Here is a 115,343-nt window from a genome sequence, read left to right on the forward strand (position 1 = left end):
AAGCAAATAAAGACTCATTCGTTGGAATGTCAGAATGTTAAGCTCTACCGAATCGCTAGCACCCGAACCACAGAAATCGTTTGATGGCTTGATCCTTTTCGGGTCTGCGGCTGGCTTCTGCCTTCGGATTGCAGGTGGGTTTGAACCTTAAGTAGACCGTTTTGCAGCACTTTTGATTGCGGGTTGAACGCCGCCAACAGTTACAATTTCGTCGCAGTGGAGACATTCGCTCCCACCTTCCTCTCCGATGATCGGGACGAAATGCCGCCGAGGCGATCACCGCCTTCCGGCGCAACGACGACTTAGTCTCGACGAAAGCCCGTTGATGTTCGACTTCTTTGAATTCTGCAACGAGATGCTGTGCGTGGCCGATAACCGGGGTTATTTCACCCGGGTCAATCAGGCTTGGACCAGCACCCTGGGATGGTCTGCGGAAGAACTTACCAGCCGTCCGTATTTTGAATTCGTGCACCCCGACGATCTCGCTGCGACGATTCGAGAGTCACAAATGCTGCGCAGCGGCACTTATGAAACTGTTGCGTTCGAGAATCGCTACCGTTGTCGAGATGGGTCGTATCGGTGGTTGTCGTGGCGCGTCAAGTTTGCGCCGGGCACCAAGGAGTTGGTGGCTGCCGCTCGCGATGTCACCACAGACAAGCTTCAGGCCGAAGCCTTGCGGGAAGCCAAGGAACGGTTTGCGGTCCTTGCCACCCAGGCCCCAGTCGGTATTTTTCAATCCGACCGGAATGCTCAATGTGCTTTCGTTAATCAGCACTGGACGGAACTGACAGGACTAACCAGCGAAGAGTCTCTGGGCCACGGGTGGATGCGTGCGATTCACCACGAAGACTTGCCCCGAGTGATGGCAAAGTGGCAAAACTGTATCGAGAACCAGCTTGAGTATCGCGATGAGTATCGGCTGGTACAAAGCAGTGGAGGTGTTCGTTACGTCATCGCGGTCGCCCGGGCTACCGCCGACGCGGACGGAAACCTCGTCACTTACATTGGCACGTTGCTCGATATTACCGAGCGAAAGGAAGCAGAAGAACGATTTCAGGCCTACATGAACAACAGTCCCGCTATCGCCTGGGCGAAGGATGAAGCGGGGCGGATCGTCTACATCAATCGGACGTGCGAGAACCGTTTTGGTATTCGGCTGGCCGATTGGCAGGGGAAGACCGACTTCGATATTTGGCCACCGGAGGTGGCTCAGCCGTTGTGGGACAACGATCGAAAGGTGTTCGCCGGTGGTAATCCCATCACCGTCATCGAAAAAAAGTCGAATGGTGACGATGAGCAATCGTATTGGATGAATATCAAGTTTCTCTTTCGCGACCGCTCGAATCGGCAGTTTATCGGTGGAATTGGCATCGATATCACGGAAATCAAACAGACGACGAACGATCTGAAGAGCAAGCAGGATTTGCTCCGCAATTTGATTGAAGTCCAGGAGCAAGAAAAACAGTTCCTGTGCCGCGAGTTTCACGATGGTTTGATTCAGTACGTCTTTGGCGCGGTGATGCTGCTGGAGAGTTGCCTGAACAAACCGAATGCCCCAGAGAATATGGCGAAGATCAGTTCGGCAATTAGCACGTTGCGGCGAGGAATCGAAGACGGCAGGCGCGTGATCAGTGGCATTCGCCCCGACGTGCTGGACGACATGGGGCTCGAAGCCGCCATGCAAGACCTGGTCGGCCAGTTTGAGAACTCGGGCATTCACATCACCAGCAGGTGCGACCCGGAAATCGGTCGTTTGCCGAATACCCTGCAGACCGCCGTCTATCGCGTGGCCCAGGAGGCGCTGAACAACGCCAAGAAATATAGTGGCACCGATGTCATTCGCATCAAGCTGACGAAAGATAACGGCAACCTGCATCTGGAAGTGCGGGATTTTGGCAACGGCTTCGATGTCGAAGAGGCCCGCAAACGCGGCTTCGGACTGCTCGGTATGAACGAGCGAGTACGCTTGTTGGACGGCGAATTCCTGATCCAGAGCGATCCCGATGAGGGGACGTGCATTTCAGTTCGCTTGCCGATTCCGAAGAGCAGCGAGGCATCTTGAGTTTGCTGCGCTACGCGAGCGCTTTACTGGGCGACTTCGCCGCCATCGAGCGTAGCTTGCGCGCGATAAGTCCCCAGCGGTATTGAATCGGCAACAAAGCGGACGGAGCCATCGCAATAAGCAAACTGCACTCCGCCGGGGTGCCGACTGCGAAAGCCGTTGTGCCCCATCCAATCGTCATCGGCATAGGGAGTGCCGTCGGGGCGTTTTGCATTCGGCGGAATCGCAGCAATGGCGTTGGCTTCCACCGGATGAGCCCACGAATAGCCGAGCCCGGGGCCGGTTGAATTCGCCCGCTTCTCGTTCCAGATATCTTCGCCAGCCAGATAGGTGTTGCTGGTGCCGTCCTTGACTGCTGCCAGGCTCTTGGGAGTTTGCCAGTCCATGGGGTACAGAATGCCGTCCCCTTTCCACCAAGGTTCGCAATCGCCCCCCGTCGAATTGCCGTTGGCCCAATCGCCCCAACAAAAATTGGCTCCTTGCACTCCCTTGTAATTCGTCAGTCCCGTCTTTAATCCGCGCAAGTAACGGGTCTGCTCGAAGTACACGCGAATCCGACCAAGCTCGTCGCTAGGGCAGTGAAAAACCGCGATCGGCGTTTCGATAATCGGGGTTTGATTCAGCTGGCGATTCGGAATGTCACCCGTGCGAGTGATGTTGATTTGCTCGAGGTAGGGCAGAATCGCCGATAGCCAACTCCACGAACTGCTGTTTTCGTATGCGCCGCCGAAGGCCGTCCAATCGTCGTAGTCGCCATAGCGATTAACGGGCAGTTTGAGATTGGAGTCTTCGAACAAATGCACGGCGATGCCGATCTGCCGCAGATGATTCTGGCACTTGGTACGCCGCGCCGCTTCGCGGGCCGATTGCACGGCGGGCAGAAGCAGCGCCATCAAGACGCCGATGATGGCAATCACCACGAGCAGTTCGACGAGCGTGAAGCCGCGCCGAGGTGAGTCTTCCTTCGTCATTTCAGCCTCGCCTTCTGTGCGAGCCAGGGACATCAATCAGATTAGGGTGCTGCCCGGGTAAGTTGCAGGTTATAGCTGCCGGCAGCAGCATCGGGTTTAACTTCGAACGCTAAGGGAGAGGAGATGGCATCATTGTAGCGTTTGGGAATCAACGATTTGGGAAGACCGGGATGAACTTTACTCAAATCAATGGCTGGCTCGTTGGCAAACACGACCACGCGATAAAAGCCCGGCGGTGCTCCGGGGCGGCCAGCGGTGTAGAGACGATAGTTGCCTTGGCTGTCGATCAAGCCGGTCGGCTGATGCCGCGTTTCGTTCCCGTTCTCAGCCCGCAGAGAAACGACCCCCGTCGTCAGCGGTTCTTGTTCCAGCTGAACGGTCCCGCGGACATCGAGGAGCGCTTCACCCGGTTCAGAACACCCCGCCGCAAAAAACAGCGGCCAACTTCCGAGCGCAAGGGCGCTGAAAGCTAGCGAACAGCACAGCGAATTGCGACCAGCAGAGAGCACAGACGAAGTCTCTCAGCGACAGGGATGAAAGCAAGTCGCCATTAATTTACCCGCGAGGCAACTTCGGCTGCTAGTCGAAGTTGCCGCAGAATTGCCGGCGCGCACTTATCTGCAGAGCCCCCGAAATTATGAGAAGATAAATTGCACACCCTCGATTCATTCACGGAGCCTCTTCCATGTCTGCTTCTTTCTCCCGCCGCGATCTGCTCCGCACTACCACCGGCGCTTTGGCGCTCGGTTCGGCCGCCGGCTGGCACGCATCAGCGCAGGCGGATGAGAAGCGGAGGGAGAAACTTGTCGAGCCGGACTTTAAGGTCAAGCATGGTCGCATTCGCCAGTCGGTCATGGGCTGGTGCTTCAATCCCCTGCCCGCCGTGGAACTGGCGAAGCACTGTCGCGAGATCGGCATTGTAGGAATCGAAGGAATTGGTGCCGATCATTACCCGGCAGTCCGCAAACTCGGGCTGAAGATTTCGCTCGTCGGCAGTCATGGTTTTGCCAAGGGGCCGTTCAATCGAGATAACCACGAGTTCTGCCTGGCCAAGCTCCGCACGGGCATCGATCTGGCCGTCGAGAACGAGTGCGAGAATGTAATTACGTTCACCGGCATGCGCGAGCAGGGGATCTCGGACGAACAAGGAGCGAAGAATTGCCTCGACCTATGGAAGCAGGTGATTGGCTATGCGGAAGAGAAGAAGGTGAATCTCTGTCTCGAACATTTGAACTCGCGCGACGGCAGCCATCCGATGAAGGGGCACCCGGGGTATTTTGGCGACGACGTCGACTTCTGCGTCGACCTGATTAAGCAAGTCGATTCGCCGCGAATGAAACTGCTGTTCGATATCTACCACGTGCAGATTATGAACGGCGATGTCATTCGCCGTCTGCGGCAATACAAAGACGTCATCAGTCACATTCACACCGCCGGCAACCCGGGGCGCTGCGAACTCGATGACAAGCAAGAGATCAATTATCCGGCCGTGATGCAGGCAATCATCGACATCGACTTTCGCGGTTTTGTGGCGCAGGAATTCATTCCCACCTGGCCCGATAAGATCGAAGCACTGCGCCACGCCGCAAAAGTTTGCGACGTGTAATTCGATGCCCCGTCGATGCTACGGCTTCGCTGCTTTGAGTGTGGCCAACTTTAACTCCGCGGGTTGCCGAAAGGCAGCAGCTGGGGCGCTGGCAATAGCCGCCTCGTACTGTTCGATGCCTCGTTTGGTATCGCCTGTTTTGGCAAAGACGTCGCCAAGTCCGACGTGCCAGTAATAGGCGAGGATCGGCGTCCGTTGCTCGGGACCGGTAGCAATCGCTTTGTTCGCCGCGGCAACAGCTTTCACTTTGTCGTTGGCCTCCAGCCAGGCAGTGGCGGCTTCTTTCCAATTCCAGGCGGCAAGTTTCATCGAATCGGCTGCTGCCTTCTCGAAGCGTTCGGCCACCTTCGCAGCCAAGACGAGATTGAGCTCCTTCGCCTTCTGCTCATAGATGGCTTCCTTCTGTGCCTGATCGGGCTTCAAAGCATAAACTCGCGCCAGAATGCCAACGGCAGCTGGATCGTTGGGATCCTTTTGCACGCGGGCTTCGTAGCGCTCGATCGCCCAATCTGTCTTGCCGCGCTGATGAAGAAAGCTGGCGACATCGCGACTGGCGAGCGAACGGGCGGCCGTCGTTTCCGCATTTCGCAAGATAAACTCCTGAGCCTCGAGCATTTTGTCGGCATCAGGCAACAATCGATAAGCGCCGAGCAGCGCTTGATACGCCTTCAACCGGTCTTTGTCGGTCGTGGCCAACTTCACCGCGGCTTCAAAGGGCTCTTGTGAAGCGGCGACCTGCTTCTCTCGCAGCGAGATGCCTCCCGCGCGCATCGCGGCGTCATAATCCTTGTATTCCGCTGCCTGCAGGGGCCACGCGAAAAACAGCAACACGTACACCGAGGGGAGGATTCGGTTCCACATCTCGCTTGCTCCGAGTTTGGTTGTCGTTACTTCTTCGCGTATCGCCCTTCGTGATTGATGCGGGCGAAAACATCGTTGAGCACCCAATGAAAAACGCACAGGTGCAGACTCTCGACCATGCCCATGTCATCCAAGGCAACGTGCAGCCCATGCTGCTGCATGCCCTTGAGCTTGCCACCAGAGTAACCCGTGAGACCATAGGTCGTGAGTCCGTGGCGATTGGCCCAATCAACGGCAGCCAGAATATTTGGGCTGTTGCCGCTGCCACTGATTGCGATGACCAGATCCCCCTTGCGTCCGTAATTCATTAGCTGCTGCAAAAAGATGTGCTCGTACGAGACATCGTTGCCGACCGCCATGATCCAGCCCAGATTGTCGGTCAAGCTGAGAACCTTCAAACGCTTTTTTGATTCGTCCTTGAGGTCTTCGGGCCGGAGCGTACTCTTGCCGAGATCCTCGGCCATGTGCGACGCCGTTGTGCCGCTGCCGCCGTTGCCAAAAATGTAAACGAACTTGTCGTTCTCCCAAGCCTGGTAAATCAAATCGGCCAGCTTGACCAGTTCAGCCTGATCGAGCCGGGCTGTTTCCGTTTGCAGGCGAGTGATATAAGTCGGCAAATCGAGCGTAGCACCGAGCATGATTCGTGAAGTCCGTTGACGTGAAGGAGACTGAGAAAGACCGGGGTCGGGGCAATTTTCGGGTTCGTTGATCACTGCCTTGGCCGAACAGTTCCGCCCCGAAACATTGTCCTGACCCACTGGGGTGAACGCTAGTGCGCGAGTTGCCGGCTTTTTGATCGTCAACGCTATTTGGGTCAGGAAGATTTTCGGGCCGACCGTTGAGTGCGTAAAGAGTCACCGAGCCCGAAAAACTTCCCGACCCTGAAGTTAGCGATGCAAGACCCCGGGTCGGGGCAATTTTCGGGCAGCGAAAGACTGCCTTTAGCTGGCTGAGGTCGCCCCGAAACATTGTCCTGACCCACTGGGTGAACGCTAGTGCGCGAGTTGCCGGCTTTTTGATCGTCAACACAATTAGGGTCAGGAAGATTTTCGAGCCGGCAATTGAGTGCGTAAAGAGTCACCGAGCCCGAAAAACTTCCCGACCCTGGGCTATTCGGGACGGCGAGGGCGGCCACGGCGGCCTTCTTCGCTGGAGAGACCGAGTTGTTGGGATGTCGTCGATCGCCATTCCGAGCCACCGAAGGGAATACCAAGGCGAATGCACTTTCGCAGCTGATCTAGCTCCGCTTCTGTTTGCGGTTGATTCACAAAGCCGCACCAGTCTGCGGGCAACGGCAGCGGCCAATTTGATAATGTTACGTCGGCCCGCTGCTGTTGGCGTTGCCACAGGCTCGACCAACGCCAATCCTCAGCGCGCGAGACAAGCGAGGCTCTCAGAGCATTTCGTTCGACGTAGCGACATACCGTGTAAAAGTGATCGTCATCCTGAACCGGGAAAGCCTTAAACCTGCCTTGGTAAAGTGCTCCGCGACCTTGCGTGCCGTGAGTTTGGTGCCAGCGCTGTGCATGAACGGTAGTCGCTCGCTGCATAAAGTCGGTCAATTGCTCGTCGGTCTGTGGCCACACAATCAGGTGCCAGTGATTAGGCATCAGGGCGTACGCGAGAAGCCTGAGCGGCTCCAGTTGTTGAGTTTCGGCGATCACGCGCAGAAACGCCTGATAGTCATCATCAGTGTCAAAAGGCTTCCAGCCACCCGCAGCGCGATTAAGTACATGGAAGACAAATCCTGCCGATCCGGAGCGCTTTCGCCGAGGCATACGAACCGTCATCATTACGAAAGGTGTGAGGGCGACGAGTTGAACTACGCAATTAGGGTCAGGAAGATTTTCGGGCCGGCGATTGAGTGCGTAAAGAGTCACCGAGCCCGAAAAACTTCCCGACCCTGAGCTAGGTGGGCCTTTTGTAGACGGCGAGCAGGCGCTCGGCGCGCTGGCGAATGATCTCGCGCAGTTCGAGTGGTTCGATCACTTCGGCCTCGTCGGCATAGCCGAGGATCCACCAGGAGATTTCTTGCAGGCCGGAGACCGTCACGGTGAAGTCGAGCGCGCCGTCTTCCAGACGTTGCGTCTGCTGCGTCTTATGCCACTGGACTTCTTCGACGTTACGCGCGACTTTCGGCGAGAAGCGAATCTTCACGTTTCGATCGGGGCCCGGTTCGGGATTCAAACGCCAGGCATTGCGCAGGTGACTCTCGATGCGGAAGTTCTTGGGCATCCGCAGCGGTTCTTCGAGGATTTGAATCTTACGAATGCGGCTGACGTTGAACGTGCGCACTTCGCGATGGACCGACGAACGGCCAATGACGTACCAACTGTGTTGGTGAAACAGCAGGCGATAGGGATGCAGCTTTGTTTGAATCTGCCGCTGCTCGTGCAGGCTTTCGTAGCGCATGCGCACGCAGCAGCGCGACGAAATGGCGGCCAGCAGTTGCTCGTAGATCCGTTCCTGCCCGACGAGCGAATTCGTCGCATCAAGCCGAATCCGAACGGCGCTCGTCACGCTGCGCAGATAAGCGACAAAACGCTGCGGCAGCGTGTTGGCCAGCTTATCGGCCGCGGATTGAGCGGCGGCATAGAAGGGAATCGAGCGCCGGTCACCCATTTGCCGGCTGAGGACCAGCATCGCAAACGCTTCCTCGGTGGTGAACTGCGTCGGCGGTAGAAAGAAGTGACCAGGGATTTGATAACTGCCCCGCTGCTCGTCGTATTGCAGCGGGACATCGGCATCGCGAAGCGCCTCCAGATCGCGGAAGATCGTTCGCCGTGTTACTCCGCACAGCTCGGCGAGGGCTTGTGCGTTGTAGGCTTGTCCCCCTTGCAGCATTCCGAGCAGTTTCACCACTCGTCTAATTTTTGTCAGCGATGGTGTCTTGACCACGGAAATAGGCTTCGTAATTCGGTGCGGCGTCGCTGTTGGCTTGAGTATATCCGGCTGGAGATACGTTAGCATCCGTCTTGGCCGCTGGCGAATTCGCGACGGCAGATTTCACACTGGCCGTCTCACGGCGGAGCGAAGCGGTGGCTGCACCCCGCAGTGGATTGCCAGTCTTGCCAGTGGCCGGTTGAACCGAAGTTGCGTCGCCCAGGTTGGGCTGAGCGGGCAACGAAGCCGGTGGCAAGGCCGGAACCGATTCAATCGTCGGAGCAGGATCGGCCTGCATCATGGGAGCAGCATCCTGGCTCGAACCCGTTTCGATAGCCTGCACGCGGCTGCTGCCCGGCAGTTCTTCGAATCCGACTTCGCTCGGCATGCCTTCCATGGTGGTCGAGTGCAGGGCACCGGACGAGTTTGGTGTTTCGCCGCGGCTAATCACGCTGGGGCGAGTCCAACCATAATCGAAGTAGATACCTGCGTCACGTTCGCGAGCACGTTGCAACGCATCGAAGTAAGCCTTCTCTGGCCAAGGGCCTTCTTCCATGCTGATGCCGTTGTATTCGAGGATCGAACCCTTGCGAGTGTGCAGGTCCGCGATCGACTTGTTGTATTCAGCCACCGAAACCCAGAACGCGTTTTGAGCTTGGGCCCGACGACGCTGAGCTTCGAGCACCAGGTCGAGCGTGACCTTGTCGAGTTCGTACTGGTTCTGCACCACTTCGACTTCTGTCTGAGCGGCCACCCAACGGTTGGCGTTGGTCTGAGCCAGCTGATAGTTGGCGTCGAGGTTTCGCACGGCCTTCGAGAGACCGACGTTAACGTCGAGTTCCATATCGTCGAGCGAGGCCTTTTCACGAGCGAGACGCAACTGAGCGTGACGCACACCGGCCAGTTCGCGGCGGAAACCGATCGGCATGGTGAACGACCCGAACAAGCCCCATTCCTGATAGTTGCCTTCCGTCAGTTCGTCGACAGCGGTCGAACCAGGAGCAGGGAAGTTCAAACCGTTGCGGTCCGCGTTGATCAAGTCATCGCCCAGACCGACCCAGCGATACACACCACCGACATCCAACTGCGGCAGCAGGCGGTTGCGGGCGAGGATCAATTCCAATTCACGCTGCTTGATTTCCCAACGCTTGCTGATCAGTTCTGGACGACGAGCGATCGACTCGGCCATGATCTCGGTCCAATCGAAATTGACGCGAGCCAGGTTCGGATCATCCTTCGGGCGGATCAGGCGGCCATCGGTGGCAGCCAGGCCCATCAGCAGGCGAAGTTCGTTTTCGTTGTTGTAGAGTTCCCGCAGGGCCGTTTCGACCTGAGCGCGGAAGGCGTAGTACTGTTCGCGAGCCTGAGCTTCGGCTTGCAAGTCTTCGACACCACCCTTGTACTTGGCATACACGATGCGCCAGGTGATGAGGGCACTATCGCGACCGACCTTGGCGGTTTCCAGGTTGCGATAGGAGAGATACAAGTCCCAGTAACGGACTTCGATGTTGTTGAGCATGTCCTGCAACTGGCCTTGCAGGTTGAGGATTTCGATATCGTTGCCGATACGGGCAATCACCACAGGCATGCGGTTGATGAGCGTGCCACGACCACGGAGCAGCGGGTGACGAGCTTCGACCTCCATCGTTGTCGTCCAGGTGCTGACGAGGGGTTGCACGTTCTGGCCGAAGTTGAAACCGCGGTTGTAAGCAGTGTTGTTGCGGACGGTGTAGGTCGTGCCTTCTGCCGATTGCTTGCTGATCGAGCTGGTCAAACCGCCATCGACGGTCTTGGTGATGAAGGGAAAGGTCGGGTTGGCCGAAGCGATGTTACGAGGACGATCGGTGTAGTTGAGGAAAGCGTTGGCTCCACCAGGACCATTGCCGACGATGCTCAGCTGAGCATCAAAGGCCGAGAGAGCGGCTTCCACACCGAGCTGCGAGTTGTTCACGCCGCCGTCGACCGTGGCGCCATCGTTCTGAAAGCCGGGATTCGATTCTTGAATGGCGGGGCTGTAGATCGAAGCGAACGACCGGGTGCCGAGTTGCAGCAAGTTACCTTCTTGCGTACCGGCGAACAGGGTGCCATTTTGCAACCGTACGGGCTGGCCACCGCGAATGAGCTTGGTATTCGCCAGCGAGATCGAGACGACCTCTTCCAGCGAGAGTTCCCAAATCTCTTTGTACTCGGGATTGCTGAGCGTGAACGGCGCGTGTGAGAGCGCTGCATCGGCCAGCGGAGCTTGCTGCAAGTCGGGCGTTTCCTGTTGAGTCGCCTTACCGATGTAATGCGACAGGTCGCCATCATCGTGCAGATAGAAGGGTTGGGTGGGATGGCAGCCCGACAACGCGAGCAGCATTCCCACTAACACCCAGCGCCAAGATTGATTGTGGCGGGTCATCGCTTCCCCATTCCTCAGGAGTTACCGTCGAGCAGCCAACGGAGTCGTTCAGTCAGGCCTATTGCCGGCGAGCGCACTGCGATTGCAGTGCGTGCTGGCAGAATCTTGTACTCAGGCCCCCCTGAGCGATCTCACGTCGGACCACGCGCACAGCGCACTTCCGAATCTGGGAAATCGTTGGAGGAGTTATCGTCCCCCTAACCGGCAAACTTTGACTAAACGACGAAATCGTCAGGAATTTCGCGAGCGGGCAGCAAGCGGGCTTGCCTAGATTGCGAGCATTACCGAGATGCTTGCTAGCAGCGCTAGGCCAGGAGCTCGCGGACGACGTTGCCAGCAACGTCGGTCAGGCGGAAGTCGTGTCCTTGCGAGCGATGGGTCAGCTGCAGATGGTCGATCCCCAGCAGATGCAGCAGGGTTGCATGCAGGTCGTGAATACGCACCGGTTGATCGATGACATTATAAGAGAAGTCGTCTGTGCGACCGTGAACATAGCCGGGGCGAGTCCCTCCTCCGGCCAACCACAGGCTGAAGCAGCGGGGATGATGATCGCGACCATAAGTGGGCGAATCGAGCGCGCCCTGGCTATAGGCAGCCCGGCCGAACTCTCCACCCCAGATCACGAGCGTATCGTCGAGTAAGCCACGCTGCTTGAGATCTTGCACGAGTGCTGCCGACGGCTGATCGGTGGCGGCAGTCTGTTTTTTCAATCCGGCTTCGACCTTCGTGTGGTGGTCCCAGTCGCGGTGATACAACTGCACGAACCGGACGCCGCGCTCGACCAGTCGCCGCGCTAGCAAGCAGTTGCGCGCATACGAACCGGGGCGTTGCACATCGGGACCATAAGCGGCCAGTGTTTCCGGCTTCTCCTGCGAAAAATCGGCCAGCTCCGGCACAGCCGCCTGCATGCCGGCAGATAGCTCGTACTGCTGCACGCGCGCCAGTGTTTCTAGGTCGCCATGTTGCGTTTGCGCCAGGCGATTCATCGCTGCGAGCGTATCAAGCGTGCGGCGACGAGTGGCGACATCGACTCCCGGCGGGCTGGATAAATAAGGAATCAAATCGCCTTCACCGCGCAGACGCACTCCCTGATGCTGCGACGGCAGAAAGGCCGAACCCCACAGGCGGCCATAGAGAGGCTGATCGCCTGGTTCACCACCAGAGATCATCACCACGAATGCTGGCAGGTTTTCGTTGTCGGTCCCCAAGCCATAGCTGAGCCAGGATCCAAAACTGGGGCGGCCTGGCTGCTGGCTGCCCGTTTGCAGCAGCGTGAGTCCCGGGTCGTGATTGATGGCTTCGGTCTGGGCCGTGCGGATCAAGCAAATGTCGTCGGCCAGTTTGGCGGTGTGCGGCAGCAGTTCGCTGAACTCCATTCCACACTTGCCATGCCTGGCAAACGCAAACGGCGAAGCAGCAATTGGCCAGCTTCCTTGCTGCGAGGTCATGGTCGTCAGGCGTTGACCTTGTCGAATCGATGCCGGCAACTCTTCGCCATGACGAGCCCGCAGCCCCGGCTTGGGGTCGAACAGATCGAGTTGCGAAGGTCCGCCCGACTGGCACAAAAAGATGACTCGCTTGGCGCGCGGCGGATGATGCGTCGGCTGCCCGCCAACTGCAACGTGTTTTTCTGCTGCTTGCGTGGAGGTTCGCAGCAACGTCGCCAACGCGGCAAGCCCCACGCCATAGCCGGCGGTCGTCAGCCAATGCCGTCGCGCGCTCAGTTGCTGCAGCGTTAGCTCGGGGCAACTTGGCGAAAGTGCTGGCATGGGGGGTTCACCGAATGTTCGCATTAACTTCACAATGGAGGCTTCAAGTGGTGCGGCTGTTACGCCACATCGCGATCACCACCTATTCGATTGTATCCCCGCTCGCGCCCGCGGCGAAGTATTTTGCCTTCGCCTGGTCGAGTTTGCGACAGCAGGAACTGAACCAGCGTGTTTGCGCGTCATAAACCGAACCTGCTAGCCACCTGCGGCTATTTTTTCTGTTTCCTGCTGGTGAGTGCCACTGCGCAGGGCGAAGACATGGTCGATTTTGTTCGCGACGTGCAACCGATCCTGAACGAGCACTGCTGGAAGTGTCACGGCGAACAGCAGGCGGCCGGCGGCTTGCGGCTCGATCAAAGGGAACTCGCCGAACGAGGTGGAGGTTCTGGTAAGAACTCGCTCGAACTGCCGATTTCGCGCAACGAACTAATGCGCCGCATCCGGTCGACGAAAGATGGCGTGCGCATGCCCCTGGAAGGACCGCCACTGGCTGCTGACCAAATTGAAACCCTCACGCACTGGATCGAACAAGGAGCGACCTGGCCCGCTCACGAGGTGGAAGCGGCCAAGAGTTTTGGCCCACCACCATCGTCCGTCGACATTTGGATTAAGCGCTGGGAAGCGGTTGCCGCGCCACAGTACCGTCCCGTTTATTGGTCAACCATCGGCCTGCTCGTGCTGGTGCTTGCAATCGAGCGGACCAAGGATTTTGTTCGCAAGATGAAGAAGCGTGCGACGGAGAGCGACGCAGGAAGCACCACGGCGCGACCTCTGCTCCCTCAACTCGCCGGCGTTTCGCGAATGTGGTACCTCGTGGGACTCATGGGTCTCGCACTCTGGATCACGAACTTGTACTGGAGCAGCGAGGTGACGCGGCTGAATGCCAGTCTGCTCAGTTCCTCGCGCGGCAGCAGCTCGACGCTCGGCAGTGGCACTACCACTAAAAGCCATTTGCACGATCCGCTGCGGCCACAGCATCCACCGCGCTTGGGCGGTGCCTATTATCGCGGGAATGACGAACGAGGCGCGGAGTTGTTCAACGGCGGTAACTATCGAACCGCGACGTTTAACGTCCATCTGGCCGACGCCGACGGAAACAAATTGGGCTGGGATGATGCGATTCCCGAGCGGATCTTCATTCGCTTCGAGATCATTCGTGCTCCACACTCTTCGCCCACGCTGTTCAGCCCCGATATTATGGCCCAGATCGGGATTTCGCCCGTACAGCCCGAACAAGTGGAAACGGCCGCAGAGATTCCGCTGGTCCGGCTAACGACCGTCGAAACAGGGGAACGCTGGAGCGCGCTTTATCCGCTCGATCACATTCCCGATCAAGGGCGACTCGCCGGTAAGTTGTATGTCTATCGCAACACCAATGGCCAAGGCGCGCAGACCCTGTCTGAACCTTCCTACTTGATTGGCTACGAGCTTTCGGCCACCGAAGGACTCGTCTCGCGCGAGTCGCAAATCTGGATGGCCTCGGTCTACAATGTCCACTCGGTTCAGTGGCCAGAACCTGGGCGCATTCAGCCCAACGAATGGTTCGACTACCGGCCCATTCCAGAGATCCAGAAGTAGGTTCAGTGAGTCGCTAGACGAGAGTCTCCCAACCGTCACGATCGCCCCAATCTGCCTGTGCTAATTGCACAGAGTATTCATTCCACGCGAATGGGTTTTTGACACCACTAGTTGGCAATCTAGGTTTGTGCGACCGCCATTCCCCACAAGGGGCGTGACCATTACTGTCGCTTGCCAAGAACGACTGACTGATTATGACTACACTGATTGTGGAAGCTGCCGTCGCCCTTACTGCAGCCTCAGCGGGTGCTGCCGCTGGCTGGTGTTTTCGCCGTTCGACCGAGGCCAAAGCGAAGGCCTCGCCGGAACACGCTCCCATGACGTCGGTCGATAGCGAACAAGACGCTGAAAGTAATCGCCAGGCTGCCAAGCAGTTGCTGACGCAGGTCCACGCGTTGACGACGAAAGTGTCGTCGCAAGTCGGCGAGCACAACTTGCGCGTGCAAGCGATCAACGACCAACTCAACTCGGGCGAAGCCCTCGATCTGGATACGATCAATAGCGCCGTCAATCGCCTGGTCGAAGCCAATGCCTGGATGCAGCAACAGCTCGACTCGGCCGAATCGAAATTGGAAAGCCAAGCGCGCCTGATCGAATCGCACGTGAACGAAGCTCGAACCGATGCCCTCACCTGCATCGCCAATCGCCGTGCCTTCGACGAAGAGATGCAACGCTGCCTCGATCTCCTCCGCATCGAACGAGTTCCCTCGTGCGTGATGATGATCGACGTCGACTTCTTCAAGAAATTCAACGACACCCACGGCCACAAGGCGGGGGACGAAGTGCTGCGGCATGTGGCCCGCGCGCTCAAGCAGGCCGCTGGCGGATCTGGCCTTGTCTGTCGTTACGGCGGCGAAGAGTTTGCCGTCATCATGTCTGGCCTGCATGCCAAAGATGCCTTGCCCATTGCCGAACGCTGCCGGGCCGCCATTGGCACCGAGAGCATCGCCTACGAAGGGAAGACGCTGCACGTCAACGCTAGTGCTGGCCTGTCGGAATTCACCTCGCGCGACACGATGGAGACCGTCCTCGAGCGATCTGACGAAGCGCTGTACGCCAGCAAACGGGGTGGCCGCAATTGTGGACATTGGCACAACGGCGAATCCTTCGTGCCATTCGTCCAGGCGATGCAAACCGCTCCGGAAGAAGCAAAGCCTGCTGCCGCCGCAGTCGCCACGGAAACGTCCGCGAAGCCGGTCGCTGCTGGCCCCACACTGACTGACTCGACAACCGGTCTGAGCACTCGCGAGGCGCTCCGCGACGATCTGCAACGTCGGCTCGCCAGCATGCAACGCGAACCGCATCACTTGAGTCTGCTCGTGGTGCAAGTCGATCGCTTGCTCGATTGGACGACCAAGGGTGGCGAAGAAGCCTGCACGATGGCTCTGCGTACCGTGGCAATTGCCTTACGCGGCGTCACTCGCGAAATGGATCATGCCGCCCGCTTCGAAGACGACGCCTTTGCGGTCGCCATTCACGGGTCCAGCATCGAAGCTGCCATCGAAGTGGCCCAGCGGTTGCGTCACTCGCTGCAATCGGCCCGCCCGAAGTTAGCGGGAACACCCTCGCAGATCACGCTCAGCATTGGCATTTGCGAGGCAATGCCCGGCGACGACAGTGCCCGCATGTTCCTCCGTTCGCAGGCCGCACAAAACACCTCGGCGAACCTGGGTGGCAATCAAATCGCCACGCACGACGGCAAACGAATTCGCCTGTTCGAAGAATCACAGGCGCTGGCTTAGTTCGTTAGTGACGCCCTCTGTTAATCCCCGCATTCCATCGTCGCGCGATGCACGGCGGGATCGGGATAGCAGCCCGGCAGATCTTCTGCATACCAGTGGTTGAGCACTGTTTCCCACTCGGCCAGGTCTTTGATCCGCGCGAACGATTCGCGCACCAGCAGATGCTGCGGATGAGAGGCAGCGAACTTGATGCCAAACTTGCGCATTTGTGGTCCCGCGCGCTGCGGGCCGTAAAGCTGTTCGGCTAAGACAAAATGCTCGCGCAGCACGTCGCGCTGCTCGAAGAGCGACGGCGGCGGTGGCAGCGGTTGACCAGCAGCCAGCGCCCGGCACTGTGAAAAGATCCACGGGTTGCCGATGCAACCGCGGGCGACAGTCACTCCATCGACGCCCGTCTGCCGCATCATGTTCAGGCAGTCCGCAGCTGTGAAGAGATCGCCGCTGCCGAGAATCGTCCTCTGCGGGTACAGCTTCTTCACTTCGGTGAGGAAGTCCCACTTGCTGGGGCCGATGTACCGCTGCTTAACGGTGCGCCCATGCACGGTGATCGCATCCACGCCCAACTGCCAGGCACCTTCGATGATTGTGAAGAAGTTGTCGCGGCTCTCTTGTGTATCATCAAGCCCGCGCCGCATCTTCACAGTGACGGGAATGTGCGCGGGGACTGATTCGCGCGTGCGGCGAATAATCTCCAAGGCTACCGGGGGCTGGCTCAAGTGAAAGCCGCCGCGGCAACGACCGAGCACCTTCTTCACCGGGCAACCGAAGTTGATGTCGATGACATCGAAGCCCGCCTCTGCCAATCGCACAGCCCCTTGCGCGAATTGCTCGGGCTCGGCTCCCATCAGTTGGCCAGCGACGGGGCGCTCTTCGTCGGTCAGATACAAAAAGTGCTTGTTCTTGTGCCGGTCTTTGAAGGTCACCAGAAACTGATCGAGCATCACTTCGCACAGCGTGTACGAAGCCCCGTGCCGCCGCGCGATCAGCCGCATCGGCCAATCGCTGTACCCCGACAGGGCCGCCTGCACCACGGGAAAGCCAATATCGAGCGGACCGATTTTTAGCTGCGGGGTTTGGAAGGTCGTGGAGTTGGATAGGGGCGCGATCATCCCTCGATTTTAGAGTGGAGGGGTTGAGAGGGAGAGGGGGAGAGGGGGAGAGAAAAATTGGCCGCGAGGAGAAACTTCTGCGGCAAGAAATAAAAAAAGCCCCCGGACGGCTGCTTCAATCCCAGGGGGGCAAGGATTTGGCTGCTGTACCGGGAGCGATTGGACGGTTAGCGGCTTCGCATCCATGCTGGCCGCGCCGCAAACGACAAACTCACTTACGAAGCGCGCTGTCAGCATCCATGCCAACCCGCTCATTCGCGGTCCGCAAGCCTTCGAGGCCGAAGCCCGGAAGGCCACCATGCGGACGCCGCAAGTCTGTCGCGATCTACGTGATTCGTGCTCAGTCAACAAGAGCAATCTGGCTCGTTGCCAACCGATTTTTCTTCGCCAGTGCGACTGACGTGGCGGGAGAATAGGCCATGCGGAAAAGAGGGTCAAGGTCGATTTTTGAGGTTCACTTTTGCGAACCAGAATTTTCGGAACTCTGCCGCGAATTCCCACATCCAAATGCCTCCGTCATTCGTTTCAACCCTTAGAGGCTGTCCGCACGCCCCCGAAGCGGATCGACTCGCAGTTTTCCGCACTCCAAGTAAGTGTTGCGACCGCGGGGCTTTACGTTTACTGTAGATCATGGTGAGCCATTGCCCCCTCTGGTTGGGGCTGCCTGAATTTCTGCGACTACCTGCGAACTGCTGAAAGTGCCACTCATGGCCGATCCCTTCAATCCCTATGCTGAATGGCTGGAACTGCCGAGGGATCTGGCTGAACCGAATCACTATCAACTGCTGGGACTCGAAGCGTTTGAAAGCGATCCCGCGCGGATTGCCAAGGCCGCTGAAACGGCGATGAACAAAGTTCGCAGCTTTCGCCCGGGCGCGAATGCCCGCGCCTGGTCGAAACTGCTCGATGAGTTGCTGCTGGCGAAAGGAAAACTTCTTGATGGCGATCGGAAACGCGAATACGACGAAGAACTGAAAGAACTGGGGACTGCCGAGCCGCCCGAAAAAGATGCGCTCGACTCGCTTCCCCCGATGACGACCAGTGCGGCACCGCCGACCGGTGAGAAGCGAAAGTTCAACCCGATGTTCCCACCCGGCATGGGGCCCAACGTCGGCCTCACGGGGCCCGAGAGTTCGCCCGCTGAATCGCCGCCGCCAGCAACCAGCAAGCCAGTCGAGCGGCCAGCAGCGGCCAACCTGAATCCTCCTGCTGCGGCACCCAAGCCGGCAGCGTCTGCACCTGCGCCAAAACCAGCGGCCCCTGCGCCGGCGAGTGCACCACCCAGTTATCAACCGCCGACTGCTCCTGCACCCAGCGCGCAGCCAGCCCCCGTTGCGCAGGCCGTGCCGGCGGCTGCCTGGAATTCATCAGCGGCACAGGCTCCTGCGGCAGTACAGCAGGGGTATGGTGGTCAGCCAGCGCCGCTGCAGCACAATCCCCTGCAACCGGCGATGGGACAGCAGCCCATGATGCAGCCCGGCTATGCTCAGCCGATACAGCAGGGACCGATGCAGAATCCCATGGCTGCGCCGGTCTATCCGCAGGCGATGCAACCGGGCAACTATCAACCGGGCATGCCGGCCTACGGCATGCCTCAGCAACCCTATCAACAACCGACGCAGTCGTATCAGCAGCCCACTTACGACTACGCACAACAACCGTATGCCCAGCCTGTAGCACCCTACGCGCAGCCGCAGTCTCCGTATGGTCAACCGCAGTCGCAATATGGTCAACCGCAGTCGCAATATGGTCAACCGCAGTCGCAATATGGTCAGCCCCAATATCCGGCGAACCAATACGGTGGCATGCCATACGCTCAGCCAGCTGTGCCGATGGCGATGCCCACGGCAGAACCACCGCTGGCCGGTTATGGAGCGCACGGCGGCTACGGCGCAGCGGCACCTTCTTACGATCCAATGGCACCTGTCGCGATGCCGGTGGCGGTTCCCGCAACTCCAGCCCCTGCAGTACCCGCGGCCATTCCCACGGGCAAAGCGGTCGCTGCGCCGGTTCGTCCGGTGACTGCGGCGACTGAGCAGCCGCGCAATCCGATGACGAGCCCCATTCCCACGGCAACTGGCGCTGGCCCCCTGTCGGCACCCGCGAGTTCGCCTGCGAACTCGGCTTACTCGGCCAGCCTCGCAGCGGCTGGTCAACAGAATTCGTCGGACAAGATGGTGTTCTGGGGAGCCGCAGTCGCGGTGGTGATGCTCGTCGGTGCAGTTGGTTTTGCCATCGTGCAGGCTAACCGCCGGAGTGCCGAAGCGGAGTTGGCCGAAAATCCAGCTCCCGACGTTACGCCGATCACACCGGCCGTTACGCCGAAAGTCGAGCCACCCAAAATCAAGCAACCCGCGATTGTGACGCCACCGCCAGTCGTCATGCCTCCGGTGGTCAAACCACCAGAACCACCTGAGGTGAAGAAACCAGTTCCGGAGCCAGCAATGCCGGCTCCCATGCCCAAGCCCCCCGAGCCGAAGCCGGAACCGACACCCATGCCGATTCCGACTCCTCCGCCGCCGATGCCGCCACCACCGACAGAAACCAAGCTGACACCGGTCGAGGCAGCCAGTTTAGCGAAGGCGATGACGACCGTTCGCGATGCGCTGTCCGAACGTAATTTTGAAGAGGCGGAGAAGCAACTGGAAATTGCCAAGCAATTGGCACGATCGCCCGAACAAAAGGCCATGCTCAATCGCTTGAAAGTCTTGAGCGAATACGTCAAACAGTTCGAACGGTCGATCAAGACGCTGATGGCTGACCCGAACTTTGACGCTGGTGCCGAACTGCTGATTGGTTCGAGCACGCGCGTGGTGGTGGTCGAGCGGTCTCCCGAGACGCTCGTGATTCGCATTAATGGCATGAATAAGAGTTACTCGCTCAACAGCCTACCTGAAGGGCTGGCGATGGCACTCATTAACAAACGGCTGGATGCGAACGATCCCGTTTCGAAATTGGTGAAGGGCGCGTATTACGCTGTGTCCAAAAACCGAAGTAGCGACACGGACACCAAGGCCAAAGACCTGTGGGCCGAAGCCACGCGCGAGGGAGCAGATGCGGCCGACCTGCCCCAAGTGTTGACCGACAAGTATGAATTCCAATAAGCATCTTGCGTTTCATAACTTCCCGGAACGAGTCGTTGGGTAGCTGTGTTCTGCAGTTCGTTGACCTCGCGTTTCTGGGGTATGCCGCGGTCGATTCGCGGGCTGTTCCCAACCTGCAGAACACAGTCGAAACGGGTTCCAGGCGGCAAACCCCAGGCACCCAGTGCCGCTGAAATCGGGAAGTTATTAAATGCTTGATGCTAAGTCGCATGGTGGTGCGGTTCGCATCGAGATCGTCAACGATCCTGCCGCGGAACTGCGCGAAGCGGTCAACGTCGAACTTCGAACATTCAACCGGGAGCAAAATCCCGCCTGGTATGCCGCCCGCGCGGCTACCGAGAACGATGCTCAGCCCCTCCACATCTTTGCCTTCAGTCCGGGCGGCCAGGTCTGCGGCGGCCTGTTTGCCGAGACACAGTTCCACTGGCTGAAGATATCGATTCTCGCCGTAAACTCTGCCCTGCGCGGGCATGGCATCGGCACTCGCCTGGTGCAGCAGGCTGAAGCGACCGCACTCGCCCGCGGTTGCCGATACGCTTATCTCGATACGATGGAATACCAGGCTCCGATTTTCTATCAGCGGCTTGGCTATCAAATTGCCGGCACACTTCCCGATTGGGATTCGCACGGGCATGCGAAGTTCTTCCTGACGAAGAAGCTGGCTTCGATGATGCTGGTCTAGATGATGCCTCATCGCGCGAGACCGATGTGACAACGCGGCATACAGACCGCAAATCGGGGGGTGTTCAATTAAGGGTTCCTTAATTGAACAGCAGATAGCGCAACTCTCGGGTTTGGCTGGGGGGTAGTGTTCAACAATAGGGGGCTATGTTGAACATTTACGACAAAAATAACGTCGCGATTTCCTCGCGGTCGCTGCTGCCGGTCAGGCCTGCTTGTTCGTCCAGCGCGCCTAGCCTCGCCTGCGGCAGTTGGCTATGCTGGGCGGTTCGCCTCAGCGCTTAGACTGTCGCTGAGAAACTCCCTTTCCCGCCTGATGAGTGCTCTGTTATGCGTAGTCTCCTTTCGCTGTTCTTGCTTCCTGTACTGTGCACGGCCTCGCTGGCTGCTGCCGAAACCTTCAGCCCCGAGTTTGAAGTAGCGGCGGGTAACGTCGACCGCACCGGCCAGCCGATTCGCGTTCCCGTCGTCCTGCCCGCTGCCTTCAAAGCGGCCGACGCCACGCTGACGATCAATGGCCAGAAGATTCCGGCTCAAGTGACGCAGCCTTCGTTGCTCTCGAAGCCCGCGGCTGCTCCGACTGGTGGACAGAACGCGGAACTGGTCTTCATCGCTCCTGCCTTCAAAGCGGGCGATACGCTGAAGGGGACCGCGACCATCAGCACTGCTACCAGCATTGAAAAGCCCGTGACGGAGTGGAAGGACACGCCCGGCGAATACATGGACCTGATCATGGCGGGCAAGCCGGTGCTGCGCTATATGTACGCCAAGCTCGACGAGACGAACAAAGACACGCGCTCGGCCACGTTCAAGCCTTATCACCATGTGTTCGATCCCGAAGGGAAGCGGCTGATTACCAAAGGCCCCGGCGGCAAGTTCCCGCATCATCGCGGCTTGTATTTCGGCTTCAACCGCATCAGCTATGGCGAGAAGCAAACCGCTGACACGTGGCACTGCAACAACGGCGAGTTTCAATCGCACGAGAAGGTGCTGGCCAGTGAAGCGGGACCGGTGCTAGGCCGGCACACAGTGCAAGTCGATTGGCACGGCAAAGATGGCAAGGCGTTTGCGCAAGAGACTCGCGAGATGACGGCTTACAACACGGCGGGCGGCACGCTGATTGAATTCGCTACGCGGCTCGATTCTCTGGCTGGCCCGGTGAAACTGGATGGCGACCCGCAGCACGCGGGCTTTCAGTTCCGCGCCACACAAGAAGTGCCCGACAAGACCGCTGCCCAGACGTATTATCTGCGTCCCGATGGCAAGGGGGATGCAGGCAAGTTCCGCAATTGGCCTGCCGACAAGGCGCACGTCGATTTGCCTTGGAACGCCCTGTCGATCGTGCTCGACGATCAGCGGTACACCATCGGCATGCTTGACCGCCCGCAGAATCCAAAAGAGGCCCGCTTCAGCGAGCGCGACTACGGCCGCTTTGGTTCGTATTTCGAATACGAAATCGATGCGCAGAAGTCGCTGGAACTGAACTATCGCGTGTGGGTGCAAAAGGGAGAAATGACCGTCGCGGAAGTGACTCGCCTCGACGACGCTTTCGTTTATCCGGCTGAAGTGAAAGTGAAGTAGTCGATTGTATTCTCGCTGTCACCCTGTTCCTTTGGCTTCTAGTTAAAAGTTCCCCATGCCGCGACGCTTCATCAATCAGTTGGCCGAACGCGATCAAATCAACGAGGTCTTCCTGATTGCTGACAAGCAGTTGCGGGCGAATCGACAGGGGAACTTGTACTTGCAACTTCGGCTGGCAGATAAATCGGGCCAGCTGACGGGAATGCTGTGGAACGCAACCGAGGCCACGGCGAACCTGATTGAAAGTGGTCAGTACGCGCGAATTCACGGCACCATGCAGCTGTACAACAATCAGCTGCAAATGATTGTGACGAAGGTCGAGCGCGTGCCGAGCGAGCAGATCGACGAAGCGGACTTCGCGACGCTACAAACGGCCGATGTCGATCGACTGGCCAAACGCCTGGTTGAAATGCTGCGTGAAGTGCGCAACGTACACCTCCGCAGTCTGGCCGAGAGTTTTCTGGTCGATGAAGCGTTCATGACCAAGTTCACCACGGCTCCGGCAGGAGTGAAGAATCATCACGCCTTTCGTGGCGGCCTGCTCGAACACGTCGTCAGCTTGATGGAGCTGTGCTCGTCGGTTGCGCCGCACTATGCCGAGCTCGACCCCGACCTGCTGCGGATGGGGGCGTTCCTGCACGATGCGGGGAAGATCGACGAACTCACCTACGAGAAGGAACTAGGCTACAGCGACGAAGGTCAGCTGATCGGCCACGTGGTGATGGCTGTCGGCATGGTCGCCGAAAAGTCACTGGAAGCGGCCAAGCTTTCCGGCGAGGCCTTCCCGCGCGAACTCCTCCTGCGTCTGCAGCACATGATCGTCAGCCATCATGGCGAGTACGCCTTCGGCAGTCCGAAGCTGCCAATGACCCTGGAGGCAATGGCGCTGCATTATCTGGACAATCTCGATGCCAAGATGCACGCCGTGAAACAACTGCTGCAAGAAGACAGCGGCAGCGAAAGCCATTGGACCAGTTATAACGCGCCCCTTTCGCGTAAGTTCTTTAAGGGTACGCGTTAAGGATTCCGCAACGTCCAGCATTAGGGCCGCTGCCAGCAGTCCAGCAGGGGCAATCTCTTCTGTCTCAGTAAGCGCGCACCAGTAGCGCCTGTGGCCAGCCTATTTCATCAAGCGTAGGCTCGAGAAAAATGTTACGCGATTCTTGGCAACTGCGGGAAATCCGTCGCGATAACTGTCTAGCTTCCTGACGAACCCATCGCGTGATCTGGTTTAAGTCGGCCTGCAATCTGGTCGGCCGGCGAACTTGGCTCCGCGGTTTCACCCAACTTAGACGCGAGACCCCAACATGCCCAGTTCACAACGCACCGCCTTTGAGGCCGCTGCTTTCAAAAAAGATTGGAAAGTTGCTTACAACAACTTTCGCATCCTCAGCATGAGCGAAATGTGCAAAGGCCTTCATGCTCTGGGCAAGTTTACTCGCGAAGCATTCTGGAATGAACGACACGACAATTTGAACTTCCAAGTGGAACTGGAACGCTGGGAATACGCCTATACCGTCGTACGTTTCCACACCCTTCCCGCGAACCCTCCCAACTCGGGGCAGGAGCAGGAAGCCAAGGACTTTTTGAAGGGGATTTTAAAGAAGCCCGTCTCGACGATCGAGAAAAACTTGGGCTACTCCATGCAGGCGGTCAACTACACGCTGACCAAGAACAATATCAAAGGGGCAAACTGGGACTTTTATACCCCCGCCACGAAGTCCAACTCGTACGAATACTATGCCCGCAAGGCCGCGGCCGAGACGGACCCGAAGGAAAAGGCGAAGCTGCAAGCCCTCGCCGACAGCCACAAAAACGCGACCGACATTTGCGTGTACGACAAAACACGCCCCGACAGCGATGCCGAGTTTGCGACTCAGGCCAAGACAAAGGCGATGACGGTTCTCGATGAATACCGCATTATCGCCGCCAATGCCAAGAAGAATGGCTGCGGCAATTGCGGCGAAAATTCCATTGTCGCCTTCATGTTTTTGTACGACATGGGAGTTCGCCCCATCGAACGTGTCGCCGCTTTCGAAGATCATGCGTTCGTGATCATTGGCCGGGCCAATGTGAAAATCAACGATTACGCCAATTGGGGCCCCCATGCCGTCCTCTGCGATCCTTGGGCGCAGGGATTTCGCAGTGGCCAGCCGGGCTCGGGAACTTACTCCGGTGCTCGTTACGTGGAGGTTATGGGGACGTTGCTGAGCAGTGTCAAGATTCGCCCCGACTTCTATCGAGCGTCGTAGGCTGGAGAGTTGTCCACGAACGCCTGAACGGGTTCACTCGATCTCATATCGAATATGCCCGTGCTGCTGCGAGCGGCTAATACGGTCGAGCGAGTAGAGTCCGGCGAGGACGAACTCAACGCACGAAGCGCGGACGGCCGGATCGCTGGCGGCGTTCACTTCAAAGGCCTTATCCCAAACTGGCGGCACACGTTTGAGTCGATCGGCATAGTGCGCCGAAGGAAGCATATCGCCCACTTCGATCTTTACCCCTTTGCCAAAGATTTCGGCAATCTCTTGCAGTCCATGCTCTTCGACGTATTGATTGAAGACGTTGCGAATCGCTTCAGCAATCACGGCATCGAGTACCTGTCGTTCCGACATTTGATGGCTTCCCATCATGTCGAGTTCCAGTTTGCCCAGCGACGATGAATAGAGATGCCCCAGGTCGCTGATTCGCGGCACGGCGGGCTTCTCACCCAGCAGTACCGATCGTTGCCTGGCGGAAGCGATCATGGTGCCGTAATTGGCGATGCTGAACCGCGCGCTCACCCCCGATTGCTGGTCGATGTACTTGCTCTTGCGAGCCTGAATGGTGATCTGTTCGATCAGTTCCTTCATGAAGTACGGCACAACCACTGGGTAATCGCCGCCCAGATCGACCTTGGCCTCTTGCTCGAGAATCTTGATTCCCAAGTCGCGCTCGCGCGGATAGTGCGTGTGGATAACACTGCCGATCCGGTCCTTCAACTGCGGAATCACCTTGCCGCTGCGGTTGTAGGTCGACGGGTTCGCACTGAACAGGATCAGCACGTCGATTTCGAAGCGGACGGGAAAGCCGCGAATCTGCACATCGCGTTCTTCGAGAATATTGAACAGGCCGACCTGCACCAGCTCATCGAGTTCCGGCAATTCGTTCATCGCGAAAATGCCGCGATGCATCCGCGGAATGAGCCCGAAGTGCAGCGCCTCTTCGGTCGACATGCTCACACCCGAGGCGAGCTTCGAGGGATCGATTTCGCCGATGATGTCGGCAAACTTCGTTCCCGGTGAAAGACGCTCGGCGTAGCGATCTTCGCGCTTCCACCATTTGATCGGAGTTTCTGCCGGCGAATGCTCGGCCAGGAAGCGTTTAGCGACCGTGGTAACGGGCGAGCAAGGATCTTCGTGCAAAGGGACGCCGGGAATATCGAGGTACGGAACTTCCTCGTCGAGAAAACGGACCAATGTGCGCATCAACCGGCTCTTGCCTTGCCCCTTTTCGCCGAGGAAGAGCATGTCGTGACTGGCGAGTAGGGCAATGTTCACTTCGGGAACAACGGTATCTTCGTAGCCCACGATGCCAGGAAACAGATCCTCGCCGCTGGCGAGTGCTTTCAGGAAATTGTCGTGCAGTTCGCGTTTGACCGGTTTCGAAACCCAGCCACTTTCGCGCAGTTGTTGCAGATTGGCGGGACGATGGTGGGTTGGACTGGCCTCTGTCATCAGGATTCTCGCTGGAGCGATGGTGCTTTGGTTCGTTCTGGTAGTGATCGCATTATACGGGGGCGGCCAAGGGGCAAGGGTTGGAGCAGAATCAGCGCAGTCGCTGTTATCTGTTGCGGGTAACCACGGTTGAAGCATTGCCTCGATGCATCGCCGGCAGAAACAAATCGCAACCGTTCACATAGGAGTGCTTGAAATGAAGCGCAACGGACTGCACTTGAAGCTGCAAGCCTGGCGAGTCGAAGGAGAGAAGTTAGCGGGGTCGCTGACGCAATTAGCCCAGCGAGCATCGGTCTATCGGCACATTTATCGGGCTTCGGGTGGGAATCACATTTTCCCACTCATCGCAGCGCACGGTGCGTTGTGGGCCCGGGGCTACTTTCGCTGGGCCCTCGATCTGGGGCAGAAGCTCGCCTGGCAGTATGCGTTCCAACCAGAGCTAAAGGCCAGCCAGCTCGCCTCGCTGGACAGTTTCGCTAACGCGTTTCGCGATATCAATCGCCGCGTCTGTGCCGACACGTACGCCAATTTTCATTTCACCGCCGAACATGGCGAAGAGGCCGCCGCGACCGACCTCGTTCCGCTCGACTTACTGCAATCGCTGAATAAAGTGCATGCCGCCCAGCGCACCGGGCGAGTGCTCACGGATGCGGAAAAACAGGAGATCTTTACCGCTCATTTTTTGTATGAACAGGAACATGTGGTCGGCCCCAGCCTGCAAGCCGCGGTGGACGCCTTCGATTGGCCAGCTGCCAAATTCATCGCCCTCCGACCGGTGATTCATTTTGCCTACTTTCCCGAGCGGACTTCGTATTGGTTTCGGAACTTTGCCGACCGCTCAGAGCGCATCAGCCGCGGGCAGCAAGCCTTTCAACTGGCCGCCGCAGCAGGCTTTCCAAGGGTCGAGGCCGCCCTGCGTAAGTACGAAATGCTCCCCGAGGCCTTCTTTGCGCAACCCAGCGAATACTTCGCCTCGCTCCGGCAACAAGTGCTGGGAGTTGCCTGAGACTCAGTGCTCGAACGGCAATTTCCAGTTGCCAGAGTGTCTTGCTCGCGGGGAGCATCGAAAAGTGAAAGTAGGGAAGCTCGGAGGGGCTGGCAGCTGGCACTAACTTGCCAGCAAAGATTTGGCGAAGAGAATTTGAAAAATTAGCGCCTCAAAAACGCGCCCAGCTCAAATCCACGAGGTAATCCCGAACCTCATTGCTGAGAATGACTTGCGTCACACTTGTTGAAACGGGAGTCTTTTCGTTCAACCCGTTCATCCAACCCCAAGTCTTGTGCTGGCAATGACCTGCGAGCACAAGACTATCATCGATTGACGCTTCGCGCAAGATTCGTAAACTGCCTTTCAGCCACTAATAGTTGTGGCTGCACACGTAACACCTACAATGGATGGTATGGGGCTCGGTTTCATACCCGCGCCAGGTCACTTTTCTTTTGACCCAGCTTTGGAAGGCAATTCTTGGCAAGTTACGCGTGTCTGGCGGACGATCAGTAACAATGGCTACCATACTGTACACCTGTTTAGTAGCATGAGGCTGGCGTCCCTATTCCGGGATGCCTCTTTTTCGTTTTCAGCAAGGAGCTGATTGAATGGCGACCGTGTCTTCCCCCCGTTCCCGTGCGCAGTCCAAAGTTTCAAATCGTGCGAGCAATGCGCGCGACCTGTCGCAAGGCCTGCAGGTGCAGCCCTTATTCTGCCCCACCAGTGCCGTCGATCCGTTCGATACGGTGAAGTGGACGCACCGGAGTGCGCAGATCAAGGACGAGAGCGGCAAGCTGATGTTCGAGCAGAAGGACGTCGAGATTCCAGAGAACTGGACTCAGCTCGCGACCAACGTCATCGTCAGCAAGTACTTCTACGGCGAGAACGGCACTGCGGAACGGGAAAACAGCGTTCGCCAACTGATCAATCGCGTTACGCGCACAATCGCCGACTGGGGCATCGCCGACGGCTACTTCGCCTCGCCCGAAGATGGCGAGAACTTCTATCGCGAATTGACCTGGCTCTGCTTGCACCAGCACGGGGCCTTCAACTCGCCCGTGTGGTTCAACGTCGGTTTACACCACATGTACGGTGTGACCGGTTCCAAGTGCAATTGGCGCTGGAACACCGAGACGATGGATGTCGAACAGCCTGAAAATCCCTACGAATATCCACAGGGCTCGGCGTGCTTCATTCAAAGCGTCGACGACAATATGGAAGCGATCATGCGTCTCGCCACCAGCGAGGCCATGCTCTTCAAGTTCGGCAGCGGGACCGGCACCGATCTTTCGACCCTCCGCTCACATCGCGAAAAGCTCTCGGGAGGCGGCAAGCCCTCCGGTCCTTTGTCGTTCATGCGAGTCTATGACCAAATCGCAGCGGTCGTGAAGAGCGGCGGCAAGACTCGCCGCGCGGCGAAGATGCAATCGCTGAAGGTCTGGCATCCAGACATTCTCGAATTCATCGAGTGCAAGTGGAAGGAAGAGCAAAAGGCTCACTGCCTCATCGAGAAGGGCGGCTATGAATCGAACTTCAATGGCGAAGCATACAGCAGCATTCTGTTTCAGAACGCCAACCTCTCGGTCCGCTTGACCGACGAGTTCATGCACGCCATCGAGCAGGATCAAGTCTGGCAGACCCACTGGGTCACCGACCAGAAGACGGAAGGGCCTTCGTGGCCAGCCAAACAACTCCTCACGCGGATGGCCGAATGCGCCTGGCAGTGCGGCGATCCTGGTGTGCAGTACGACACCACGATCAACCGTTGGCACACCTGCCCGAATAGCGGCCGAATCAACGCGAGCAATCCTTGCTCGGAATACATGTTCCTCGATGACACGGCCTGCAACCTGGCCAGCATCAACCTGATGAAGTTCCGCCATCCCGATGGTTCGTTCGACGTCGAGCGTTTCCAGACTGCTTGCCGGATCTACTTCATCGCTCAGGAAATCCTCGTCGATCACGCCAGCTATCCGACTGCGGACATCGCACGCAACAGCCATGCGTTCCGCCCGCTGGGCCTGGGTTACTCCAATCTTGGCAGCCTGATCATGAGCGAAGGGCATGCTTACGATTCCGAAGCAGGTTATGGCCTGTGCGGCGCGATCACCGCGTTGTTGCACGGATCTGCTAACCTGGCCAGCGCCGAAATGGCGGCTGTGATGGGCCCGTTCGATGGCTACGCAATCAATCGAGAACCGATGTTGCGGGTCATGCAAATGCACCGCGACGCCGTCGAGAACATCAACGATGCCGGCCCGCAGAACCTGAAAGAAGCGGCCCGTCAGACTTGGGACGACGTCCTCGCCCTCGGTCGCAAGGTTGGCTTCCGCAATGCTCAGGCCACGGTTCTCGCGCCGACTGGCACTATCAGCTTCATGATGGACTGCGATACTACCGGCATCGAGCCGGACATCGCGCTAGTGAAGTACAAGCAACTCGCTGGTGGCGGCATGCTGAAGATTCTCAATAACACCGTGCCCCTCGCCTTGAACAAGCTGGGCTATGACGATACCCAGATCAAGGCGATCTGCGAGTACATCGACAAGCAAGACACCATCGAAGGGGCCCCGCAACTGCAAGACGATCACCTCTCGGTGTTCGACTGTGCCTTCAAGCCCGCCAGTGGCGTGCGCAGCATCAATTGGAAGGCCCACGTCCGCATGATGGCCGCCGCTCAGCCCTTCCTGAGTGGTGCGATCAGCAAGACGGTGAACATGCCAACCGATGTCACGCCGCAAGACATTGCCGATGCGTACTTCTGGGGTTGGCAGCTCGACCTGAAGGCCCTCGCGATCTATCGTGATGGTTCGAAGCAGAGCCAACCACTCAACACCTCAAGCAGCGAAAAGAAGGAAGCGATCGTCGAGAAGATCGTCTATCAGCCTCGTCGCGAACGATTGCCCGACACCCGTGCTTCGATCACGCACAAGTTCAACGTCGGCGGTCACGAAGGCTACATCAACGTCGGCCAGTTCCCCGATGGCCGCCCTGGTGAGCTGTTCATCACGATGGCGAAAGAGGGGAGCACCGTTGGCGGCATGATGGACGCCTTCGGCACTTCGATTTCGATCGCACTCCAGTACGGCGTGCCGCTCGAAGCACTGGTCAACAAGTTCTCGCACATGCGGTTCGAACCGATGGGTCACACGACCAATCCGGACATTCGCATTGCCAAGAGCGTGGTCGACTACATCTTCCGCTGGATGGGAATGCAGTTCCTGGCCGGCTTCCGTGAGGCGAGCCGCGGTGATTACTCCGGCAAGAGCGAGGGTGACGAGACCAAGGCCATTGCTCCTGCTGCACCGGCCGCTGTTGTCACTGCCACCGCCACACCGGCCGTGAAGTCGGTTGCACCTCCTGCTCCGTCGGCCAAAGTGGCCGAAAAGAACGGCGCTAACGGCAATCATCCCCCTGCAGCCAGGCCGAAGATCGATATCGAGATGCTGGAGCGGGCTGGGTTGTCGATGAAGGTCGATGGCAATGGCCCGGCGACGCGCAACGAACAGTTCGCCCGCTTCCAACTCGATGCACCCAGCTGCGACAACTGCGGCTCGATCACGGTGCGTAATGGCAACTGCTACCTGTGCCACAACTGCGGCAACAGCATGGGCTGTTCGTAAGCAACTTTGTTCCGGCAGACGACGAAGTGAAAATGCCCGAGACTCAATGTCTCGGGCATCTTTCTGCGCAGATGAAATCAGGCCGCGGAAGAATTGCTTCGCCGCTTATTTTTTCACTTCCACCGTGGCCAGGTAGTTCGCCAGAAACTGCGAAGCGATGATGCCGAGAGGAAACAACCCTTGAACGCTGGAGACCAGGTCAGAGAGGGGCTTGTTGTTCAGCCCAACGACAAGACTATCGGGGATCATCATCGCGAGGCCGAGCAGCAAGAGTCCGCCCGTACACGCAAACATTGTGTTGCGCGGCCAGCCGGCTTCAATCAAATAGATGGCAGAGACCGGCAGTGAAAGCAGGCCAAAGACCAGGGCAGAAAGCAAAGGAACTGGATGCCCCGTGACGAAGAAGGCGACCAGGCTGACAATCGCAATCAGCAGCGTCGTGCCCAGCAGATTCGCCCCTTTTCGCTGATCAACAGAGAGAGCGTGCCGGCCGAAGCGATCGAGCCGCAGCATTAAGTTGAACAGGGGATAGGCCAGCCAAGACATCACAGCAAAACTGATCAGCACAGCCAGGATCGGCCAGACGAATGGAGCGAAGTCCGGATTGTTTCTGGCGAATTGGCCAAGGAAACGCTGGGCCAGGAAGATGCCAATCACAATTCCCCAGCGCGCTTGCGAGGGCAATCTCGCCATCCAAAGGAAATATTGCAGCATGCCGCGATAGACAAAGTTGCGTGCCTTGAGGGCTTCGATGATGCCCGCGCGGGCGAGTTCCATATCGGGGTCGAGCCTGAGCGTCTCACGAAAGTGCTCCGCAGCCTTGAGTGGTTCATTCGCATGCAAGCTGGCCCAACCTTGATTGGCGTGAATCCAGGGATCGTCGGGATTGTGACGCAGCGCGTCTTGAACGGTTTGCGCAGCGCCCGCTCGATCGCCCAGCATCGTCAGGGCCTGCGCGCGAACATTCAGACAGACGAGATTCTCGGGATCAATTGCCAGACCGGCATCGGCGGCTTGAACTGCCTCGCGCCAGCGCTCGAGTTGGGTGAAGATCGACGCCTTCAGGCCGAACAGATCAGCGTCATGCGGTTCGATTTGCAAGGCTGCATCGGCCGCCTTCTCGGCTTCCGGATAACGGCGTCGTTGCAGCAGCACCGCGGCGAGCATGCGATAGCCGATTGATTCGTCGGGAGCCAGATGAATGGCGTGCGCAGCCTGCTGCTGCGCTTCGTCGTAATGCTCCAGGTTCAGATGGCATTGCGACATCAGCGCATGCGCAACTGCATCGTCGGCGTTCTGGCCGAGATGCAATTGCAACTCGCCAAGGGCCTGCGCGTAGCGATTCTGTTCGATGAGCACGAGGGCCCGAGATAAGTGCGGCGTCATTGCAGCTTCATGTATTTGAGGACGTCATCGTAGAGACCGCCTTGGTTGGCGTAGAGCGCGTGATTGCGTGCGGTAGAAAACCATTCCTTGGTCGTCGAACGTTGCTTGGGTGCCGCGGCCAGCAGATCGGCCGTTGTCAGTGGTTTTGGCATTCCAGCTTTCAAAGCCTCTTGCAATTTCGCTTCGATGGCCAGATCGACGACTGCTTTCAAATCAGCACCGGAGAACTGTTCACACTTCTTGGCGATGGACAGGAAGTCGATCCGGTCGCAAGGCTTGCCCCGCAGCAGGATTTCGAGGATCGCAGCGCGGGCGGCGAGATCAGGTGGCGGTACGAAAAGGATGCGATCGAAGCGACCCGGGCGGCGAAAAGCGGGATCGATATGCCAAGGAGAATTAGTCGCCGCGAGAATCAACACACCTTCATTCGTGGCATCGATGCCATCCATTTCGGAAAGAAACTGGTTGGTCAGTTGGCGGCCAGCCGAGTGCTTGAGATCGCTGCGACGGGCACCGAGTGCGTCGACTTCATCAAAGAAGAGGACGCACGGTTTGTTGTCACGTGCATTGGCGAATACTTCGTGCAGGTTGCGCTCGCTGCTGCCAATCCACATTTCGAGCACATCGTTGATGCCGACCGAAAGAAACCCGGCAGAAATCTCTCCGGCCGTTGCGCGAGCCAGATGAGTCTTGCCGCAACCTGGCGGGCCGTACATCAAAATCCCGCCCCCGATGGGCTTGCCATACGCGCGATACAAGTCGGGATGATTGAGCGGGTGAATGATCTTTAGTCGAATCTCTTCCTTAAGTGCATCCATGCCGCCGACATCCTGAAACTTCACCTGTGGGCGTTCGATCGGCACGTTGCCTCCGCCGCCCGTCGGTTCGGCCATCTCACGCAGTCGACCTTCGACCACTTCGGATTCTTCAAAGCCGGGACCGATACCCAACTTCTCGTCGAGGTCTTCCTCGCGAAGTGAGGCATCTTCTTCGATGGCCAATTTGTACTGGGCAACCGCGTTGGGAATATCCCCCTGACGAAACATCAGCCGGGCATACAACACCCGAGCTTGGGGCGGGCAGGAATTTCCCTTGAGCATGTCCTCGACGATGACGAGCGCAGCGCTGGTCTTCTGCTGTTCGAGAAAACAGCGAGCCAGCCCCAATCGAGATTCAGTATTGTGCGGCTCGCGTGCAAGCAGTTCTTTGTATTCAGTCTCGGCTTCACTCATGCGCCCCGCTTGCAGCAAACTGTCGGCGAGATGCCGGCGCAAGGGAAGATTATCGGGCGAGAGTTTGAGCGCTTCACGAAGTGCGGCAAAAGGATCAGCGGGCATAAAAGAGAACTCGACCAGAGAATTTGCAGTCGGGATGTGCTTTAGGATATCAAGTTCGGGGGGAGATGTGGCATCGATCTCTGTCTCACACCAAATAGACATGTCCTGATGATCGTAGAACTTTGGTTCGAGAACTTGCCATGAAGTGGTGAAGCGAGCAACAATCTAGCTCACACCAGCAGCGCGATTCAGGCTGCGACTATCATCCCCACCTTACCCCCGGTCTGGAACATCTGGATGTCACCTGCCAGCTTTGGTCGTCATTCGTGGCAACCTCGACTCGCCTTATATGCGATCGTTGTGGCTAGTCTCGCGTGCGGCGTGCGACGAGGAGCAACTGCCGAGCCGGCAGAATTCCTGGAGCAGATCAATCTAAATTTTGCCGCGTGGGATCAGGACAGCGATGGCGTGCTGTCGGTTCCGGAAATTGATACTGCCTCGGCCGATGCCAAAGTCACCGGCAAAGCAGCCGCGGCGCTCGCGGCGCTCAAGCGGGCCTCGCGAGTGGCGAAATACAAATCGCCCCTAATGAACAAGGCCAACATCGAAGCTTTTGCCACCGGCAAACCTGCCGACGACAAACCCAACTTGACCAGCATGTATGGCCAAGGAGTCAGCCGACTCAATAAGCTGACAAAACGCGAACTTTTTCCCGATGGTCTGCCGCGGCTCGATACGGTCCATCAAGGGAGACTCGGAAATTGTTATTGCCTGGCACCTCTCGGGGCGGTGCTGCATCGCAATCCGCAGCAGGTGATGGCGATGTTCACGCGATTAGATGATGGCAACTATCGCGTGACGCTCGGCAAGAATGCAGTCACCATCGCGCTACCGACCGATACTGAAATTGCGCGAACTGCCACGAACGAAGATGCCGGGATCTGGGTAAACATGTACGAAAAGGCGCTCGGCACACTGCGCAACGATGCGAAGCCAGCAGCTGATCGAGCGGGGTTGCCGATCGATGCTTTAGCCCGAGGCGGATCGGCAGGCACCATACTCGCGTACATCACTGGGAATGAAATTACCCGCTTCTCATTCAGGTTCGCCAAGGACGAAGCGGTTACTGAGGACGAACGGAAGGCGAAACTCGCCGAACTTCGAGAACAGTTGATCGCCGCTGTGCGCGAGAAACGAGTGATGACGTGCGGCACCCTGAAGCCGACGATGCCGGGGATCACTGGCAATCACGCCTATGCTGTTCTCGGGTATGATGCCAAGTTCGACGCAGTGAAAATCTGGAATCCTTACGGCAACGACTTCACGCCAAAGGGAGAGCCGGGTCCAACCGCTGGCTATCCGCGGAAACAGGGCGTGATGGAAATACCATTGAACGACTTCGTGAAGCAATTCAGCAGTATGTCGTTTGAGGTTACTCAAGTATCTGCCCAGTGACGGCAGTTGAGCTAAAATGTTGAAGATAGATTCTTTCACGAGAGATTCATGACCAACGCAGTTCTCCTCCGCATCACTGGTGAAGTCGCAAAACCCTGTGAATTGACGTTCGCTGACTTGGCTGCGGTCGACGCTATGCATCAGATTGCCGATGTCAGTCCGCTGGCTGGGGGTCGCGCGGGTACGGCGATTACGCTGGAAGGTCTACTGCAAGTGGCCCAAGCCAAGTCATCAGCAAAGTATCTGGGGCTGCATTCGCAGACCGATAACTTTCATGCGAGCATTCCGCTGGATGGTGTGCGATCCAAAGCGTTTCTCATTTATCAGCTGAATGGCGAACCGCTGTCACTCAAGGCTGGTGGGCCGTGCCGGTTCTTTGTGCCCGATCATTTGGCCTGTCGTTCGGCAGAGATCGATGAGTGTGCGAACGTCAAGTTCGTCGACACGCTCGAACTGACGGCTGCCAAAGGGCACGATAATCGTCCGCACGACGATGCCGCGCATGCTCAGTTGCACGCCAACGAAAAATCTCACCAGCAGTAATCGCCGGGCCAGGAAGTTTCATGCAGCCCCGGGCGATCTTCTTCGATTTTGATTTCACCTTGGCCGAATCTTCGGTCGCGACGATTGAGTGCGCGAATCATGCGCTGGTGGAGCTTGGCCTGCCGGCTGTCGACCGCGAAGCCATTCGCCGCTGCGTGGCGTTTCCATTGCCTGAAGTGTTTGCTCGCCTAACGGGAATTGAAGATCCGCAGATTGGTGCCCGCTTTTGTGAGGCTTACATTCGTCGTGCTGACCAGGTGACGGCTCAACTGACAACACTCTTCCCCGGTGTAGAAAAAACCCTGCGTGGTCTACGGCAGAGCGGCTATCGGTTGGGCATCGTCAGTACGAAGTATCGCTATCGGATTCAGTCGATTCTGTCGCATCTCGGTGCGCATGACCTGGTCGATGTCATCGTCGGCGGCGAAGATGTTCGCCAGCATAAGCCCGCACCGGAGCCTCTGTGGCGGGCCCTCTCGCGCTGGCAATTGGCACCCGACGAAGCGCTCTATTGCGGCGACCATCCGGTCGATGCTCAGGCGGCTGAAGCCGCCGAAGTTCCATTTGTGGCGGTGCTCAGCGGGCCTTCGCTGATCGCAGAGTTTGACGGCTTTCCACGCCGAGCCGTGTTGCAGTCAGTGACTCAACTGCCGGCTTGGCTGGGCGTGATGGAATGACGTCGCATGAGTCAAACTTGATTGCTACGGCTATTCAGACTATTTTGCCGATGCAACTTCGCTTTCTCTCCCTCCCGTAAAACATGTGTCAATGAACAAGTCCCACCCCAACGGTTGCACTTCGTCGCGATCCTCGCGTTCAGCATTCACATTGGTGGAACTGCTCGTGGTCATCGCGATCATTGGGGTGCTGGTGGCGCTGCTCTTGCCGGCGGTGCAGGCCGCACGCGAAGCAGCACGGCGGACTCAGTGCGCGAATAATCTTCATCAAACCGGGCTAGCGCTCGCAAGCTATGAATCGTCGCACAAAGTGTTTCCCTGCGGCGGCCTGTACGGTCGCGGTAATGGCTACGGCCATTCGTGGTGGGTGCGAATCCTGCCCTATGCCGAAGAGACAGCTGTTTACGACAAGTTCGATCAGTTCGGCAACTCCTCTGGCTACACCGGCTGGCTGGGGGGCGGCACTCACAACGGCAACGCGGTCAATCGAGATTTGCTCCGTAAGAAAGACTTCAAGTTTATGTTTTGCCCGTCGAGCAATCTGCCTCGCTTTGTTTTGAAAGTGGCACCGCATGATGCCAATGTAATGAGCGCAACATACGCCGGCATTTCCGGCGCAACAAATCACGATTCTGCGACTAATAAGTCATCGGCGGGGGGCGCTGATGGCCGCATTTGTTCGGGTGGCGTTCTGAACAATTTCTTGGCGGTGAAGGCAGCCGAAGTGACCGATGGCCTCAGCAATACGATTTCGGTCGGCGAGCAGTCCGATTTCTGCCGCGATAGTAGTAACCCGCGCGTCGACTGCCGCAGCGATTGTGGTCATGGCTTTTGCATGGGGCCCGGCGGCGATGGTTGGCAACGGCTGTTCAACATTACTTGTGTCGTTCACAGGCTAAACGAAAAATCGGCGCTCGCGCTGGGCGTGCCGGGCAACTGCGGCCCGAATCGGGCCATTCAATCGACACATCCCGGCGGGGCGATGGTGCTGTTCGCAGACGGCGCGACCAAATTCCTGCGTGAGGGAATCGATACGACGACGATCCTCTACAATCTGGCCAATCGCGACGATGGCAACACGCAGCTGAATTACGAATAATGAATAACTCTATCGAATTTAAAGCGATTTCGTTTCGCTGGGCGAGCGTCTTCATTCTGGTCGCAGCGTTGAACGGCGGTTGCCAGCGTGGCGAAGTGCTGGGGCCGGTGAGTGGCGTTGTCACCTTTGACGGTGAACCCGTGCCGGGGGCGATGCTGATCTTCCAAAACAATGCCCAGGGCGTGCATATGATGGCGCGGGCCGATGAGAACGGCCGGTACGAAGTACTGATGGCCAATGGTGCCGGCCTACCACCGGGTGAATATCAGGTGGCCGTCAGTCCGCCGATTCAGGATCATCCGCTGGGGCCGATTACTGCGCCACCTCCCGGCGCCAATATCTATCCGAATATTCCAGACCGCTACCGGGATGTGAAAACAAGCAAACTGAAGTTGCAAGTTACCGAGCAGGCCAACACGCTCGATGTGAACATGACCGCGAACGAAGCTCCCTGAAAGCCCGCCATGAATCCGGTCGTAACGATTGCCAACAAGCGTGACGGGAAGGAACTCTCGCGAGCGGAGATCGCACACTTCATTCATGGCTTTGCAACAGCCAAGATTCCCGAATATCAGATGGCCGCGCTAGCGATGGCCATTTACTTGCAAGGAATGACCACCGCTGAGACCGCGGCCCTGACCGAAGAAATGCTGGCCAGCGGCACCGTCATGCGTTGGCACGACGATGGCCGCGCGGTCGTCGACAAGCACAGTACCGGGGGAATTGGCGATAAGACGTCGCTGATCCTCGCGCCGCTGCTTGCCTGCTGCGACTTACGCGTGCCGATGCTATCGGGACGCGGTCTGGGAGCGACCGGCGGCACGCTCGATAAGCTCGAATCGATTCCCGGCTTTCGCACTGACCTGGACCGTAACGAGATCCATGCCATCGTCAACCGCGTTGGTTGCGTTATCACCGGCGCTAGTCAGGAATTCGCTCCAGCTGATCGCAAACTTTATGCGCTGCGTGACGTGACTGCGACGGTGCCAAGCATTCCACTGATCACGGCCAGCATCATGAGCAAAAAGTTGGCGGAGGGTCTTGATGCGCTGGTGCTCGATGTGAAATGGGGGAGCGGTGCTTTTATGAAGACGGCTGAGAATGCCCGCCGGTTGGCACACGCGCTAGTCGATACCGGCCTGCGCATGGGTGTGAAGACCGTGGGGCTGGTGACGGACATGAATCAGCCGCTGGGCCGGATGAGCGGCAACGCGCTGGAAGTGAACGAGTCGCTGGAAGTGCTCGAGGGGAAGGGCCCCGCCGATCTGTGGCAAGTGACGGAAGAGTTGGGGATTGAATTGCTGCTGGCCACGGGGCGAAGTGCGACACGGGCAGCGGCTGCTGAGATGTTGCAGGGACATGTTCAGAGCGGTCGAGCGCGGGAAAAATTTGCCGAGATGGTTCACGCGCAAGGCGGCGACCTCGCTCAGGCCCGGGTGATTGCGCCGGCCACTGAAGTCATCAGTGAGCGGGCCGGGTATGTGTCCGCCATCGACGCCGAAGAATTCGGGCTAGCAATTATCGAACTAGGTGGCGGACGCAAGCTCATGAGTGACAAACTCGATTTTTCGACGGGGATCGAAATGCGCGTTCGTTTAGGTGAGCGGGTGGAACGAGGGCAGCCACTGGTCAAACTATTTGCGCACGCTGGTCAGCGCGAACATGCCGAGCGAATGATTCAGCGGGCAATTCGAATTGACGAACAGCCCGCCAGCGCCCCAACGTTGATCGTTGAACGCATTCCCAATTGATTCACTGCGGTCAATCTTCGCACAGTTATTCGGCAGCCGGTTGTTCGGTCGTGATCTTGGGGAACTTGAACTTGCCGACAGCTTCCAGCAGCGGCACGCGCAGCTGTTTCATCTTGGTAAGAAACTCGCGACCCTCGTCTCGGCCATACGCGCGCTGGGCATATTGCTGGGCAATGATGGATTTGCCATCGGTCCCTAACTCATAGATGAAGACGTTGAACTCGACGATGTCCTGAGTGGCGTCCCACGTGATGAAGTCGATCATTTGACGTTTGCCGTCGGCGCTCGTGTGCTTGGCCGAAGGTGCCAGAGGGTTCTGCTGCTTCAGTGCCTTCAGCACGTTATCTGCCAGTTCACGATAGTCGGTTCGTCCCGGGTATTTGCGAACGGAGAGCATTGAAGACCATTCTTCGAGGCCTTCTCCCTCGGGAATGTACTCATTGATGATCTCGTTGAAGTTGCCTTGGCGATTCACGTTGACGAACGCCAGCTCAAACGTTTCGTCACGAAACTCCAAGCTTGCCGGTTCGGCCGCCGACGAGGCCAGTGGCAACGCGAACAGCAATACCAGCGTCAGCAATTTGGCAGGCAACGAAGTAGACATTGAGAAACCTCCGACAGTGGGATGATTCTCAACTATGCTGCGCAAGTGACTGGTGCGCTGGCCAGTTGGAACTCCGATCAGCCGAGATTGATTCTGCGTGGGATCGAACCTGCCGACTGCGCCGGTTGTGCCGTTGGCCTGACAGTGTTCAACAAGAAACAAAACCAGGGTTGCAGTGGCTGCAACCCTGGCAAGTTTTTGCTCTGTCTTGCTCTATTGAAGGTTAGAACAAGTAGATAAGGTCGATCGAGAACAACAGTTGATCGCTGCGAGTGCCGTCGTCGAACGGCAACGCAGCATTGCCGTTGTTGGCCACGCCATCGAACCAGTCGTAGCGAATTTCGCCACGCACAGTCAGGTTGGCAGTCGGGGCGTAGTTCAAGCCACCGGTGATTTCGAAGAAGTTACCGGCAAAGCCCGAACCAGCCAACGGTTGACCGACCGAAGGACGAAGTCCCGTCACCCGAACACCGTCGTTATCGCGGAACCATTCACCACGGAAGCCCGCCTTCCAGCAATCGTTGATCGTGTAAAAGAGGTACTGGTTGATGCCGTACCACTGAGCTGAGCCAGCGCCTGCACGATCACCGGCCACTTGGCTGCCGAAGTCATGCTGGAAGATGTACTGCCAATCTTCGCTGAAGTTGCGCGTGTATACGAGGCTATGCGTATAGCGATCGGTGTATGGCCCGGTGACAGTCGGTTCGTTCCCAAAGATCGCGTTGAAAGCGAGCACGTCTTCGCAGCCAGTCCAGGTGAAACCAGCGATAAAGCCGGGATCGTCCTGGACGCGAGTCAGAGCATCCCAACCATTGACCACACCGTAGTTCAGCGAGATCTCGTCGCTGGCCTTGTACGAACCAAGCACACCCCAGTGGGTGAAGGGTTCGCCGTATTGCATGGTGTAGGCATGCGAGTAGAAGAAGTTGCCATTGGCAGGCACCACTTCGTAACCGAGCACCGTGTAAAAGTGACCGACCTTGATCGAGTTGTTTTCGTTACCCACTTCGGCATACAACTGCGGAATCGCCAGGCCATAGTATGGATTGGAGTTCCACTTCGCCGTGCCGGCAGGAGTGAGTTCCCAACCGTTCGACTGCGTGAAGATGTAATCGGTGCCGTACAGCACATCGACGCGGCCACCCCAGTTCCAGCAGCAGGTTTCGCGATCGATGGTCTTTTCGCCAATCAGATACAGCTGATTCAGCATTCCTTCATTGCGGTCGTTGAAGGTCACTGGACCGTTGTATCCACTGGCCGGGCTGACCGAGTTACCGGTCCAGCCAGCGTTTACGAAGCCAGTGATGTTCCAGCCACATTCCTTCTGGCAGAATAGCCGCCAGGGATCGCACGTAGCTTCTTCTTCCTCGGCAGGCGCTTCGCAAGCTGCGCAGTGGGCAGGTGCATCCGCGGATCGTGTCAGGGGCTGAAGTCCCGCCCCCACTTCCGGCTCGGGAGCTGGCGGTGCATTAGGCTGCTCGTAATCGGCAATGGTGTATGAGGGAGATTGCGCACTGCTGACGAGTGGCAATCCAATCGAAGCTACAATCGTCAAGGTTGCAGCTACTAACCAATTCACTTTCATCCCCGAACTCCTTAATGTCGCCTAGTGTGGCAATGGCATACAGAGTGGCGTTGCCGCTACCCTTTCCGCGGGCCTCACCGCAACCGCCTGCGGCTCCCCATGCAGAGCGACGTGCGTTACATCGCACGTTCCCACCGCTCCCAGTCGTGACTCTCTCGATGCCGGCACAGCAAGCCTGGCCGTAATAGGTCTTTCGAGAGTTACCTGCGGAATAATTAATACTCACGGATCAATCGCGAAGGTCGCCGCGTTGCGAAAGGTTGCCCCAGTTTGCCTCGCTTGGCTAACGGGCACACGTTAAGGCCCCCTTACTTCGTCTGGGGAGGAACGAACAGCCGAGAGGCGGCCTGGCGGCCATACTCCACATGTTCATGAGGGAGTAAAATTCAACCTGCCAACGGTTTATGGTTGCTAGCAAGTTCCCTGGAGCGAGAATCGCATGCCCACACGTCGTGAGAGAATCGAAGCGCTGCTTGTCGACGAGCCACAGGATCAGTTCTTGCGCTATGGCCTGGCGATCGAATTCGAGAACGAAAGCCGCTTCGAAGACTCCGCCGTCGTCTTTCGTTCGTTAATGAACGACCCGGTGCCGCATGTGCCTTCGTTCTTACGAGGCGCACAGCTATTCGTCAGGATGGACGAAATCGAAGAGGCCCGTGCTGCCCTCCGCACTGGCATCGAGATTGCCCGTTCCCGCGGCGAAATGCATCCCGCCGGCGAAATGGCTGAACTGCTGATGACCTTGGGATCGCTGGGGGAGTGATGTCGCGATTAACTCTGATGATGTGCGCGATATTACTAGTTGTACAAGCAGAAGAATTTCCTAGCTCAATCTTTGAGCTTAAATAACCGCTTCAACGCATCGAGTAGACCGTGCGGGGCACCATGTTGGGCTTCGTCACGGAGGGATTCGAGCGGCGGATGCAGGAGTTTGTTGACGAGACGATCGAAGCCCTGGCGGATCTCGCTTTCGACCTTAGGATCGAGACGGCCAAGTTTGTTCAGCAGTCGGGCAAGTTCGTCTGCCTTGACTTCATCGGCCCGCAACTTGAGCCGGCGAATTGTGGGGGCCGTCGCACGGTGGTTCAGGTCCGTCATGAACCGCTGCGTTTCTTCCTGAATGATCTTTTCGGCCTGAGGCCATTCGAGCTCTCGTTCGCGGCGATTGCGCTGGCAAGCTTCCTGCAGATCGTCGATGGCGTAGAGATAGACGCCCGACATTTTGCCGATTTCCGGTTCGAAGTCGCGCGGAATCGCGAGATCTAAAATCAGAATTGGCCGCTGGTACCGAGCTTCGACAATCGTCTTGAACGAGTCGACCGTCAGGATGGGGTCGTTTGCGCCTGTCGCACTGACGACGAGATCAGCTTCGGCCAGCAGCAGATAGAGCTTGTCCCATTTCTCGGCCTGGCCGGCCATCCGTTGGCCGAGTTCCTGAGCCCGTTCGAAGTTACGGTTGCAGATCGAGATCTTCCTGACGCCCGCATCGATCAAGTAGCGCAGCGTTTCTTCGCCCATCTCTCCGGCGCCGATAACCAGCACGTGCTTATCGTCAAATCGCTCAAAGAACTGGCTCGCGAAGTCTCCCACCGCGACGCTGGGAATGCTGACCCGCCGCTGATTGATGGCCGTCTCGGTGGCGACACGCTTTGCCACTTTCAGTGCCGCTTGGAACGCAGCGTTTGTCAGCGGACCGACGGTGCTACTGGCGGTGGCCAGTTCGTACGCCTGTTTCACTTGGGCAAGAATCTGCGCTTCACCGACGACCATACTATCGAGGCTAGCTGCCACAGTGAATAAATGCCGCACGAAGTCTTCGCCGGTTCGCTCGAACAGGTCGTTGAATACTTCGACCGGATCGAGCCCGTGGAACTCCGCCAGGAACGACACCATGTCGTGATGCGAAGGGCAATCACTGGGCTGTTCGCTGGCAACGTATAACTCCACGCGATTGCAGGTGGAGAGCAGAACCGCTTCCGCCGTCGGATATCGCTGGCGCAGGCGCTGCAGCGCGAGCGAGGCCTGGTCCTTGTTGAAGGCCAAACGTTCACGGACTTCGACAGGGGCAGTGTGATGGCTGCACCCGATCATTTGCAGCTTCATCGGATGGCCTCCGCCGAAGCTGCTTTTTTCTGAGCATTCGCGGGCGCATGCTGAGATGCGCCTGTGGCCAACATGATCATCACAATGGCCAGAAAACCGAAACTCGCAACGGTGAGGTAAGCTACTTTTCGCCCTTGCTGAGCCGGTTTATAGGTCCATTCGAAAATCGTGGCGGCTAACAACCAGCCGAGGAGCAAGCCCGAAGTGATTACCACGGGATCGGTCCAAGGTACGAAGCCCTGGCCGGCCGTGCGAATGAAATTCATCACGATCCCGGAACCAAGGCCCAGCAGAATCAGAAAGAATGAATAGGCGAGCGATTGCTTGTTGACACTTTCCAGCCATTCGAGCGACGGCAAGCGCAGGAGTGTACTGGGCTGCAATTTGTGCTTTAAGCGATACGATTGCACCAGGTACATCAACCCCGCCACAAACCCGAGAGAAACAACGACCACGCCAAGCAGCAGCATGATGCCGTGAGTCATGCCCCAAAGTTGTAGCGCCTGATCGCGCTGAAAGGTCTGTGCTTTCTCCAGCGAATAGGCCAACCCGATGAGCGCCAGCACCACTGGCAGCATAAAAAGTCCCACTGGGGACTGCGGTCGGCGAATCGTCCAGCCCACGTATAGGGCGGCGAGAATCCACGCGGCGAGCAGGCACCAGTCGTACCAACTCGAGAGAGGCAGTCCAGTCGCCAGCCCCGATTGCGTCCGTTGATACAAATGGACCGTGTGAGCGAAGAGTCCAGCCAGCGTCATGCCAATGATCAGGAAGAAACGCACCGGCATGCGAAAGAACAGCCGCGTCACTTCCATCGCCAGGGCGACAGCATAGCTGGCCGTAAAACAGACGATGGTAATGCCGGAAAGCATGGGCGGGAGAGTTGCTGCGGGAAAGAAAGTGGTAGCAAGATCCGGCCGTTATTCGTCGGCCTTCTCTTCCTTCTCTTCTAAATTGTACTCGACGAGCTTACTGCGGAGGGTATTCCGGTTGATGCCCAGCCGGCCGGCGGCCTTGGTTTGCACGCTGTTGCAAATTTGCATCACCTGGACAATCAGCTCTTTTTCGACGCGATTGACGATCTTCTCGTGCAAGTGGTGTTCGTCCGTCCCCAGCTGATTCACACCTTGCTGGACCACTTCATAAACCAACGTATCGAGATCGACACCGCGAATCTTGCCACCGCGGCGTTCCTTCTTGCCGAGCACATTTTCCGGCAACAGGTCGATGGTGAACTCGTCCCCGTCGGCCATCGTCACGGCCCGCTCGACGTAATTCTGCAACTCGCGGACATTTCCCGGCCAGTGATAGTCCTGCAAGGCCTCAATCGCTTGCGGCTGAATATGCACAACGTGCTTCTCGTTCCGCTCGCTATAGATTTTTAAGAAGTGGGCGATCAGCGCGGGAACATCTTCGCGGCGCATGCGGAGCGGCGGGATGACGATGGGCACCACGTTCAAGCGCCAATACAAGTCCTCGCGAAAGCGCTCCGATTCGACTTCGTCGTACAAATTGCGATTGCTCGCGGCGACGATGCGGGTATCGACACGAATGGTCGCGGTATCGCCCACGCGTTCGAACTCTCGTTCCTGCAACACGCGGAGGAGTTTCACCTGCAAGAAGAGCGAGGTGCTGTTGATTTCGTCGAGGAAAATCGTGCCGGTGTGGGCTGCTTCGAATCGCCCCGTACGGTTATTTACCGCGCCCGTGAAGGCACCGCGAACGTGACCAAAGAGTTCGCTCTCGAGCAGGCTCTCGCTGAGTGCTCCGCAGTTCACGCGAACGAACGGTCCACTCGCGCGATTGCTCAGGCGGTGAATGGCAGTGGCAATCACTTCCTTGCCGGAACCCGTTTCGCCCATGAGGAGCACAGACGCATTCGTGCGCGCGACCTTGCGCGTGAGTTGGTAGACGGCTTCCATTGCCTGGCTGGTCCCGATGAGGCCGGGAATCGGCGGGCCCGTTTCCGGGGCGGCATGGCGGTTGGGCGGGTACATGGATCCTTCCAGCGGCGGTCAGGCAGGCGACTAAGGTTGTCTATGGTTTGAGCGGAACAGAGGCCGCGCGGCGGGACTCGAGCGTATCGAGCAAACCGCCCAAGACAGCTTGGGTGTTTGCGTCCAGCGTTGCGCTGGAGTTGTAACGTTCGTATTGAGCGATGATCTGTGGCTTGGTCAGCAGGATGCCTCGCTTCTTTACCGCGGCGGCAAAAGCGGCTGCTGCGGCCTGACGATCGGCCAAGGCGCGCGCTGGCTGGCTGGCCGTATCGACCAGTGCAGTCTGAGCTTTAGGCGTCGCCAGGGTGGCAAGTACTTCCGTCGCAGCAGCGGCCAGCGACGGATTGCCCAGAGCCGTGATAACTGAGCCCTCTTGCCGCAGCACATCGAACCGATTGAGCGAGTTGTTGTCGCTGGCCAAGGTTTGCAGGGCAGCTAATGCGGCCCGACCATGAGCGTTTCGTTCTTCGCGCGATAGCAATTCTCGCCCGCCGCGCTGGCGAACTTGCCCCGCGATGAACGCCGTGGTTTCGCTGGTGTGAGGTCTGGGTACGACCAACGTGCGACGATCGTCGGCCAGCAACACGCCGACGGAATCCACGTTATACGAACGAATCTTGCCTACCGGATCGCGCAAAGTTTGATCCGCAACGATGGTCGGCAGGTCATCGACGTGATCCGTCCCAATCATCACACCAATGGGAATTAAGGCCGTACGACGATCGCGCCGCAGCAGTTGCACCATCTCGGTCACCGGCAGATCAAGCGCATCGCTGATCAAGATCAAGTCGTAATCGGGGCTCGTCGTAGCCAGGCGAAACGCGTCGCGACTGTTCGTGGCCACTTCGCCAAAATAACCTTGATCGGACAGCAAGCCGACGATGGTTTGGGCATAGGCGGCGCGAGCATCGACGACCAATACGCGGTCGACACCAGCGGTACGAACAGCTTCACCCAGCACTTCGGTCAGGTGGCTGGCACCCGGAAATGATGTCTGCGGTTGCAGCTTGACAATCGCCAGCGCTGCCGCCAAACGGACGCGACGATCGGCGTGCGTGAGCGCCTGGGGCAACACGTTGGGTGCGCTGCTTTCCGAACTGAGCAACTTCGCGTCGCCAATTTCGCCCAACACTTCCAAAGCGGCAATCGCCGCCGCATGACGTTTCTCGGCCATCGCCAGGGCGAGTACATCGGCCACCATTTCTGGACCAGCCTCAGTGGCCAGCACAAAAGCGGGCGAATTCTTTGCCAGCGGACGAGCCACGCCCCCAATGGCTTTGGAAAATTCCAGGTGGTGGAGCAGTCGCAGGCGCTGGTATTCAGCGCTCTGAGGCTCCATCCGTTGCAAGTCGGTCGCAATGCGGGCATTCAATTGGCGAATGGCATCTTCGAGTGGCAGACTGCTTGAGACCGGGCTCGCCTTCGCGGCATCCCATTGCCAAACAATCGTCTTGTTGTCGGCATTCGGTTTAAAAGGATGCTGACCTTCAGCAATCTGGCGCAACTGGCGAACGAGATATTCCTCGCTGTCTTTTCGTGGTGGCACGCCACCCATAATCTGAGTTAAGGCACGTCGCGCGGCGGTGCGAAGTTCGGGTGAAACGCTGTCGGCCCACGCAGGCGCGAGGAGATGACGCACTGCATCGCGCGAGTTCATCAAGCCTAACGCATTGGCAGCGACGACCTGCATCGGCTCGGGTGCGCCAGCCAGCACACCAATCAGGGGAGCTTCCGAAGTCGTCGCCAGATCGACGAGGGCCTGGTAAAGACCCGAATGTTCAGCCGCCCGACTGGGGTCTGCTAGCGCTTGCAATACAGGACCAACGAGCGCTGGACCCGCTTGTTCGAGTCGCACAATCGCGCTCGAAGCGGCTTCGAAGTCGGAATTGCTAAGAATCTTCACGAGTGCCGCGAGTCGAGCCGGATCTTCAGCCAGCTTACGAGCCGCAGTCAGGACCAGTGTCGAGACCTGTTGCCCTTCCGGTTGCAGGTCGACCGTGGTGCTGAGCTTGAGGAAATAGTCCGAACCAAGCTTGCCCACGAGGGGGGCCAGGTCTTCTTCCGGAAACTTGGCATCCAGGAACTTCGTCAGATAGCGTTTGGCTTCGTCATCGCGGCCGAAGTTTTGCACCGCCAAGGCAGCTTGCAGAATAGCTTCAGGTGTCTTGGGGTTCGACTCGCGCAGTTGCAGAATCACCTCGGATTCCGCACGCGGGATGTCAGCCGCTTCGCCTGCTTCTCTCTTCGTAGGTTTTGGATCCCCGGCCCCATCACCAAACGGATCGGCGCCACCTTTGCCCGGCGGCGGTTGCGCGCCAACCTGCAGCAGCCACACCGGGCTCGAAAGTAGCAGCAGGCCGCCACACCAGAGGATTTTGGCGAGCAGCGATGGAGCAGGAGAATTGATCATAAAGAGCGAAACTTCGGCGAGTGGAAACGATCTCGCAGCACCCTTGGTGCGCGCGACGGCTATTTCTCTAGCGTAATTGCTCCTTCGTCGGATTTCAGGACTGCCGGGTCTGTTTGATACAACCGGCTTCGCCAGATCTCGATCTGGCGGCGAACTTCACTGGGAGCAGTCGAACCGTAGCTGCGAAACGCGGCCACGGCCTTATCGACCCCCAGAATCTCGCGCACGCTTTCATCCAGGTCCGGATGGGCGGCTTGTAGCGTCTCTAACGGCAACTCAGCCAGCGAGACCCCTTGTTGCATGGCCTGATTCACCAGCGAACCTACCAGGTGATGGGCCGTCCGCTGGGCGATTCCCTTTTGAATCAAGTATTCCATCAACGTGGTCGCGTCGAGATAGCCGCGGTCCAGTTTCGCGGCGATCCCTTCGCGGTTGAGCTTCGCGCCAGCCACCAATGGAGCCGCTAATTCCAAACATAGCTCGACGGTTTCAAATGAGTCGAATAGCGGTGGCTTGTCTTCTTGCAGGTCGCGGTTGTACGCCAGCGGCAAGCCTTTAATCAGCACCAGCAAAGTTTGCAGATGGCCAATGACACGGGCCGATTTGCCGCGAGTCAGTTCCAGCACATCGGGATTGATCTTTTGCGGCATGATCGACGAGCCGGTGCAGAACTCGTGCGGCAACTTGAGGAAGTTGAACTCGGCAGTCGACCACAGAATCCATTCTTCGGCCCAGGTGCTCAGGTGGGCGGCAATCAGCGAGAGAACGAACGCCGATTCCACGACGAAATCACGGTCGCTACTCACATCGAGGCTGTTGCCGGCCACGCTATCGAACTTCAGCCGCTGCATGACATCGTGGCGGTCGATGGGAAGTGTCGTGCCCGCGAGCGCGGCAGCGCCGAGTGAGCAGACGTTCGTCCGTTTGCGGCAATCTTTCACCCGGTCGATATCGCGGGCCAGTTTTTCGCAGTAAGCCAACCAATAGTGCGGCGCGAGCACCGGTTGGGCCCGCTGCATGTGCGTATAGCCGGGCAGAATGACCTCGAAGTCACCCTCGCAGCGGTCGAAGAACGCCCGCTGCAGGTTCTCGAGACCGTCCTTGATCCGGTCGAGGGCGTCGCGAACCCAGAGCCGCAGATCGGTAGCAACTTGATCGTTTCGACTGCGGCCGGTGTGCAACTTGCGGCCCACATCCCCCAGACGCTCGATCAGCGCCTGTTCGATGTGCATGTGGATGTCTTCGAGCGCGATGCTGAACGGAAATACGTCGTGCTCAATTTCCTTGCCAATCTGCTGAAGGGTCGCGCAGATCTGGTCCCGCTCATGTGGCGTCAATACGCCCACTTCTGCCAGCATCTGGGCATGGGCGGTGCTTCCCTGAATATCGTGCGCATAGAGGCGGCGGTCGAAGCTGATGCTCTCGGTAAATCGCTCAACTCGGCGATCGGTCGCCTGCGTGAAAACCCCGCTACGGGAAGGAGTTGCCAATCGGGGACTCGCGAAAATAGGGAGGTGACGGGACGGATTTGAAGAGGCGTTCCATCCATGAAAACAACCGCTAAATTGCAGTCGTTCTAGCTCTCAGGAGAGTGATAAGCATTGTCATGCTAGAAACGCGGGCCAACGTTGTCAACGAGCGGCAAGCCGGTGTTTCGCCTAAAGAACGGGCACGCTAGTCAGACAATCGTGCAGAGTGCGGGTTCGTTCACCTGCGGAGATTACTTTTTCGACCCGATTCGGCCTGCTGAAAGGGGAAGTGCGAATAGCAAGGCTCATCGGACTCGATCGCGAGACAGTGGAAGATAGTCAGCCCTAGCCGACAAGCTGAGGAGCCTGAATCGGCCCACGACCAGGTTGAGATGAAAATCGCAGTCTCCGCGACGGCTCAATTCAGCTCGCGCTAACGAACGTAGGTTCAGGCGGGCTATTGAAAGAAGCGGGGATGTAATAGGACTGCCCGAATCACGCTGCAGCGGGCGAAGTCGTGGCTTCCCGCAATTGCGTGGCGAGGTCGCGGATCTCTTGCTCGTAGCGGCGACGTTCGTCGTGCAGGTTTTGCCGCGAAGCGCGCAGTTCCTGCTGCTCGGATTCGAGCTGTTGTTCTCGTTCGACCAACTGCCGAGCCTGCTGTTCGATGCCGGCCTGGCGAGCCGAGCCCCAGTTGCGAACTTCCTGCCGTTCGGCGGTGAGCAACTGATGCTGCCCTTGCAGTCGCTCGGCCAATTGGACGAGCTCGTCCTTTTGCTTGGTAAGGGCCTTCTGCTCCTGTTCGTACTGCTGACTGAGTTGTAGCCGGAGTGAAGCGATCGAGCGGGTGATTTCGGCACTACTCAGCCGCCCGGTGATTTGGGCCCACAGTTGCTCGGCAATCAGCCGCATTTCGAGCGACTGGCGATGGACCAGCCCGATTTCGGTTCGCATTTGCTCCATGGCCACGCGTTGACGCTCGACAATTGCTTCGCGACTTTCGAGTTCCCGCTTGCGTGACACAAATTCCAAGTCGATCGCTTGCAGGCGTTCATCCCAGGCAGCTCGTTCTCGCTGCAGTTGGTTGGTCCCTTGCACGCGCATCCGTTCGAAGTCGACGCGTTCTTGATCGAGCCGCTGCTGCTGCTCGCGCAGAACTTGCTCGCCTGTCTCCAACTTGCGGCGACGACCGGCGATCTCAAAATCGAGCTCTTGCCGTTCTTCTGCCACTGCGCGAGTCCAAACTTCTTCGGCCCGTTCGCGCTGCTGGCGGGCAGCGGCTTCTTCATGTTTCTGCTGCAATTGCCAAAGGGACTGGGCGTGCGAAAAGGCCGCAGCTTGCCGATCGAGTTCCTGGCGGCGCTGGCGCAGTTGCAGATCGAGGGCCTTCAGTTCTTGTTCGCGGGTGATGATCTGCTCGGCCCGTTCATCGAGCGTCTGAACCTGCTGCTCGCCGATGGCCACTTCGCTCGACCGCTGCTGCAGGTCTTCCACTTGCCGGCAGAGTTCCCCTTCGCGCTGTTGAAACTCATATTCTCGCTCGCGCTGCCAGAGGCGGGCAGAACGGAGGTCGGCTTCGAGTTGGGCAATGCGGGCGTTGAGTTGCGATTCGCGGCGGTCGACTTCCGTCAGCCGGGCTTTCAAGTGTCCTGCTAACTGAGCAGCCTGTAGTTGCAACTGTTCTTCGCGGAGGGCCAGATCTTGCAGCGGGTCGCGCGGGACTGCTGTGGCGTGAAAAATCTCGTCGTTCTCGGCGGCGGCGGTCAGGGCTGAATCGGCCAAGGCCGCCATCATTTCGGGCGTTGTCGTGGCAGCTGAACCGGTCCCCTCATGGGCTGCATCGATGCGATGGGGCGAAACCGACTGGTCCCTAGACGACAGAGTCTCGCTAGCAGTGGTTGCTGCGTCCTTAGTCTTGCCGGCGCGAGTTTTGGTCATGGTATCGGTCTCCGGCATACTCTCGGCCAGCAGGCCCGGTCAGCTGTCCGGGCTTAGCAGTCGTCAAGGTCCGCGCAATCGTTAAAGCTTCTCGCGTTCAATCGGCAAAATCGGACCCGAACATCAGTCCGTTGTTCCCAGAACCGGTGAATTGGTGGCCACAGCCTACCCACGTCGCCGAAGTTCTTTGGGCTAAGGCTGCCCAGCCCCGCTAGCAGGCGATGCTTGCGTCTGTCCGCGGCGCGTGCGACAATCCCGCCCCAGCGAAGCCGGTCTTGTGACCTGCCCCCGCATCCCGCCGGAGATCCCCGTTCATGAAGCTTGTACCCCTGGGCGACAAAGTCATCATTCGACGCCTACCTGCCGAAGAACGAACCGCGGGGGGCATCGTCCTGCCCGACTCCGCCCGCGAGAAGCCGCAGCAGGGTCGCGTCCTCTCTGTCGGCGATGGTGCCCTCCTCAGTGACGGCCGCCGCAGCCCGTTGACCGTTCAAGAGGGGGATCGGGTCATGTTTCACGCCTACGCGGGGAACGAGCTGAAAATTAACAACCAGGAGCTTCTCATCTGCCGCGAAGACGACATTCTGGCGATACTCGACTGATTCTCTCGTATTACATTCGGTCTTACCGCCTCTAGAAAAACGCTGCTGTTCCGCAGATAATGCCGAAAGTCGTTCCCTTCTTGTCTGTTGCTTGCCAGATTGCAACGGCCTACTTCTCTTTCTAGAGGATCCGGTTCATGGTTCGTCGTTTCATGGCAGCAATGGTCTGCGCAGTTGTCTCTGGCACAATGTTGGTTCCCGCCCACGTCTCGGGTGCCGACACCGCAAACAAAGCTTACGAGCCGATGGTCAACCGCGCCATCGAATTTCTCACCACCAAAGCCCAAGATGCCGACGGCGCTTACAACGCCAAAGCGGGCCCCGCGATTACGGCACTCGTGACTGCTGCCCTGCTGCGGCACGGTCGTTCGCCGGCCGATCCGCAAATCGCCAAGAGCCTGAAGTATCTCGAGAGCTTTGTCCGGGCCGATGGTGGCATTCATGCAGCCGAAACAAGTCACAAGAACTACGAAACCGCGATTTCGCTCGTCGCCTTCGGCCTGGCCAATAAAGATGGCAAATACGATACGATTCTGAAAGCTGGCGAGAAGTACATGAAGAGCCTGCAGTGGGGTGCGACCGATGGAAAGGCACCGAGCGATGTCGAGTACGGTGGCGCAGGCTACGGCAAGAACAAGCGGCCCGATCTCTCGAACACCAGCTTCTTCATCGATGCCCTCAAAGCAACCGGCAACGGCGAAAGCGACGAAGCGATGAAGCGGGCTTTGATCTTCGTCTCACGCTGCCAGAATCTGGAAACCCCGAACAACACCACCCCCTTCGCCGCCAAAAAGCCCGACGGCGGTTTCTATTACACTCCCGCTGCTGGCGGTTCCAGCCAGGCCGGCGTTGATGAAGAAACCGGCGCCCTGCGCAGTTATGCGTCGATGACTTACGCCGGACTCAAGAGCATGATTTATGCCGGCGTAGCGAAGGACGATCAGCGCGTAGTCGCGGCCCAGAAGTGGCTCGCCAAGAACTACGACCTGCAGAGCAATCCCGGCATGGGCACCTCGGGCTTGTACTACTACTACCATACGATGGCTAAGACACTCGATGCTCTGGGGCAGGACAAGTTCGTTGATGAGAAGGGCGTGGCTCACGACTGGCGTCAAGAAATCATCGAGACGCTGGCCGCCAAGCAGCAACCTGACGGGAGTTGGGTGAACGAAAACAACCGCTGGATGGAGGGCGATTCCGCCATCGTCACCGGTTATGCCCTGCTCGCCCTGTCGTATTGCAAGGCGAAGTAACGTGGCTGTTGCCCTTAACTCGAAGCGTGGGCTTTAGCCCACGCTTCTAATTTGCCAAGTGGTGTGGACGAAAGCCCACGCTATTTGGCCACGGCGAAGTTATCGGCCCATTGAGCCAGGTCGGCTTGCCCCTTGCGATTGCAGAAATCGCCGAAGGTTTCACCCGCCTGACGGTCGGTCTTGAAGTAGACGAACAGCGGAGTGAGCGTACTCACAACCTCTTCCGCGGGTACATAGTCTTTGTACAAGCTGTTCAAGCGATCGCCGAGCAAGCGGCCACCGACGAAGAGTGTGTACTGCCCACGTGCGCGACCAACCAAGCCAACGTCGCAGTTGTAAGGTCGAGCACAGCCGTTTGGGCAGCCCGTCATGCGCACGGTGAACTTCTCGGTCGATAGTCCCAGCCGCGCTAGCTCCACTTCGAGTTGATCGATCATGCCGGGCAGCGCTCGTTCGCTTTCAGTGATGCTCAACCCGCAGGTCGGCCAGGCAACGCAGGCCATGCTATAGCGCCGGACTTCGCTGATCTCTTCCGTCAGCTTGACACCGTACTTCTTCAGAATTGCTTCCAGCTGCGCCTTGTCTTTGGCTTCGATATCGGTGAAGAGCATGCTCTGATGCGCGGTCAGGCGAATGCCCGGCTTGAGCACCGTGCAAATCTCGCGGATCGCAGTCTTCAGTTGCATGTCAGCCGTGTCTTTGATTCGGCCATTTTCGATATTCAATCCATAGAACCACTTGCCGTCCCCTTGTTCGTCCCAGCCCATGTGGTCGTTGAAACCGTGGACATCGGTCGGATGTGGCTCCGGCAGCGGACCGCCGTAGTATTCTTCGACCTTGGCTTTGAACTTCTCGATGCCCCAATTGGCCACGACATATTTCAATCGTGCGATCTTGCGATCTTCGCGGTTGCCGAAGTCGCGCTGCACTTTGAAAACCGCTTCGACAATTTTGATCACATTGTGCGTGCCGGCAAAGCAGAGCCGCTTGGCCACTGCGGGGAAGGTCTTCTTGGCGGAAGGAGTTACACCCATGCCGCCACCGACGAGCACGTTGTAACCGATGATCTTGTCACCATCGGTGACCGCCATTAGTCCCAGGTCGTTGGCATACAGATCGACGCAGTTATCGAAGTCGAAGCCAATCGCCATCTTGAATTTGCGCGGCATGTAGTGCTTGCCGTAGATGGGTTCGACATCGAAGCCGTCACCGTTCGATTCGCTTTCGCCACCAACCAGTTGCTTATCGCCCGTTGAGGAATCGGTCAGCCACACTTCGTGATAAGCTTTGGTGCGCGGCGCGAAGTGCATGGCAATTTCGTGGGCCAGCGCTTGCGTCTCGCGATAGATCTTCTTCTTGTACGGCGCGGGGCAGCACATCACGTTGCGGTTCACGTCGCCGCAGGCGGCCAGCGTCGAGAGTTGGCACTCGTTGATGCGCTGAATCGTCCGCTTCAGGTTTTCCTTTAGCACCCCGTGCAACTGAAACGCCTGGCGCGACGTGATTCGCAGCGTCGTGTTACCCAGTTCGTCGCACAAGTTGAGTTCTTCCAGCACTTGATCGCTGGTGAGAATGCCGCCCGGAATGCGTGTCCGGACCATGAAGCTGTAGGCCTTCTTCTTCTTGCCGTCTTCCGAAACCTGGCCGCGCTCGTCCCGGTCATCCTGCTGATAGGTGCCGTGAAATTTGAGGAGCACTTCGCTGTCGTGGCCGAAATTCGGGTTTCCATCGACCATTTCATTCGCGAGAGGCCCAGCCAGAAAATTGCTGGCGTCTTTGATTCCCTCGACTTTGCTGAGCTTGGCTGGTTCGGTCATGATTTTCGTCCGCAGACGTTGTAGTGAGGCAAACGCTGAATCAGTAACTACTTAGGATCAGCGGCAAGAGGCCGATGAGCAATAAACATTACCATGTTGACTACCATTGTAATGTTTCGGTCGTGCCGGTCAAGCAAGTATAATCGTTGCTCGAATCTCTACCTATGCCAGTCAGGTGGTCTGAGGGAATTAGGCAAGCGGTGCGCCCTCTGTAACTCCGCCGTCGGTTGAGGAGTATTCTTAAGTAGATCGTGCGTTTGCCAAGCGGCACCTCATCAGGTGGCCGGATCGCTTTTTGGCAAAGACATTCGACAGTTGATTTCCTGCTAGAGTTTTTTGCTCGCTGGCTCCTATAATCAAGCGGTGACCAGCGAATCAGAGAGCGAAAGCGCGGTTAGTGCCGTCGTACTGCTGGTGCACGACTTCTTATCTGCAGAGGGTATTGGCCATGGAAGAGATCAAGCGTCAGGTTGGTCGGGCTCGCCGGCGGCTCATTGGCCAGCAGTTTCTGACCATCGCAGTCTGGTCTCTTTTCGCCACGCTCCTCATCGGCGCGATTGGCCTCGCGGTTCCCAAGTTGTGGGCTTTGCCACTCCAGCACGACATTTGGAATTACAGCTGGCTCGGTGGCAGTCTCGCCGTCGGTTTGTTGATTGCTTCGGTTTGGACCTACGTCGTGCGACGTTCGTCGATCGATGCGGCGATTGAACTCGACCGGCGTTATGGACTGAAGGAGCGCGTCTCCAGCACGCTGGCGCTCAACTCCGACGAGCTCTCGACCGAAGTCGGTCAGGCACTTGTGGCTGATGCCATTCGCAAGGTCGAGCGGATCGATGTGCGCGAACAATTCAAATTGCAGCCAACCTGGCGCTTCGCGCTGCCGCTGGTTCCCGCCGCCGTTATTGGCGGGCTCCTTTTCCTGCCGAATGCAGCGCTCGAAAACAAAGCGACAGCTTCCACGGGCACTACCCCTGAGATGAAGCTACAAATTAAGAAGGCCGCTGAGATCCTCAAAAGGAAGCTTGAAGCAAATGCCAAGAAGCCGGAGACCGATGTCTCGTTGAAAGACGCCGAGTTGCTGAAAGAGATCTCGAAGAAGGTCGGCGATATCGCCACCAAGGAAGGGATCGATAAGAAAGAAGCAACGATCAAGATCAACGATCTGGCGAAGGAAGTGGAGAAGCGCAAGCAGGAACTGGGTGGCGCGAAAGAGATGCAAAAACAGCTTGATAAGCTTGGCAAAATCGAAAAAGGCCCTGCCGATAAGTTAGCTGATGCGATGAAAGATGGCGACTTCAAAGAAGCGCAAAAGCAACTCGAACAGCTGAAGGAAAACTTGAAGAACGGCAAGCTGGAAGAGAAAGACAAAGAGCAACTCGCCAAACAGATGAATCAGCTGAAGGAAAAGATTCAGCAGATGGCTCAGGACCAAAAAGATAATCGCGAGAAGCTGCAGCAAGAGATTCAGAAGAAGATCGAAAAGGGTGACTTGGAAGGTGCCGCCAAGCTGCAAGAGAAGCTCGATAAGGCGGAAAAAGAAGGGAAGCAAATGGAGCAGATGCTCGACAAACTCGCCAACAAGTTGGGTCAGTGCGCCGAGTGCATGAAGAAGGATGGCAATGGCGACCCGAAAGAAGCCGGCCAGAAACTCGACGACCTCGCCAAGGCCATGAAGGAAGCGCAGGAACAACTCGACCAGATGGAAAACCTCGATGAGGTTCTGGATGAACTGGCCGACGCCAAAAACGCCATGAATGGCAAAGAGGGTGGCCAAAACGGCAAGGAAATGGATGGCGAAATGGACGGCAAGATGGGCCGCCAAGGTCGCAATGGCAACAAGAAGGGTCAGCCTGGTATGGGGCTTGGTTCGGGTCGCGGCAAGGGTGAGCGTCCCGAGGAAGAAGTCGATACCAAGTCCTACGACTCGCGCGTGGCTGGCAAAGCCCGCCCTGGTGAATCGGTCCGCACGGGAGATGCCGATGGCAAGAACATCGCCGGCAAGACCCTGCAAGAAGTGAAGGCTGAACTGCAATCGGCCGCTGCCCGCGATTCCGATGCGCTCAATGAGCAGAACCTGCCGCGCGAGCAGCGCGAACACGCCAAGCAGTACTTCGAGAAGTTCCGCAAGGGCGAGAAGTAGTCCCCCTACATAGCCTGGACGCGTCAGCAAGTGTGATTTGCAGAAGACCGTTGATTCGCACATCTCCCTCGCTGACGCGTCCGACTACGTAATTTCTAAAATTGATCTCTCCGGTCCCGCGCGTGCGAATTAATCAACTGCCGCTGGCGGAACATGCTGCGGGCGGCAGGGTTTAGATTGCTGGAACGAGTGATCTGCCTGCTTCGGGGAGTTGCCTTATGAGTTGCTATCGTGCCTGGATCGCCCTGGCCATCGTCAGTGGAACGACGTTCACCGGCTTCACTTACCCCGCAGCGTTTGCCAAAGAAGAGCCCGCTCAAGTCGCCGCCAAAGCTGACGAGATCCTGGCCAGCGAACTGAACTTGGGAAGTGCCAGTACGAAGCCGGCCCCAATGGCCGATGACGAAATTTTTCTCCGCCGCGTCACGCTCGACCTGCAAGGCCGGCTCCCTTCGGCAGCTGAGATCACCACCTTTGCGCTCGACCCAGCGACCGACAAACGCCAAACCATCGTCCGCAAACTGCTGGCCGATCGGCGTTACGGCGAAAATTGGTCGAAGTATTGGCGCGACGTGATCATGTATCGCGCGACCGAACAGCGGGCGCAAATCGTCGCCGGCGTACTGACCGATTACTTGCGAGAATCAATTAACGAGAACAAGCCTTGGAGCCAAGTCGCGACCGACTTCATCACGGCGGAGGGAGACGGCCTCACGAAAGGTGAGACGGCGCTCATCATCGCCCAGGAAGGGAAGCCCGAAGAAACAGTGGCCGAAATCTCGCGCATTTTCCTCGGCGTGCAGATTCAATGTGCCCAGTGCCACGATCATCCCACTGATCGCTGGAAGCGCGAACAGTTCCATGAACTGGCGGCGTTCTTTCCCCGCGTCTCGTCGCGGATCATTCTCACGCCCGACAATCGCACCATCAGCGTGGCGGTTACGGAGTTTGGAAATGAGCCCTTTGAACGGAATGGCAATCGGGTGCGCGGCTCGGCCGAGCATCGGATGAGTGACCTGCAAAAGCCTGACGCGCCGGGCCGCATGATGAAGCCGATCCTGTTTGCTACGGGCGACTCGGTCCCCGTCACCACGCGTGATAGTCAGCGCCGGGGCCAGTTGGCCGAATTTATTACCAAGCCCGAGAATCCTTACTTCGCCAAAGCACTCGTGAATCGTCTCTGGTCGGAACTGGTCGGCGAAGGTTTTTATGAACCGGTCGACGATATGGGACCGGACCGCGATTGCTTCGCGCCGAAGACGCTAGAGCACCTCTCGACCGCCTTCGCAGCCACTGGCTACGACGTGAAATGGCTGTTCGAAACGATCACTGCGACGCAAGCCTATCAGCGGGCCAGTCGTTCGCGGCGCAATCCCGAGCAAGTGGCTTTCGTGGCCAATGTGCCGCAGCGTTTGCGGGCCGATCAATTATTCGAGAACGTGCTCACTGCCCTCGGTACGCGCGAACCTGCGGCCATGGCAGGACCGGGATATGGCGGTGGGGTGCGATTCGGTCGTGGTCCACGGCAAGCCTTTGCAGCCGTGTTTGGTTACGACCCAAGCGAGCGCCGCGACGAAGTTGCGGGGACCATTCCGCAAGCGCTCGTGATGATGAACTCACCTTATTTCAATGGCCTGCTCGATGGTCGTAGCGGGCGCACCGCGCTCGGCAAGATGCTGAGCGAGATCCAAGACGACCGCGCCTTGATCGGCGAGTTGTACCTGCGCACGCTGGCCCGCGAACCGAGTCTACAGGAAGTGAACACTTGCCTCGCGCATGTGGCGGATGTGAAAAATCGCACTGAAGCTTTTGAAGACATTCACTGGTCGCTGCTGAATTCGACCGAGTTTTTGTATCGGCGGTAATTGGCATTCTAAGGCGAAACACGTAGCGAGCTAGAACGCGGCGGGCTAAGTAAGGTATCAACCATGAACACCCAACTTCATCTGCAAACCAGCCTTAAATTCTCCAGCCGCGGGCAACTGCAGCGGCGCGATTTTTTGAACGCAATCGCGGGCACTTCTGCAGCAGCTGCCGGCCTCACCTGGGCCGATCAAATGACCGCGAGCGCGGCCGACCTGCGCAAGCAGGGGAAGGCTTGCATCCTGCTGTGGATGCAAGGTGGCCCGAGCCAGTTTGAGACCTTCTCTCCCAAACCAAAGCATGCAAATGGCGGCGAAACAAAGGCCATCAGCACGTCGGTTCCCGGCATCGAGATTGCCGCGGGCTTGCCCAAGACTTCGCAGGTAATGAACGACCTGTGCGTGATTCGTTCAATGAACAGCCGCGAGGGTGCCCACCCACGTGCGACCTACTTGATGCACACCGGCTACTTGCCGACGGCGAGTGTAAAGTATCCGACGCTGGGGTCGATTATATCGCACGAGATTGGCGACCATGTGGCCGAGTTGCCCAGTTTCGTGCGGATCGGTGGTGGTCGGTTTGGCGATAGCGCCGGGCTTCTGGGTGTCGATTACGATCCGTTTGTGATGCAATCGGCTGGCCGCTTGCCAGACAACACAGCGCTGCCGACTTCGTCGGTTCGCTATCAACGGCGGCTGAACTTGCTCGGCAAACTCGAACAGGATTTCGCTACCAAAGGTGGCCAGCAAGAAGTGGCCGATCACCAAAAAGTCTACGATCGTGCGGCCAAGATGATCCTCAGCCCGCAGATGAAAGCCTTCGATCTGGATAAAGAATCGAGTGCCACGCGCAAGTTGTATGGCGAGTCGGAATTCGGCAAGGGCTGTCTGCTCGCACGGCGCTTGGTGCAGGCGGGTGTTACATTCATCGAAGTCTCGCTGGGCAATTGGGATACACACTTCGACAACTTCGAAAAAACGACGAGCCTCTGCAATCAACTCGATCAGCCCTTTGCCGCGTTGATTCAAGACCTCAAGCAGCAGGGCATGCTCGACAATACGTTGGTCCTCTGGATGGGTGAGTTTGGCCGCACGCCGCGGATCAATCCGCGTTCGGGGCGCGATCATTTTCCCAAGGCCTTCAACATGGCCCTGGCCGGCGGCGGTGTGCAAGGCGGGCAAGTAATTGGCCGGACGAATGACTCGGGCGATTCGGTCACCGATCGACCAGTCAACGTGAACGACATGCTCCGCACGGTGTGCACTGGCCTGGGTGTGAATCCCGATAAAGAAAACATGAGCAATATTGGCCGCCCGATCAAAATTGTCGACGGCGGCAAACACGTGCCGGGAATTTTTGCCTAACGTCAAGCGAGTTGGTTCGTTGCTCGCAGATCAGCACTTCATGCTTTCTTCATGCGTGAGCCCCTTCTCGTTGCGAGAGGTCGCTGGCACAATGCGTGCATGACTAGCGTTAGTATTTGGCGATTGTGTCTGGCCGAGGCGATTGGAACGTTCGTGCTGGTGTTTGCAGGCACGGGCGCGATCGTCGTGAACGATGTCTCGGCCGGCAGCATCACGCATGTCGGCATCGCGCTGACTTTCGGCCTGGTCGTGATGGCGATGATCTACGCCCTGGGCGATATTTCAGGCTGTCACATCAATCCGGCGGCGACGCTGGCCTTCTGGGCCGCGCGGCGCTTCCCGGGCAAACTTGTCGCCCCGTTCATGGCGAGCCAAATTGTGGGTGCGCTTCTCGCCAGCCTGCTGCTGCGAACATTGTTCGAGCATCCCACGCTCGGTGCCACGCTGCCGGCGGGCAGTGCCTGGCAGTCGTTTGTCTTGGAAGTCGTGATAACGACCGTGCTGATGTTTGTGGCCTTAAGCGTTTCGACCGGGGCGAAAGAAAAGGGAATTATGGCCGGCGCGGCGATTGGCGCTGTCGTGGCCCTGGGAGCCATGGTCGCCGGGCCCATTTGCGGCGCGTCGATGAATCCTGCGCGGTCGTTAGCACCAGCGATTGTGTCGGGTAACCTCGCGGACTTGTGGATTTATATTGCAGCGCCGCTGGTGGGGAGTCTGCTGGCGGTCGGCGGTTGCCGGGGTGTGCGCGCAAATTGCTGCCAAGGTGGAACATGCGAAAGTTGAAGGTTCTGTTTCTGTGCACGGGAAATTCTTGCCGCAGCGTGATGGGTGAGACTCAGTTGCGGCACATTGCCGGCGACCGGTTTGAGGTCCATAGCGCGGGAACATCGCCCAAGGGAATCAACCCGATTGCCAGGCAAGTGCTGGAAGAGACTGGCGTCGATACTGATGGCATCCGTTCGAAGCATCTCTCCGAGTTTCTGGAGAGTGAGATCGACTATGCCATCATCGTGTGCGACGACGCAGCTGAATCTTGCCCGCGAGCCTGGCCGGGCCTGCGCAACAAGCTCTTGTGGCCCTTCGAGGATCCGCCGGCTTTTCCTGGAACTGAAGCGGAAAAGCTGAACAAGTTTCGTGAAGTGCGCGACGCCATACGCCAGCGGCTGACAAGTTGGGTCGCCGAGTTGGAAGCGAGCGGGGCGTTCGAGCAGAAGTAGCTTCCTAATTTGTCGTTCTACCATTGCGAGTCCGTCGCCCTTGCCAGCTTCCGTAGCGAGCGACTTTCGTTCGTCGACCTAGTCGATAGAAGCGGGCTGCGCCAGGCGGTATATTCCGATTTGCTTTTCTCGCTTCTGTCTGGCACCGAAGGATTGATCTATGCGCTTGGCAATCTGCTTTTTGAATTTCACTCTGGTGTGCGCGGGAATGCTTTCGACCGCACTGGCTGCTTCGCCGGGCGTGGTAAGCGAAGAGCTGATTTACAACGAGCCGCCGCATCCGCAGTGCCATGCGTCGACCATTGAAGAGACGAAGCAGGGGCTCGTCGCTGCCTGGTTTGGTGGGACGCGTGAAGGAGCCGCCGACGTGGGCATCTGGTTCGCGCGGCAAACAAAAGAGGGCTGGAGCACGCCCGTGGAAGTGGCCAACGGCAAGGCGGCCGAGGGGAAGCAATTGCCTTGTTGGAACCCAGTGCTGTTTCAAATGCCAACTGCTGGCGATCAAATGGGCGAGCTGTTGTTGTTCTATAAGTTGGGGCCAAGCCCGAGCACATGGTGGGGCATGCTGCTGCGCAGTAACGACGGTGGCCTTACTTGGAGCAAGCCCGAGCGCTTGCCCGAGGGGATCATGGGACCGGTGAAGAACAAGCCGATCCTGCTCAAAGACGGAGTGTTGCTCTGCGGTAGCAGCACCGAGCATGCGGGCTGGCAGGTGCAGATGGAGTGGACCAAAGACGCCGGCAAGACGTGGGAAAAGACGGAGCCGCTCTGCGACGGCAAAACGCAGCACGCCATTCAACCCACCCTCTTGCGCACGTCACTCGGGTATCAGATACTCTGCCGCACGCGGACGCCGGGAAAAATTCTGCAAGCCACATCGGGCGATGCCGGACGAACCTGGTCGAAGCTCGAACCGATCGACTTGATTAATCCGAATTCTGGCATCGATGGCGTGACGCTCCGCGATGGTCGCCAGCTGCTCGTTTATAACCACACGCAAAAAGGTCGCAGCCCGCTGAACGTGGCCGTCGCTGTAGACGGCTCTACGTGGCAAGCGGCAGTGGTGCTCGAAAGTACGCCGGGTGAGTATTCTTATCCAGCTGTGATTCAATCGTCCGATGGTCTCGTACACATCACCTACACCTGGAAGCGCCAGCGCGTCAAACATGTGACGCTCGATCCCGCGAAGTTGGAACTAAAACCAATTGTCGATGGGGTTTGGCCGAAAGGGTGAGATACTTTCAGGTCGAGTTCTTGGCACTCCGTTTGCTGAATAGGTTTTCTGCCTCCCCTCCTATTTGCATTCTACGGAGAATCGTCATGGCTCAATCATTGGCCTCCCTGCTGCCTAAACTTCCCACCACTGTTGACCGCGTCCCAGCCAACACGGCCGATGAATACAACGAACGGATTTGTCTGCAGACAAAACAGCGCGTCGCGGAGATCGCCCGCCAAGGTCGCGCTGCCATCGAAGGGCGACTGAAAGAACTTGACGAAGAATGGGATGTCGAGCGGATGCTGGAAGCCAATGCGGCGACTGCGGTCCTTGCCTTTTCTACGCTCGGTTTGCTCGTGGACCGTCGGTTCTTCTTGATGCCCGTCGTGGTCGGTGGCTTTCTGTTGCAGCATGCAATTCAAGGCTGGTGCCCACCGCTGCCGGTGTTCCGCGCTTATGGCGTGCGCACTCAGCCCGAGATTGAAGAAGAGCGCTACGCGCTGAAAACTCTCCGCGGCGATTTTGCCCACGCGGGCCGCAGCGATCAAACTGGCAGTCGATCGGCCAACGAAGCTTTGGCGGCAGTCCGCCGCTAGCGGCCGGTAGCTAATCATCAAGCTCCGCGTGCTGGAAAGAAAAGTGCGACTCACGGCGGAGCATGAGGAGACGATAGCGGGCTGCCGCAGATTAGCTGCCAAGCTGGAAGCCTTTCCACGAAAACGCGTGAACCCGCGATTCTGCCCGTTGTCTGTAAGGTTGCCGTAGCGGATCGGTAATTCTTCGCAGAGAAAGCTCTGGTGGGTGCCGTCGTTTCTTGCCGGCACGATAGAATCAGGGCACTTGTTGGCTGCGAAGATCAGGAAGTTCCATGTCCAATCCGTATGAATCGCCAGTGCTGCCCCAAGGGGAGATTAACGAACCGTTTGCCCTGGCGCAGGTCGAAGCCCGCACGCGCACCATGGAATGGGTCGTTCTGCTGGTGCTCGCCTCGGTTCAATTCACGAGCATCGTCGACTTTGTGGTAGTGATGCCCCTTGGTCCGCAGTTAATGCGGGCCTTCAAGATTGGCCCCGCTGAATTCGGGCTGATCGTTTCGTCCTACACCTTTGCAGCTGGCATTGCCGGGCTGGTGGCGTCGTCGATCATCGACCGCTTCTCGCGGCGGACTGCGTTCTTGTCGATCTTCGCCGGCTTCTTGCTCGGCACGCTCCTGTGTGCCGTCGCACCGACCTATTGGCTGCTGGTTGCTGCCCGCATTCTCACCGGCGCGTTTGGTGGCATTCTCGGCGGCATGGCGATGGCCATTGTCGGCGATGTGTTTCCCGAAAATCGACGCGGCGCTGCAACCGGCTTTTTGATGTCGGGCTTTGCGGTCGCGTCTGTCGTGGGTGTACCGTTCGGTTTGTATCTGGGCACGAATTATGGCTGGCATATGCCATTCGTCGCGCTGGTCGCACTCGGATTGCCCGTGCTCGTCATCGCCACGTTCGCGCTGCCGCCGCTCAATGCCCACTTAGGAAAGAAGCACACGCACCCGTTGCGCTCGCTGGTGAATACGTTCAGCGAGCCAAATCACTTGATCGCTTTCGCCCTGAGCGCTGCTCTGATGATCGGTGGCTTCGCGGTTATTCCCTACATCAGCCCGTACCTGGTGGCGAATGTGGGAATGCGAGAGTCACAGCTGCCGTTCGTTTATGTCGCCGGTGGCTTGCTCACGCTGTTTGTCGCTCCTGTCGTCGGCAAGCTGGCCGACTGGTATGGCAAGCTGACGATGTTTCTTATCATCGCGCCCCTCTCGGCGGTGCTGCTAATTGCTGTGACATTTCTGCCGCCGGTCCCCACGCTGTTTGCCGTGCTGGTCGTGGGCTGTTTGATGGTGAGCAACGCGGGACGAATGATTGCCGCGATGGCAATGATTACCGGCAGCGTGAGGCCGGAACTGCGCGGTGGCTTCATGAGCGCCAATGCCTCGATGCAGCACATTGCCAGCGGCATCGGCGCGTACCTGGCCGGGCTCATCATTACTCAAGCCCCCGACGGCAAGCTGGAACACTTTGGCACTGTTGGAATCGTCGCCTGCGGCATCACGCTGCTGAGTCTGATTGCCGCCGTGCGGTTGCGCAAGGTCGGCGAGACGGAAGAAGTACTCGTCGCCGTGCCGGAGCATGGGTAGGGAAAGCCAAGCCGCGGGTTATTTGCCTTTGGGCTTGGGGCGCGAGAGGAAGCCGAGCCAGCTGGCGTTTTTGCCAGCGCCGGCGGCTGCAGCAGCGGGGTCGACGTCTTTTCCTTTTTCGTCGCGGCTGAGGGTATCGGCCAGCGTGATGAAGGCCTGGGTAATGCCAGCCTTGGGCGCTTGTTCGATGAGCGGGACGCCGTTATTGCGAACTTCGACCATCGTGCGGTAATCGTTCGGCAGTTGCCAGAAGATTTCGCGACCCATGGTCTCTTGGGCCTTCTTCAAACTGATTTCGCCGCTGCCGAGCCCGACGCGATTGACGACGATTTTGACTTTGTCTTTCAGACCTTCGACTTCGCCAAACGACATCATTAACCGCACAACGTTTCGCAAGCACGGCAGGTCGAGCTGCGTGACGAGCAAAATGTCTTTGGCACTTTTGAGCGCGACGAAGTCGAGTTCGCTGTAGCTCTTCGACAGGTCGATGATCAGGTGCGTGAAGGTCGCCTTCAGCAGGCCAAGCACGCGCGTGAGATCGTCGGGCGTGACGAGTGAGGCATCTTGCAGTTGCACGGGGCGAGGCAACAGGTAAAGCCCCGAGCTGTGCTTGGTGAGCGAACGTTTGAGCAGCGAGAAGTCGAGCCGCGAGATGTTCTGCGCGACATCGACCAGGGTGTAATCGGGAATCGCGTCGAGGAAGACGTCGGCATCGCCCAGGGCCATGTCGAGATCGACGAGGACGACGGAGTTGCGAGGTTCGGAAGCCAGGACGCAGGCCAGGTTGACCGCAGCCGACGTGGTGCCCACGCCGCCCGTAGCACCGGCCACGGCGATGACATGGCAGCTGCGGGTGCCGCCACTACCACCACCAAACTTTTGTGTACTGATGCGATCGACGGCCGAAACGAGATCTTCGACGCGCACGGGCTGAGTGAGAAATTCTTTCGCACCGGCGCGCACGGCTCGCAGGATGACCTGGCCATCGTTCGAAGAACTGACGACGAGGATCGCACATTCGGAGCTGGTATCGCGGAGAGTCTCGACGAGCTTCAAACCCTTGTCGGGATTGCTGTCGATGCAGACGATGCCGATATCGGGCTTGGTCTGGGTGACGACGTCGGAGAAAAACTCGTAGCGTGAGCACTCCGCCTCGAGCCAGACGATATCGAGGCCCAGCAGCATATTCTTCAGCGCGGTGCGCGAAGTATCGCTGGGGTCGACGATCGCAATTCGAAGCACATTGCTCATTTCTACGGACCAGCCTCACGAGGACAGGGTCAGACCAACATTGGGTAGCGTCGCTGGCAGAAGTAAGTCTTCGACCAGAAACGTTGCCTCTATGTAGATAGGTCGGAAAACGCGGGCAGGCGAGTGAGCGACGTTTAGATTTTCATACCAGGAGGCGTGCAAGCGACGGTGGTTGTACCGCCGCCCGGAGGAATCGTTGTGTTACTTCAATTCGTCATAACCGAGCGGACCGATCAAGGCGGGCCGAGCTTGTTGCGACGGCTTGGGAGCCTGAGCGGTGCGAGCAGCGGGTTGGCTGCTGCCGGCATAGTACGAATAGTTGCCATTGGTCGCCGGCTGCGGTGCCGACGATTGCAGGGCAGTTTTAACGCCTGTGCCGGTCGCAACGGTGCGAGCGGGTGTGCCGCTATAGCTGGGCTGTGCGGCCGGAGCCGAAACCTGGCGACTGACGGGCTGCGTGGTCTGCGGGCGGTTCGATGAGGCACCGTAAGGAGCACTGAAGCCAGGCTCAAGTTCTTCAGGAGTGCGGATCGGGGCACCAGTCGAATCGCAGTTGCCACTGTCGCACTTCTTAGGTACTTCCAGGTAGCCGCGATAGTAGAGCTCCACGTCTGTGGGGCTGGCAGTCGTTTGACCAGGGCCACAGGCGGGGACTTCGTTCGGGTCCATCGCTTCGGCGAATTCAGGGGTGACCAGGATCACAAGTTCCACTTCGTTCTGCCGCTCTTGCACGTGCCGGAAGGGAACGCCGAACCACGGCAGATCAGCCAGCCAAGGAATACCGCGATTGGAAGCTTCGGTGCGGGTATAGACCAAACCAGCGATGGCCAGTGTTTGACCGGCCCGCATTTCGACACCCACATCGGCCCGGCGTTGGCGGAAACCAGGGATGCTGGTGCCGTTCAAGTTGACCGACAAGCTGTTATCGAGTTCGGTAATCTGCGGGCGGACTTCCAGGCGAACCAGGCCGTTGCCCAGCACGATCGGTACGAAGTCCACCTGTGTGCCGAATTCGCGGTATTGAATCGTGACCGTTCCCAGGCTTTGTGGCACGAGAATCGGCACTTCACCACCAACGTTAAAGCTGGCCGGGCGGCCGTTGAGGGTCGTGAGTGTTGGTTCAGCGAGCAGCTTGGCCAGGTTATTCTGGCGGAGCAGTTCGAGGAAGCCGTAGAACTGAGTATTGCCATCGACAATGCCGAAGCGAACCGTCGAGGGGCCAGCGGGCGTCGTGGCGATCCCCGCACCGACACCAGCGGTCGCCGCGAGTGCGCCGCTCACGCCTTGCGAGATGAAATGGTTGCTACCGACGCTTGCCCAGTCGACGCCAACGGCCCGCAACTTGGTGCGCGAGACTTCCATGATCTTCACATGGAGGAGAACTTTCTGCACACCGCCGACCGTGAGGTTGTTCACAATCTGCGGGAAGTAGTCTTGCGCGATGCGAGTGATCTGCGGCACCATCTCGGCCCGTGGCACGAAGCCGGTGACGAACAGGCTGCTATTGAGCGGGCGGAGGCGAACGTTCGCTTCGGGGAATTCGGTCTTGAGGATCAAGTCGAGTTCCTGCACGTCACCCAGAATCACGAGGTCGATGGACGTGACCTTACCCTTGTCATCCCAGACGTTGACTTGCGTTACGCCGGCGCGGATCGCCGAGATCTGCACGCTGCGCGGCGAGATCGGAATCACGCGGACCAGGTCCGGGTTGTTCACCAGCATCTTCGGCACGTCGAATTCGAATTCGAGAATGCGGCTGGTGTTGACAGTCATCTCCAGTCGTTCAGCGGCGCCTTGCACCTTGAACTTCACCCCTGGAGCTGCCAGTGGTTCCTGCGCACAGAGCGAGGCAGGTGGAATGAGGATCGCACCCGCGGCCAGTACCGCGCAGGCAATAAGGGCGTAAGTAGCCCGAAGCCATGATTTTGCCATCCGTGTGCTTCCTTGCGAATCAGTTTGTTTGCGGGTCTCTTCCGTGCGATCCTGCTCGTCACTCGTAGGCGGGTTTATCCGAAACCCGTGCTCCAGTCTCGGAGAGACTGGACTACGACTAGCGAACCTATTCGGTCATCCAGACCGGCCGTCGCTCCAGCAAATAGCCAGGGCGATGGATGTTACCTGCACCAGCGGCGGGAACCGATGCAGGTGGAGAACTCGAACCGGATGGACCGGCCGAGAAAACGGTACTTTCCTGTGGCATGCTGGTGCGGTTCTGCCACTGGTATTGCTTCACTTCACTGTTCGTATAAATGTGCATGGTGTAGCCGGTGTCGGGCTCTGGTGCCACGGTCGGTTCAATGTTCTGGCTGGCCTTGGCCACAGCTTGCATGCCTTTGCTCAGCATGTCGAGCAAGCCCGGACCATTTGCAGGAGCGGCAGGAGCCTCGGCAACTTCAGGAGTTTCTTCCTCTTCACTGTCGAGCGAATTCCCCTTGAGGATGTCCGCCAGTGGTGTCACGCCGTCTTCCTTTTCGTCGCCCGTTTCGTTCGGATGACGCAGGGCCAACGTGACGCGGCCAATTTGAATGGCACCGGTCAGGTCGCGCATTTGTTCGGGTTTGACGAGGAGCGAAACGGTGCGAAACGTCGCTTCCTGTCCTTTTGGATCGATCACCTTTTCGGTATTCGACCCGACGGCGAACACGCGCACTGCACGCATGATCGTGTAGACGCCCGACTCGCGAATTTCTTCGCCGCGGCGAACGTAGAGGTTGATGTCGACCCGGTCGCCGGGCGAGATCCCTCGCATCACGGTGTCTTCTTCCACTCGCACCGGCATGGCGCGATAGCCAGCGGGAATGAGGGGAGCGACAGCGCCAATTTGATCGGTGATTTTCTCGAGCAGAATCGGTTCGCCTTTGACGAACCGCTGCCGAGCGAACTTGTCTTTCAGTTCGTCGAGATTGCGAACGGCACCTTCCGGCATCTTGACCTTCGGCCAAGGCTCGAGCTTGACGTTTTGCGCATCGAACGCAGAGTTGATATCGAGATCTTTGATGGTGACAAGAATCGGTTCCATCTCGATTCCCGCCCCGCCAGCGTTGGCCTTGCGGTCCATGACCTGGCTTATACCGATCGATGCGACCAGGCCACAGCCTAGGGCGATGAAAATCAAGATCAGCGACTTCATCCGCATCGAAAAATTCCTACTGACGATTGGTCCGCGTAACGAGCACGCGACGAACAAAAAATCCTCAAACCTTACCCAGCCCATCCAAAGACTGGTCAATCTTCGCTACTGGACTGTTTCCCGACGCATTGTCGTGGTTGCAGTCATGCTTTTTCCCCCAAGGTACATTGGCGATGGCAGCCAGCTGACTTGATTGAAAGGAACCGTCACCGTAACACTGACAGGACTGCCATAAGCGGCACTGCTAGGCGGACTAGGATTAACCGTTACGTTGCTCGTGGTGATGGTGATGTTGCCACTCGCCATCGCATTGATCGCAGCTGTCTGGGTCGACGCCGTCGTCGAACCGTCGAGTACCGCGACCCGGCAGCCTTCTCGGGCCGCATTGGTGATGATCTGTTGGACCATGACCATCCGGCCGTATTCGATCATGCCGAATACGAGCAAGAAGAAAACCGGGGCAACCACGGCAAACTCTACGGCAGCTGCTCCCCGTCGTTGTTTTCGGAATAACCGGCAGGGTTTAACAAGTTTCTGAACCAGCAGCGACAAAGTTTGCGTGGTAAGCATAGTCAACCCTTTCGTCAAATCTTCTCAGCCTTACCCACTTGATGACTGCTAAATCAGCAGACCCGCCAAGAGGAAGTAGACAATCGTCCCGATAGCGATAGGAATGCCGTAGGGCAGCAACAGCATCGAAGGTTTACGCTTCGCGGCAATCTGTGCTAGCTGTTCGGGATTCCGAATCACGGTGATCTCGTTGAGGATCAGCCAGAACTGATCCGAGTGCTTCTTCCAGGCCCGACGCATCAGTACCATGGCGACGGCGAGGATGGCGCCGACAATGGTAGAGAGTGCGAAGGCATAGAGAGTGTGTGTGCCATAGACCCAGGCTCCGACGCCCGCTAGCAACTTGACGTCGCCAGCACCCATGCCACCGATGGCATAAGCAGGTAGCAAGAGGAGCAGGCCGACCACGGTGCCAGCCAGGCTCCAGGCCAGTCCTTCCCAACCGAACGCCACGCCGCTGTAAATCCAGCCGCTGAGGATGAAGGGGAATGTGACCCAGTTGGGCACTTTCAGTTCAAAGCCATCGATGACGGCGGCCAGAATGAGGACCACCGTGACCAGCCACACCGTCCAGTGCTGGGCCATGACTTCCCCCAGCGCGGCGAACGTATCGAGCATTGTACGAATCTCCAAAAACAAGTCCGCTCCTCGGCAGTCGCGCCGAGGCTTGATTGAATTGCAGTCGTCACAGGCCGGCGCGTGCCGGCTTGGCGACCATTAACGCATAGCCAGGAACCAGCTCACGAGAGCGGCCGCAGCCGTGAAAACGTAGCACATCATTTCCCAGCTGCCGATCAAAACCTCAGCAGGAACTACCGGATACATAGCAATCACTTCTGCGTTAATACTTGATCACGAAAATGACAAACATTGGTTTTGGCCAGCGAAGCAGCAGGAGCAACCGCGGACTGCTTCGCAGGATCGAACCGACCGACTTACGAACCGCCACCGGTGCCGAGCTTCTGAGCAACGGAGTTGAACGTCACGTTGGCGTTCGTACCGATCGCTTGAATGGCCGTGAGGCAGACGATGACGATCAGGGCGAGCATCACCGCGTACTCGACAGCGGTAGGACCATCTTCCGACTTGAGAAACGTCTTGACCTGGTTGAGCAACTTCATGACTAGACCCTTATGTGCGAAAAGCTTCTTGTGCGTTGTTGCGGTGCCATCTCAGGCATCGCAGCTGGGGCCGAACAATCGTTCCCTGTTTGAACTGTAGGTCAGGAAAACGGCGCACTTCGCAAAAAAGACTGATGAAAGTTGCTCCGAGTGCCGGAAGGGCGTTGGCCGCAGAGTGACGACATGTCGACTCTTCGGCGTGGAACAACGGGCTCGCAGCACGAGCCCGCACAGCCGGCTTGGGCCAAGACATGCCTCGTGTAGCGGTGGGAGTGGCCAGGTACGGCCATCCCACCCCTACATCCGGCAAGGCAGCTACGATCCGCCCCCCGCAGGGAGCACGGTCGCAATGCTATTGAACGTCGCGTTGGCGTTCGTGCCGATGGCCTGAATGGCCGTGAGGCAGACGATGACGATCAAGGCGAGCATCACCGCGTATTCAACGGCGGTGGGACCATCTTCCGACTTCAAAAAGCGGACGACAGAGTCAAAGGAGCGAACGACCGATGGCGAGAACTTTTGCATGGTAAGACCCCCTAAACAATCAACAACACGATGGCAAACTTGGCAACGTCGTTGAGGGTGATCAACCAAGGGCTAACGGACAATCCTGAACAAGCCAACCAGCAGCCCGCAGTCACCTGTCGCTCCCTGGCAAAGAGAAGGGGTGAGGACCCCGGTGAACATGCAAGCGCAGTCGCCTGGCAGGAGCAACAGCGCGCGAAAAAGAGCCCCCTCGCTACATCCTTGCGGGACGGCAGCGAGGGGGCCTTGATGTCAAACAGCCGACGTCAACTGGTGAGAGCAACTCACCAATCGAGCTCGCGGTTACGAGCCGCCGCCAGCTGGCAACTTGGCCGCCACGCTGTTAAACGTAGCGTTCGCGTTCGTGCCGATCGCCTGAATGGCGGTCAAGCAGACGATCACGATCAGAGCCAGCATCACGGCGTATTCCACCGCGGTCGGGCCATCTTCGGAAACCAGGAAACGTTGCACTTTCAAAGCGAGATTCTTCATTTGTTCCTTCTCCAGTTCGGCGGTCCGGCGAACGAGCGTCCGCCGGAATACCATCCGACACCAAAACAGCCGGCGAGTCTCACCCGATGCGAGCAGCACGCCTGGAAGGGCGCACTGCCGGCCTGCCTTGGCACCGGGCTACGACTCAAACATCAACACTGGAAGCTCGCCTCGCCATCGTCTCGATCATTGCCAGGAAAAAATGCGGAGCCCGGAGTTTAACCGGACACCACAGTCCCATCCGTTCGGCAGCCAGGCTACCGTAATCGTGCGCTCGCTTCGTAAAAAGCGAGACCCAACCACGGCCCTTTGCTTTGCGCCCCGGCATTACTACCGGTTTGCCCTTCTCGGGGATGTGAGGCGGCAGGCCCAACCGGCCAGCGCCACCGGAGTTCCAGCCGACACAGCCGAAGCCGCGCCGGTGCAGAACTGAGGCAGAACCAACCGGGCAGAGGTCAGCAGCCGTTAAGCCACCAAACTCCCTGCACAACTGAAACCTATGTCAGCTTTGCGCGGTGTCAAATTCTGTGCTTGAGAGAATCTTGAGGAGTAGCAGCAATTTTTCTCGTCAACGAAGCCCGACCGGTGTCGGCCGTGACGGTGGTAACGCTTCGCCGGAGGAGAGGGATTGCAGATGTCGCGGATTGCAGATTGCAGATCCAGGAAGAACCAGCGATGCTGTGACTCCTTGATCTCAATCTGACATCTGCAGTCTTTAATTCCTCCATGCCTCTGATTCCCATCACGAACACCGACGATTCGCGCGTCGCGCCTTATCGCCAGTTGCATCAGACGAATCTCACCCGCGGCAGCAAATTGTTTGTCGCCGAGGGAGATAAGGTCGTGCAGCGACTGCTCGATAGTTCGTTTGTGACCGATTCGGTTTTGGCTGAAGCGGATTGGGCCGAGCGGCTCGCACCTCAACTGCCGCCTGAGACACCCATTTATGTAGCGCCGCGCGAGCTGATGACGGAGCTCGTTGGATTTCGCTTTCACCGCGGTGTGCTCGCCTGTGGCCAGAGAAAGCCCGCGCCTGACTTGCGAGCAATGATGCCTCCGCTTGATCAGCCGGCGACGATTCTCGTCTGCCCGGCGGTCCAAGACCCAACAAACTTGGGGAGCATTGTGCGGACTGCAGCTGCCCTGGGTGTTGCGGCAATCTTACTTGGCAGCGACTGTGCCGATCCGTTCTCGCGCCGCGTGCTGCGAGTTTCAATGGGGAGCGTCTTGTTCATCCCCGTGCGCGAGGCCGTCGATCTTGTTGCTGATGTGGTCGCGCTGCGTGAGGAGCACGGGTTTGAAGTCCTGGCGACCGTGCTCGACAATCGCGCGGTGCCGCTGTCTCAAGTACCGAAGCCCAAACGACTCGCCTTGGTGCTGGGAAGCGAAGGGCATGGCCTCGACGAGCGCTGGCTGAAGTTATGTCCGCAGCAGATTACCCTGCCGATGCAGGCGGGTATCGACTCGCTGAATGTGGCCGTTGCTGCGGCCGTGTTTCTGTATCACTTTCAGCAGGCAGCGCTAACTGACTCTGTGGATACGAACTAAGACTGTGCCCACTGCAATTGATGCGACTTCGTCTTGGCTTCTTCGGCTTTCAAGATGTAGATGCGATCTTGCGTCGCCTCGAACGACTGTTGATACGTTTGACTCAGCGCGGCCCAGTTAAAGCTCTCGTTGGGTTCCACCTGGCAAGCCATTTCGCTGTGCGGAACTGCTTCGAGCGGTTTACCCGCTTTGCACAGCAGGCGGGCGATTGTCATTCGCGCCAGCACATGATTCGGATCGAGCGCGATCAGTTCGTTCAACTTCTCGGTCGCTTCGGCCAGCTTACCTTCGCGGCGGAGCACTTCGGACTGCTTATAAAGTTCATCGATGTTCGACATCTTCAATTCTCCGCACTTTCTTCGCGAGCCTGAGCCAATCACTGCCTGCTCATCAGTTTACACGCCCTTGCCCGTTTCGTTGAGGGGAGCAAGGACTCGCGTCCAGATCACCGGCATCGTGCGCGGCAACGAAAACGTCGGCGACAACAGGCGGGCTGCGGTGCGCAGAGAGCGTTCGTTACTGGTGCCGAGACCGCGGGAGTCGATTTCGCCGCCAATGGCAAGCCGATCTGAGCTTCGAAATAAATTTTCAGCGAGTCGGTGAGCGCTTTGGCAAACGCTGCGCGCGATTTGTCGTTATCGCGCACGCCACGGCTATTGGTTTCGATCTGCAGGCCCGCCAGCGGTGCCGCATCGCGGCCATAACGACCCGTGTTGTACCCGCCACGAAAGTAAGGAATCGTCGGCACGGGGCGCTGCTTGCTCGGTGTGGCGGGAAAGCCCCGATCCATCAGCAAGGTTCCCAGAGCGAAATCACCACGCACGAGATCGGCATAGGGGCGGCGGTTGAGCGCCGCAATCGCTTGCAAACTGCTGGCCGTAACATTCTGCGGCGCGCTCAATTGCTCATTGCTGACGTCGTAGTCCAGCTGCGAATGTAAATAGCCCATTTCGAGCTGGCCGATCTTGTGGCCATGGCCATGCAGGTCGATGTACAGTCCGCGGCCAAAGTCTTGCACCACGCGGTCGCGGGCAGCCGTCAGAAAGCGGTGCCAGTCGTGCCAGATTTTTTCGGCAGCTGGATTACCAGCGCAGGCTTCAACAATTTCGCGATTGCAGTCGATCTTTCGGCGACTGATGCGGCAGATGATGATGTGCGGCCAATGCCCCGTCTGCTGGTGCATCTCGGCCGCAATCGCGCGGGCCAGTTCTTGGGTGCCAATATCAAACGCAAAAGTCCCTTCTTTGCGGTCGACAATTCCCTCGGGCTTTTCGCGCCCACCGTGAGGTGCCGAGAGAATGAAGGGCAAATCGCCAGCGATGTATTCGATGTGCTGGTCGTGGCCGAAATAGGTCTCGCCCGGTTGGAATTGCTGCTGTGTCGCGCCAGGCTCTGCTTGCGCAGGTGCAGCCCAGCAGACCAGCAGCAATAGGAACCAATGATAGCGGGGAGTGTGCATCACGATGAAAGCTCGGAGCGTCAGAGTTGTCGAATAGTGAATCGCTTCAGCATAATTGGAAGCTGCTGAGGAATAAAATCTCCCGCTATGGCACGCCCAGTTCGAAGGAGGCGACCGTGATTTCGCTGCCGGCTGGCACGATAATGCCGAAGAGTGCAGGCGTGCGCGGCGTCGCTTTGCCAGCTGTCGTGAATTCGACTTCTTTGCCGTGAATCTTGGCCTTCACTTGCCCCGCCTGTCGCCCCATCTCAATCACGACGGTTCCACTCGGCAGCAGCGTCGTAAGCGCGTCTTCGTCGCCATCGACCGAGACCAGGCCAATCGACTGTCCCTTTTTCGCACCCTCGAGATAGACACGGCAAACAAAGTTGGGCGTTAGTTGTCGGCCAAAGACAAGTTGCACCTCACCGGCATCGGTTGGCGTCTTCACCACGAGATGACCGGCCTCGTTTTGTGCAGCGGCATCGCCGAGAGGTTTCTTCTGCCAGTTCTTCGCCCCCTTCGTTCGCAGCGACCAGTTCTTCGGCTGCAGGGTGGCTTTCACCAGCGGCGAAAGCGTCGGCAGAATCACAGCTGGCGGCGGCGGCTCGACACCAAGCTCCGGCAGCAGATGTTTGATATCGACTTTCGCTTGCGTGGCTTCATCCCAATACTGCCTGGCGATCTTCCGGTCTCCTTTGGCATCCATGGCCAGAAAGGCGCCGAAGAAAACTTTGTTGTTGGCATTCTTCGGGTCGAGTTCCTGCTGCGCGACGGCGAGGGCGACCGCGGGAGGCATGTTCTGCAAGGTGTAGGTTCGATTCTGTCCTTCGACACGAATCACCAGTGTTTTATTTTCGTACTCGACGAACGCACAAATCTTGTCGTTGATGGTGATCTCGCGAATGGTCGTGGCCTGCATGGTGCGCCCCGCGCGATCCACTGCGTTCCAAAACTGGGTGACGTAGCCGGCCAATTGCTCCACGCGATGAAGTTCCGTGTCGTACGGTTCTTCACCTTTCAGCCTGGCGGCAGCTTCGAGCTTGGCCTTGATACCGGCCACATCGCGGGCGGCCATCGCGGCGCGAACTTCTTTCAAAGCCAATTGCCGCGGCGTTTCGTCTTGGGCTGTGGCGATGGTGGAGCAGGAAATTGCAAACGCGGCCGCGAGTGATAACAGGCGAACGAGCAAAGGTCGACAAAACATGACAATGTTCCAGCGAGAGCGCGAGGGAAGAGGAAACCGGGAAACGCTGGCGCGACGCTCTGGCTGCGGTGCGAGCAGGTTCAATTTCTCTAGTTTGATTAGCGCGAGGGGTGATCGTCGAGACCCGGTACCGGTTTTCTGTGGCTTTCGCGTCGCGCGGCAGGCCAGTAAACTGTCAGCAGTTTTGTACGATTCCCGGCAACAGCAGTAATTGGCCTTGATCCGCTACCGAGCTTTTCAGAATTGGGATCCTCCCGCGCTGGCGGAAATTTGGCGGGCTCAGCCTCCGTTGCGAGGCCGGATGCAGCCGATGACGCCCAGCTTCTGGGAGAACATCGTGCTGGCCAAGCCCTACTTCGACCGCCAAGGGTTGATCGTGGCCTGCGACGGTGCGCGGCCCATCGGCTTCGTGCATGCCGGCTTCGGTGCCAGCGCGGACCATCGTTCGCTCGATACCAGCGCCGGCACAATCTGCCAGTTGCTCACCATGCCGCATCCCGCGCGGGCTACCACCGCGCTTGAATTGCTCTCCGCTGGCGAAGACTACCTGCGCAAACGCGGGGCAAAAACTTTGCACGCGGGGTGTGCCTTTCCGTTCAACCCGTTCTATGTCGGCCTGTATGGCAGTTCGGATGTCCCCGGCGTATTGGCCAGCGATCTGGCCGCTCGCGAACTGTTTTCGGCTGGTGGCTACACCGAGGGTCAAACGCGGGTGCTGCTGCATCGCAAGTTGACCGACTTCAAGCCCCCCATCAGTGGCCAACTGCTGCAGGTGAAGCGGAAGTTTCAAGCCTCGCAGGCCGGTGAAGTGATGCCCGGCAATTGGTGGGATAACTGTGTCTGGTCGCAAGCCGTTTGGACCCGCTTTCAACTGGCGGCCAAAGAAGCGGGTGAGCCAGTCATCTCGATCACGCTGTGGGAGATCCTGCCGCTGTCGCAGGCCTGGGGTGCGCGAACCATCGGCCTGGTGAGTGTCGACGATACTCCCGAAGCCCGCGAACAAGGGCTCACGCTGTTTCTGCTGTCAGAAACGCTGCGCATGCTCAAAGAAGAAAACGTCTCGCAGTTCGAAGCGCAGTGCCTGGCAGACGACGCCACCTTGCTCGCCATCTTCAAGCAGTTGGGCGTGGTCGAGTATGACCGCGGTTCGCTGCTGCAGAAGTAGAACCCAGCGTTCGACTCACGAAGCTTCTTTTCGGTTCTTCAACTCCACGGGAGGAGTGGAACCATCGACAGGCAGCCAGCTAAGCACTGGCCGCGGCGGATCGGAAATTCCGTTTTCATACAGCCGCGCTTGCCAGCGAATATTGCCGGGGCCATCCATGGTGTCGCCCGGTTTGATGACGTTACGACCTTCAGTATGCAAGTAGAAGCTGATGTTGCGCAGGAAGTTGTCGATCTCGCTGGGGTCGTATTTTTTGACGAAGATCGCCTCGATATCGGGCAGGTCGAGTTGGCTGTTCCCCACGGTATCCATCAGCAGCCATTCGGACGAAATATTGAACAGCCGAATGTTCGACCAGAGGTCGAGGGGCAACACTTCGTTCTGATCGGCGAATTGCATGCTCTCTTGCATCCCCGCTTGATCGCGGAGGACTTCGCCATTGGGATTGAAATAACAGAGTGCAGTGGGCAGCGACAACAGCGCCTGGCAAATTCCGGTAACGTGTTCGAGTTCATCTACCGCATCGGCATCGGCGGCCATGACGGGAGCATCTGGCCCAGCCCCGAGAACGTACGAGCAGCGGACACGCATGAAGGCCCGATGATCGCCAACGATTGACTTCCCCGCTGGCCAGACCCAACTTTGCTGGGCCGCGCGCTGGAGTGAACCGGGGAAGGTGAAGGGGCCGAACTGTCCCATCGTCCAGCCGCCGAACAACTCGGGGTTCGCTTGGGGATCGCCCATGCCATCGGGCCAAGGCTTATTGACGATATCGACCAGCACCAGACCATTCACCTGCGGCCGGTATTTAACGAGCAAGCCATAGCCACCAAAAATCCACGACGGACCAGGATCGGTGCGGCGAATGACCTCGTAGCTGGCGAGCGCCCGTTCAATCTCTTCGACGGCAACTGCTTCGCTCAGCAGGATGCAGCCGCACTGAACGAAAATTCCTTTGGGCATGGTTGGCTCATTTCTAGGAGCAGTTTACTTCCACGGCCGCGCTACCAACGGAGCATGGTTTGCAGCGAGCGGACGACCCCATCGGGATCGCGATACAACCAGTAGGTCGCGTAACCAGCCAGCGCGAAGCCAAACAGCATCAGGCTGGCACCATAGGGATTGGGCGAACCATCGAGCTTGCGGAAGGCGCGATCGAGTTCGACTTCGAGTCGTCGCCAGCCGGCCAGGTTTTGATGCGGGCCCGCGGCAATGAGTTGCACGTTGCGAAACATCGAGGCGGGTTCCAGATGCAACTGCACACCCAGGTGCGGCAACACCAGAGCGTCGCCGGCCCACCGCGCTTCAGGATCAAGTTCCGTCACGACATCGCTCAACGCGGGGCGCAACTGCTCGCCCGTAATGTTGTAAATCACCAGCCGGGGGCGCATGAGGAGTACAAAGAGGACGAGCGACAACAGGTAAAGGGTGATGAGCATGGCCCAGGCCCATTGATGCAGATTGGCGGCTGCTGCTTCGGGCAGGAACAATTCCATCGGCCCGACGATGACGAAGCCAATGATGGCAATGCCCAGCGACATGGCATCGCGACCACCCGTGGTGATGAACGGCCGCCGGCGCAAATTGATGAGCCCCAGCAGCAGCAGGTAAACGCTCAGCGGCCCCACAGCGATGCAAAAGTGAAGGGGGTCCAAAGGCTCAGCGTCCAATGCAAAGGGCGGAGAAGTTTTCAGCAAGCTACAAACTATCCCGCGCGCCCAAAGCGGTCAATCGGACCCCGGCTGGGGGTCTTTGGCTAATTTGAATAGCTAGTCTGGTCACGGCCATGAATCTGGTCGCAGCTTCCGGTCAGCCTGCTCCAATGGCCAGAATAGTCTAGGCGCTAGTTTGACGCTGTTGACTCGGTAGTGATAGATGTGACAGTCGTGGCGGGAGGTGGAGTTCATTCTCCCGCGTGGCACCACCAGCGCCAGATAACTTCCGACGTACAAAGCCAGCAGCAGCAGCACGGCTGCGAAGATCGGCGCGGCTGAGCGGGTGGTGGGCATGGCTGGATTCTAAGTTTCGTCCTTGGGCGGAATGAGTTGACGCTCTTGTCGGTCCAATATCTTGTCCTGACGATCGGCCTGCGCTTCCCAACGTTCGATTAATTTCTGCATCCGGTCGGCCTGTTTGGCCGACTGTTCAAGCTGACGCTGCACTTCTACTTGCTGTTTCGCCGCGATCTCAGCTTGGCGCGTGGATTCTTGTATCTGCCGCTCAGATTCCACCAGCTGTTTCGCTGCCGCGTCGGATTGCACTGCACTTTCAGTTAACAGCCGTTCGTACTCAGGGTATCGCGTTCCGGTTGACGTATTTGCCGTACGACTCTCGCATCCGCAAGTGACCAACAGCAAACCGCCGAGCAGCAGGAAATGATGTGTTTGCATTGCGCAGCATCCTGTTCCAATCCAGGCCAAAAAACAAATGTACAAGTCAGTCTACCGCTGCCCGAAAACGAGACGCCAGCAGCGCGGCTGAGCGAGTGGTGGTCATGGCCGCATTCTAAGCTTCGTCGCATGGCCTCGCGAATCTAGCGGGGGCTTTTCGCAAGCGGCTAGAATGGGGCGGGGCTGGGAAGGAAGGCGGCTGAGATGAAGTTCACTTTGCGTGACGTTTTTTGGCTACTGCTAGTGATTGGGGTGGGCCTGGGCTGGTGGCTGCAAAGCAGACATTCTGCTCGCCTGGCAACAGAAGTTAGATACTGGAAATCCACCGCCCCGCCGATTGCTCTAGTCAATACACCGCTGGGGGAAGCGGTTACCCTGCTGATGTACAAGCACCAGATAAGTATCGACGTTGACTGGGCAACTCTGAGGAAAAATGGAATAACGTCACGGACGCCGATCACAAAAAATCTCGTGGACGGCAATCTGAGAAATCGGCTGGAATGGATTTTTGCAGACTTTGATCAAGCTGTGATCGTAACTCCAGTTTCTGAGAACAAGGTTCGATTGACATTCGAGCCGAGACTTACTTCAGATTCGAAATAGCTTGCCCCGTTGCCGCGACAGCAATCAAAAACTCCGACTGAAATACTATATAAATACTTGACAAGTGCGCACGACTATCCGACAATTCGAAGGACTGCTCTGGCAACTTGGTAGATGGAAGGCGCTTGCGCGCTGGGAGAGTTCGCGCCGGCGGGATGAAGCTCCTACTTAGCCCGACGCGTGAGCGAGGGAGCTATTGTGTTATCGCGTTCCGCTGCGAGGAACAGTTGTTCTTGATTTCCCCTCGCTGACGCGTCGGGCTATGTGAAAAGGCATCACTCTCCGCCCTGCTTCAGTATTCGCAACCACAGGTTTATCAACAAATAGGATGATTTCACGATTTGCAAATTGGACGCAATTCGTTGCCACAGAACGGCTTGATTGCGATGCACGCAAAAGGGGGGTGTTGATAAACCTCGCGGCCAAGATGGTGGGCCTCGTCGCGTGGAAGCTCAATCGACGTGGCCAGGAAATTAGCCGCGACTCAGGCCGCACCCAACGGCTTAGCGTGAAGGATTGCGACAGCAAAGTGCGAATTACGAAGCGAAACCTATTTCTTCGCTTCGACCTTTTCGGCCCAGGATTGCAGCATTTGGAACTGCTCGACGAAGTTGTGATTCGGCACGCCGATGGGGCTCTTGAAAAAGCTGGCCAGGAACGTGAGGAGTCCGCGGTCGCCGTTACGGTGGGCGCGTTCGGTCAGGCGGACGAGGTCGATCACCAGTGGCGCGGCGAGGAGTGAATCGGCACCTTGCCATTGGAAGGTCAGTACCATCGGCAGACCGAGGAAGCCTTGGAAGTGAATGTGATCCCAGGCTGTCTTCCAGTCGCCTAGGCTTTCGATGTATTCGATGCTGACGAGCGTTTGGGGCGAGTAGCCAAGAATTTGATGCAGGAGCCGATCTTTGCTGCGGACCTTGGTCTTCTTGTTTTCCGGATCGTCGAGGACTTTGCCATCGAGATTGCCGAAGATGTTATGGCCTACCCAACTCATCACGGGGAGGTTGCGAGCGGCGAACATCGGCGCGAGGACGCTCTTCATCAGCGTTTCGCCCGTTTTGCCATCGTGCCCCATGTGACAGGTGTCGCGCTCGATCGCCAGCTCTTGAATGGCAGCGGGAGCGGAGCCCAGCGAAGGAGTGAAGTTGACGAAAGGGATGCCCAGTTCGAGCGCGGCAATTGCATAGAGCGAACTGGCCGCGAGCGGGCAGGTCTTCTTATCGAGCGTTTTGGCCAGGTCTTTCCACTTGGCAGGAACCGTGGCTTCGTCGACCGGGGGCTCGGTCGAAGAGAGGTTCACGACCACGACCTGGTCGAGCTTGTTCTTTGTTTGGAATTCTTGGATGTCGGCCTGCACGCGGTCGATCGCGGCCCGCGGCGTTTCTTTGGCCTTGAGTTTGCGCAGGTCGTCGGTCGCCAGCTGTTCGATCTTGTTGCCGACGTTCCAGAGGGTGCCGGGCTTGATGTTCTTATCGATCTTGTCGAGATCCGGCTTGCACTTGGCGACCAGTTCGGCGTCGATCGCCTTGCTGACACGGACGAGTTGAACCACTTCGTCGTAGAGCGAGACTTCGCGGATCTCGTGGCCGCCGATGGTGAAATCACCGAAGCTGGCCAGATCGAGTCCGGCGAATTGCGGCAGTTGCGTCACCAGGCCATGGTTCGGCGCGAGCCCTTTTTTCAGTGCTACCAGGCCCACCGTGACAGTTGCAGCGACACCTCCCTTGGCGCCGATGATCCAAATACCGATTTTTCGCCGGGCCATGCAACCGTCAATCGAAAAGAGATGCGAGCAGGGGAGAGAGGCGGGGCCTACCGACCATCAGAACAGCGGGCTAGGATAATTGTCTTTGCCCTAGATGTCCAGCATGCAGGGCTTGCTTGCTGTGTTGTCAGGTTACTCTCCAGTTCATTTTTCAGCCTTTTACGGTCGCTGCCATGTTTGACTCTCTGCCGCTTGCCCCGCCCGATTCCATCCTTGGTTTGGGCGAAGCTTTCAAGAAAGACCCGAACCCGAACAAGATCAATTTGAGCGTCGGCGTCTACAAGGACGAACAGGGAAACACCCCCGTTTTGGCGTCGATCAAAGAGGCCGAGCGCCGGCTGCTCGAAGCCGAGAAGAGCAAAGGCTATCTCGCCATCGAAGGGCTGGCCGACTATGGCTCGCAGGTGCAGGCGATGCTCTTCGGCAAGTCGCACGAGATTGTCACCAGCAAGCGGGCGATCACGGCGCAAACGCCCGGTGGCACCGGTTCGCTGCGCGTGGCGGGCGACTTCTTACGCAAACATTTTCCGATGGCCAAGGTTTGGGTCAGCAAACCGACCTGGGCCAATCACACGGCCATCTTCGCCGCGGCTGGCCTGCAGACCGATGTCTACACCTATATCGCTGCCAACGGCCAAGGGCTCGATTTCGACGGCCTGATTGCGTCACTCGAAAAGATTCCCGCTGGCGATGTCGTCCTGCTGCACGCTTGTTGCCACAATCCTACGGGCATCGATCCCACTCCAGAACAATGGAAGAAAATCGCTGCTGTCGTGAAGAGCCGCGGCCTGTTGCCAATTGTTGACTTCGCCTATCAGGGCTTTGGCGATGGGCTGGAAGAAGACGCCGTCGGCCTGCGCGAGATCGTCGCGCAAGGGGTGGAAGTGCTGGTCTGCAGTTCGTTCTCGAAGAACTTCGGCCTGTATGGCGAACGCGTCGGCGCGCTGACGCTTGTCGCTAACTCGGCCGAAGCTGCCGAGCGGGCGTTGAGCCAGGTACGCATCAGCATTCGCACTAACTATTCGAACCCACCGACCCACGGTGGCGCTCTGGTCGCCGCAGTATTGAACGATGCAGCCCTGCGCCAGCAGTGGGAAGAAGAACTCGCCGCGATGCGGACCCGCATTCACAAAATGCGGCACCTGTTCGTCGCCGAGATGAAAAAGCTGAGGCCCGAAAAGGACTTCTCGTTTCTCATCAACCAGAAAGGGATGTTCTCCTACTCCGGGCTGACGAACCTGCAAGTCGACGAACTGCGCACCAAGTACGCCGTGTACGTCGTCGGCAATGGTGGCCGCATCAACGTCGCCGGCATGACCGAACAGAACATGCCAGCTTTGACCAAAGCGATTGCCGCGGTGCTGTAGACGTCACCGCAGCTGATTCTCTAAGGCTTGCTTACTTCTTCGCCAAGTTGGCGGGAAGTAGCTTCAGGCGGGATTCGACTTCATCCTTCGAGCGGATGATTTCGGCCTCTTCGCCACTGGCGAGGAGGTGGAGCGACATCGTGCGGTACTGATCGGGGACGATCACGGTCGCACGATTCTGACCGAGCACTCGCACGCGATTGGCCCGAATGATGAGCGCCGTTTGCTCATCGACGCCAAGGCCGATCTTTTGCGGATTCTGGCCCAACACGCCGAGCAACCGCGTGTGCCGCGAGCGCTCGGTGAAGTGTTGATCGACAACCGCCGACATCAACAGTCCAAAGCCCGCATCGGTCACCGCTTCGCGCGAGGTGCCATAGCGAATCATGGTTTCGGACATGATGGCAGCACCAGCGCTGGTTCCACCAATCACGCCGCCTCGTTCGAGCACGCGCTGCAGCTGCTGCTCGACGCGAGTTCCCTTGTAAAGATCGGCAAGGCGACCTTGTGCTCCGCCCGAGAGCCAAACACCTGTTGCCTCCGCGAGCGGACGAGCGAATTCTTCGCTATCGGCTTCTTCGCGTGTGCTGGCATGCACAAAGTGAAACGACTGGACTGGGTATCGCAACCAGCCATTGAAGCGATAATTGAGCGCTTCGAGATTGGCGTAAGGATACGCCGAGGGAATCAGCACCAGGCGACCACTGGGTCCGCCCGCGAGTTTGACAAACTCGTCGTAGACTTCTTCTGGCAACTGCCCGCCGCCGCAGACCATCAGGCTGCCGCCGCCGGAGATTGCGCCCCTGGGCAACCCCAAGATGTTGGGTGCCGACAAATCGATCACAGGGCCAGCTTCGTTTTCGCCACCCGAAAGCATTTGACTACTGCCAATTGCCAGCAGAGCGACGAGCCCAGCCAGCATTGCAAAAAGCCTGCACTGCATGAGTCCTCCTTGTTCGCCCGTTCTCAGCGATTGTAGCCCGATCCCCAAGCGCGCCTAGCCCAAACAACATTCGGGCGATCCTCACTGCTAGCGAAATGATGTTTGCGATTTACCGCCGCACTCGCCACAATTCAAAAGTCTGCGAACTCCACTATTTGGTGCGCTCTCCTGCTCTGACGAAAGGCAACCACTGTGAATGCACGAATCTGCCTCGCGGCATCTTTAATTTTTCTGGTAACAGGCTTTGCTCTCGGTTGGAGGATCGCTCCAATGCAGGCCGCCGAAACTTGCTTGTACATTTCGGACTCGGGTTCGCAATCGATCGTACACTATGACCTGGATGAACAGACCGGCAAGTTGAAGGAAGTCTCGCGGACAAATGTCGGCACCGCGCCGGGTTCGCTGGCCGTGCATTCCGAAAGTCGCACGTTGTTCGCTTCGCTGCGGACAAATGCCCGTATCGGTTCTTTCAAGATTGAAGCAAATGGCAAGCTCACGCCGATTAACGAAACCGGACTGGGAACCGGCGCGAACGCAGCCTACGTGGCCACCAATCGCAAGGGGAACTACTTGTTCGCGGCGTCGTACTCGGCAGGGCGCGTAACAGTACACGAAATTGCCAAGGCGGGGCAAATTGGTGACGCGCCGCTGCAAGAGGTGCTGACCGCGAAGACCGCGCACTCGACGATCCTTTCGCCAGATGAGAACTGGTTGTTCGTGCCGCACGTGGCACCAAATGCCATCTTTCAATTCAAGCTCGATGTGGCAAGTGGCAAACTAACCAAGCAAGAGTCTGCCGCAGGCGGCAAACCGGGTGCGGGGCCGCGGCACCTGGCGGTTCACCCCTCCGGTAAGTTTGCCTTCAGTTCCGATGAATCGGGGAGTAGTTGCACGCTCTATTCGCTGGATGCCGAGAAGGGACTCAAGCCGCTGCAAACGGTTTCGACCCTGCCCGAAGCGTATCAGGGGGGCAACTCGACCGCGGATGTACACGTCCATCCGAACGGTGAATTCGTATGGGTCTCAAATCGCGGGCACGACAGCCTGGCGGGCTTTCGCTTTGATGTAGCGACCGGCAAGTTGACCGCGATCGGCCAAACGCCGACTGAGAAGACGCCTCGCTCGTTCGGAATTACCCCGAGCGGCAAATATGTGTTCGCCGGCGGCGAAGGGACCGGCAAGCTTGCGGCCTACTCGGTCGATTCAAAGACCGGCAAACTAGAACGAACCGACACCTATGACGTAGGCAAGAGCCTCTCGTGGGTCGAAATCGTCACGCTGCCGTAAGTACGACCACAAGCAAGTTAGGCGAAGATCTCGCGGGTCACGTTCCCCGCGACATCGGTCAGGCGGAAGTTTCGACCGGCATAGCGATAGGTGAGGGCTTCGTGATCGAGCCCCATGAGCGCTAGGAGCGTCGCGTGGAGGTCGGTCATGTGCATCCGACCTTCGGTGGCATGAATGCCGTACTCGTCGGTGGCACCATACGAGAAGCCCTTCTTTACACCAGCACCGGCCAACCACATTGGATAGCCGGTAATGTTGTGATCGCGACCATCGGCACCCTGCGAAGTGGGTTGGCGTCCGAACTCGCTGCCGAAGATCACCAGCGTATCTTCGAGCATACCGCGCTGCTGCAAGTCGGTGAGTAGAGCAGCGGTCGGTTGGTCGGTCATGGCGCTATTGTTGATCAGCCCCTTGTGCAAATTATTGTGATGGTCCCAGCCAGGCTGGCAGATCTCCACAAAGCGAACACCAGCTTCACTCAAGCGGCGAGCCATCAAGCATTGGCGGGCAAAGCTACCAGCGGGCCCAGGCTTCACGCCATAAGCATCGAGCACGTGCTGCGGCTCTTGCGAGATATCGAGCAGCTCGGGCACTTTCCCTTGCATCTTGAAAGCCAATTCGTACGACTGGATCACCCCTTCAAGTTCATCGGGTTTGCTGGGGTTGTTTGCCAGATCGCGATTCATCGCTTGAATCAAATCGAGTTGCTTCCGCTGTAATTGGGTTGGAGTTTGGGCCTTGAGGTTCGGCACATAGCCCATGTCGTTGATCTTGGTCCCCTGATAGTGGGCGGGGAGGAACGCGCTGCCAAAATTCACTGCGCCGCCAAAGTTCGGTGGTGGGTTGATCGTGATATAACCCGGCAGATCCTGGTTCTCAGTTCCCAGCCCATACATGAGCCAGGCACCCATCGAAGGACGAGTCAGTTGCGCCAGCGCAGTGCCAGTATGCAGCTGAATCACGGCCTGCGGGTGGGCAGGAGTGTCGGTGTGCAGGCCGCGAAGGAAGCAGAGCTTATCGACTTGCTTGGCAAGGTGCGGAAAAAGTTCCGAGACCCAAGTTCCCGTTTCGCCATGCTGGGCGAATTTGAATTTCGAGGCTGTCAAAGTCCCGCCACCGGGACCAACCTTGCCGCCATCCTTTTGTAACTGCGGCTTGTACTCGAACGTATCCATCTGCGAGATACAGCCCTGCATAAAGCAGAAGATCACGCGCTTGGCCTTCGCTGCAAAATGCGGAGCCCGCGGCGCAAGTGGCTTTTCGGGATCGCGGGGTGATTCGCTGGCCGAGACGCGCGGAGCGCTGTTCCCTAACAATGCCTGCAGGGCGACATAGCCAAAACCGGCTCCAGCGGCTTGCAGCGATTGACGACGCGAGATCGGCGATTGAAAAAGTGGCAGTGACATATCGATCGATCCTTCGAGGTTTAATTCTCTTGGAGGGTCCACCGAGCGGACCGTAGTGAACGGACCAGCGAGGACTATTTCAGGTACCGGAACTCTGCGGAACCAAACAGGGCCTGGCAGAAACTGGCCCAAGCTGCGAGTTTGGGATCGCGCGGGCCTGAGACATCTTTGCGAACGGTCAGGTCGGTTTGATCGACGTTATCTGGATCCGCAGGTGCAGTCGATTTCTTCTTTGCAGTGCTGCTGCTGGCAGCATCCGTCACTTCGTCATTCGCCGACACCGCGGCCACCTGAACCTTGGAGGCAGGCTTTGAATTGGGGAAAACTTCCTGGGCTGTCTGTTCAAAGTCAATTAAGTAACTTTGAACGCGGGCGATCTCGGAATCACTGGCGGGGCGTCCTAAAACCAATTCATAAGCAAGCGATATCCGCTCCGCGTCGTCCGTGGTTTGCTGCTGGACTCGTACCGTCAATTCCATTGCCTGCTGCCGAACAAACGGATCGTTGAGTAAGTACAACGCCTGCGGTGCGACCGTGGTTGTGTCTCGAGCGCCACTCACCATGCCTTGCTCAGCTGGATCGAACACGGCCAGCGAAGTTGGCGTCAGCCCGCGGAGAAGTGGTAAGTAGACACTGCGATGTTTACTGGCGAGCGCTTCGTTGCCAATGGTTGCGGCTTCGGGCCCGTTGTTGCGAATCTCGGTGACCTTGAGATTCTTCGAAGTTGCGCTCGTCGGCCGCTGTGGATCGAGCGTGCTGGTGGCGACCAACGACGCATCGCGAATCTCTTCTGCGGTTAGTCGGCGGGGGTTATGACGCCACAGCAGTCGATTCGCGGGGTCAACGTTGCGATGAGCGGTCGTCTCTTGCGAACTAAGTTGATAGGTGCGGCTGAGCACAATCGACCGAACCAAATTCTTGACCGACCAGCCGTCGGAAACGAACCGCTGAGCTAGATGATCGAGCAGTTCTGGGTGCGACGGCGCTTCGCCGGTCACGCCGAAGTTATCGACGCTCTTCACCAACCCGTCGCCGAACAGCTTTTGCCAAACGCGATTGGCCATGACGCGACTGGTGAGTGGGTTCTCAGGGCTCGTCAGCCACAGAGCCAGTTCCAAGCGACCACTTTGTTCCACGTTCACCGGCTTGGCATTCGGCACATCGACCACCGAAAGAAAACCTCTCGGCACAACCGGGCCAAGCTTTTCGGCTTCGCCACGAATTCGAATTTCGGTGTCGGCAATTTGCTGGGAATCTCGCACGCCATAAGCAACGTGACCAAGAAGGGCGGGGTCAGACATCGCCTGCAGGTCTTGCTGCGCCTTATTGAATTTCTGACGCGCCACCAGCTTTTTCGGCCGGCCATCTTTAGCCTTTTCATTTCCTTCGGGCGAATTCTGCAATCGCTGAAATTCCTTGCGTGCCAATTCAAGATTTTCCTTGGCTTCGGCTTCTTTGGCACTAGGTTCGGCCGATTCAGCTGAGGCTGAAGAGATGGTCAGCAGCAGCGACTTGTCGTAATAGTCGAGTCCACCGCCACCCATCTTGTTGCGCAGGCCGCCGCACAAGTCGCTGCTTTGGAAGATTCCGGCGAGGGCATAGTAGTCGGCAGTTGGAATTGGATCGAACTTGTGATCGTGGCAGCGAGCACAACTGGCGGTTAGCGCCAAAACCGACCGAGTGACCGTGTCGATCTGCTCGTCGATGTTGTCCATGATGAAGCGGACTTTGAACCGCTGGTTCACATCTTTCACGCCCAGCGCGAGAAGACCCGTCGCAACAAGTTGCTCAGCCTTCTGCTCGGGCGAATCCGACGGCAGCAGGTCGCCGGCGATTTGTTCGCGAATGAACTGGTCGTAGGGTTTGTCGGCGTTGATCGAGTCGATAACGTAGTCGCGATAGCGCCAGGCATGCGGATACGGCAGATTGCGGGCCGAGCCGGTCGATTCTCCGTAACGAGCGACGTCGAGCCAGTGCCGGCCCCAACGCTCACCGAACGCAGGCGAAGCGAGTAGTCCATCCACCATCTTTTCGAAGGCCTGCGGCGAGTCATCGGCCAGGAACGCGGCAATTTGGTCCAGTGTCGGCGGTAGGCCGGTTAAGTCGAAGGTCACGCGGCGAATCAAATCACGCTTCTCGGCATCCGCAACGGGAGCGAGCTTGCTCTCTTCCAACTTGGCCAGCACATAGCGATCGAGTTCATCGCGGGGCCACGCCTGGCTCACGACCGAGGGGGGCGTTGTGCTCGTCAGCGGTTGCCAAGCCCAATGCGACTTCCGCAGCTCTTCATACTTGGCATTCGGCTTCGTCAAGTCAGCGGAGAACTCGGCCTTCGGCCAGGCAGCACCGTCGGTGATCCAGGTCGTCAGATCGGCAATCTGTTCGTCGGTCAGCCGCTTCTTCGGCGGCATTTCCAAGCCTTCGTAACGAACGGCTTGAATCAGCAAGCTGTCGCCTGGATTTCCCGGGACGATCGCTGCTCCACTAGCGCCACCCATTAACAGCCCGCCAAGATCGTCAACCCGCAAGCCACCCCTTGAGTTCGTTTCCGCCGAGTGGCAGCTATTACAATTGCTGACCAGGATCGGGCGGATCTTCTTTTCGAAAAATTCGACCTTCGCCGGATTCTCAGCGGCGGCCCGGGCGATCTTCTTCGCCTCGGCGGGGTCAGCCCACAGACTGCGGGAGCCTACACAAGCCAAACTTAGCAAAGCTGCTAAATGCAGAAGTAGTAGGCGGTTAGGATTGCGGGCAGGCATCGCACTATCCTTCATAACTCTCTGGGGCGAGTTCACCAGAACATTGGTGCCGACCCCTGGGGCAAGTTAACGATGATTTCGGTGGGACATTTATTGGCGGGAAACGCGGACTGCCTAACGGCGGGAAACCTGCAATTGCACCGGAGTCTTGGCTGGAACTTCGAACGCGAGTCCCGAAGATTCAAAAGCCAAATAACGCGGATGAAGCGCCGCCCGAGCTTGCTGCTTCACGGCCGGGTCATCGTCAGCAAGCACGATCCGCGCCTGGTACTTCCCCTCCTTCGCCCCTTTGTGGATCTCGCCGGCAATCAGCGACTCCAGTTCGAAGTTCCCATCGGCCTTGATCTCGCCGTACGAGCGGACGAGTTTGTCGTCGGCCTTGGTAACTTCGAGCATATGGCCAACCAGCGGGCTACTATCGCCGCCCACCAGTTGGACCTGCCCTTTGACCGAATGAACCGCTGGGCCTGACGAACCGCAACCCACGCTCAGCCAGGCACCCAAGAGGGCGATGACGCTGAAGATCCGCAGGATCGTATGGGAGAATGAAATCGACATTGCTTTGAATCCTTCAATATCAGGCTAAATGCGATTACCAAGCGGGGACCACTTCGCCGTCGTCTCGCTGAGCCAACTTCGAGAGAATGGCCACATCCAAATCCAACCGCAGCGACTGCACGCTGCCGTCGACCATTACGAACTGGCAGATACCGGGGTGCGAGCTGCCGAAGCTGCTATTGGCTTGCGCGCCCTTGGCATCGGGTGGCAGCAGCGGACGAACTTCGGCCCCGTTCGGCGAAACACCGGCCATCCGGCGATGTGTGTTGCGTACACCACTGAAGATGCTGCGGTCTTCGTTCTTACCGCGAAGCGAGTTGGGACGAACGTGCTTCTCGCCGTACATCAGGGTGTTTGAAGTGCCGTCGCTGATGGCGGCCATGGTGATCGGTCCCGACCAGTGAATCAGGTAGTCCTTACCGGTTCCTGCTTCGACACCGACTTGCGGCTTGTTGGGGATGATCGCACCGTTCGACTTCGCACCTTGATTGTCCGTACCAAACGAGCCTGCGTAATCGCTCAGCGCACCACCGGGATCGGCGAAGTCGTTCACGCTCGGCACATGCGACAAACGCGACGGGCAGAAGTACATCTTGATTTTGGTTTGATAAGCTTCGGGCACCTGATCGGCGACGCGATATTTGATGTCCCACTTGTTGTATTGATTGTTCCCTTCCGCGAAGGGCAGAATCAGCGCGGCCCAGGTGGCGAAGCCATTGGGCTTGTCTTCGTCCGAGTCACCCAAGAAGGCTGGCGGCAGAAACTGATAGGTATCGTGCAAGTTGTGCGAGGCCAGACCGATCTGCCGCAGGTTGTTCGCACACTGCATGCGCCGAGCTGCTTCGCGAGCGGCTTGCACCGCGGGGAGCAGCAAGGCAATGAGCACACCGATGATGGCAATCACCACCAGCAGTTCCACCAACGTAAAACCGCGGCGAGCATCCGTGCGCTGCGCGATCTGCCAACGAATCAGCTTTGAAATCTTCATGGCCTGCATTCCTAATTACATGCGAGTCAGGCGCCCAACTCGGATGGTTCCGTCAGCTATGGGAGCAAGTCGTAAGAAATTGCTTGTCCGTCAGTCGGATCAAGTTCAGGGCATTGCTGCAGGCGGGAAATGTCGCAGCGTCAGCCGGTGATGGCGAACACTTATCGCGACTGCCGTGCCAAAGCCAAGAAAGAATAAGAGTCAAGCGAATTCAGCCACAGAAGGCTGAGATGCATCCGCACAAGGTAGTAGATTCCGCAAACTCGCGCGATACAGTTTTCCGAGCCCATCCGGCTCACCAGCAAAGACGATGGCAAGCCCGTGAAAGATGCTGGGCACGATTCCGTGGCAGATCACGGAAATCGTGATTCACGCTCTCTGTCCTCCTCCATTCCTGTTGTTTGGATGCACGGAATACCACTGGCATCGAAAGTGCAATTTGCTCGCCCATCAATGCGAGCATGGTGGCTCGCATGCACAACCCTTTCTCCGCTGGAATGATCGCCGATGTCGACAGCTCAACCCGCCCTGCGTCGTTTCTCTGCTCCGTATCGTGCTCAGTCTCGTCCTGGTCCTGCCGAACAACCGGCGCTGGACGAACAGATTCGGGCAGCGATCGCTGGAGTTAACTTCGGTTCCGTCTCGATCGTGGTGCAGGACGGAGTCATCGTCCAACTGGAGCGGATCGAGAAAATCAGACCCGCTAAGGCCGACCCCGTCAAACCCTAGAAATCACTTTCTACTCATCAGCCGACGGTCCATACATGCCCGGCACGGGGATGTCGTTCAATCGCAGATAGACGCACAGATGTGCGCGATGGTGAATCGTATGGCTGAGGATGAACGCCCGAATCACTTGCTTGCGCGGCATGGTGATGATCGGCGTCCCCTTTACTTTTAGGGACCACACGAACTCCGTGTCTTCATCTTTCACAGCGGCGATTGCCGCGTGGCCTTCAGCGACATTCTTATCAAATAGCTCCAGTACTTCCTTCGTGTTCTGGCATTGCGGCATCGCATACTTGGGGCCATTCTCGGGCTCCGCATCCCAAAAAGGCTGCGTGAGTGTCCCTTCCACCCAGCCCGGAATCTCGGCCAGGTGATTGGCATTCCAACCCATGGTGTTGGACTTGGGATGGCAACGCCAGTCGAACTTCTCGTCTGGCACGCGCTCCAGCACCTTCCGCGTGTTGGCCATCTCCTCATCGAACTCGGGAAGAATCATCGCTGCAAACTGGCTCATCGGGTCACCCTCCTCTATACGTGAACGTTCCATTCGCCGGCGGGCAAATGTATACAACCGTTCACTACAAGGCAACCCTCCCCGAGCAACAACTTTTTCGAGCAAGTACCTGAGCCGGAAGCGTCAGCGCCCGGAGAGTATCCCGCTACTTCTGGAACCTCAGGGCGCTGACGCTTCCGGCTCAGCACGAATGACATAAGTCACTCTCCTAGACAATCCGTTTTTAGCGCACTTGTTGACAAAGAGCGGTATTTATTCAACACCCAGGCGCGCCGCACCCGGGAGTTAAAGGGTGTCGTGTTGAAAAAGTCCTCGACTTAATCAACACCCCGCGAAATAGCCGCTCAGAAGTTACGGCTACGATGCCACCAACTCCCGTCGCGGCGGCGTTGAACTTCTCAGTTTACTGGATCGCGGCAAATGACCGCGAATTGTCGCGACTGCGGCGGAGTTGCCGTCATGGACCATGCAATCGCCGAGTAGCGGCCCGCGCAAGTCGTCCAGTGCTGTCACAAAACGATCGAGGTGCCGAGGTTCAAATTCTTCCACGGGGACGAAGTGCCCGGCTTTCATCTGCTCCAAGAAGTGCGAGTTGATTAGTTGTTCGTGATGTTGCGATTCGGGGAGGGCGAGAACTGGCTTGCCGAGATAGAGCGATTCTCCCAAGGTTTGGTTTCCCGCGGCACCTACAACAGCCGCACACTGCGCCAGGTCATTCACAAATCCCTGCTCGCTCAGTTCGCAAAAGCGAATGCTGCCACGCTCAGGAAGGCGCCCGAGTCCATAAGCGCGAACTTGCCGTGTGCTCTTGCTCAAGATCTCAATGACACGGTCCGGCGTGTTGGGTCGCAGGTAGGAAACGAGAAAGTCGCCGCTGCTGACGACAGCGCGGCGAATCTCAGGCCGCAGCAACGGTCCGACTTGTTTCACATCGTGATAACCTCGCCGCAGCGGTGCTTGAAAGAACGAGGAAACGATCGTTTCCTTCTGTCCCCAGTGATGGGCCTGCACCGCGAGCCCCATCAAGTCGGCGTAGCGTTGCAAGCTCCAAGGGAGCGAGCGCAGATCGCAGGCCACCAGGAAGTGCTGGTGATTCAAACTGAGAAACGGCACACCACAAGCGCGTGCGGCGCGCGGCAATGCGGGCTCAAAATCGGTGATCGCCAGGTCGGGCTCTTCGGCGCGAATCGCTTGCTTCAATTGTTCGACGAGGGCCGGCAGCTTCCACAAGTATCCCAGCCCTCGGAGGACGGTGCGCGACAGATTCAACCGATTGCTGGTGTAGTGAAAGCGCAGCCCGGGAATGCGCCGCACTTCCACGTTCGCTGTCCCCGCGGGATAGCGCGGCGCGAGAAACTCATAAGCTTGATCGGGCGCGAACAGCACCAGCTCATGTTCATCCCGGAGCAGTTCGACGATGCTCCGCACGCGGGCAGCATGCCCCCGACCTTCACCGGCCATACTGTAGAAAATCTTGGCCATGGCGAATCTCCTGACACGAAACCAGGCTCGACCACGTTCGGTAACAAAGCAAACGAAACCTCGACCGCTTTAGACGGCCACTGGAATTCTTGGGCGATGGACGACTAACTGCTCACCCTTAAATCTCGGTTCCTTCGGTTGCCAGGCGCTGTCGTCCGCGGTGCTGTCCGGCGAATAGGTGACCGGACAACAGTCGGTCGTGGCGGCGGGCAGGTGCAAAATCTCGAGCGAGGCGTCGGTGTATTCGATTAGCGCCGAGCGGTTCTCAACCCAATCTCCGGTATTGAAATAGCGCACCTCGTGCAACTGCATCGCGGTCGGTGTATGAACATGGCCGCAGACCACGCCGTCACAGCCAGTCTCACGCGCGTGCCGGGCCAGGCGCTCTTCAAAGTTGCTGACGAAGCGGACGGCCTGCTTCACGCGACGTTTGAGATTGCCGGTTAGGTCGGTAGGCTCGTAGCCGAGCAGTTTCTGCATGCGGCTAATGCCACTGGCTGCGAACAGCAGGGTGTCGTAAGCCACCGAACCCAGCACGCTCAGCCATTGCGCACGAATCTCGACCGTGTCGAACTGATCGCCGTGCAGCACCAACAACCGCTGACCAGTGGCCGTTTCGTGAATGAATTCGTCGGCAATTTCGACGAAGCCAAAGTCGTTGACGAACGGTCGCAGGAAAGCATCGTGATTCCCGGGCGTATACCGAATCTGCACGCCGCGGCTGGCGAGTTCGATAATCCGCTGCAGGAGCTGACTGTATTCAGGTTGCCAATGCCAGCGACGTTTTAACCGCCAGCCGTCGATGATGTCCCCCACGAGGTACAGATACTCCGGCTCGTGACGATCGAGCAAAGCGAGCAATTCGCCGGCTCGGCTGTAACGGCAGCCCAGGTGGAGATCACTCAAAAAGATGCTGCGGACGCGGCGTCTTGCCTGTCGGGCGATCATGAGAGCCTCGGCGTAAGCGCGGTCGTGGTGGAATCGTCATGGATTCGTGTACTGGAGTCTTTCTGCACTGGGCATTCATTGCTGACAGTACTTTGCAGAACTCTATTGCTATACTCTGCATAACTGCAGCGCATTTGTTATTAGCACTTCGTGAATTGCCGATAAAGAAGTTGCTAGCGGTGTCGGCATATTCGGCACGTCACTGTTCGCGCGCGTCACCGGTTGCCGGCCGATGGAGCATTTCGAGAAACGGCTATTCACCCGCTTTCTGTTTGCCTCCCCGCGCGCCGCACTTTATATTCGGGGCCAGCCCTCCTACCGCTGATTTCCCACCCGTGCCGCCGACGCTGAATTGCGTCCTGTTTACCCACTTCGCGAGTCCCTATGCCGGCTCCCCGTCCCATTTTGCCCCATCCCATTTTGCAAAGTGCTCGGCGCGAAGCGATCATCGTCGCTTGCGTCTGGGCAGCAGCCGGCACGTGGTCCGTGGCCTATTGCACGTTGCACGGCTACGGCGCGACCCCCGATAAGTTGCACTTCACACTGGGTTTTCCCACGTGGATCTTTTGGGGAATCGTGGCACCGTGGGTGCTGTGTGCGGGAATTTCGCTCTTTGTCGCTAATGTTCTGATGACCGACGCCGACCTGGGCCTGGAACCAGGAGAAGAAGAGGATCCGTTTGATGCTTGAGTTGCTGGCCCAAGCGCCCAGTGCTGCCGATAAGGATGCCAATTACGGCACGCTTATCGCCTTGGTCATCTTCATTGCTGCTTCGGTCTGGCTCGGCACGCTCGCGCAGCGGGTGGTGAAGAAGAGCTCGTTCGTGAAAGGCTTCTTCCTCGGCAATCGCGGCCTCGGCGCGTGGGCAGTGGCCCTCACTGCCACCGTGCAAAGCGGCGGCACCTTCATGGGCTTTCCGTCGCTCGTCTATACGCACGGCTGGATAGTCGCTCTCTGGATCGGCAGCTATATGGTCGTGCCGATCACCGGCTTCGGCCTGATCGGCAAACGGATCGCGCATATCTCGCGCCATACCGGCGCCATCACCATGCCCGACCTGTTTCGGGCCCGCTTTGCCAGCCCCACGCTGGGACTCATTACCTCGCTGCTAATTATCGTCTTCATGTCGGCCATGATGGTCGCGCAGTTCAAAGCTGGCGCGACAGTCATGAAGCTGGCCGCCCCCAGTGGCAACTTTCTCTCGCTTAGCGAAGATGCCGAAACGCAAAGCGATCAGCTGTATTGGATTGGCCTCGCGGTGTTCTCGATCACCGTCGTGGGCTACACCCTCATCGGTGGTTTTCTGGCCGCTGTGTGGACCGACCTGTTCCAAAGCGTGATGATGTTCATCGGCGTCCTTGCGCTGCTGGGGCTTTCGCTCTATAGCGTCGGCGGCTTGGAGAAAGCGTCCCGTGGGGCCGTCGTCAGCGCGCAACAGGCAGCCGAAAATGCCGAAGCGAGACGCGCGGCCAAGGAGATGCGCGAGCCTCAGCCAGTGAGCGAGAATGCAGGTCTGGCCTTCATCTCCGGACCTGGTTTTTCGAATGATGGCCGTCAATATTTGCCGCTGACGCTCGCGGTCTCGTTCTTCTTTTTCTGGCCCGCCACCGGCTTTGCCTCGCCGGCGAGCGTAACGCGGATCATGGCCTGCAAAGACACTCGCACGTTGCGCCGCAGTGTGGTCCTCCTCTGTGCCTACAACTTGGGCATCTATCTGCCTCTCATCGCCATCTGCATCTGCGCCCGCTCGCTGATGCCCGACCTGGAAAAGCCCGACGAAGTGATTCCGCGAATGGCGATGAAAATGACCGACGGCCTCCCCGGCGGTTCGCTCTTGGCTGGCGTCATACTCGCCGCCCCCTTCGGAGCGATCATGGCCACAGTCAGTTCTTACCTGGTGGTGATTTCGTCCGGGCTCGTGCGCGATGTCTATCAGCGTTTCATCAATCCCCACGCCACCGACCGCCAACTGCAATGGCTGGCGCGCTGTGGAATGTTGACAGTTGGTGTAATCGCCGTGGTGTTGAATATTCGACCCGTCGTCTATCTGCAAACGTTGGTCGTGTTTGCCTCCGGCGGCGCGGGGGCCTGCTTCATCGTTCCCTGCCTGATGCTCTGCTATTGGCGGCGCGCGACTGCGGTGGGAGTCGGTGCGGCGATGCTCAGCGGGGCGGCGACGATGATCACGGTCTATACCGTGGGCATGTTTACCCCCGACCCGATGATCGGCCCAATTGCCGGTTTGCGACCCTTTTACCCGTTTGGTTTTGAACCACTGATTTTCGGTGTCTTGATTTCAGCCGTCGTGGGCATTGTCGTGAGCTTGAATAGCGAACCACCCGCGGAAGAAATTGTCTCGCCGCTGTTCGATGCCCCACCACTGACCACCGAGCCTGCCTCCCCATCTCCCGCTCCGTAAGGAACTCCTGCGATGCGTACCGTTGCTCTCGTTCTGCTTGTTGCCGGCGGTTTGTTGAGCACCGCCCGCACGTCGTGCCTGGCGCAAGAGAGGGCCGCCGACCTAGCACCGCGGCATGAGTTCACGCGGATGATCGCCCACTGGGCCGAGTATGCTCATCCCGAGTATCTGAACTTCGTCGACGACGCCCAGCCCGAAGTCGTGCAACTTGGCAACTACGGTGCGCACTTCTACAGCCTGGTTCATTCGCCCGTCTACAAGGGTTACCCGTCGCACTTCCCTGTGCAGGGCATTAACGAATGCGGCGCGTGGTTCGAGGACAAGAATCGCGAACTCCACAAGCGCGGGGCCAAGGTCGTCGGCCACTTCAACGTGGAATTTCTCGTCGGCGATCCGGAATCTCCGAATGGTCCGACGGGCTTCTTCAAGTTCTATAACGAACTGTGGGACGAAAAGGAACTCGGCCCCAAGCCGATCGCCGATCCCATGCTGCTGCTCGAACGCGGCAAGGATGGCCAGCCTATCGGTCAGAAGGGTTACGAGATTGGCAAGATGCGCGAGTATTGGGCCTGCCTGCGGAATCCTTATTGGCAAGCCGTGATGAAGGCCTGGGTGAAGCGCGGTATCGATCGCGGTATCGACGGCTACATTGCCAACTACTTCTATCGCCACGATTGCCACTGCGAACATTGTCAGAAGAGCTTTCGCAGCTATCTCGGCGAGCGTCATACGCCAGAGCAACTCAAAACGAAGCTGGGCATCGAAGACTTGAAGAAGCACGAGTTCAGCGAGATCGTCTATTGGCACAAGGTCGACGAATCGACTCCGCTGCGGCGCGAAATGCTCCGCTGGTCGCAACTCTCGAACAAGCAAGTCTTCGACGATGTCTTCATCAAGTACGGCCGCAGCTTGAAGAAAGACCTAATGGTCGCGCAGTGGAACCACATCAGCAACTTCAGCCAAGTCGGCGGTGATGAACGCTGCCTGTTGCCCGCCGAAGTCTGGGGCAAAGGAGAGGACTACCTGTGGTACAGCATGGGCGCTTCCGGCTGTTATACCGATCTCGCCGCTGGTTACCTGGGCGAAGGAACGCTGCAGGCCCGCTACATCCGCGGCATGTTCGACGATAAGCCTTTCACGCTCGGCAAGTACGAGAGCACGCGCATTCGCGCAGCCATCAGTGAGCTTGCGGCCAACGGCGGCGCTCCGATGGGCTTCTACACCCGCTTTACCGATCCCCTCGCGCGGGCCGAAATCGCCCGCTATTACCAATTCATGAAGAAGAACGACGCGATCTACAAAGCGAATCGTTCGCACGCGAATACGGTCGTCCTCTTCCCTCGCACGCAAGTTGCTGAGGCCAACATCGCCGCCGTCGACGAATTCAAAGTGAATGCCGATGCCCTGCTCGATGCGCATGTGCTGTTCGACATCAAGAGCGACGAAGCGGCTCACGCAGACGCAGTGAAGCAATACACGCACGTTGTCCGCAACGCCGACGATGTGAAGAAGGTCCTCGCGGCCCAGCGGAGCCAGTTCAAGGCACCTGATACGGTACGCGCGTCGATTTCGATTCCCGCTGCATCTCCTGCCGACAAGCCCAATGAGTTGACCGTTCACCTGGTCAACTACAACCGCGAAGAACCGCCCCGCACACGCGACGGCAAGCCGAGTCCCGGCGGCGGCATCAAGGATGAAAAGCCAATCGCCGCCGAAGCCATCGACTGCGACATCATCCTCCCCGCCGGCACGGACGTGAAAGAAATCGTCGCGCTGTCGCCCGAAGAAGAATCGCCCTTGCCGCTTAAATTCACCGCTAAAGACGGCCGCGTGAAGTTCACCGCGCCAGGCTTCCTCGTCTATCGCGTGGTACGGATTCAACTGAAGTAGCTCCTCTCCGAGATCACTCCTATGAACCTGCTCCGTTCGCTAGGGGCTGCGCTCCTGCTGGCAGCATTGTGTGTCACCTGGCTGCATGCTGGTGAAGAATCGGTCTGGATTGAGGCCGAGCATCTGCAAGGCATTACCGGCTTCTGCTGGCCGATGGGCAAGCCGGAGATGAAGAAGACGGCTGGTCACTGGGGCTTATCGGGTCCCGGTTGGGCCGCCGAATGGTGCCAGGGTGGCGAGAGCGGCTTTCTCTCGATTGCGACCGGCGCGGATGATGACAAAGCCGTCGTTAGTAAGACGATTGAGGTTCCCAAAGCGGGCAAATACTTCGTGTGGGTCCGCTATGGCGACTGGCGCGAAGTGCCCGATCGCTTTCAGGTGCAGATCGAACAGCCGGGTAAACCAGCTTGGACGGGTCGCTACGGTGAACGAGCCGTTGTCGAAGAAGACAACGAGATGAAGCTCTACTTCGGCTGGGCTTTTGGCTGGGGCATGCAGCCCGCCGATCTGGCCGCAGGAACCGCCACGCTGAAGTTGCTCTCGACCACCAAGGAAGCTCAGCCTCGGCAAGTCGATTGCATTGTTCTCACTACCGACGCGACGTATCGGCCGCTGACAAAAGAACGTCCGCGCTCTGCTGCATGGGAATTGCTCGACAGCTATCGCCTGGGCATCGATTCGCAACTTGAGCCACTCGCGCGCAAGAAACCGTCGTTCGCACTCCCGGAACCCTGGAAGCTGCGGACCTTCCGCGACAAGAGCTTTCTCTATCTCTGGAATGTCTCGCACACGAGTGCCATCGATACATGGCTCAGCGACAAGCCGGGGCGCGTGAAGTTTCCGTACAACGTGGCGGACAAAACGGTCCGCGATGAGTTCGAAAAGAAATACGGCGGCGTAAATGAAGTGCCGATCTTTTCCGACCCGCGGATCGTGCCCACGTTTCACGGCGTCGGTCCTGGCGTCTTCGCCACCGATCCCAAGACGGGCGAAGTGAATCCGACCGGGCAGAAATTCGCTGCGTGGCTTGATGCGAATCCCGATCGCGCCTGGGGCATGATGATGAACTATCATCCCGGCGCACCCATCGGCGACAAAGGGGTCGCGATGTTTCAAAAGTATCGTAATCGCTATGTCGGCAGCATCGCCGGCGAGAGCCTGGGATATTTTTATCCCGACGGCAAGGCCATGAAGGCTGCGACCGAGAACGCGAAAACGCGGCGACAACTGGTCGAGGCCTTTACTCCCATTTCGCTGGAGTCGAATCGCGACAAGTATCGCAAAGTCTATGGCAAGGATCTCGATGCGAATCCTTATCAGGACGTCATCGCTTGCCTCTCCATCGGCAATATCGAAGCGGTGCCGCTCTGCTACGACTGGGGCGCGAAGACGGCCGGTTATGAATCGTCGGTTTGCACTTCCAATGTGCTTGGCATGCGCTGGGCGTTCATGCGTGGCGCGGCTCGTCAGCATGCAGGACTGACGGCCACTTATCGGAGTTGTAATTTCGGTGACTCGTCGACCATCTTCAGCGACCAGCAAAGTTATCACGCGCCGAAGAACATTCTCGATAATTACTACAGCGTGTTCAGCGGTGCGGGGATGACCTGGTACAAGATGGACATCTGGTACCAGTACATGGCCGGCGCGAGCATGTTCTATCACGAGCAAGGTTTTGACGAGTACTGGCAACCGGGCGGCACCACTGCGGCCGGCCTGCACGAAGTGCAGCTTTCACCGAAGGGCAAATTGGTCGACCGCTTTCTCCGCGTCACTGCCAAGGAGCCCGATCGCGGCCAGCCTTTCACGCCGATTGCGTTCCTGGTCGACTACGCTCACGGCTGGGAACCCGCTCCGTTCTGGCCCAACAGTTTCAAGAATTGGCACGGGCACCAAGACCGCTTCTTGTACGGCGATCACGAAAAAATGCTGGAACAGTATTTTTGGACTGCTTTCCATCCCATCGGTCCCGAAAGCGAACGACCGATCACCGGCACAAACGAGGTTTACCTGCCCGGCGTCTACGGCGACATCTTCGATGTGATCTTCGCCTATCCCAATGCCAACAAGTGGCGGACGATCGATACCTACCCAGTCGTCATCGCGGCCGGTGATATCGAACTGACCGATGCCGAGGGAAAAAGGCTGGCCGAGTACATCAATCGCGGCGGTACGCTAGTCGTGGCCGATGCGCACCTCACGGGGCCCGGTCTCGTGCATCTCGCCCTGCCGCAAACGGGTGCGGAAGCCACCGCGACCGGTTACAAGTGGCTGGACGATGCCGCGGAACAGGCCGGGCAATTGTTCCGCTATCGCGAGATTCCGCTCGATAAACCGCTGGGCAAAGATGCCGTGCGTCCGCTGGCGAAGACGCTCGATGGCAAGTGTTTTTGTGCAGCCATCGATCGCAATGCTGGACGCATTATCTATCTTTCAGTCCCGCGCGGTCTCGGCGTCGACAAAACAGTTCATCCCGTTGTCCCTCGTTTGCTCGCCCATCTGTCGCGCGGGCAGATGCCCGTCGAAGTGAGTGGCGAAGTCGAATGGCTCGTCAATCGTTCGCAAACCGGCTGGCTTGTGACGCTGATGAATCCGCAGGGGCAAGACAAACCTCAGCAGGGAATCACGCCCACTGATTATCGCAAGAGCAAACAAGTCACGATTCGTTGCCGCGTTCCCGCGAAAGAAGCTCGCGACCGCTTGCTGCCGGAAGATCGTTGGCCCGTGGTTGACGGCAACGTCACGCTGGAAGTGCCAGCGGGCAGTGTGCGGATTGTGGAGATTAAGTGATTGTGTCTGGTTCCCTCTCCTCGGTGCTCCGAGGAGAGGGAGTTTTAAAATAGAAGAGGTCTTTATGCTTCGCTTCACTTCACTTCTGCTCCTCTTTCTCCCTCTCTTCGCTCACGCCGAAGAAAGGTGGCTCTGGTCTACGGCCTACGCAGTTCCGAAGGAGACAACCAGTGAGGGAAGCGGCTATTTCTCAATCATCGAAGGGAAGAATGGACACATCTATGTCGGGGCGGCCAAGTACGGCAGCAATGCGTACCTGGTTGGCTTCGATCCGCAGGCGAAAGAGATGAAGATCGCCGTCGACTGCATGAAGGAGATCGGCAGCACGGCGACCGGCTTTGCCGCGCAGGCGAAGATTCATACCCGCAATAACATCGGCCCTAGCGGCAAAATCTACTTCGGCACCAAGCAGGGATATACGAAGAAGGGCGAGTCGCTCACGGATTATCCCGGCGGCTATCCCATGGTTTACGATCCGGCAACCGGCAAGACCAAGGTCTACGACATTCCAGTCAAGCATCAGGGGATCATCAGCGTAACGCCGGACGAGAGCCGGAATCTCGCCTACATCAGCACGTGCGACGACGGCCGCCCGATTGAAAAATCGCGGTTCCTCGTGCTCGATCTCGCGACCGGCAAATACAAAGACCTGATCGAGACGGAGCACATGTATGCGTTCATCGTCGTCGATCACCTGGGGCGGGCCTATCATCCGCTGCGGGGTGGCGATATCGCCCGCTACGATCCGCGCACCGAGAAGCTCGAACGGCTGAAGCAAACGATCGATGGTGCGGCACCGAAGGCAGATTCTCACTTGGTCGACGAGAACAGCCATTGCCTCAACTGGGATATTTCGCCCGACGGGAAAACACTCTGGTGCGTGGCCATGAGCGGCAACCAGCTTTATAGCTACGACCTGACGAAAGAAGGTGACACGCTTGTGGGTAAATCGCACGGCCCGCTGTTGAAGAGCGCCGTCTCGACCGATTGCCGGGCCCTATGCGTCGCGGCCGATGGCAAGCTTTGGATGGGAATTAACGCGGTCGAAGAGCGCCCCGCGAATGATCCGAAGAAGCCCGACGCCATGAAGAAAGAAACCTTCATGCACCTCATCAGCTTTGGGCCGGGACAGGACGCTTGCCGCGATCATGGCCGCATCGCGATCAAGAATCCCGACTACACCACCTTCACCGACGACGCGGGCAAGCAACTTCCCTGGCATCACGGCGTCTACAAATACAGCGACGGCACCACCTTGCCACGTTACTCTTGCTTAGGCGTGTGCGCCGCCCGCGATGGCACGGTATATGTGCTCTCGCTCGCACCGTTTACTTTGCACGCGATTGAACCAGAATGATTCACCAAGTAGCCCGAAGCGTCAGCAAGGCGTTTCAGGCTTCCTCGCAAACACCGCCCACCTCTTATCCCGCCACTTGGAGTTCCTTCATGAAAACTCTCCGCCTAGCCCTGCCACTCGCGCTTAGTTGGCTCTTTCTGTTTGCTCCAAGCACGCCAGCCCAAGAGAAAATCCCTCGCGTCGCTGTCATCACTACCGTCTGGCACCCCAACTCGCATGCCGACGTCATCGGCGGGCGATTGCTGGAGGGGTACAACCTCAACGGGCAAGGTGAATTCCCGAAGCTGAAGTTGGTCTCGATCTTCACCGATCAGGTTCCCGAGAACGACAAGAGCCGTGCGCTGGCGGAGAAGCACAAGATTCCCGTGTTCGATACAATCGCCGGCGCACTCACGCTGGGGGGCGATAAGCTGGCCGTCGATGGCGTGCTGATGATCGCCGAGCATGGCAAGTATCCCGAGAACGACACCGGCAGTATTTCGTTCCCCAAGCGGCGGCTGTTTGGCGACATCGTCAGCACGTTCGAGAAGACGGGCAAGGTGGTGCCGGTCTTCAGCGATAAGCACCTGGCCGATAAGTGGGAAGATGTCGACTGGTTCTGGCAGACTGCCAAGAAGCACAACATTCCGCTGATGGCCGGTTCGTCGCTGCCACAATCGTGGCGCATTCCAGCGATCGACTTGAAGAAAGACTCCGCCGTGAAGGAGATCGTCGTCACGTCGTATCATCGGCTCGATTCGTACGGCTTTCACGGCCTCGAAGGTTTGCAGTGCCTGGCCGAGCGACGCAAGGGTGGCGAAACGGGCGTGAAGCGAGTTCGCTGCCTGGAAGGAGAAGAAGTTTGGAAAGCCATGGATCGCGGCGAGTTCAGCGCCAAGCTGCTCGAACAAGCGGTTGCCAAGTTCCAGGATCGTCCGCTGCCGGCCGGCAAAACGATTCGGGAACTGCCGAAGAAGCCCTCGCTGTTTCAGGTCGAATACAACGACGGCCTAAAGGCGACTGTGGTCACGCTCGATAGCGGGCTGGCCGAATGGGCCGCCGCATGGACCAACGAAGACGGCACGAGTGAGGCGTTTCTGTATCGGCTGCAAGAAGATCATCCGTTCGCCCACTTCACCAACCTGCTGAAGGGAGTCGAGACGATGATGCAAACGGGCAAGCCCACCTGGTCGACCGAGCGCACGCTCATGACCAGCGGACTCCTCGACGCACTACTCACCAGCAAACGCGACGGCGGCAAGTGGCTCGATACGCCCTACCTCAACATTGCCTACAAGAACGACTACGACTGGCGCGAACCCGCTCCCATGCCCCCCTTCACGCCGAAGCCGCCCAAACCGGTGAAGCCAGCGGCAGTGAAGAAGAAGTAGTTCCGCCGTGTCGAAAATTACTAATCGCAGTTTTCGAGATCATCGCGGCGCTGGTCCTGTGGGGAGCGCTGCACTGGGGATCGTTCCCGCTTGATCCGCGGCGGGAATCCACGGTTTCACACCGGGCAGATTGTATTCGGGTTGATGCTCGGGCTGGGCCTGCACATGTTCTAGCAGGATGCGGCGGACTTCTAAAATGCTCAGCGGATAGCGGTGTACGCTCATGTGATCGGCCGGCACGACCTTCTCCGAAGCAACTTCCTGAAGCGTCGCACTCGACTTGCCGACGACACCGTCTCCTTCTTCCGAAAAGCGGCCAATGAAGGTGTTGCTCGGTACGACGCCAATCACGTTGTGATAGCTGGTGTGCGGGCCACGTTCGGCACCATTGAGCGCCGCGAAAATCTGGCAATCCGGCGCGAGCGAATCGATCGACGTCGTCCGTGTAAGCAGGTCGGTGTTGCGGAACGAATCGGGATTATCCCGAATCAGCTTGTTACTCAGTTCGACCATCATCTCGGGCAAGGTGATGAACGTCCGCCCGAAATAGCGCGTGTAGTCATCGGCAAAATTGCTGCCATGGTGCGGCGTGCCGAGTGTAATCACCCGCTTCACGCTGGGATTGGGATGAAAATAAAAGCACTTGGCCAGTTTGCTTCGCTCGTCGTCCGAAGCTTTGATCTGTTCGATCGGCACGTTGCCCAGCAGGTTCCAAAAGCGATCGCCACTTTCAATCGTCTGCATCCGCGAGACGAGCCCACCCATGCTATGACCGACGAGAATCATTTGATCGAGGTTAGGATTCGCGCCGTGCGGATCGAGGTCGGCGCGCATTTGCGCCAGAGCGTCACGCATCTGCGCGGCACTCGTCCAGAATGGCTGGCCGGTTGGATATTGGAAGAACCAGAACTGATACCGCTTGCGAATTTCGGGGAAGGCGCGCAGATCGTTAAACATTTCCATCCACGTTGTGGGACTCGACCACAAACCGTGAACCATGACGACCGGAATCCGCTGCGGGTCGTAGGGCTCGACCATGAAGAGCCCCTTGATCCCCTTCGCAGTCCCTGGGTTGAGCAGGCCCAAGGTTGAAGTGTCGGTTTCCTGGAACTGCGGATCGTCGAGGAAGAACGCCAGGGGAGTGCTGATGTCGGACTCGAGCGGCACGTCGTGATTGCAGACCTTGATGCTGTTCGCGAGGAGCGGATCGTAGAGTTCCAGCACGCAGCGGTGGACGTTCGCATCACGATTAGCGTCGTGATTCTCTTCCACGCGCATGAAGGCGGTGACGGCAAAGCTCAAACCCGGGGGATAATACTTTTCGGCCGGTGTTTCGCCCGTGTGGCGCGTCCGGACGGCAATCAGCGGCACACCGAGGCCGTAGCTATGGTGGTGATTCGTCAGCCCGCTAGAGATTTCGTAAGTGCTGACGAACTCGAGCGCGGAGAGATCTTCCTGCCGCCAGGGGCCGCGAATTTCAATTTCGAGATGGTACTCCTTTTTTCCCGTCTTGATGACGTGCTTCGTCCCTGGCTTCAACTGCCGGTTCTTACTGACAATCCGCAGGGCCGATTCGAGCGCGCCGTTGTACAAATCGCACGCGCGGCGGAACTGGGGATCGTATGGATTGCGAAAATGATCGAGTCCCGGATCGAACAAGTACCAATAGGCGTGCGCGACAGCCGCCCCGTGGACGTCGAGCGCTTCCTTCGGTTTGTTTTGCAGCTCAAGCTCTTTCCCCTCTAAATAGGCGAGCTCGGCGTAGGCATAGATCTTGTCTCCCGTTGGTTCGCGGGCCAGTTCTTTTTGAAAGCTGACAAGGGCGATCAGCGGATCGTCTTCTACCTGGTCGAGCAGGTTATAGCGCCGCAATAGTTGTTCGGTTCGCTTGGTGGGCTTGGGTCCGCTGCGGGCGAGAAGTTTGAGCGGGGCCGCGAGCGGATTGCGCGGGGCTTCGCGAACGGTCACATATCGTTGGCGTGCGCAGCCCGAGTTACCCAGCGCGCAGAGCGCCGCCATGACCGTGATTGCGCAGGGCAACCAGGACAGCGATGCTGACAGGCGCTGTGTGGCAGTGGACATCAGTACCCTCAAGGGCCCGTTCCGATGACGGGCGAGAGACGATTTAGGGAGTATGTGAAATTGCGTCAAGACTGGCCGCAGCCTGTCTGCTAGCCGCAAATCGCCCAGTGCAGCTTGCTGCACTCGGCCCGGCTGTGGATAATCGCTGACGACGCAATGGCTTACGAATAAAACGAAGCACCTTGGAAGCGACATCATGCGGAAGACGATCAGCCAACTGCTGGCAACCTTAGTACTGGCACTGGCGGCTTGCGGGCAGATTTGGGCAGCCGAAGCAGATGGCCTGCAGATCTATTGGATCGATACCGAAGGTGGTGCCGCGACGCTACTAATCACACCGACGGGCGAAACCGTGCTCATCGACGCCGGCAATCCCGGCCGCCGCGATGCCGACCGCATCGTTAAAACCATCACAGAAATTGCCGGGCGGAAGCAGATCGACCATCTGGTGACGACGCACTATCACGGCGATCACTTCGGTGGCGCGATTGAACTCGCCAAACTGCTGCCCATCGTCAATCTATGGGACAACGGCCAGTTCGAAGGGCTGAGGGACGACCCCGGCAAAGCCTACTTTGAGTTGAAGGCCGAGAAGAAGCACGTCATCAAGCCCGGTGATTCCATCCCCGTCAAACAGTTGGCCGCCGGCTCGCCGGAATTAAGCATTCGCTGCCTGGGAACACGGCAACAGTTCGTTACCGCCCCGGCGGGGACCGAAGAAAATACAAATATCTGTGCCACGGCGCGAGAAAAGGCCCGCGATGGCTCCGACAATGCCAACAGCATTGTGCTGCTCATCAAGTTCGGCAATTTCACGTTCTTCGATGCGGGGGATCTGACCTGGAACCAAGAACAAAAGCTGGTCTGTCCGCATAACGTTGTGGGCAAGGTCGATGTATATCAAGTTACGCATCACGGGCTCGACGCCAGCAATAATCCGCTCGTACTTCAGTCGATCGAGCCGCACGTGGCAATCATGAATAACGGCACCACCAAGGGGTGTGCTCCCGAAGTCTTTGCCAACCTGAAAGAGACCAAGTCACTGCAAGGAATCTATCAAGTCCATAAAAACCTGCGACCCGATGGAGCGACCAACAACGTGGCCGATGAATTCATTGCCAATCGCGAGAAAGAATGCCAAGGAAATCACATTCATCTGGCAGTCGCCGCCGATACCAAAAGCTATACGGTCAACATTCCCGCGAATAAGCACAGTCAGACCTACCAGACACGCACGGGCAAATAGAATATTCTCTAAACCGACCACTCCTTTCGACTATTCAACTCTTAAAAAGTGAAAGAAACATGGACAGAGAAACCGTCGAATCGTACGCGAGCAAGAAAGTGGCTGCTGGTGTCTGCGGCATCGTGATTGGCAGCCTGGGGATCCACAAGTTTGTCCTGGGCAAAACTCAGTCGGGGCTGGTCATGCTCCTCTTCACGGTGCTGACCTGCGGAATTGGCGGAGCGGTGATGGGTGTCATCGGCCTCGTGGAAGGCATCCTCTACCTGACGAAGAACGATAACGATTTCTATCGAATCTACTACGTTGAAGGTAAGGAGTGGTTTTAGGCGAGATGGCTGAAGCCCCTCTCCCATCTGACAAGCAGCCGCGGACCAAAACTTGGGCACCGCGGTTTTCGTTGCGGACTCTTCTGATCGGCTGCGCCATGTTAGCGATGGCGGCAGGTTTGCCTCGCTATCGCAGCATGACGCAGAGATTTGCAGCTAAGCGATTGGCTGAAAAAGGGATCGAGCTTGTCATTCATCCAGACGCGACGCAGTCGCATCTTTCTTGGCTAGTCTTTGGCGATAACCGGTACGATTGGGTGCGCGATATCGTCATCGCAGATGTCGCCATATCCAACGCCGATGTTTCCCTCCTGAAACAGTTTCCGAGCGCGCGTCAATTATTCGTTTCGGACTGTCGTTCAGCGAACAAGATGTTGGAGCAAATTCGCACGTTCAAATGGCTGGGCTTGGTGCAGATTGAAAGGTCACCTGTCTGCGATCAAGACGTCCAGGAACTGAGTCATCTTAAGCACCTAACTTCGTTGGTCCTGATTCAACCTGCGGATGCAGAATTCGATTTAAGTCGTCTTGGAAGTCATCCTTCCCTCCTCTATCTCCATCTGAGGGGCCGTGCATTCACCGATAAAACCGTGATAGATGTTTCCAAGATCGAAGGCCTGAACACATTCACAATCGATGACGCAAGTATCACCGACGACGGTGTGCGCCATCTCGGTAAGTTGACTCAACTCTATTTCCTGTCAATCACATCGTGCAGGGTAACCGGTGCATCACTGGATACCCTTTCCGCGTGCCCGCAACTCGAACATTTGAGTCTATCTCGCTGCCAAATCGATCGGGCCGGAACGCTACAAATTGCTCGCTTGCCTCAAGTCCGGAAAGTCGACCTATATTCGACGTCGGTCACGAAAGCAGATATAGTGGAACTGGAAAAGGCTACCAAGCTTGTGTTTAGCGACTTCATGTTCAATCAAACTCCCTGATTAGCTGCTCGGCATCGCAAGCGTTTGGCATTCGTGACTTCGGAGAAATTCAAAATGTCACTCGACCTCTCTCGTCGCCAAGTCCTGCGCGTCGGCGGCGCGGGGCTGCTCGGGATGAATTTGCCCGGGCTGCTGAGGGCGGAGAGTACTGCGTCGATCAAGCCGCGGGCGAAGTCGGTGATCTTTCTATTTCAGTGGGGCGGGCCTAGTCACATCGACATGTTCGATCGGAAGCCCAATGCGCCCGAAGAGTATCGCGGGCCGCTAAAGGGAATTTCGACCAGCTTGCCGGGGCTGGAGACGTGCGAGCACTTGCCGGAAACGGCGAAGCGGATGCATCACTGCACGGTCATTCGCACGCTGACGCACAAGATGAAGAATCACAACTCGGCCGGCTACTATGCCCTCAGCGGGCATGAGCCGCCGAGCGACGATCAGCGGCTGCGCGATTCGCTCGACCTGTTTCCCGCCTACGGCAGCATCGTCGACAAGTTGGCTCCGAGTCGCAACGGTCTGCCGACGTTTGTCGCCTATCCACACGTCATTCGCGACGGCTCGATTACTCCTGGCCAGCACGCCAGTTTTCTCGGCAAGGCGCACGATCCGCTCTTGTTTACCGATGATCCGAATTCGCCGAATTTTAAGCTGCCGGAACTGAGCCTGCCCGATGGCTTGTCGCTCGATCGACTCCATCGCCGCCGGGCCATGCAGAAACTGGTCGATCAACAGGCCAAGCTCTTGGAGACTTCGGCCGAGGTGCGCGGCTTCGACGAATACTATGATCGCGCGATCAACATGCTCACCAGCGATCGAGTGCGCAAGGCCTTCGACCTTTCGGCCGAGCCGCCGGAAGTGCGCGACCGCTATGGCCGCAGTACCTATGGCCAGGGCTGTCTGCTCGCGCGACGGCTGGTTGAGGCTGGGACGAAGTTCGTGACCGTCTATTTCTCGAACACCATCGGCGGCCGCAGCACGACCGAAGGGGGCTGGGATACGCACGGCTTCGACGGCACGCGGATGTATCCCATCGTCGAGAAGTATCACTTTCCCCGCATGGAAGAAACATTCCCCACGCTGCTCGACGATTTGAGCGAGCGCGGACTGCTGGACGATACGCTGGTCGTCTGGATGGGTGAATTTGGTCGCACGCCAAAGATCAACGCCAACGCGAGTCGCGATCACTGGCCCAATTGCTATAGCGTGGTGCTGGCCGGCGGCGGCGTGAAGCGCGGATTCATTTACGGCAAGAGTGACGACAAGGGGCAGTATCCCGACGAGCACCCCGTGAAGCCCGAAGACCTGGCAGCTACGATCTACTACCTACTCGGCATTGATCCCAACAGTGAAGTGCGCGACAAGAATAACCGTCCCTTGTTTATCGGCGGCAAGCCCGTCCTGGAAGTGATCGCCTGATGTCTGCCAAGTTGATGTTGCTATTGGGTGCCTTGTTCGGCGCGATCAGCGTTGGTTTGGGCGCATTTGGTGCTCACGGTCTGCCCGACTTTCTCACGGGGCAAGGGTTGACGAGTGAAACCGTTGCTCGCCGGCTCGATAACTGGGAAGTCGCCAGTCAGTACTTGATGTATCACGCCTTGGCGCTGTTGGCCTGCGGAGTTCTCGCGCATCTGCGCCCCAGCTTATCCCTCTCGATTGCCACCTGGTTCATGACGATCGGCGCTTTGATCTTCAGCGGCATGCTCTATGCGCTCGTGCTGCTGAACATGCCCGTCCTGGGAGCTATCGTTCCTATCGGCGGCGTATCGATGATCTGCGGCTGGCTTTCATTGGCCTGGGCTGGCGGCGGCTGTTGCTCGTATGAATGCCCGACGGGCTTGCTGAAAAAATAGCTGGAACCGGACCGATTGAAGAGCGAACAGCGAAGGATGAATTTAACCACGACCCGCAAAGCGGGGGGCGTTCAATTAAGGGGTCGTTAATTGAACAGCGATGTGCGCCATTCGCGGGTTTGGCTGCGGGTGAGTGTTCAATTAAGAGGTTCGATGTTGAACATTTAGGCTGAAATCAGCCCGCGGGATTACGCCTCTTCAGTGGGAGCTTCTTCTTCCGAATCGTCTTCTTCATCGCTCCAAGCCAGGCCGGTGATGCGCTTGACGAAGATGGTGGCATAAGAGCCGCGACGGAGCGTGAACTTGAGCGTCAGCTTTTCCCGACCACGATAGATATCGTCCGCAGCGGTTTCGTGCGTGAGATACTCGGGCAGAAAGATGGCTGGCCGTTCGCCACGGCTGAAGAAGGCATCGCGCGGATACTTGACGCGGACCTCGCGCAGTTCCATCCCTTCGGCACTCATCACGTCGTCGATCAAGTCTTTCAAATCGCCGGGATCCAGATGGAGCCGGGCCGACGGGAGCGGCATTTGAAAGGCATGCAGCCAGTCGCGATGTTCGGCCGGTAGCGAAGTGAAGAAGGGGAGTTCTTGCCTGGCGATGCGTTGCCGCCGGAGTACTTCGGGAGGGCAGTTCGCTTCGAGAACCGCGGCGAGCATTTGGTTCCACAGGTGGCTTTGATAAGCGGCCAGCCACAAACTGCGGAGTTCTTGCCGGATCAGCGCGAATGCCCGTTTGAAATCGGGCTGAATGGGTTTGTCGGCCAGGAACGTTATCACGCTGCGGCGATGCGACCGCGCGAGCGCCGCTTTGCACTCTGGCCATTTGCCCCACAGTTCGCGGAGGAGGCGTTTCTGCTCACGCTCGTCGGGACGGTCATGGTCGTTATGCTCTGCCAGTGCCAGCCAGAGAGCCTGCTCGTAGTCCCCTTTGCACCACGGCTGGGCAATGAAGACTCCGGACTCGCCGAGCGAACCGAAGCGTTGCTCGTCGAAATAGTTGGGCAGACCGTCGCGCTCGGCTTCGGCCAGTGTGCGCTGGGCAGCTGCGATCGACGGAGCGTCCATATCTCGCATGACGACGGTGAAACGATTGCTGACGATATCGCGCGGGTGAACGGGGCGGGCAGCGTAGCCCAGGAACTTCAACTGAATGCCGCCGGCCTCCATGTTCTGCCGGGGGCCACCCTTCACCGTGATGTATTGGCTGGTGCGGGCGTGGCGATCTTTCAGACCGGCCCAGGCCATTTGCGGGCGGGAGAAGTTCCAACGCTGGACAATTTGATCGATGGCTTCGAGCGTGCCGATCGATTCTTTGTTCAGCAGATAGAGTGCGAAAGGTCCGCCGGTTGAGCGCAGCGTGATCTGTTCTTCGACCTGAAAATCAGCGGGGACACATTTGAGCTTCATGCGGAGGCAAAAACGATTGCCTATTTCTTTTTGGGCTTTTCGGCTGGAGCGCGGCTCGAGGGCCGGCAAATCAGCGAGATGCCGATCGCGATGAGCGCGAACACTGCGACGTAACCGAGCATCGTCTTGGCGATGCCAGTCTGAGCCAGCAACTGGCCGCTGGTGAGCAATGTCTGGCCGGCAGTCTCAAGCATCGCGAACTTCCGCGGAATGGTTTCTGGGAGAGGTAACGTCGGAGATTCCATTCTAACTAGCGGCCCGGAAAGCATCTATCCCTTGCGGGGAGGCAGAATTTGCTCATTCGCCCCAGCGCCGCATGAGCGTATTGGGCAGGCCGAGTTGATCGAGAATGCGGGCGACGATGAAGTCGACCAGGTCGTTGAGATCGCGGACGCCGTGATACCAGCCGGGCGAGGCGGGAAGCATGACCGCACCGGCTTCGACGGCCTTCCGCATGTTGTCGAGATAGATCAGCGAGAGGGGCGTTTCGCGCGGGACGAGAATTAACTTGCGGCGTTCTTTGAGGTGCACGTCGGCAGCCCGTTGGATGAGGTTGCTACTGCTACCGTGGGCAATACCACTGAGCGTGGTCCCCGAGCAGGGACAAACGACCATGCCGCGAGTCAGAAACGAGCCGCTGGCCACAGGAGTGAAGTAGTCCTGATGGTGGTGATAGACCAGCTTGCCGGGAAGTTGCCCGATTGGGAGTTTCGGCAGGAGTTGGCTCAGTTCGAAGTTGCCGATGGCCACCTGCAGGCCCAATTCCTGCTTCAGCACCGCCTGACCGCTGGGGCTAATCATCAGGTGGACTTCATGACCGCCAGCCAGGAGTACCTCGAGCAGGCGCACGGCATACGGAGCCCCGCTGGCGCCTGTCATTGCCAGCACCAGTGGCAAGTTTGGAGCGGTGCTCATTTTCGCCCCACATAGAGCGTGGCGATGCCGAACGTCAGCGTGTAGTACTTCACATCCTTCAGCCCTGCTGCTTCCATCTTCGTCGCCAGTTCTTTCCCTTGCGGAAAGAGCCCCACGCTTTGGGGCAGGTATTCATAGGCGGCCGAGCTGTTCCGCGCGAGCATTTGCCCGATGCGTGGGAGTACGTTGCGGAAGTAGAAGCCGTAGAACGCTTTGAAGGGCTGCCAGGTGGGAGTTGAGAATTCCAGCACCGCGACCTGACCGCCCGGTTTGCAAACCCGGGTTAGCTCGCGCAACCCTAGATCGGTGTCGGCGACATTCCTGAGTCCGAAGGCGACCGAGACCACACCGAAGCGATCGCTCTCGAATGGCAAAGCTTGTGCGTCGGCTTCAATAAACTCGATCTGTTCGGCAGCGATCTTCGCCCGATCTCGTTTGTGGCAGCCGATTTCGAGCATCTCGCCGCAGAAGTCCGAGGCCACAATCGGCGACTGACCTTTGGTATAGCGATGGAAGGCTAAGGCCAAATCGCCCGTACCGGTGCAGACATCCAGGATCGGATCACCTGCCTGCGGATTCAACTTGCGGACTGTGTACCACCGCCAGTATTTGTCGATGTTCATCGACAGCAAGTGGTTCATCCGGTCGTAATGCGGAGCAATCTCGCCGAACATGCGGCGAACGCGAGAGCCGGATTTATCGAGGGTGGCGGTGGACATAGGGGCGGTTGTTAGGGTTGCGTTTAGCTAAAGAGGACGGAGGTCAGGGGAAAAAGATCGGAGGTCAGAGAATCGGAAGTCGGAGGACAGGAGACAGTGGACAAAAATGGTTAATGTTCAGGGCGTTTTTTGGGGCGTAAGAGGAAGGAGTCAGGGTTTTGGATCATCGAGCCGAGCATGCGTCCGATGGAAGCACATTTCGTCGTTAGTTCTTGATGGGTGGCAGCATTCAGGTACCCGCATTCTAGGGCGAAGTCGAGGGATGAGTCAGTTTCGCTGTTTTCACCATCGCAATCCGTTAGTTTACTGGACGAAGTGAGCCCGATATCGTCGCTTGGACCAAGCCTCTCGAAGGTTCAAGCATACCGACCGAGACGATCGCCGAATCTGGCTTACTAGCACGTACCGCTCGTCAGCAGGAAAGGTCTTTGTCAGTACGAAGATTTTCATTGCCAAACCAAAAGCCTCTCGATAAACCGTTAACTGCTTGGCAGAAGCAATTTGCATCGGCAAATCTCACAGGCTTGAAATCACAATCTTTCCTCTGATCTTAGGCCTAGTTTAACGAAAAACGAGGCACTGAAATAACGGCGGCCTCGCTCGTAGCCATAATCCCACGGTACTGTTCCTCCGATTTTCCGACCTCCGTCTTCTGACCTCTGATTTCCGCCCGCCCCCGCCCCCGCTGGTACTGCAAGCGATGTAGAGTCGCCGAAGCTTCCAGCGGGGATGGTTTCCGGGGTTTACTGACGTTGCCACAGCGAACACTTCTCAGTATTTACTGTCCCCTCTCCAGTACTCCTACCGTTCGAATTAGAATTTAATAACAGCTAGCTGCTTTGATCCATGTCGCTCGCGCTCCCGCCCCGTCGGTCTTTTTTGGCTCAGGTGTCAAATAAAGCGTCTTGCACGCCGATCAACACGCCTGCCACGGTAATGCCTGCCCCAACTTCGTCTGCAACTTCGGCCCAGCGGTCGCAGACACCCCTCCGAGCCGATATCCACGCCAGCTTTGCTGATGCGGCCGGCTATAGCATGATGGTTGGCATTGGGGAGACCTACATCGTCCCTTTTGCCTTAGCCGTGGGTGCGGGCAAGACGGCGGGTGGACTCGCCGCCACGTTGCCCATGCTCGCCGGCGCGACTTTGCAGTTGGCTTCCCCCTGGCTGGTTCGCAAACTCGGTTCTCACCGGCTATGGGTGGCTGCTTGCGTTTTTCTACAAGCAAT

98 protein-coding genes and 1 riboswitch (1 of these 99 only partly in view) are annotated in these 115,343 nt (G+C 58.0%); of the genes, 46 read left to right on the forward strand and 52 right to left on the reverse strand.

The window, feature by feature from the left end:
- The first annotated feature begins 325 nt into the window (after positions 1-325).
- Positions 326-2,062: a PAS domain-containing sensor histidine kinase gene (locus ETAA8_RS04670; protein ID WP_202921561.1), complete on the forward strand. Its 1,737-nt coding sequence runs from the start codon at positions 326-328 to the stop codon at positions 2,060-2,062.
- A 23-nt stretch (positions 2,063-2,085) separates the two neighbouring features.
- Here the strand turns inward: ETAA8_RS04670 and ETAA8_RS04675 are convergent, their stop codons facing one another.
- Together ETAA8_RS04675 and ETAA8_RS04680 are read right to left on the reverse strand one after the other, a co-directional pair.
- A complete protein-coding gene (locus ETAA8_RS04675; RefSeq protein WP_202921903.1) occupies positions 2,086-3,033 on the reverse strand; it encodes a DUF1559 domain-containing protein in 948 nt (315 codons plus the stop codon).
- A 41-nt stretch (positions 3,034-3,074) separates the two neighbouring features.
- Positions 3,075-3,542, reverse strand: a complete 468-nt coding sequence (locus ETAA8_RS04680; protein ID WP_145085594.1) for a hypothetical protein — start codon at positions 3,540-3,542, stop codon at positions 3,075-3,077.
- A gap of 176 nt (positions 3,543-3,718) precedes the next feature.
- Here ETAA8_RS04680 and ETAA8_RS04685 point away from each other — a divergent pair, with 176 nt between their 5' ends.
- Positions 3,719-4,639, forward strand: coding sequence for a TIM barrel protein (locus tag ETAA8_RS04685; protein ID WP_238397677.1), 921 nt, complete (start codon positions 3,719-3,721; stop codon positions 4,637-4,639).
- An 18-nt stretch (positions 4,640-4,657) separates the two neighbouring features.
- Here the strand turns inward: ETAA8_RS04685 and ETAA8_RS04690 are convergent, their stop codons facing one another.
- From ETAA8_RS04690 to ETAA8_RS04715, 6 genes are all read right to left on the reverse strand, one after another.
- Positions 4,658-5,500 carry a tetratricopeptide repeat protein gene (locus ETAA8_RS04690; RefSeq protein WP_145085597.1) on the reverse strand — a complete coding sequence of 281 codons (843 nt, stop codon included), beginning with the start codon at positions 5,498-5,500 and terminating at the stop codon, positions 4,658-4,660.
- A gap of 26 nt (positions 5,501-5,526) precedes the next feature.
- A complete protein-coding gene (locus tag ETAA8_RS04695) occupies positions 5,527-6,138 on the reverse strand; it encodes an SIS domain-containing protein (RefSeq protein ID WP_145085600.1) in 612 nt (203 codons plus the stop codon).
- Positions 6,139-6,609: 471 nt separating this feature from the next.
- Positions 6,610-7,278, reverse strand: a complete 669-nt coding sequence (locus tag ETAA8_RS04700) for a transposase (RefSeq protein WP_145085603.1) — start codon at positions 7,276-7,278, stop codon at positions 6,610-6,612.
- Positions 7,279-7,408: 130 nt separating this feature from the next.
- Complete coding sequence (locus ETAA8_RS04705) at positions 7,409-8,359, reverse strand: helix-turn-helix transcriptional regulator (RefSeq protein WP_238397678.1); 951 nt, start codon at positions 8,357-8,359, stop codon at positions 7,409-7,411.
- A 7-nt stretch (positions 8,360-8,366) separates the two neighbouring features.
- The gene (locus ETAA8_RS04710; RefSeq protein WP_145085609.1) at positions 8,367-10,784 is read right to left on the reverse strand and encodes a TolC family protein; all 2,418 of its coding nucleotides are present in this window, start codon (positions 10,782-10,784) and stop codon (positions 8,367-8,369) included.
- 305 nt (positions 10,785-11,089) lie between these two features.
- Positions 11,090-12,553, reverse strand: coding sequence for a DUF1501 domain-containing protein (locus ETAA8_RS04715; RefSeq protein ID WP_145085612.1), 1,464 nt, complete (start codon positions 12,551-12,553; stop codon positions 11,090-11,092).
- Between the two features lie 168 nt (positions 12,554-12,721).
- Between ETAA8_RS04715 and ETAA8_RS04720 the strand changes: the two genes are divergently transcribed.
- Together ETAA8_RS04720 and ETAA8_RS04725 are read left to right on the forward strand one after the other, a co-directional pair.
- Positions 12,722-14,131: a c-type cytochrome domain-containing protein gene (locus ETAA8_RS04720; RefSeq protein ID WP_145085615.1), complete on the forward strand. Its 1,410-nt coding sequence runs from the start codon at positions 12,722-12,724 to the stop codon at positions 14,129-14,131.
- A gap of 194 nt (positions 14,132-14,325) precedes the next feature.
- Positions 14,326-15,873, forward strand: coding sequence for a GGDEF domain-containing protein (locus ETAA8_RS04725; protein ID WP_145085618.1), 1,548 nt, complete (start codon positions 14,326-14,328; stop codon positions 15,871-15,873).
- A 20-nt stretch (positions 15,874-15,893) separates the two neighbouring features.
- On the opposite strand, the gene ETAA8_RS04730 is transcribed toward ETAA8_RS04725, so the two are convergent.
- Positions 15,894-16,982 (reverse strand): tRNA dihydrouridine synthase, encoded by a 1,089-nt coding sequence (locus tag ETAA8_RS04730; protein ID WP_145085621.1) that lies wholly within the window; start codon positions 16,980-16,982, stop codon positions 15,894-15,896.
- Between the two features lie 707 nt (positions 16,983-17,689).
- Between ETAA8_RS04730 and ETAA8_RS04735 the strand changes: the two genes are divergently transcribed.
- From ETAA8_RS04735 to ETAA8_RS04755, 5 genes are all read left to right on the forward strand, one after another.
- Complete coding sequence (locus ETAA8_RS04735; protein WP_145085624.1) at positions 17,690-20,086, forward strand: hypothetical protein; 2,397 nt, start codon at positions 17,690-17,692, stop codon at positions 20,084-20,086.
- A gap of 190 nt (positions 20,087-20,276) precedes the next feature.
- Positions 20,277-20,768 carry a GNAT family N-acetyltransferase gene (locus tag ETAA8_RS04740; protein ID WP_145085628.1) on the forward strand — a complete coding sequence of 164 codons (492 nt, stop codon included), beginning with the start codon at positions 20,277-20,279 and terminating at the stop codon, positions 20,766-20,768.
- 329 nt (positions 20,769-21,097) lie between these two features.
- Positions 21,098-22,348: a DUF6807 family protein gene (locus ETAA8_RS04745; RefSeq protein ID WP_145085631.1), complete on the forward strand. Its 1,251-nt coding sequence runs from the start codon at positions 21,098-21,100 to the stop codon at positions 22,346-22,348.
- Positions 22,349-22,403: 55 nt separating this feature from the next.
- Entirely contained in the window at positions 22,404-23,369 is a 966-nt protein-coding gene (locus ETAA8_RS04750) for a 3'-5' exoribonuclease YhaM family protein (RefSeq protein WP_145085634.1), read from the forward strand.
- Positions 23,370-23,655: 286 nt separating this feature from the next.
- Positions 23,656-24,600: a hypothetical protein gene (locus ETAA8_RS04755; RefSeq protein ID WP_145085637.1), complete on the forward strand. Its 945-nt coding sequence runs from the start codon at positions 23,656-23,658 to the stop codon at positions 24,598-24,600.
- 33 nt (positions 24,601-24,633) lie between these two features.
- Here ETAA8_RS04755 and ETAA8_RS04760 read toward each other — a convergent pair whose 3' ends face one another.
- Positions 24,634-26,064, reverse strand: coding sequence for a magnesium chelatase (locus tag ETAA8_RS04760; protein WP_145085639.1), 1,431 nt, complete (start codon positions 26,062-26,064; stop codon positions 24,634-24,636).
- Positions 26,065-26,260: 196 nt separating this feature from the next.
- Here ETAA8_RS04760 and ETAA8_RS04765 point away from each other — a divergent pair, with 196 nt between their 5' ends.
- Both ETAA8_RS04765 and ETAA8_RS04770 read left to right on the forward strand, forming a co-directional pair.
- Positions 26,261-27,070, forward strand: coding sequence for a hypothetical protein (locus ETAA8_RS04765; protein ID WP_145085642.1), 810 nt, complete (start codon positions 26,261-26,263; stop codon positions 27,068-27,070).
- 590 nt (positions 27,071-27,660) lie between these two features.
- On the forward strand, positions 27,661-30,675 hold the full coding sequence (locus ETAA8_RS04770) for a vitamin B12-dependent ribonucleotide reductase (protein WP_145085645.1): 3,015 nt from the start codon (positions 27,661-27,663) through the stop codon (positions 30,673-30,675).
- A 105-nt stretch (positions 30,676-30,780) separates the two neighbouring features.
- Here ETAA8_RS04770 and ETAA8_RS04775 read toward each other — a convergent pair whose 3' ends face one another.
- Positions 30,781-32,061, reverse strand: coding sequence for a tetratricopeptide repeat protein (locus ETAA8_RS04775; RefSeq protein ID WP_145085648.1), 1,281 nt, complete (start codon positions 32,059-32,061; stop codon positions 30,781-30,783).
- Positions 32,058-33,398 (reverse strand): ATP-binding protein, encoded by a 1,341-nt coding sequence (locus ETAA8_RS04780; protein ID WP_145085651.1) that lies wholly within the window; start codon positions 33,396-33,398, stop codon positions 32,058-32,060. Before ETAA8_RS04780 ends, ETAA8_RS04775 begins: the two co-directional genes overlap by 4 nt.
- Before the next feature lie 237 nt (positions 33,399-33,635).
- On the opposite strand from ETAA8_RS04780, the gene ETAA8_RS04785 reads away from it, so the two are divergent.
- From ETAA8_RS04785 to ETAA8_RS04810, 6 genes are all read left to right on the forward strand, one after another.
- Positions 33,636-34,793 carry a C2 family cysteine protease gene (locus ETAA8_RS04785; RefSeq protein ID WP_145085654.1) on the forward strand — a complete coding sequence of 386 codons (1,158 nt, stop codon included), beginning with the start codon at positions 33,636-33,638 and terminating at the stop codon, positions 34,791-34,793.
- A gap of 48 nt (positions 34,794-34,841) precedes the next feature.
- Entirely contained in the window at positions 34,842-35,336 is a 495-nt protein-coding gene (locus ETAA8_RS04790; protein ID WP_145085657.1) for a molybdopterin-dependent oxidoreductase, read from the forward strand.
- A 20-nt stretch (positions 35,337-35,356) separates the two neighbouring features.
- Positions 35,357-36,013 (forward strand): HAD family hydrolase, encoded by a 657-nt coding sequence (locus ETAA8_RS04795; protein WP_145085660.1) that lies wholly within the window; start codon positions 35,357-35,359, stop codon positions 36,011-36,013.
- A 154-nt stretch (positions 36,014-36,167) separates the two neighbouring features.
- Positions 36,168-37,112 carry a DUF1559 domain-containing protein gene (locus ETAA8_RS04800; protein ID WP_202921562.1) on the forward strand — a complete coding sequence of 315 codons (945 nt, stop codon included), beginning with the start codon at positions 36,168-36,170 and terminating at the stop codon, positions 37,110-37,112.
- Positions 37,112-37,567: a carboxypeptidase-like regulatory domain-containing protein gene (locus ETAA8_RS04805; protein WP_145085663.1), complete on the forward strand. Its 456-nt coding sequence runs from the start codon at positions 37,112-37,114 to the stop codon at positions 37,565-37,567. Before ETAA8_RS04800 ends, ETAA8_RS04805 begins: the two co-directional genes overlap by 1 nt.
- A gap of 9 nt (positions 37,568-37,576) precedes the next feature.
- On the forward strand, positions 37,577-38,863 hold the full coding sequence (locus tag ETAA8_RS04810; protein WP_145085666.1) for a thymidine phosphorylase: 1,287 nt from the start codon (positions 37,577-37,579) through the stop codon (positions 38,861-38,863).
- A 25-nt stretch (positions 38,864-38,888) separates the two neighbouring features.
- Here the strand turns inward: ETAA8_RS04810 and ETAA8_RS04815 are convergent, their stop codons facing one another.
- The gene (locus ETAA8_RS04815; protein ID WP_145085669.1) at positions 38,889-39,467 is read right to left on the reverse strand and encodes a hypothetical protein; all 579 of its coding nucleotides are present in this window, start codon (positions 39,465-39,467) and stop codon (positions 38,889-38,891) included.
- Positions 39,468-39,690: 223 nt separating this feature from the next.
- The gene (locus tag ETAA8_RS04820) at positions 39,691-41,052 is read right to left on the reverse strand and encodes a porin (protein ID WP_145085672.1); all 1,362 of its coding nucleotides are present in this window, start codon (positions 41,050-41,052) and stop codon (positions 39,691-39,693) included.
- A gap of 439 nt (positions 41,053-41,491) precedes the next feature.
- Between ETAA8_RS04820 and ETAA8_RS04825 the strand changes: the two genes are divergently transcribed.
- On the forward strand, positions 41,492-41,815 hold the full coding sequence (locus ETAA8_RS04825) for a hypothetical protein (protein ID WP_145085675.1): 324 nt from the start codon (positions 41,492-41,494) through the stop codon (positions 41,813-41,815).
- A 65-nt stretch (positions 41,816-41,880) separates the two neighbouring features.
- Here the strand turns inward: ETAA8_RS04825 and hemA are convergent, their stop codons facing one another.
- The 6 genes from hemA to ETAA8_RS04855 all read right to left on the reverse strand — a co-directional run bounded on the left by hemA (position 41,881) and on the right by ETAA8_RS04855 (position 50,969).
- Complete coding sequence (gene hemA, locus ETAA8_RS04830) at positions 41,881-43,155, reverse strand: glutamyl-tRNA reductase (RefSeq protein WP_145085679.1); 1,275 nt, start codon at positions 43,153-43,155, stop codon at positions 41,881-41,883.
- Positions 43,152-44,027 (reverse strand): cytochrome c biogenesis protein CcsA, encoded by an 876-nt coding sequence (locus tag ETAA8_RS04835; protein WP_145085682.1) that lies wholly within the window; start codon positions 44,025-44,027, stop codon positions 43,152-43,154. Before ETAA8_RS04835 ends, hemA begins: the two co-directional genes overlap by 4 nt.
- Positions 44,028-44,075: 48 nt before the next feature.
- Positions 44,076-45,152, reverse strand: a complete 1,077-nt coding sequence (locus ETAA8_RS04840; RefSeq protein WP_145085685.1) for a sigma-54 interaction domain-containing protein — start codon at positions 45,150-45,152, stop codon at positions 44,076-44,078.
- 40 nt (positions 45,153-45,192) lie between these two features.
- Positions 45,193-47,562, reverse strand: a complete 2,370-nt coding sequence (locus ETAA8_RS04845) for a response regulator (protein WP_145085688.1) — start codon at positions 47,560-47,562, stop codon at positions 45,193-45,195.
- Between the two features lie 59 nt (positions 47,563-47,621).
- The gene (gene argH, locus ETAA8_RS04850) at positions 47,622-49,052 is read right to left on the reverse strand and encodes an argininosuccinate lyase (protein WP_145085691.1); all 1,431 of its coding nucleotides are present in this window, start codon (positions 49,050-49,052) and stop codon (positions 47,622-47,624) included.
- Positions 49,053-49,526: 474 nt separating this feature from the next.
- Positions 49,527-50,969: a coiled-coil domain-containing protein gene (locus tag ETAA8_RS04855; RefSeq protein WP_145085694.1), complete on the reverse strand. Its 1,443-nt coding sequence runs from the start codon at positions 50,967-50,969 to the stop codon at positions 49,527-49,529.
- Positions 50,970-51,283: 314 nt separating this feature from the next.
- Between ETAA8_RS04855 and ETAA8_RS04860 the strand changes: the two genes are divergently transcribed.
- Positions 51,284-51,571 carry a co-chaperone GroES gene (locus ETAA8_RS04860; RefSeq protein WP_145085697.1) on the forward strand — a complete coding sequence of 96 codons (288 nt, stop codon included), beginning with the start codon at positions 51,284-51,286 and terminating at the stop codon, positions 51,569-51,571.
- A gap of 137 nt (positions 51,572-51,708) precedes the next feature.
- Complete coding sequence (locus ETAA8_RS04865) at positions 51,709-52,824, forward strand: prenyltransferase/squalene oxidase repeat-containing protein (protein ID WP_202921563.1); 1,116 nt, start codon at positions 51,709-51,711, stop codon at positions 52,822-52,824.
- Positions 52,825-52,904: 80 nt separating this feature from the next.
- Here the strand turns inward: ETAA8_RS04865 and ETAA8_RS04870 are convergent, their stop codons facing one another.
- Positions 52,905-54,641 (reverse strand): NADPH-dependent assimilatory sulfite reductase hemoprotein subunit, encoded by a 1,737-nt coding sequence (locus ETAA8_RS04870; protein WP_145085700.1) that lies wholly within the window; start codon positions 54,639-54,641, stop codon positions 52,905-52,907.
- 448 nt (positions 54,642-55,089) lie between these two features.
- On the opposite strand from ETAA8_RS04870, the gene ETAA8_RS04875 reads away from it, so the two are divergent.
- The 8 genes from ETAA8_RS04875 to ETAA8_RS04910 all read left to right on the forward strand — a co-directional run bounded on the left by ETAA8_RS04875 (position 55,090) and on the right by ETAA8_RS04910 (position 64,614).
- Positions 55,090-56,781 carry a DUF4175 domain-containing protein gene (locus ETAA8_RS04875; protein WP_145085703.1) on the forward strand — a complete coding sequence of 564 codons (1,692 nt, stop codon included), beginning with the start codon at positions 55,090-55,092 and terminating at the stop codon, positions 56,779-56,781.
- Between the two features lie 218 nt (positions 56,782-56,999).
- A complete protein-coding gene (locus ETAA8_RS04880; RefSeq protein WP_145085706.1) occupies positions 57,000-58,646 on the forward strand; it encodes a DUF1549 domain-containing protein in 1,647 nt (548 codons plus the stop codon).
- A gap of 63 nt (positions 58,647-58,709) precedes the next feature.
- Positions 58,710-60,008 (forward strand): DUF1501 domain-containing protein, encoded by a 1,299-nt coding sequence (locus ETAA8_RS04885; protein WP_145085709.1) that lies wholly within the window; start codon positions 58,710-58,712, stop codon positions 60,006-60,008.
- 99 nt (positions 60,009-60,107) lie between these two features.
- Positions 60,108-60,791 carry an MIP/aquaporin family protein gene (locus ETAA8_RS04890; protein WP_145085712.1) on the forward strand — a complete coding sequence of 228 codons (684 nt, stop codon included), beginning with the start codon at positions 60,108-60,110 and terminating at the stop codon, positions 60,789-60,791.
- Positions 60,779-61,225 carry an arsenate reductase ArsC gene (locus tag ETAA8_RS04895; protein ID WP_145085715.1) on the forward strand — a complete coding sequence of 149 codons (447 nt, stop codon included), beginning with the start codon at positions 60,779-60,781 and terminating at the stop codon, positions 61,223-61,225. The genes ETAA8_RS04890 and ETAA8_RS04895 overlap by 13 nt, the downstream gene beginning before the upstream one ends.
- Positions 61,226-61,385: 160 nt before the next feature.
- A complete protein-coding gene (locus tag ETAA8_RS04900) occupies positions 61,386-62,459 on the forward strand; it encodes a sialidase family protein (RefSeq protein WP_145085717.1) in 1,074 nt (357 codons plus the stop codon).
- Positions 62,460-62,545: 86 nt separating this feature from the next.
- Complete coding sequence (locus ETAA8_RS04905) at positions 62,546-63,037, forward strand: YgaP family membrane protein (RefSeq protein WP_145085720.1); 492 nt, start codon at positions 62,546-62,548, stop codon at positions 63,035-63,037.
- Positions 63,038-63,309: 272 nt separating this feature from the next.
- On the forward strand, positions 63,310-64,614 hold the full coding sequence (locus tag ETAA8_RS04910) for an MFS transporter (protein ID WP_238397679.1): 1,305 nt from the start codon (positions 63,310-63,312) through the stop codon (positions 64,612-64,614).
- Between the two features lie 18 nt (positions 64,615-64,632).
- Here ETAA8_RS04910 and ETAA8_RS04915 read toward each other — a convergent pair whose 3' ends face one another.
- The 8 genes from ETAA8_RS04915 to ETAA8_RS04950 all read right to left on the reverse strand — a co-directional run bounded on the left by ETAA8_RS04915 (position 64,633) and on the right by ETAA8_RS04950 (position 71,703).
- Positions 64,633-65,865 carry a response regulator gene (locus ETAA8_RS04915; protein ID WP_145085723.1) on the reverse strand — a complete coding sequence of 411 codons (1,233 nt, stop codon included), beginning with the start codon at positions 65,863-65,865 and terminating at the stop codon, positions 64,633-64,635.
- A gap of 201 nt (positions 65,866-66,066) precedes the next feature.
- Positions 66,067-67,797, reverse strand: coding sequence for a type II and III secretion system protein family protein (locus ETAA8_RS04920; RefSeq protein WP_145085725.1), 1,731 nt, complete (start codon positions 67,795-67,797; stop codon positions 66,067-66,069).
- Between the two features lie 127 nt (positions 67,798-67,924).
- A complete protein-coding gene (gene cpaB / locus ETAA8_RS04925; protein WP_202921564.1) occupies positions 67,925-69,001 on the reverse strand; it encodes a Flp pilus assembly protein CpaB in 1,077 nt (358 codons plus the stop codon).
- A 99-nt stretch (positions 69,002-69,100) separates the two neighbouring features.
- Complete coding sequence (locus ETAA8_RS04930; protein WP_238397680.1) at positions 69,101-69,463, reverse strand: TadE/TadG family type IV pilus assembly protein; 363 nt, start codon at positions 69,461-69,463, stop codon at positions 69,101-69,103.
- Positions 69,464-69,613: 150 nt separating this feature from the next.
- Positions 69,614-70,183: an A24 family peptidase gene (locus ETAA8_RS04935; protein ID WP_145085734.1), complete on the reverse strand. Its 570-nt coding sequence runs from the start codon at positions 70,181-70,183 to the stop codon at positions 69,614-69,616.
- A gap of 317 nt (positions 70,184-70,500) precedes the next feature.
- On the reverse strand, positions 70,501-70,686 hold the full coding sequence (locus tag ETAA8_RS04940) for a Flp family type IVb pilin (protein WP_145085737.1): 186 nt from the start codon (positions 70,684-70,686) through the stop codon (positions 70,501-70,503).
- Positions 70,687-71,001: 315 nt separating this feature from the next.
- Positions 71,002-71,211 carry a Flp family type IVb pilin gene (locus tag ETAA8_RS04945; RefSeq protein ID WP_145085740.1) on the reverse strand — a complete coding sequence of 70 codons (210 nt, stop codon included), beginning with the start codon at positions 71,209-71,211 and terminating at the stop codon, positions 71,002-71,004.
- 303 nt (positions 71,212-71,514) lie between these two features.
- Positions 71,515-71,703 carry a Flp family type IVb pilin gene (locus ETAA8_RS04950; RefSeq protein WP_145085743.1) on the reverse strand — a complete coding sequence of 63 codons (189 nt, stop codon included), beginning with the start codon at positions 71,701-71,703 and terminating at the stop codon, positions 71,515-71,517.
- A gap of 244 nt (positions 71,704-71,947) precedes the next feature.
- Positions 71,948-72,056, reverse strand: a riboswitch (cyclic di-GMP riboswitch).
- Between the two features lie 373 nt (positions 72,057-72,429).
- On the opposite strand from ETAA8_RS04950, the gene ETAA8_RS04955 reads away from it, so the two are divergent.
- A complete protein-coding gene (locus ETAA8_RS04955) occupies positions 72,430-73,251 on the forward strand; it encodes a TrmH family RNA methyltransferase (protein ID WP_145085746.1) in 822 nt (273 codons plus the stop codon).
- Here the strand turns inward: ETAA8_RS04955 and ETAA8_RS04960 are convergent.
- The 3 genes from ETAA8_RS04960 to ETAA8_RS04970 all read right to left on the reverse strand — a co-directional run bounded on the left by ETAA8_RS04960 (position 73,248) and on the right by ETAA8_RS04970 (position 75,896).
- Positions 73,248-73,589: a tetratricopeptide repeat protein gene (locus ETAA8_RS04960; RefSeq protein ID WP_145085750.1), complete on the reverse strand. Its 342-nt coding sequence runs from the start codon at positions 73,587-73,589 to the stop codon at positions 73,248-73,250. The genes ETAA8_RS04955 and ETAA8_RS04960 overlap by 4 nt on opposite strands.
- A 107-nt stretch (positions 73,590-73,696) precedes the next feature.
- Positions 73,697-74,713, reverse strand: a complete 1,017-nt coding sequence (locus tag ETAA8_RS04965) for an N-formylglutamate amidohydrolase (protein WP_145085753.1) — start codon at positions 74,711-74,713, stop codon at positions 73,697-73,699.
- Between the two features lie 82 nt (positions 74,714-74,795).
- Positions 74,796-75,896, reverse strand: coding sequence for a hypothetical protein (locus tag ETAA8_RS04970; RefSeq protein WP_145085756.1), 1,101 nt, complete (start codon positions 75,894-75,896; stop codon positions 74,796-74,798).
- A gap of 310 nt (positions 75,897-76,206) precedes the next feature.
- On the opposite strand from ETAA8_RS04970, the gene ETAA8_RS04975 reads away from it, so the two are divergent.
- The gene (locus ETAA8_RS04975) at positions 76,207-77,061 is read left to right on the forward strand and encodes a hypothetical protein (protein ID WP_145085759.1); all 855 of its coding nucleotides are present in this window, start codon (positions 76,207-76,209) and stop codon (positions 77,059-77,061) included.
- 15 nt (positions 77,062-77,076) lie between these two features.
- On the opposite strand, the gene ETAA8_RS04980 is transcribed toward ETAA8_RS04975, so the two are convergent.
- The 4 genes from ETAA8_RS04980 to ETAA8_RS04995 all read right to left on the reverse strand — a co-directional run bounded on the left by ETAA8_RS04980 (position 77,077) and on the right by ETAA8_RS04995 (position 79,451).
- The gene (locus tag ETAA8_RS04980) at positions 77,077-78,024 is read right to left on the reverse strand and encodes a DUF4261 domain-containing protein (RefSeq protein WP_145085763.1); all 948 of its coding nucleotides are present in this window, start codon (positions 78,022-78,024) and stop codon (positions 77,077-77,079) included.
- Positions 78,025-78,065: 41 nt separating this feature from the next.
- A complete protein-coding gene (locus tag ETAA8_RS04985) occupies positions 78,066-78,716 on the reverse strand; it encodes a hypothetical protein (RefSeq protein WP_145085766.1) in 651 nt (216 codons plus the stop codon).
- A gap of 123 nt (positions 78,717-78,839) precedes the next feature.
- A complete protein-coding gene (locus ETAA8_RS04990) occupies positions 78,840-79,070 on the reverse strand; it encodes a hypothetical protein (protein ID WP_145085769.1) in 231 nt (76 codons plus the stop codon).
- Between the two features lie 9 nt (positions 79,071-79,079).
- On the reverse strand, positions 79,080-79,451 hold the full coding sequence (locus ETAA8_RS04995) for a hypothetical protein (protein ID WP_145085772.1): 372 nt from the start codon (positions 79,449-79,451) through the stop codon (positions 79,080-79,082).
- A 204-nt stretch (positions 79,452-79,655) separates the two neighbouring features.
- On the opposite strand from ETAA8_RS04995, the gene ETAA8_RS05000 reads away from it, so the two are divergent.
- Positions 79,656-80,054 carry a hypothetical protein gene (locus ETAA8_RS05000; protein WP_145085775.1) on the forward strand — a complete coding sequence of 133 codons (399 nt, stop codon included), beginning with the start codon at positions 79,656-79,658 and terminating at the stop codon, positions 80,052-80,054.
- Positions 80,055-80,604: 550 nt separating this feature from the next.
- On the opposite strand, the gene ETAA8_RS05005 is transcribed toward ETAA8_RS05000, so the two are convergent.
- Positions 80,605-81,819: an inositol-3-phosphate synthase gene (locus tag ETAA8_RS05005; RefSeq protein WP_145085778.1), complete on the reverse strand. Its 1,215-nt coding sequence runs from the start codon at positions 81,817-81,819 to the stop codon at positions 80,605-80,607.
- A gap of 173 nt (positions 81,820-81,992) precedes the next feature.
- Here ETAA8_RS05005 and ETAA8_RS05010 point away from each other — a divergent pair, with 173 nt between their 5' ends.
- The gene (locus ETAA8_RS05010) at positions 81,993-83,186 is read left to right on the forward strand and encodes an amino acid aminotransferase (RefSeq protein WP_145085781.1); all 1,194 of its coding nucleotides are present in this window, start codon (positions 81,993-81,995) and stop codon (positions 83,184-83,186) included.
- 31 nt (positions 83,187-83,217) lie between these two features.
- Here the strand turns inward: ETAA8_RS05010 and ETAA8_RS05015 are convergent, their stop codons facing one another.
- Entirely contained in the window at positions 83,218-84,129 is a 912-nt protein-coding gene (locus ETAA8_RS05015) for a cyanophycinase (RefSeq protein WP_145085783.1), read from the reverse strand.
- A gap of 270 nt (positions 84,130-84,399) precedes the next feature.
- Here ETAA8_RS05015 and ETAA8_RS05020 point away from each other — a divergent pair, with 270 nt between their 5' ends.
- The gene (locus ETAA8_RS05020) at positions 84,400-85,416 is read left to right on the forward strand and encodes a lactonase family protein (RefSeq protein WP_145085786.1); all 1,017 of its coding nucleotides are present in this window, start codon (positions 84,400-84,402) and stop codon (positions 85,414-85,416) included.
- Between the two features lie 17 nt (positions 85,417-85,433).
- On the opposite strand, the gene ETAA8_RS05025 is transcribed toward ETAA8_RS05020, so the two are convergent.
- The 4 genes from ETAA8_RS05025 to ETAA8_RS05040 all read right to left on the reverse strand — a co-directional run bounded on the left by ETAA8_RS05025 (position 85,434) and on the right by ETAA8_RS05040 (position 91,127).
- Positions 85,434-86,822 (reverse strand): DUF1501 domain-containing protein, encoded by a 1,389-nt coding sequence (locus ETAA8_RS05025; protein WP_145085789.1) that lies wholly within the window; start codon positions 86,820-86,822, stop codon positions 85,434-85,436.
- Positions 86,823-86,896: 74 nt separating this feature from the next.
- Complete coding sequence (locus ETAA8_RS05030) at positions 86,897-89,581, reverse strand: PSD1 and planctomycete cytochrome C domain-containing protein (RefSeq protein ID WP_145085792.1); 2,685 nt, start codon at positions 89,579-89,581, stop codon at positions 86,897-86,899.
- A 114-nt stretch (positions 89,582-89,695) separates the two neighbouring features.
- Positions 89,696-90,139, reverse strand: coding sequence for a hypothetical protein (locus ETAA8_RS05035; RefSeq protein WP_145085795.1), 444 nt, complete (start codon positions 90,137-90,139; stop codon positions 89,696-89,698).
- Positions 90,140-90,173: 34 nt separating this feature from the next.
- A complete protein-coding gene (locus ETAA8_RS05040; RefSeq protein WP_145085798.1) occupies positions 90,174-91,127 on the reverse strand; it encodes a DUF1559 domain-containing protein in 954 nt (317 codons plus the stop codon).
- A 507-nt stretch (positions 91,128-91,634) separates the two neighbouring features.
- Between ETAA8_RS05040 and ETAA8_RS05045 the strand changes: the two genes are divergently transcribed.
- Positions 91,635-91,856 (forward strand): YezD family protein, encoded by a 222-nt coding sequence (locus ETAA8_RS05045; RefSeq protein WP_145085801.1) that lies wholly within the window; start codon positions 91,635-91,637, stop codon positions 91,854-91,856.
- Between the two features lie 10 nt (positions 91,857-91,866).
- On the opposite strand, the gene ETAA8_RS05050 is transcribed toward ETAA8_RS05045, so the two are convergent.
- The 3 genes from ETAA8_RS05050 to ETAA8_RS05060 form a co-directional block, all read right to left on the reverse strand.
- Entirely contained in the window at positions 91,867-92,370 is a 504-nt protein-coding gene (locus ETAA8_RS05050) for a DinB family protein (protein WP_145085804.1), read from the reverse strand.
- A gap of 357 nt (positions 92,371-92,727) precedes the next feature.
- Positions 92,728-93,852, reverse strand: coding sequence for a glycosyltransferase family protein (locus tag ETAA8_RS05055; protein WP_145085807.1), 1,125 nt, complete (start codon positions 93,850-93,852; stop codon positions 92,728-92,730).
- Between the two features lie 69 nt (positions 93,853-93,921).
- A complete protein-coding gene (locus ETAA8_RS05060) occupies positions 93,922-94,800 on the reverse strand; it encodes a UDP-2,3-diacylglucosamine diphosphatase (protein ID WP_145085810.1) in 879 nt (292 codons plus the stop codon).
- Between the two features lie 384 nt (positions 94,801-95,184).
- On the opposite strand from ETAA8_RS05060, the gene ETAA8_RS05065 reads away from it, so the two are divergent.
- From ETAA8_RS05065 to ETAA8_RS05090, 6 genes are all read left to right on the forward strand, one after another.
- Positions 95,185-95,490 carry a DUF997 family protein gene (locus ETAA8_RS05065; RefSeq protein ID WP_145085813.1) on the forward strand — a complete coding sequence of 102 codons (306 nt, stop codon included), beginning with the start codon at positions 95,185-95,187 and terminating at the stop codon, positions 95,488-95,490.
- On the forward strand, positions 95,483-97,219 hold the full coding sequence (locus ETAA8_RS05070) for a sodium/pantothenate symporter (RefSeq protein WP_145085816.1): 1,737 nt from the start codon (positions 95,483-95,485) through the stop codon (positions 97,217-97,219). Before ETAA8_RS05065 ends, ETAA8_RS05070 begins: the two co-directional genes overlap by 8 nt.
- Positions 97,220-97,231: 12 nt before the next feature.
- Complete coding sequence (locus ETAA8_RS05075; protein WP_145085819.1) at positions 97,232-99,109, forward strand: hypothetical protein; 1,878 nt, start codon at positions 97,232-97,234, stop codon at positions 99,107-99,109.
- Positions 99,110-99,130: 21 nt separating this feature from the next.
- Positions 99,131-101,899: a hypothetical protein gene (locus ETAA8_RS05080; protein WP_145085823.1), complete on the forward strand. Its 2,769-nt coding sequence runs from the start codon at positions 99,131-99,133 to the stop codon at positions 101,897-101,899.
- Positions 101,900-101,963: 64 nt separating this feature from the next.
- Positions 101,964-103,256 (forward strand): SMP-30/gluconolactonase/LRE family protein, encoded by a 1,293-nt coding sequence (locus ETAA8_RS05085; protein WP_145085826.1) that lies wholly within the window; start codon positions 101,964-101,966, stop codon positions 103,254-103,256.
- Between the two features lie 89 nt (positions 103,257-103,345).
- Complete coding sequence (locus ETAA8_RS05090; RefSeq protein ID WP_145085829.1) at positions 103,346-104,626, forward strand: hypothetical protein; 1,281 nt, start codon at positions 103,346-103,348, stop codon at positions 104,624-104,626.
- 39 nt (positions 104,627-104,665) lie between these two features.
- Here the strand turns inward: ETAA8_RS05090 and ETAA8_RS05095 are convergent, their stop codons facing one another.
- On the reverse strand, positions 104,666-106,708 hold the full coding sequence (locus ETAA8_RS05095) for an esterase/lipase family protein (RefSeq protein WP_145085832.1): 2,043 nt from the start codon (positions 106,706-106,708) through the stop codon (positions 104,666-104,668).
- Between the two features lie 196 nt (positions 106,709-106,904).
- On the opposite strand from ETAA8_RS05095, the gene ETAA8_RS05100 reads away from it, so the two are divergent.
- Genes ETAA8_RS05100 through ETAA8_RS05120 form a run of 5 tightly spaced genes read left to right on the forward strand, consistent with a single transcriptional unit; the run spans position 106,905 to position 111,071 of the window.
- The gene (locus ETAA8_RS05100) at positions 106,905-107,954 is read left to right on the forward strand and encodes a ComEC/Rec2 family competence protein (protein ID WP_145085835.1); all 1,050 of its coding nucleotides are present in this window, start codon (positions 106,905-106,907) and stop codon (positions 107,952-107,954) included.
- Between the two features lie 59 nt (positions 107,955-108,013).
- Positions 108,014-108,280, forward strand: a complete 267-nt coding sequence (locus ETAA8_RS05105; RefSeq protein ID WP_145085837.1) for a TM2 domain-containing protein — start codon at positions 108,014-108,016, stop codon at positions 108,278-108,280.
- A 5-nt stretch (positions 108,281-108,285) separates the two neighbouring features.
- Complete coding sequence (locus ETAA8_RS05110; RefSeq protein WP_145085840.1) at positions 108,286-109,224, forward strand: leucine-rich repeat domain-containing protein; 939 nt, start codon at positions 108,286-108,288, stop codon at positions 109,222-109,224.
- A gap of 54 nt (positions 109,225-109,278) precedes the next feature.
- Positions 109,279-110,637, forward strand: a complete 1,359-nt coding sequence (locus ETAA8_RS05115) for a DUF1501 domain-containing protein (protein WP_145085843.1) — start codon at positions 109,279-109,281, stop codon at positions 110,635-110,637.
- Complete coding sequence (locus ETAA8_RS05120) at positions 110,637-111,071, forward strand: DUF423 domain-containing protein (RefSeq protein ID WP_145085846.1); 435 nt, start codon at positions 110,637-110,639, stop codon at positions 111,069-111,071. Before ETAA8_RS05115 ends, ETAA8_RS05120 begins: the two co-directional genes overlap by 1 nt.
- A gap of 188 nt (positions 111,072-111,259) precedes the next feature.
- On the opposite strand, the gene truD is transcribed toward ETAA8_RS05120, so the two are convergent.
- The 6 genes from truD to ETAA8_RS35805 form a co-directional block, all read right to left on the reverse strand.
- The gene (truD, locus tag ETAA8_RS05125; RefSeq protein WP_145085849.1) at positions 111,260-112,480 is read right to left on the reverse strand and encodes a tRNA pseudouridine(13) synthase TruD; all 1,221 of its coding nucleotides are present in this window, start codon (positions 112,478-112,480) and stop codon (positions 111,260-111,262) included.
- Positions 112,481-112,500: 20 nt separating this feature from the next.
- Positions 112,501-112,674 carry a hypothetical protein gene (locus ETAA8_RS34360; protein ID WP_202921566.1) on the reverse strand — a complete coding sequence of 58 codons (174 nt, stop codon included), beginning with the start codon at positions 112,672-112,674 and terminating at the stop codon, positions 112,501-112,503.
- 103 nt (positions 112,675-112,777) lie between these two features.
- Complete coding sequence (locus ETAA8_RS05130) at positions 112,778-113,395, reverse strand: UbiX family flavin prenyltransferase (protein ID WP_145085852.1); 618 nt, start codon at positions 113,393-113,395, stop codon at positions 112,778-112,780.
- Positions 113,392-114,114 carry a bifunctional demethylmenaquinone methyltransferase/2-methoxy-6-polyprenyl-1,4-benzoquinol methylase UbiE gene (ubiE, locus tag ETAA8_RS05135; protein WP_145085854.1) on the reverse strand — a complete coding sequence of 241 codons (723 nt, stop codon included), beginning with the start codon at positions 114,112-114,114 and terminating at the stop codon, positions 113,392-113,394. Before ubiE ends, ETAA8_RS05130 begins: the two co-directional genes overlap by 4 nt.
- Before the next feature lie 110 nt (positions 114,115-114,224).
- Entirely contained in the window at positions 114,225-114,440 is a 216-nt protein-coding gene (locus ETAA8_RS35800) for a four helix bundle protein (RefSeq protein WP_202921905.1), read from the reverse strand.
- Complete coding sequence (locus tag ETAA8_RS35805) at positions 114,418-114,621, reverse strand: four helix bundle protein (protein ID WP_202921567.1); 204 nt, start codon at positions 114,619-114,621, stop codon at positions 114,418-114,420. The genes ETAA8_RS35800 and ETAA8_RS35805 overlap by 23 nt, the downstream gene beginning before the upstream one ends.
- Before the next feature lie 429 nt (positions 114,622-115,050).
- On the opposite strand from ETAA8_RS35805, the gene ETAA8_RS05145 reads away from it, so the two are divergent.
- On the forward strand, positions 115,051-115,343 hold the start of the coding sequence (locus ETAA8_RS05145; protein ID WP_202921568.1) for an MFS transporter. 1,207 nt of this gene lie beyond the right edge of the window; 293 of the gene's 1,500 nt are visible here — the first part of the coding sequence; it begins with the start codon at positions 115,051-115,053; the stop codon falls past the right edge of the window.

The sequence above is a fragment of the Anatilimnocola aggregata genome (assembly GCF_007747655.1).
GTDB classification, from domain to species: domain Bacteria; phylum Planctomycetota; class Planctomycetia; order Pirellulales; family Pirellulaceae; genus Anatilimnocola; species Anatilimnocola aggregata.

What these genes read in the sequence shown, in the direction of transcription:
- ETAA8_RS04670 (WP_202921561.1), top strand. Translation starts at nt 326, where the DNA reads ATGTTCGACTTCTTTGAATTCTGCAACGAGATGCTGTGCGTGGCCGAT.
- ETAA8_RS04675 (WP_202921903.1), bottom strand. Translation starts at nt 3,033, where the DNA reads ATGACGAAGGAAGACTCACCTCGGCGCGGCTTCACGCTCGTCGAACTG.
- ETAA8_RS04685 (WP_238397677.1), top strand. Translation starts at nt 3,719, where the DNA reads ATGTCTGCTTCTTTCTCCCGCCGCGATCTGCTCCGCACTACCACCGGC.
- ETAA8_RS04690 (WP_145085597.1), bottom strand. Translation starts at nt 5,500, where the DNA reads ATGTGGAACCGAATCCTCCCCTCGGTGTACGTGTTGCTGTTTTTCGCG.
- ETAA8_RS04695 (WP_145085600.1), bottom strand. Translation starts at nt 6,138, where the DNA reads ATGCTCGGTGCTACGCTCGATTTGCCGACTTATATCACTCGCCTGCAA.
- ETAA8_RS04700 (WP_145085603.1), bottom strand. Translation starts at nt 7,278, where the DNA reads ATGCCTCGGCGAAAGCGCTCCGGATCGGCAGGATTTGTCTTCCATGTA.
- ETAA8_RS04710 (WP_145085609.1), bottom strand. Translation starts at nt 10,784, where the DNA reads ATGACCCGCCACAATCAATCTTGGCGCTGGGTGTTAGTGGGAATGCTG.
- ETAA8_RS04715 (WP_145085612.1), bottom strand. Translation starts at nt 12,553, where the DNA reads ATGCCAGCACTTTCGCCAAGTTGCCCCGAGCTAACGCTGCAGCAACTG.
- ETAA8_RS04725 (WP_145085618.1), top strand. Translation starts at nt 14,326, where the DNA reads ATGACTACACTGATTGTGGAAGCTGCCGTCGCCCTTACTGCAGCCTCA.
- ETAA8_RS04730 (WP_145085621.1), bottom strand. Translation starts at nt 16,982, where the DNA reads ATGATCGCGCCCCTATCCAACTCCACGACCTTCCAAACCCCGCAGCTA.
- ETAA8_RS04735 (WP_145085624.1), top strand. Translation starts at nt 17,690, where the DNA reads ATGGCCGATCCCTTCAATCCCTATGCTGAATGGCTGGAACTGCCGAGG.
- ETAA8_RS04740 (WP_145085628.1), top strand. Translation starts at nt 20,277, where the DNA reads ATGCTTGATGCTAAGTCGCATGGTGGTGCGGTTCGCATCGAGATCGTC.
- ETAA8_RS04745 (WP_145085631.1), top strand. Translation starts at nt 21,098, where the DNA reads ATGCGTAGTCTCCTTTCGCTGTTCTTGCTTCCTGTACTGTGCACGGCC.
- ETAA8_RS04750 (WP_145085634.1), top strand. Translation starts at nt 22,404, where the DNA reads ATGCCGCGACGCTTCATCAATCAGTTGGCCGAACGCGATCAAATCAAC.
- ETAA8_RS04755 (WP_145085637.1), top strand. Translation starts at nt 23,656, where the DNA reads ATGCCCAGTTCACAACGCACCGCCTTTGAGGCCGCTGCTTTCAAAAAA.
- ETAA8_RS04760 (WP_145085639.1), bottom strand. Translation starts at nt 26,064, where the DNA reads ATGACAGAGGCCAGTCCAACCCACCATCGTCCCGCCAATCTGCAACAA.
- ETAA8_RS04765 (WP_145085642.1), top strand. Translation starts at nt 26,261, where the DNA reads ATGAAGCGCAACGGACTGCACTTGAAGCTGCAAGCCTGGCGAGTCGAA.
- ETAA8_RS04770 (WP_145085645.1), top strand. Translation starts at nt 27,661, where the DNA reads ATGGCGACCGTGTCTTCCCCCCGTTCCCGTGCGCAGTCCAAAGTTTCA.
- ETAA8_RS04775 (WP_145085648.1), bottom strand. Translation starts at nt 32,061, where the DNA reads ATGACGCCGCACTTATCTCGGGCCCTCGTGCTCATCGAACAGAATCGC.
- ETAA8_RS04780 (WP_145085651.1), bottom strand. Translation starts at nt 33,398, where the DNA reads ATGCCCGCTGATCCTTTTGCCGCACTTCGTGAAGCGCTCAAACTCTCG.
- ETAA8_RS04785 (WP_145085654.1), top strand. Translation starts at nt 33,636, where the DNA reads ATGTCACCTGCCAGCTTTGGTCGTCATTCGTGGCAACCTCGACTCGCC.
- ETAA8_RS04790 (WP_145085657.1), top strand. Translation starts at nt 34,842, where the DNA reads ATGACCAACGCAGTTCTCCTCCGCATCACTGGTGAAGTCGCAAAACCC.
- ETAA8_RS04795 (WP_145085660.1), top strand. Translation starts at nt 35,357, where the DNA reads ATGCAGCCCCGGGCGATCTTCTTCGATTTTGATTTCACCTTGGCCGAA.
- ETAA8_RS04805 (WP_145085663.1), top strand. Translation starts at nt 37,112, where the DNA reads ATGAATAACTCTATCGAATTTAAAGCGATTTCGTTTCGCTGGGCGAGC.
- ETAA8_RS04810 (WP_145085666.1), top strand. Translation starts at nt 37,577, where the DNA reads ATGAATCCGGTCGTAACGATTGCCAACAAGCGTGACGGGAAGGAACTC.
- ETAA8_RS04815 (WP_145085669.1), bottom strand. Translation starts at nt 39,467, where the DNA reads ATGTCTACTTCGTTGCCTGCCAAATTGCTGACGCTGGTATTGCTGTTC.
- ETAA8_RS04820 (WP_145085672.1), bottom strand. Translation starts at nt 41,052, where the DNA reads ATGAAAGTGAATTGGTTAGTAGCTGCAACCTTGACGATTGTAGCTTCG.
- ETAA8_RS04825 (WP_145085675.1), top strand. Translation starts at nt 41,492, where the DNA reads ATGCCCACACGTCGTGAGAGAATCGAAGCGCTGCTTGTCGACGAGCCA.
- hemA (WP_145085679.1), bottom strand. Translation starts at nt 43,155, where the DNA reads ATGAAGCTGCAAATGATCGGGTGCAGCCATCACACTGCCCCTGTCGAA.
- ETAA8_RS04835 (WP_145085682.1), bottom strand. Translation starts at nt 44,027, where the DNA reads ATGCTTTCCGGCATTACCATCGTCTGTTTTACGGCCAGCTATGCTGTC.
- ETAA8_RS04840 (WP_145085685.1), bottom strand. Translation starts at nt 45,152, where the DNA reads ATGTACCCGCCCAACCGCCATGCCGCCCCGGAAACGGGCCCGCCGATT.
- ETAA8_RS04845 (WP_145085688.1), bottom strand. Translation starts at nt 47,562, where the DNA reads ATGATCAATTCTCCTGCTCCATCGCTGCTCGCCAAAATCCTCTGGTGT.
- ETAA8_RS04855 (WP_145085694.1), bottom strand. Translation starts at nt 50,969, where the DNA reads ATGACCAAAACTCGCGCCGGCAAGACTAAGGACGCAGCAACCACTGCT.
- ETAA8_RS04860 (WP_145085697.1), top strand. Translation starts at nt 51,284, where the DNA reads ATGAAGCTTGTACCCCTGGGCGACAAAGTCATCATTCGACGCCTACCT.
- ETAA8_RS04865 (WP_202921563.1), top strand. Translation starts at nt 51,709, where the DNA reads ATGGTTCGTCGTTTCATGGCAGCAATGGTCTGCGCAGTTGTCTCTGGC.
- ETAA8_RS04870 (WP_145085700.1), bottom strand. Translation starts at nt 54,641, where the DNA reads ATGACCGAACCAGCCAAGCTCAGCAAAGTCGAGGGAATCAAAGACGCC.
- ETAA8_RS04875 (WP_145085703.1), top strand. Translation starts at nt 55,090, where the DNA reads ATGGAAGAGATCAAGCGTCAGGTTGGTCGGGCTCGCCGGCGGCTCATT.
- ETAA8_RS04880 (WP_145085706.1), top strand. Translation starts at nt 57,000, where the DNA reads ATGAGTTGCTATCGTGCCTGGATCGCCCTGGCCATCGTCAGTGGAACG.
- ETAA8_RS04885 (WP_145085709.1), top strand. Translation starts at nt 58,710, where the DNA reads ATGAACACCCAACTTCATCTGCAAACCAGCCTTAAATTCTCCAGCCGC.
- ETAA8_RS04890 (WP_145085712.1), top strand. Translation starts at nt 60,108, where the DNA reads ATGACTAGCGTTAGTATTTGGCGATTGTGTCTGGCCGAGGCGATTGGA.
- ETAA8_RS04895 (WP_145085715.1), top strand. Translation starts at nt 60,779, where the DNA reads ATGCGAAAGTTGAAGGTTCTGTTTCTGTGCACGGGAAATTCTTGCCGC.
- ETAA8_RS04900 (WP_145085717.1), top strand. Translation starts at nt 61,386, where the DNA reads ATGCGCTTGGCAATCTGCTTTTTGAATTTCACTCTGGTGTGCGCGGGA.
- ETAA8_RS04905 (WP_145085720.1), top strand. Translation starts at nt 62,546, where the DNA reads ATGGCTCAATCATTGGCCTCCCTGCTGCCTAAACTTCCCACCACTGTT.
- ETAA8_RS04910 (WP_238397679.1), top strand. Translation starts at nt 63,310, where the DNA reads ATGTCCAATCCGTATGAATCGCCAGTGCTGCCCCAAGGGGAGATTAAC.
- ETAA8_RS04915 (WP_145085723.1), bottom strand. Translation starts at nt 65,865, where the DNA reads ATGAGCAATGTGCTTCGAATTGCGATCGTCGACCCCAGCGATACTTCG.
- ETAA8_RS04920 (WP_145085725.1), bottom strand. Translation starts at nt 67,797, where the DNA reads ATGGCAAAATCATGGCTTCGGGCTACTTACGCCCTTATTGCCTGCGCG.
- cpaB (WP_202921564.1), bottom strand. Translation starts at nt 69,001, where the DNA reads ATGCGGATGAAGTCGCTGATCTTGATTTTCATCGCCCTAGGCTGTGGC.
- ETAA8_RS04935 (WP_145085734.1), bottom strand. Translation starts at nt 70,183, where the DNA reads ATGCTCGATACGTTCGCCGCGCTGGGGGAAGTCATGGCCCAGCACTGG.
- ETAA8_RS04940 (WP_145085737.1), bottom strand. Translation starts at nt 70,686, where the DNA reads ATGAAGTTGCTCAACCAGGTCAAGACGTTTCTCAAGTCGGAAGATGGT.
- ETAA8_RS04945 (WP_145085740.1), bottom strand. Translation starts at nt 71,211, where the DNA reads ATGCAAAAGTTCTCGCCATCGGTCGTTCGCTCCTTTGACTCTGTCGTC.
- ETAA8_RS04950 (WP_145085743.1), bottom strand. Translation starts at nt 71,703, where the DNA reads ATGAAGAATCTCGCTTTGAAAGTGCAACGTTTCCTGGTTTCCGAAGAT.
- ETAA8_RS04955 (WP_145085746.1), top strand. Translation starts at nt 72,430, where the DNA reads ATGCCTCTGATTCCCATCACGAACACCGACGATTCGCGCGTCGCGCCT.
- ETAA8_RS04960 (WP_145085750.1), bottom strand. Translation starts at nt 73,589, where the DNA reads ATGTCGAACATCGATGAACTTTATAAGCAGTCCGAAGTGCTCCGCCGC.
- ETAA8_RS04970 (WP_145085756.1), bottom strand. Translation starts at nt 75,896, where the DNA reads ATGTTTTGTCGACCTTTGCTCGTTCGCCTGTTATCACTCGCGGCCGCG.
- ETAA8_RS04975 (WP_145085759.1), top strand. Translation starts at nt 76,207, where the DNA reads ATGACGCCCAGCTTCTGGGAGAACATCGTGCTGGCCAAGCCCTACTTC.
- ETAA8_RS04980 (WP_145085763.1), bottom strand. Translation starts at nt 78,024, where the DNA reads ATGCCCAAAGGAATTTTCGTTCAGTGCGGCTGCATCCTGCTGAGCGAA.
- ETAA8_RS04990 (WP_145085769.1), bottom strand. Translation starts at nt 79,070, where the DNA reads ATGCCCACCACCCGCTCAGCCGCGCCGATCTTCGCAGCCGTGCTGCTG.
- ETAA8_RS04995 (WP_145085772.1), bottom strand. Translation starts at nt 79,451, where the DNA reads ATGCAAACACATCATTTCCTGCTGCTCGGCGGTTTGCTGTTGGTCACT.
- ETAA8_RS05000 (WP_145085775.1), top strand. Translation starts at nt 79,656, where the DNA reads ATGAAGTTCACTTTGCGTGACGTTTTTTGGCTACTGCTAGTGATTGGG.
- ETAA8_RS05005 (WP_145085778.1), bottom strand. Translation starts at nt 81,819, where the DNA reads ATGGCCCGGCGAAAAATCGGTATTTGGATCATCGGCGCCAAGGGAGGT.
- ETAA8_RS05010 (WP_145085781.1), top strand. Translation starts at nt 81,993, where the DNA reads ATGTTTGACTCTCTGCCGCTTGCCCCGCCCGATTCCATCCTTGGTTTG.
- ETAA8_RS05015 (WP_145085783.1), bottom strand. Translation starts at nt 84,129, where the DNA reads ATGCAGTGCAGGCTTTTTGCAATGCTGGCTGGGCTCGTCGCTCTGCTG.
- ETAA8_RS05020 (WP_145085786.1), top strand. Translation starts at nt 84,400, where the DNA reads ATGCAGGCCGCCGAAACTTGCTTGTACATTTCGGACTCGGGTTCGCAA.
- ETAA8_RS05025 (WP_145085789.1), bottom strand. Translation starts at nt 86,822, where the DNA reads ATGTCACTGCCACTTTTTCAATCGCCGATCTCGCGTCGTCAATCGCTG.
- ETAA8_RS05030 (WP_145085792.1), bottom strand. Translation starts at nt 89,581, where the DNA reads ATGCCTGCCCGCAATCCTAACCGCCTACTACTTCTGCATTTAGCAGCT.
- ETAA8_RS05035 (WP_145085795.1), bottom strand. Translation starts at nt 90,139, where the DNA reads ATGTCGATTTCATTCTCCCATACGATCCTGCGGATCTTCAGCGTCATC.
- ETAA8_RS05040 (WP_145085798.1), bottom strand. Translation starts at nt 91,127, where the DNA reads ATGAAGATTTCAAAGCTGATTCGTTGGCAGATCGCGCAGCGCACGGAT.
- ETAA8_RS05045 (WP_145085801.1), top strand. Translation starts at nt 91,635, where the DNA reads ATGTCGACAGCTCAACCCGCCCTGCGTCGTTTCTCTGCTCCGTATCGT.
- ETAA8_RS05050 (WP_145085804.1), bottom strand. Translation starts at nt 92,370, where the DNA reads ATGAGCCAGTTTGCAGCGATGATTCTTCCCGAGTTCGATGAGGAGATG.
- ETAA8_RS05055 (WP_145085807.1), bottom strand. Translation starts at nt 93,852, where the DNA reads ATGGCCAAGATTTTCTACAGTATGGCCGGTGAAGGTCGGGGGCATGCT.
- ETAA8_RS05060 (WP_145085810.1), bottom strand. Translation starts at nt 94,800, where the DNA reads ATGATCGCCCGACAGGCAAGACGCCGCGTCCGCAGCATCTTTTTGAGT.
- ETAA8_RS05065 (WP_145085813.1), top strand. Translation starts at nt 95,185, where the DNA reads ATGCCGGCTCCCCGTCCCATTTTGCCCCATCCCATTTTGCAAAGTGCT.
- ETAA8_RS05070 (WP_145085816.1), top strand. Translation starts at nt 95,483, where the DNA reads ATGCTTGAGTTGCTGGCCCAAGCGCCCAGTGCTGCCGATAAGGATGCC.
- ETAA8_RS05075 (WP_145085819.1), top strand. Translation starts at nt 97,232, where the DNA reads ATGCGTACCGTTGCTCTCGTTCTGCTTGTTGCCGGCGGTTTGTTGAGC.
- ETAA8_RS05080 (WP_145085823.1), top strand. Translation starts at nt 99,131, where the DNA reads ATGAACCTGCTCCGTTCGCTAGGGGCTGCGCTCCTGCTGGCAGCATTG.
- ETAA8_RS05085 (WP_145085826.1), top strand. Translation starts at nt 101,964, where the DNA reads ATGCTTCGCTTCACTTCACTTCTGCTCCTCTTTCTCCCTCTCTTCGCT.
- ETAA8_RS05090 (WP_145085829.1), top strand. Translation starts at nt 103,346, where the DNA reads ATGAAAACTCTCCGCCTAGCCCTGCCACTCGCGCTTAGTTGGCTCTTT.
- ETAA8_RS05095 (WP_145085832.1), bottom strand. Translation starts at nt 106,708, where the DNA reads ATGTCCACTGCCACACAGCGCCTGTCAGCATCGCTGTCCTGGTTGCCC.
- ETAA8_RS05100 (WP_145085835.1), top strand. Translation starts at nt 106,905, where the DNA reads ATGCGGAAGACGATCAGCCAACTGCTGGCAACCTTAGTACTGGCACTG.
- ETAA8_RS05105 (WP_145085837.1), top strand. Translation starts at nt 108,014, where the DNA reads ATGGACAGAGAAACCGTCGAATCGTACGCGAGCAAGAAAGTGGCTGCT.
- ETAA8_RS05110 (WP_145085840.1), top strand. Translation starts at nt 108,286, where the DNA reads ATGGCTGAAGCCCCTCTCCCATCTGACAAGCAGCCGCGGACCAAAACT.
- ETAA8_RS05115 (WP_145085843.1), top strand. Translation starts at nt 109,279, where the DNA reads ATGTCACTCGACCTCTCTCGTCGCCAAGTCCTGCGCGTCGGCGGCGCG.
- ETAA8_RS05120 (WP_145085846.1), top strand. Translation starts at nt 110,637, where the DNA reads ATGTCTGCCAAGTTGATGTTGCTATTGGGTGCCTTGTTCGGCGCGATC.
- truD (WP_145085849.1), bottom strand. Translation starts at nt 112,480, where the DNA reads ATGAAGCTCAAATGTGTCCCCGCTGATTTTCAGGTCGAAGAACAGATC.
- ETAA8_RS34360 (WP_202921566.1), bottom strand. Translation starts at nt 112,674, where the DNA reads ATGCTTGAGACTGCCGGCCAGACATTGCTCACCAGCGGCCAGTTGCTG.
- ETAA8_RS05130 (WP_145085852.1), bottom strand. Translation starts at nt 113,395, where the DNA reads ATGAGCACCGCTCCAAACTTGCCACTGGTGCTGGCAATGACAGGCGCC.
- ubiE (WP_145085854.1), bottom strand. Translation starts at nt 114,114, where the DNA reads ATGTCCACCGCCACCCTCGATAAATCCGGCTCTCGCGTTCGCCGCATG.
- ETAA8_RS35805 (WP_202921567.1), bottom strand. Translation starts at nt 114,621, where the DNA reads ATGCAAATTGCTTCTGCCAAGCAGTTAACGGTTTATCGAGAGGCTTTT.